This is a genomic window from Enterobacteriaceae bacterium Kacie_13 (genome assembly GCA_013457415.1).
Classification (GTDB): Bacteria; Pseudomonadota; Gammaproteobacteria; order Enterobacterales; family Enterobacteriaceae; genus Rahnella.
Genome location: CP045665.1, coordinates 2306507 through 2421849, shown reverse-complemented (window position 1 = coordinate 2421849; position 115343 = coordinate 2306507). Strand labels below are relative to the sequence as shown.

Annotated in this window: 97 protein-coding genes (1 of these 97 cut by a window edge); 43 read left to right on the top strand and 54 right to left on the bottom strand. The window is 53.1% G+C overall.

Annotated features, from left to right (window positions below; all coding sequences use genetic code 11):
- Positions 1-334 precede the first annotated feature (334 nt).
- From asr to rstA, 4 genes are all read right to left on the bottom strand, one after another.
- Positions 335-820 carry an acid resistance repetitive basic protein Asr gene (gene asr, locus GE278_11025; protein QLK61262.1) on the bottom strand — a complete coding sequence of 162 codons (486 nt, stop codon included), beginning with the start codon at positions 818-820 and terminating at the stop codon, positions 335-337.
- A gap of 925 nt (positions 821-1745) precedes the next feature.
- Entirely contained in the window at positions 1746-3227 is a 1482-nt protein-coding gene (locus GE278_11020; protein ID QLK61261.1) for a carboxypeptidase M32, read from the bottom strand.
- A 2-nt stretch (positions 3228-3229) separates the two neighbouring features.
- Complete coding sequence (rstB, locus tag GE278_11015) at positions 3230-4555, bottom strand: two-component system sensor histidine kinase RstB (protein ID QLK61260.1); 1326 nt, start codon at positions 4553-4555, stop codon at positions 3230-3232.
- Positions 4552-5283, bottom strand: a complete 732-nt coding sequence (gene rstA / locus GE278_11010; protein QLK61259.1) for a two-component system response regulator RstA — start codon at positions 5281-5283, stop codon at positions 4552-4554. Before rstA ends, rstB begins: the two co-directional genes overlap by 4 nt.
- Before the next feature lie 328 nt (positions 5284-5611).
- Here rstA and GE278_11005 point away from each other — a divergent pair, with 328 nt between their 5' ends.
- Positions 5612-6031, top strand: coding sequence for a hypothetical protein (locus tag GE278_11005; GenBank protein ID QLK61258.1), 420 nt, complete (start codon positions 5612-5614; stop codon positions 6029-6031).
- Between the two features lie 89 nt (positions 6032-6120).
- On the opposite strand, the gene GE278_11000 is transcribed toward GE278_11005, so the two are convergent.
- Genes GE278_11000 through GE278_10990 form a run of 3 tightly spaced genes read right to left on the bottom strand, consistent with a single transcriptional unit; the run spans position 6121 to position 9881 of the window.
- A complete protein-coding gene (locus GE278_11000) occupies positions 6121-7356 on the bottom strand; it encodes a c-type cytochrome (protein QLK61257.1) in 1236 nt (411 codons plus the stop codon).
- Complete coding sequence (locus GE278_10995; protein ID QLK61256.1) at positions 7353-9116, bottom strand: GMC family oxidoreductase; 1764 nt, start codon at positions 9114-9116, stop codon at positions 7353-7355. Before GE278_10995 ends, GE278_11000 begins: the two co-directional genes overlap by 4 nt.
- A gap of 15 nt (positions 9117-9131) precedes the next feature.
- A complete protein-coding gene (locus tag GE278_10990) occupies positions 9132-9881 on the bottom strand; it encodes a gluconate 2-dehydrogenase subunit 3 family protein (protein ID QLK61255.1) in 750 nt (249 codons plus the stop codon).
- Positions 9882-10256: 375 nt separating this feature from the next.
- Between GE278_10990 and GE278_10985 the strand changes: the two genes are divergently transcribed.
- A complete protein-coding gene (locus GE278_10985; protein QLK61254.1) occupies positions 10257-11774 on the top strand; it encodes a YchO/YchP family invasin in 1518 nt (505 codons plus the stop codon).
- An 86-nt stretch (positions 11775-11860) separates the two neighbouring features.
- Here GE278_10985 and uxuA read toward each other — a convergent pair whose 3' ends face one another.
- Positions 11861-13045: a mannonate dehydratase gene (gene uxuA / locus GE278_10980; GenBank protein QLK61253.1), complete on the bottom strand. Its 1185-nt coding sequence runs from the start codon at positions 13043-13045 to the stop codon at positions 11861-11863.
- A gap of 197 nt (positions 13046-13242) precedes the next feature.
- Between uxuA and GE278_10975 the strand changes: the two genes are divergently transcribed.
- Positions 13243-13938, top strand: a complete 696-nt coding sequence (locus GE278_10975) for an FCD domain-containing protein (GenBank protein ID QLK61252.1) — start codon at positions 13243-13245, stop codon at positions 13936-13938.
- A gap of 93 nt (positions 13939-14031) precedes the next feature.
- On the opposite strand, the gene GE278_10970 is transcribed toward GE278_10975, so the two are convergent.
- From GE278_10970 to GE278_10930, 9 genes are all read right to left on the bottom strand, one after another.
- Positions 14032-14556 carry a fimbrial protein gene (locus GE278_10970; protein ID QLK61251.1) on the bottom strand — a complete coding sequence of 175 codons (525 nt, stop codon included), beginning with the start codon at positions 14554-14556 and terminating at the stop codon, positions 14032-14034.
- Between the two features lie 22 nt (positions 14557-14578).
- Complete coding sequence (locus GE278_10965) at positions 14579-15106, bottom strand: fimbrial protein (protein QLK61250.1); 528 nt, start codon at positions 15104-15106, stop codon at positions 14579-14581.
- Between the two features lie 70 nt (positions 15107-15176).
- Entirely contained in the window at positions 15177-15701 is a 525-nt protein-coding gene (locus GE278_10960) for a fimbrial protein (GenBank protein QLK61249.1), read from the bottom strand.
- Between the two features lie 15 nt (positions 15702-15716).
- Positions 15717-16724 (bottom strand): fimbrial protein, encoded by a 1008-nt coding sequence (locus tag GE278_10955; protein QLK61248.1) that lies wholly within the window; start codon positions 16722-16724, stop codon positions 15717-15719.
- A 1-nt stretch (position 16725) separates the two neighbouring features.
- Positions 16726-19359 (bottom strand): fimbria/pilus outer membrane usher protein, encoded by a 2634-nt coding sequence (locus GE278_10950; protein QLK61247.1) that lies wholly within the window; start codon positions 19357-19359, stop codon positions 16726-16728.
- A 41-nt stretch (positions 19360-19400) separates the two neighbouring features.
- Positions 19401-20093, bottom strand: a complete 693-nt coding sequence (locus GE278_10945; protein QLK61246.1) for a fimbria/pilus periplasmic chaperone — start codon at positions 20091-20093, stop codon at positions 19401-19403.
- A 133-nt stretch (positions 20094-20226) separates the two neighbouring features.
- The gene (locus tag GE278_10940) at positions 20227-20769 is read right to left on the bottom strand and encodes a fimbrial protein (GenBank protein ID QLK63271.1); all 543 of its coding nucleotides are present in this window, start codon (positions 20767-20769) and stop codon (positions 20227-20229) included.
- Positions 20770-21240: 471 nt separating this feature from the next.
- Positions 21241-22176 carry a LysR family transcriptional regulator gene (locus tag GE278_10935; protein QLK61245.1) on the bottom strand — a complete coding sequence of 312 codons (936 nt, stop codon included), beginning with the start codon at positions 22174-22176 and terminating at the stop codon, positions 21241-21243.
- Positions 22177-22234: 58 nt separating this feature from the next.
- Complete coding sequence (locus tag GE278_10930; protein ID QLK61244.1) at positions 22235-22495, bottom strand: hypothetical protein; 261 nt, start codon at positions 22493-22495, stop codon at positions 22235-22237.
- Between the two features lie 307 nt (positions 22496-22802).
- Here GE278_10930 and GE278_10925 point away from each other — a divergent pair, with 307 nt between their 5' ends.
- The 4 genes from GE278_10925 to GE278_10910 all read left to right on the top strand — a co-directional run bounded on the left by GE278_10925 (position 22803) and on the right by GE278_10910 (position 27820).
- On the top strand, positions 22803-23345 hold the full coding sequence (locus tag GE278_10925; GenBank protein ID QLK61243.1) for a fimbrial protein: 543 nt from the start codon (positions 22803-22805) through the stop codon (positions 23343-23345).
- Positions 23346-23457: 112 nt separating this feature from the next.
- Positions 23458-25932 (top strand): fimbria/pilus outer membrane usher protein, encoded by a 2475-nt coding sequence (locus GE278_10920; GenBank protein QLK63270.1) that lies wholly within the window; start codon positions 23458-23460, stop codon positions 25930-25932.
- 12 nt (positions 25933-25944) lie between these two features.
- Complete coding sequence (locus tag GE278_10915; protein QLK61242.1) at positions 25945-26667, top strand: fimbria/pilus periplasmic chaperone; 723 nt, start codon at positions 25945-25947, stop codon at positions 26665-26667.
- A 211-nt stretch (positions 26668-26878) separates the two neighbouring features.
- Positions 26879-27820 carry a type 1 fimbrial protein gene (locus GE278_10910; GenBank protein QLK63269.1) on the top strand — a complete coding sequence of 314 codons (942 nt, stop codon included), beginning with the start codon at positions 26879-26881 and terminating at the stop codon, positions 27818-27820.
- Positions 27821-27972: 152 nt separating this feature from the next.
- Here the strand turns inward: GE278_10910 and araA are convergent, their stop codons facing one another.
- Both araA and GE278_10900 read right to left on the bottom strand, forming a co-directional pair.
- Complete coding sequence (gene araA / locus GE278_10905; protein ID QLK61241.1) at positions 27973-29478, bottom strand: L-arabinose isomerase; 1506 nt, start codon at positions 29476-29478, stop codon at positions 27973-27975.
- 42 nt (positions 29479-29520) lie between these two features.
- Positions 29521-31200 carry a ribulokinase gene (locus tag GE278_10900; GenBank protein ID QLK61240.1) on the bottom strand — a complete coding sequence of 560 codons (1680 nt, stop codon included), beginning with the start codon at positions 31198-31200 and terminating at the stop codon, positions 29521-29523.
- A gap of 417 nt (positions 31201-31617) precedes the next feature.
- Here GE278_10900 and GE278_10895 point away from each other — a divergent pair, with 417 nt between their 5' ends.
- The 6 genes from GE278_10895 to GE278_10870 all read left to right on the top strand — a co-directional run bounded on the left by GE278_10895 (position 31618) and on the right by GE278_10870 (position 39350).
- Positions 31618-32604 carry a substrate-binding domain-containing protein gene (locus tag GE278_10895; GenBank protein QLK61239.1) on the top strand — a complete coding sequence of 329 codons (987 nt, stop codon included), beginning with the start codon at positions 31618-31620 and terminating at the stop codon, positions 32602-32604.
- Between the two features lie 125 nt (positions 32605-32729).
- A complete protein-coding gene (locus GE278_10890) occupies positions 32730-34313 on the top strand; it encodes an L-arabinose ABC transporter ATP-binding protein AraG (protein QLK61238.1) in 1584 nt (527 codons plus the stop codon).
- Positions 34314-34330: 17 nt separating this feature from the next.
- The gene (gene araH, locus GE278_10885) at positions 34331-35335 is read left to right on the top strand and encodes an L-arabinose ABC transporter permease AraH (protein ID QLK61237.1); all 1005 of its coding nucleotides are present in this window, start codon (positions 34331-34333) and stop codon (positions 35333-35335) included.
- Positions 35336-35500: 165 nt separating this feature from the next.
- Positions 35501-36424, top strand: coding sequence for an arabinose operon transcriptional regulator AraC (araC, locus tag GE278_10880; GenBank protein QLK61236.1), 924 nt, complete (start codon positions 35501-35503; stop codon positions 36422-36424).
- 822 nt (positions 36425-37246) lie between these two features.
- Positions 37247-38290 carry an oxidoreductase gene (locus GE278_10875; GenBank protein ID QLK61235.1) on the top strand — a complete coding sequence of 348 codons (1044 nt, stop codon included), beginning with the start codon at positions 37247-37249 and terminating at the stop codon, positions 38288-38290.
- 49 nt (positions 38291-38339) lie between these two features.
- A complete protein-coding gene (locus GE278_10870) occupies positions 38340-39350 on the top strand; it encodes a bile acid:sodium symporter (protein ID QLK61234.1) in 1011 nt (336 codons plus the stop codon).
- Between the two features lie 64 nt (positions 39351-39414).
- Here the strand turns inward: GE278_10870 and GE278_10865 are convergent, their stop codons facing one another.
- From GE278_10865 to malX, 3 genes are all read right to left on the bottom strand, one after another.
- The gene (locus tag GE278_10865; protein ID QLK61233.1) at positions 39415-40413 is read right to left on the bottom strand and encodes an adenosine deaminase; all 999 of its coding nucleotides are present in this window, start codon (positions 40411-40413) and stop codon (positions 39415-39417) included.
- A gap of 107 nt (positions 40414-40520) precedes the next feature.
- Positions 40521-41705 (bottom strand): putative C-S lyase, encoded by a 1185-nt coding sequence (locus tag GE278_10860; protein ID QLK61232.1) that lies wholly within the window; start codon positions 41703-41705, stop codon positions 40521-40523.
- 61 nt (positions 41706-41766) lie between these two features.
- Positions 41767-43374: a PTS maltose transporter subunit IICB gene (gene malX / locus GE278_10855; protein QLK61231.1), complete on the bottom strand. Its 1608-nt coding sequence runs from the start codon at positions 43372-43374 to the stop codon at positions 41767-41769.
- A gap of 255 nt (positions 43375-43629) precedes the next feature.
- Between malX and malI the strand changes: the two genes are divergently transcribed.
- Positions 43630-44661: a Mal regulon transcriptional regulator MalI gene (malI, locus tag GE278_10850; protein ID QLK61230.1), complete on the top strand. Its 1032-nt coding sequence runs from the start codon at positions 43630-43632 to the stop codon at positions 44659-44661.
- A 617-nt stretch (positions 44662-45278) separates the two neighbouring features.
- Here the strand turns inward: malI and GE278_10845 are convergent.
- Together GE278_10845 and GE278_10840 are read right to left on the bottom strand one after the other, a co-directional pair.
- Positions 45279-45572 carry a DUF1161 domain-containing protein gene (locus GE278_10845; GenBank protein QLK63268.1) on the bottom strand — a complete coding sequence of 98 codons (294 nt, stop codon included), beginning with the start codon at positions 45570-45572 and terminating at the stop codon, positions 45279-45281.
- A 46-nt stretch (positions 45573-45618) separates the two neighbouring features.
- On the bottom strand, positions 45619-45987 hold the full coding sequence (locus GE278_10840; protein ID QLK61229.1) for a DUF1283 family protein: 369 nt from the start codon (positions 45985-45987) through the stop codon (positions 45619-45621).
- 134 nt (positions 45988-46121) lie between these two features.
- Between GE278_10840 and GE278_10835 the strand changes: the two genes are divergently transcribed.
- Positions 46122-46448 carry a YnfA family protein gene (locus GE278_10835; protein QLK61228.1) on the top strand — a complete coding sequence of 109 codons (327 nt, stop codon included), beginning with the start codon at positions 46122-46124 and terminating at the stop codon, positions 46446-46448.
- A gap of 9 nt (positions 46449-46457) precedes the next feature.
- Here GE278_10835 and GE278_10830 read toward each other — a convergent pair whose 3' ends face one another.
- Positions 46458-47363 carry a LysR family transcriptional regulator gene (locus GE278_10830; GenBank protein QLK61227.1) on the bottom strand — a complete coding sequence of 302 codons (906 nt, stop codon included), beginning with the start codon at positions 47361-47363 and terminating at the stop codon, positions 46458-46460.
- 310 nt (positions 47364-47673) lie between these two features.
- On the opposite strand from GE278_10830, the gene GE278_10825 reads away from it, so the two are divergent.
- A complete protein-coding gene (locus GE278_10825) occupies positions 47674-48969 on the top strand; it encodes an NCS2 family permease (protein QLK61226.1) in 1296 nt (431 codons plus the stop codon).
- Between the two features lie 129 nt (positions 48970-49098).
- Here the strand turns inward: GE278_10825 and ydfG are convergent, their stop codons facing one another.
- From ydfG to GE278_10785, 8 genes are all read right to left on the bottom strand, one after another.
- Positions 49099-49848 carry a bifunctional NADP-dependent 3-hydroxy acid dehydrogenase/3-hydroxypropionate dehydrogenase YdfG gene (gene ydfG, locus GE278_10820; protein QLK61225.1) on the bottom strand — a complete coding sequence of 250 codons (750 nt, stop codon included), beginning with the start codon at positions 49846-49848 and terminating at the stop codon, positions 49099-49101.
- Positions 49849-49972: 124 nt separating this feature from the next.
- Positions 49973-51028, bottom strand: a complete 1056-nt coding sequence (locus GE278_10815; GenBank protein QLK61224.1) for an aldo/keto reductase — start codon at positions 51026-51028, stop codon at positions 49973-49975.
- A 47-nt stretch (positions 51029-51075) separates the two neighbouring features.
- Positions 51076-52521 (bottom strand): MFS transporter, encoded by a 1446-nt coding sequence (locus GE278_10810; GenBank protein ID QLK61223.1) that lies wholly within the window; start codon positions 52519-52521, stop codon positions 51076-51078.
- Between the two features lie 105 nt (positions 52522-52626).
- Complete coding sequence (gene ugpC / locus GE278_10805) at positions 52627-53715, bottom strand: sn-glycerol-3-phosphate ABC transporter ATP-binding protein UgpC (protein QLK61222.1); 1089 nt, start codon at positions 53713-53715, stop codon at positions 52627-52629.
- Entirely contained in the window at positions 53716-54666 is a 951-nt protein-coding gene (locus tag GE278_10800) for a carbohydrate kinase family protein (GenBank protein ID QLK63267.1), read from the bottom strand. It lies immediately after the preceding gene.
- A 22-nt stretch (positions 54667-54688) separates the two neighbouring features.
- The gene (locus GE278_10795; protein QLK61221.1) at positions 54689-55528 is read right to left on the bottom strand and encodes an ABC transporter permease subunit; all 840 of its coding nucleotides are present in this window, start codon (positions 55526-55528) and stop codon (positions 54689-54691) included.
- The gene (locus GE278_10790; GenBank protein ID QLK61220.1) at positions 55525-56427 is read right to left on the bottom strand and encodes an ABC transporter permease subunit; all 903 of its coding nucleotides are present in this window, start codon (positions 56425-56427) and stop codon (positions 55525-55527) included. The genes GE278_10795 and GE278_10790 overlap by 4 nt, the downstream gene beginning before the upstream one ends.
- A gap of 73 nt (positions 56428-56500) precedes the next feature.
- Complete coding sequence (locus tag GE278_10785; protein ID QLK61219.1) at positions 56501-57751, bottom strand: extracellular solute-binding protein; 1251 nt, start codon at positions 57749-57751, stop codon at positions 56501-56503.
- A gap of 304 nt (positions 57752-58055) precedes the next feature.
- Here GE278_10785 and GE278_10780 point away from each other — a divergent pair, with 304 nt between their 5' ends.
- From GE278_10780 to xdhC, 6 genes are all read left to right on the top strand, one after another.
- A complete protein-coding gene (locus tag GE278_10780) occupies positions 58056-59231 on the top strand; it encodes an ROK family protein (GenBank protein ID QLK61218.1) in 1176 nt (391 codons plus the stop codon).
- Between the two features lie 115 nt (positions 59232-59346).
- Positions 59347-60681 carry a guanine deaminase gene (gene guaD, locus GE278_10775; protein ID QLK61217.1) on the top strand — a complete coding sequence of 445 codons (1335 nt, stop codon included), beginning with the start codon at positions 59347-59349 and terminating at the stop codon, positions 60679-60681.
- Complete coding sequence (locus tag GE278_10770; protein QLK61216.1) at positions 60678-61316, top strand: TetR family transcriptional regulator; 639 nt, start codon at positions 60678-60680, stop codon at positions 61314-61316. The genes guaD and GE278_10770 overlap by 4 nt, the downstream gene beginning before the upstream one ends.
- Positions 61313-62716: a xanthine dehydrogenase small subunit gene (xdhA, locus tag GE278_10765; protein QLK61215.1), complete on the top strand. Its 1404-nt coding sequence runs from the start codon at positions 61313-61315 to the stop codon at positions 62714-62716. The genes GE278_10770 and xdhA overlap by 4 nt, the downstream gene beginning before the upstream one ends.
- Positions 62709-65099 carry a xanthine dehydrogenase molybdopterin binding subunit gene (xdhB, locus tag GE278_10760; protein ID QLK61214.1) on the top strand — a complete coding sequence of 797 codons (2391 nt, stop codon included), beginning with the start codon at positions 62709-62711 and terminating at the stop codon, positions 65097-65099. Before xdhA ends, xdhB begins: the two co-directional genes overlap by 8 nt.
- An 11-nt stretch (positions 65100-65110) precedes the next feature.
- Positions 65111-65905: a xanthine dehydrogenase accessory protein XdhC gene (xdhC, locus tag GE278_10755; protein ID QLK61213.1), complete on the top strand. Its 795-nt coding sequence runs from the start codon at positions 65111-65113 to the stop codon at positions 65903-65905.
- On the opposite strand, the gene GE278_10750 is transcribed toward xdhC, so the two are convergent.
- Together GE278_10750 and GE278_10745 are read right to left on the bottom strand one after the other, a co-directional pair.
- The gene (locus tag GE278_10750) at positions 65889-66185 is read right to left on the bottom strand and encodes a helix-turn-helix domain-containing protein (protein ID QLK61212.1); all 297 of its coding nucleotides are present in this window, start codon (positions 66183-66185) and stop codon (positions 65889-65891) included. The genes xdhC and GE278_10750 overlap by 17 nt on opposite strands.
- Positions 66182-66565, bottom strand: coding sequence for a type II toxin-antitoxin system RelE/ParE family toxin (locus tag GE278_10745; GenBank protein QLK61211.1), 384 nt, complete (start codon positions 66563-66565; stop codon positions 66182-66184). Before GE278_10745 ends, GE278_10750 begins: the two co-directional genes overlap by 4 nt.
- A 310-nt stretch (positions 66566-66875) precedes the next feature.
- Between GE278_10745 and GE278_10740 the strand changes: the two genes are divergently transcribed.
- Positions 66876-67571 carry an FCD domain-containing protein gene (locus GE278_10740; GenBank protein QLK61210.1) on the top strand — a complete coding sequence of 232 codons (696 nt, stop codon included), beginning with the start codon at positions 66876-66878 and terminating at the stop codon, positions 67569-67571.
- A gap of 45 nt (positions 67572-67616) precedes the next feature.
- Here GE278_10740 and fetB read toward each other — a convergent pair whose 3' ends face one another.
- The 5 genes from fetB to bcsE form a co-directional block, all read right to left on the bottom strand.
- Entirely contained in the window at positions 67617-68390 is a 774-nt protein-coding gene (gene fetB / locus GE278_10735) for an iron export ABC transporter permease subunit FetB (protein ID QLK61209.1), read from the bottom strand.
- Complete coding sequence (gene fetA / locus GE278_10730; GenBank protein QLK61208.1) at positions 68377-69048, bottom strand: iron ABC transporter ATP-binding protein FetA; 672 nt, start codon at positions 69046-69048, stop codon at positions 68377-68379. Before fetA ends, fetB begins: the two co-directional genes overlap by 14 nt.
- Before the next feature lie 754 nt (positions 69049-69802).
- Positions 69803-71446 (bottom strand): cellulose biosynthesis protein BcsG, encoded by a 1644-nt coding sequence (gene bcsG, locus GE278_10725; GenBank protein QLK61207.1) that lies wholly within the window; start codon positions 71444-71446, stop codon positions 69803-69805.
- A complete protein-coding gene (gene bcsF / locus GE278_10720) occupies positions 71443-71673 on the bottom strand; it encodes a cellulose biosynthesis protein BcsF (GenBank protein ID QLK61206.1) in 231 nt (76 codons plus the stop codon). Before bcsF ends, bcsG begins: the two co-directional genes overlap by 4 nt.
- Position 71674: 1 nt before the next feature.
- Positions 71675-73276, bottom strand: coding sequence for a cellulose biosynthesis protein BcsE (gene bcsE, locus GE278_10715; protein ID QLK61205.1), 1602 nt, complete (start codon positions 73274-73276; stop codon positions 71675-71677).
- Between the two features lie 203 nt (positions 73277-73479).
- Between bcsE and GE278_10710 the strand changes: the two genes are divergently transcribed.
- From GE278_10710 to GE278_10690, 5 genes are read left to right on the top strand one after another with little or no spacing between them, the layout of a single operon-like run.
- Positions 73480-73689 (top strand): hypothetical protein, encoded by a 210-nt coding sequence (locus tag GE278_10710; protein QLK61204.1) that lies wholly within the window; start codon positions 73480-73482, stop codon positions 73687-73689.
- A gap of 2 nt (positions 73690-73691) precedes the next feature.
- Positions 73692-74417, top strand: a complete 726-nt coding sequence (yhjQ, locus tag GE278_10705; protein QLK61203.1) for a cellulose synthase operon protein YhjQ — start codon at positions 73692-73694, stop codon at positions 74415-74417.
- A complete protein-coding gene (gene bcsA / locus GE278_10700) occupies positions 74414-77026 on the top strand; it encodes a UDP-forming cellulose synthase catalytic subunit (GenBank protein QLK61202.1) in 2613 nt (870 codons plus the stop codon). The genes yhjQ and bcsA overlap by 4 nt, the downstream gene beginning before the upstream one ends.
- Positions 77026-79362 carry a cellulose biosynthesis cyclic di-GMP-binding regulatory protein BcsB gene (bcsB, locus tag GE278_10695; GenBank protein ID QLK61201.1) on the top strand — a complete coding sequence of 779 codons (2337 nt, stop codon included), beginning with the start codon at positions 77026-77028 and terminating at the stop codon, positions 79360-79362. The genes bcsA and bcsB overlap by 1 nt, the downstream gene beginning before the upstream one ends.
- Positions 79343-82678, top strand: a complete 3336-nt coding sequence (locus GE278_10690; protein ID QLK61200.1) for a tetratricopeptide repeat protein — start codon at positions 79343-79345, stop codon at positions 82676-82678. The genes bcsB and GE278_10690 overlap by 20 nt, the downstream gene beginning before the upstream one ends.
- 89 nt (positions 82679-82767) lie before the next feature.
- Here the strand turns inward: GE278_10690 and GE278_10685 are convergent, their stop codons facing one another.
- Both GE278_10685 and manA read right to left on the bottom strand, forming a co-directional pair.
- A complete protein-coding gene (locus tag GE278_10685) occupies positions 82768-84306 on the bottom strand; it encodes a DUF945 family protein (protein QLK61199.1) in 1539 nt (512 codons plus the stop codon).
- 134 nt (positions 84307-84440) lie between these two features.
- A complete protein-coding gene (manA, locus tag GE278_10680) occupies positions 84441-85622 on the bottom strand; it encodes a mannose-6-phosphate isomerase (protein ID QLK61198.1) in 1182 nt (393 codons plus the stop codon).
- 248 nt (positions 85623-85870) lie between these two features.
- Between manA and fumC the strand changes: the two genes are divergently transcribed.
- Positions 85871-87268, top strand: coding sequence for a class II fumarate hydratase (gene fumC, locus GE278_10675; GenBank protein QLK61197.1), 1398 nt, complete (start codon positions 85871-85873; stop codon positions 87266-87268).
- A gap of 67 nt (positions 87269-87335) precedes the next feature.
- Here fumC and GE278_10670 read toward each other — a convergent pair whose 3' ends face one another.
- The gene (locus GE278_10670) at positions 87336-88271 is read right to left on the bottom strand and encodes a DNA replication terminus site-binding protein (GenBank protein QLK61196.1); all 936 of its coding nucleotides are present in this window, start codon (positions 88269-88271) and stop codon (positions 87336-87338) included.
- 248 nt (positions 88272-88519) lie between these two features.
- Here GE278_10670 and GE278_10665 point away from each other — a divergent pair, with 248 nt between their 5' ends.
- Positions 88520-89089 (top strand): DNA-3-methyladenine glycosylase I, encoded by a 570-nt coding sequence (locus GE278_10665; protein QLK61195.1) that lies wholly within the window; start codon positions 88520-88522, stop codon positions 89087-89089.
- Between the two features lie 19 nt (positions 89090-89108).
- On the opposite strand, the gene GE278_10660 is transcribed toward GE278_10665, so the two are convergent.
- Positions 89109-90065 (bottom strand): helix-turn-helix domain-containing protein, encoded by a 957-nt coding sequence (locus tag GE278_10660; GenBank protein ID QLK61194.1) that lies wholly within the window; start codon positions 90063-90065, stop codon positions 89109-89111.
- A gap of 115 nt (positions 90066-90180) precedes the next feature.
- Here GE278_10660 and GE278_10655 point away from each other — a divergent pair, with 115 nt between their 5' ends.
- Positions 90181-90822: an HD domain-containing protein gene (locus GE278_10655; protein ID QLK61193.1), complete on the top strand. Its 642-nt coding sequence runs from the start codon at positions 90181-90183 to the stop codon at positions 90820-90822.
- A 46-nt stretch (positions 90823-90868) separates the two neighbouring features.
- On the opposite strand, the gene GE278_10650 is transcribed toward GE278_10655, so the two are convergent.
- From GE278_10650 to GE278_10640, 3 genes are all read right to left on the bottom strand, one after another.
- On the bottom strand, positions 90869-91174 hold the full coding sequence (locus tag GE278_10650) for an ASCH domain-containing protein (protein QLK61192.1): 306 nt from the start codon (positions 91172-91174) through the stop codon (positions 90869-90871).
- 220 nt (positions 91175-91394) lie between these two features.
- Positions 91395-91760 (bottom strand): cupin domain-containing protein, encoded by a 366-nt coding sequence (locus tag GE278_10645; GenBank protein ID QLK61191.1) that lies wholly within the window; start codon positions 91758-91760, stop codon positions 91395-91397.
- Between the two features lie 128 nt (positions 91761-91888).
- The gene (locus tag GE278_10640) at positions 91889-92494 is read right to left on the bottom strand and encodes a transglycosylase SLT domain-containing protein (GenBank protein ID QLK61190.1); all 606 of its coding nucleotides are present in this window, start codon (positions 92492-92494) and stop codon (positions 91889-91891) included.
- 208 nt (positions 92495-92702) lie between these two features.
- Here GE278_10640 and GE278_10635 point away from each other — a divergent pair, with 208 nt between their 5' ends.
- Together GE278_10635 and gap are read left to right on the top strand one after the other, a co-directional pair.
- Positions 92703-93680 (top strand): helix-turn-helix domain-containing protein, encoded by a 978-nt coding sequence (locus tag GE278_10635; GenBank protein QLK61189.1) that lies wholly within the window; start codon positions 92703-92705, stop codon positions 93678-93680.
- A gap of 78 nt (positions 93681-93758) precedes the next feature.
- On the top strand, positions 93759-94769 hold the full coding sequence (gene gap, locus GE278_10630; GenBank protein QLK61188.1) for a type I glyceraldehyde-3-phosphate dehydrogenase: 1011 nt from the start codon (positions 93759-93761) through the stop codon (positions 94767-94769).
- A gap of 155 nt (positions 94770-94924) precedes the next feature.
- On the opposite strand, the gene GE278_10625 is transcribed toward gap, so the two are convergent.
- Positions 94925-95338: a VOC family protein gene (locus GE278_10625; protein ID QLK61187.1), complete on the bottom strand. Its 414-nt coding sequence runs from the start codon at positions 95336-95338 to the stop codon at positions 94925-94927.
- A gap of 227 nt (positions 95339-95565) precedes the next feature.
- On the opposite strand from GE278_10625, the gene GE278_10620 reads away from it, so the two are divergent.
- From GE278_10620 to GE278_10610, 3 genes are all read left to right on the top strand, one after another.
- Complete coding sequence (locus GE278_10620; GenBank protein ID QLK61186.1) at positions 95566-96024, top strand: MarR family transcriptional regulator; 459 nt, start codon at positions 95566-95568, stop codon at positions 96022-96024.
- Positions 96025-96208: 184 nt separating this feature from the next.
- Positions 96209-97942: an MFS transporter gene (locus tag GE278_10615; protein ID QLK61185.1), complete on the top strand. Its 1734-nt coding sequence runs from the start codon at positions 96209-96211 to the stop codon at positions 97940-97942.
- A gap of 47 nt (positions 97943-97989) precedes the next feature.
- Entirely contained in the window at positions 97990-99039 is a 1050-nt protein-coding gene (locus GE278_10610) for an HlyD family efflux transporter periplasmic adaptor subunit (protein ID QLK61184.1), read from the top strand.
- Here the strand turns inward: GE278_10610 and GE278_10605 are convergent, their stop codons facing one another.
- Both GE278_10605 and GE278_10600 read right to left on the bottom strand, forming a co-directional pair.
- On the bottom strand, positions 99040-100053 hold the full coding sequence (locus GE278_10605; GenBank protein QLK61183.1) for an isopenicillin N synthase family oxygenase: 1014 nt from the start codon (positions 100051-100053) through the stop codon (positions 99040-99042). It abuts the gene before it with no gap.
- A 206-nt stretch (positions 100054-100259) separates the two neighbouring features.
- Positions 100260-101156, bottom strand: a complete 897-nt coding sequence (locus GE278_10600) for an NAD-binding protein (GenBank protein ID QLK61182.1) — start codon at positions 101154-101156, stop codon at positions 100260-100262.
- Positions 101157-101373: 217 nt separating this feature from the next.
- Between GE278_10600 and GE278_10595 the strand changes: the two genes are divergently transcribed.
- Both GE278_10595 and GE278_10590 read left to right on the top strand, forming a co-directional pair.
- Complete coding sequence (locus tag GE278_10595) at positions 101374-101745, top strand: colicin M resistance protein (GenBank protein ID QLK61181.1); 372 nt, start codon at positions 101374-101376, stop codon at positions 101743-101745.
- A gap of 809 nt (positions 101746-102554) precedes the next feature.
- Positions 102555-104687 carry a TonB-dependent siderophore receptor gene (locus GE278_10590; GenBank protein QLK61180.1) on the top strand — a complete coding sequence of 711 codons (2133 nt, stop codon included), beginning with the start codon at positions 102555-102557 and terminating at the stop codon, positions 104685-104687.
- Positions 104688-104807: 120 nt separating this feature from the next.
- Here the strand turns inward: GE278_10590 and GE278_10585 are convergent, their stop codons facing one another.
- A complete protein-coding gene (locus tag GE278_10585; GenBank protein ID QLK61179.1) occupies positions 104808-105923 on the bottom strand; it encodes an ABC transporter substrate-binding protein in 1116 nt (371 codons plus the stop codon).
- A 207-nt stretch (positions 105924-106130) separates the two neighbouring features.
- On the opposite strand from GE278_10585, the gene GE278_10580 reads away from it, so the two are divergent.
- Both GE278_10580 and GE278_10575 read left to right on the top strand, forming a co-directional pair.
- Complete coding sequence (locus GE278_10580) at positions 106131-107228, top strand: LLM class flavin-dependent oxidoreductase (protein ID QLK61178.1); 1098 nt, start codon at positions 106131-106133, stop codon at positions 107226-107228.
- Positions 107229-107237: 9 nt separating this feature from the next.
- Positions 107238-108176, top strand: a complete 939-nt coding sequence (locus GE278_10575; protein ID QLK61177.1) for an aliphatic sulfonate ABC transporter substrate-binding protein — start codon at positions 107238-107240, stop codon at positions 108174-108176.
- Between the two features lie 52 nt (positions 108177-108228).
- On the opposite strand, the gene GE278_10570 is transcribed toward GE278_10575, so the two are convergent.
- Positions 108229-109107: a LysR family transcriptional regulator gene (locus tag GE278_10570; GenBank protein ID QLK61176.1), complete on the bottom strand. Its 879-nt coding sequence runs from the start codon at positions 109105-109107 to the stop codon at positions 108229-108231.
- A gap of 112 nt (positions 109108-109219) precedes the next feature.
- On the opposite strand from GE278_10570, the gene bla reads away from it, so the two are divergent.
- Both bla and GE278_10560 read left to right on the top strand, forming a co-directional pair.
- Positions 109220-110107, top strand: coding sequence for a class A beta-lactamase (gene bla, locus GE278_10565; protein QLK61175.1), 888 nt, complete (start codon positions 109220-109222; stop codon positions 110105-110107).
- Positions 110108-110263: 156 nt separating this feature from the next.
- Complete coding sequence (locus GE278_10560; GenBank protein QLK61174.1) at positions 110264-110491, top strand: hypothetical protein; 228 nt, start codon at positions 110264-110266, stop codon at positions 110489-110491.
- Between the two features lie 76 nt (positions 110492-110567).
- Here the strand turns inward: GE278_10560 and GE278_10555 are convergent, their stop codons facing one another.
- Both GE278_10555 and GE278_10550 read right to left on the bottom strand, forming a co-directional pair.
- Complete coding sequence (locus GE278_10555; GenBank protein ID QLK61173.1) at positions 110568-111251, bottom strand: hypothetical protein; 684 nt, start codon at positions 111249-111251, stop codon at positions 110568-110570.
- An 855-nt stretch (positions 111252-112106) separates the two neighbouring features.
- The gene (locus GE278_10550) at positions 112107-113276 is read right to left on the bottom strand and encodes a serine-type D-Ala-D-Ala carboxypeptidase (GenBank protein ID QLK61172.1); all 1170 of its coding nucleotides are present in this window, start codon (positions 113274-113276) and stop codon (positions 112107-112109) included.
- Positions 113277-113748: 472 nt separating this feature from the next.
- Here GE278_10550 and GE278_10545 point away from each other — a divergent pair, with 472 nt between their 5' ends.
- Positions 113749-115343 carry the 5' portion of an FdhF/YdeP family oxidoreductase gene (locus tag GE278_10545; GenBank protein QLK61171.1) on the top strand. It continues 712 nt past the right edge of the window, so the window shows 1595 of its 2307 coding nt (coding positions 1-1595); its start codon is at positions 113749-113751; its stop codon lies beyond the right edge, outside the window.

Sequence of the window (115343 nt, the reverse complement as noted above, 5' to 3'; positions counted from 1 at the left end):
CTTGAAAACAGGGAGAACCCGTAAACCCGTTATTAGGAAACGATTATAGACGGTTATCTTTGGATATGGATATATTTGTCTGAAAACTCAATCTTTTTAGCAGATAACGGGCATTATCTCAGCGGGCTTCAAAACTTCAGAAGTAGAAGAACAGGGTGATCAGACCGCACAGGATCAGAGAGCACAGGGTGATTTCGAACAGGTAGCGGCGCAGCATCTTCCATCAGTACCTCAAGATAGAAACCGGAGAAAAAAACACCCGGCGAACCGGGTGTTAAATCATCAGTCTTGATAATGGTGAGTGGATACGCTCACAAAGACTTCTCGGTACGTCTTATGCTGCCGGAGTCGCTTTTGCAGCCGGAGCAGCTTTCTTAGCATGTTTCACGTGTTTTTTAGCAGCCTGGGCTTTCTGGGCTACTGGTGCAGCTTTCTTAGCATGTTTCACGTGTTTTTTAGCAGCCTGGGCTTTCTGGGCTACTGGTGCAGCTTTCTTAGCATGTTTCACGTGTTTTTTAGCAGCCTGGGCTTTCTGGGCTACTGGTGCAGCTTTCTTAGCGTGTTTCACGTGTTTTTTAGCAGCTTGTGCTTTCTGAGCTACCGGAGCCGCTTTCTTAGCGTGTTTTTTGTGTTTTTTAGCAGCCTGAGCTTTCTGAGCTACTTTTTTATGAGTTTTGTGCTTAGTGACGTGCTTAGCAGCAGGAGCAGCAGTAGTTGTTGCTGATGCAGCTGGCGCTGGAGTTGCAGTAGTTTCAGCAGCGAAAGCCACAGAAGACAGGCCCATTGCAGCGGCTACAACCAGAGCTAATACTTTTTTCATGTGTCATTCCTCAAGAATTTTAGGTTATGTGTCTGCCCCACTGCGGGGCCGGTGAAAGAATAATAGGTGTGAGGAATGCGGTTGTCCGTGAGTGATTGGTTTCGGCGTGTAACGGAATGTACAAGGGGGATTTCAGTAACATCAAAGAGTTGTCTGAGTGCTGGGGATCCTTTGGGCTGCCGCCCAAACTGGCTTTTAGGTCAAATTCAAGACCTTGGGTTGCCATCCAAACTGGCTTTTAGGTCAAGACCTTGGGCTGCCGCCCAAACTGGCCCAAAGGACGCGTAAACGCGCGCCCTCTGGACTCCCGCGTTTTTTAAAACACGTGCCATGCAACCCGGCTCTGTTTCAGAGGCAGCAGCTATTGCCGCAAAATCCCGCCGCTGCGCGGTGCCCTCCGGTCGGGTTACAACCCGCGCAAAAAAACGCGCGGTTTTCCACCTCTCCCTCCGGCGTGATTTTTGAAAGCGGCCAGACGCTTTTTAGGTCACAACTTCACCGACTCAGGTAGATAAAAAATAACGGACAAATAAAAATTTAAAAATGATTCGGTTTGCTTTTAAAAATGGTGAGATGGTGCGATCAAAAAATCCTGCTGAACGGAGCGGCCTGAAGACCTGAGGCTTCAGGACCGAGAGAAGGCACCGCGTAGCGGCAGGGTTTTGCGCCACAGACTGGAGCTGCGGAACACGTCCGTCGTTCCTGCGATAGCGCGTATTTGAAAAAGCGGGGAGGGATCCAAGGGAGGGAAAGCACTTCCCTCCCTTGGTCGGTTTCGGCGCAGTGGGTTAAGCGATCACCGCAATTACGAAACCGAAATATTCTCGGTCAGATTTTGAAAGCCAATTTTGCAGCGGCATCTGCAACGAGAAACCGAAACTTTCCCGGTCAGAGTTTAGCGCAACGGTTATATGCCGCCCATCAATTACAGGTATCGATTTTCCAAATGCGCTCTGAAATACGCCGGATTTAACGTTTCGCCGGTCGCATTCTTCATCAGTTGGTCGGTGGTAAACCGGCTCCCATGCTGCCAGATATTCTGCTGCAACCACTGGAACAACGCGGTCAGGTCGCCGCGGGCGATATCATCTTGCAAGGTCGGGATCGCTTTATTGGCGCACTGGAACAACTGCGCGGCGTACATCGCGCCCAGTGTGTACGTCGGGAAGTAGCCAAAGCCGCCGTCGGTCCAGTGGATATCCTGCATACAACCATCACGGTAGTTGCCCACAGTATCGATGCCCAGATATTGCGTCATCTTGCTGTTCCATAAGCCCGGAATATCATCGACTTCAATTTCGCCTTCCATCAGTGCTTTTTCAATCTCATAACGCAGAATCACGTGAGCCGGATAGCTAAGCTCATCAGCATCTACGCGGATGAAGCCCGGCTGGACGCGCTGATTCAGCCTCATAAAGTTACTTTCATCCAGACCTGGACGCTGACCGAACTGCTCGATCACCAGCGGATAGACGGATTTGAGGAAAGGTTCGCTGCAACCGAGCTGCATTTCAAACAGCAGGCTTTGGGATTCGTGAACGCCCATGGAGCGCGCATTTGACACCGGTTGTCCGAGCCACTCTTTCGGCAGGTTCTGCTCGTAACGTGCATGACCGGTTTCATGAATCACCCCCATCATGGCGCTGAGGAATTCCTGTTCGTTATAACGCGTGGTAATGCGCACATCCTGAGGTACACCGCCACAGAAAGGGTGGGCGCTGACGTCCAGACGACCGGCGTCGAAATTAAAGCCCAGGCGATCCATCACTTTCAGGCCAAGCTGACGCTGTTTCTCAATTTCAAATGGCCCCTGCGGCGCAATGCGACTTTCTGTTTTCTGCTTCTCGACCACGGTTTGCAACAAATCCGGCAGCCAGGTTTTCAGACTGCCAAACAGCGTGTCGAGTTTTTGCGAAGTCATGCCCGGTTCGTACAAATCGAGCAGGGCGTCGTAGCGGCTGATACCGGCTGCGTCGGCGCGAAACTGTGCTTCTTCGCGGCTCAGTTTCACCACTTCTTTCAGGTTTTCCGCGAAACCTTCCCAGTCGTTGGATTTACGCTGAATGCGCCATGCCTGCTCGCAGCGCGCACCGGCCAGCGATTTTGCCTGCACCAGACTTTCAGGCAGCAGTGCTGCCTGCTGGTAATGACGACGCATTTCACGCAGGTTTGCCTGTTCCACGTCGTTAAGCTGTTCGCCGCTGGCTTGTTCCAGCCATTCACCTACCTGCTTCGCGGTGAGGATCTGATGCGTCAATACGCTCAGCTCAGCCAGTGCCTCTGAACGTGCCTGCCCGCCCTGTGGCGGCATCATGGCCGCAGCATCCCAGCCGGCAATCGCAGATAAATGGCCGAAACGGGATAAACGAGCGAAGGTGTCGTGCAATTTTTTATACGCGATGGTCATTATTAGCTCCCTTCATGGTGTTGGTCGGACTGTTCTACAGCCAGATTGAAAGTCGGTTTTACCGGCCAGCTGAAACGCATACTGGCACCGCCCAGCGGGCTGCTATCGACGGCGACGCGGCCCTGATAGGCGACAGCAATAGAATGTACGATGGCCAGCCCCAGCCCGCAGCCACCGGTGGCGCGGTCGCGGCTTGGATCGAGGCGCACAAACGGTTCGAAGATGCGCAGACGCTCTTGCGGTGGAATGCCCGGCCCGTCGTCTTCAACCTGCAAACAGGCGGTTTCGCCGTCCAGCCACAGGCTGATGCGCAACGTTTCCTGCGAATAACGCAGGCCGTTGTTGACTAAGTTATCCAGCACACGCTCCATCAGCCGCAAATCCACACCGCCGAAATCGATATTTTGCGGCGCCTCGTACGCGATGGTGCGCCCGGTGTTAATGAGCCTGAAATCGTCCACTTTGTCTTCCAGCCAGTCGGCCAGATTCACTTTTTCGAGATGCAGCGCGACCTGCGGACGGTCAAGACGCGCGTAAGTCAGCAGTTCGTCGATCAGCGCTTCGAGCTGGCCGATATCACGGTTAATGGCATTTTGTTCGGATTCGGGCAGACTTTCGCTGATCGCCAGCCGGTAACGCAGGCGCACCAAGGGGGTGCGCAGTTCGTGGGCGATGCCGTCGATCAGCTGTTTCTTACTGGCGATCAGCGTGCTGATATTGTCTGCCATCTGGTTGAATGCCACGCCGACCCGAGTCAGGCTCGAGGTGGAATCAAAATTCACCCTCTCATCGAGATGTCCGTTGCCCAGGCGCAGCGCCGAATTTTCGAGTCGCAGCAAATCCTGCCAGTGCGGGCGCATCCACAGAAAGACCGGCAACGCTAACGACAGGCCGATGATCATCAGCAGCGCGAGATCCAGCAGCCGCATTTCATGCATATAGAAAAGATACGGGATCGGGCCGACTACCAGCACGTAATGACTGCGTGGTACGCGTTGAATAAAGGTGTATTCATCATCAAGAGCAATGATTTCGCCGTCTTTGAGGCGTTTATCGAGTTCAGGGCTGAGTTTACGTTTGCCGAGCGGTTCGATGTGCAGTTTGAATGACAGGTTAAGATCCAGCGTATTGATGGTCTTATTCCAGTCTTTGATCGGGATTTCCCTGAGTTCGCTGCGCATCAGGTACAGCGAGCTTTTCATCAGGTCATTCATGGACTGACGGCCAGTTTTTTCAGCGGTCACTTTATAAACCAACCCGACGAGCATCGCCATGACCATAAAGCAGACCAGGAGTAACAGAAAAAACTGGACGAAAAGCTTTCTCATTCCGTCAGTGACTCCCAGGCGTTCGGGGCAAACAGATAGCCTTTATTGCGCACCGTTTTAATACGGAAAGGTTCGAGGGTATTGTCGTAGAGCTTACGGCGCAGGCGGGAAATCGCCACGTCGATACTGCGATCCAGCCCGTCGTAACTGACGCCACGCAGGTTTTTCAGCAGCGCTTCGCGATCCATAATTCGCCCGGCGTGCGTTGCCAGCTCCCACAGCAAATCAAAGTCAGAGGTCGACAGCACAATGGTTTCATCCACCAGCGTGACCTGACGGTTGACCGGATCAATGCACAGCTGGCCGAAATGCAGAGCGTTGCCGCTGGTCAGTGTCTGAACCGGTTGTTCGCTTTGCGAAGATTGCGACGGATTTTGACGCAGGTGCAGCCGCAGTCGCGCCAGTAAAACAGCGGGCGGCGTGGTTTTGAGGATGTAATCGCTGGCACCCATTTCCAAAGAAAGGATATGGTTCATGTCGCTGTCGAGCGAAGTCAGCAGGACAATCGGACCGGGAAACACCGGGCGCAAATCACGGCATAGTGTCATGCCATCTTTGCCGGGCAGCATAATATCTAGCAGCACCAGATCGGGTTTTTCTTGCTCTATTCTTGCCTGCGCCGTATCGCCGCGGGGTTCAACCAGCACGTCGATATCATGTTTGCCCAAATAGGCGGCAATCAGGTTGCCGACTTCAGCATCATCTTCTACAAAAACGATTTTATTCATTGGCTTGCTGCTGTTAAAAATCCGGTGGTTAGCATAGCGTGAGCGCGCGGCGGACGCTATGGGACGTAATGATTCTTGCGGCACGAATTCCATAATTTGGGGGAATCTGGCGACAAAATCTGAATTTTGGGTGTTCGTGCTTTCAGCCTACTACAGTCTCACAATGAAAGCGCCTGAACCGACTGGAAAAGTATCGGTGAACTATGCCATTATACAGAGGAATAATTGTGTCTATATGCATTGATTTACGGAATAAATCCGAGCACACCTTCGCACGTTCAACTCAGACGTTCAATGGCTAGACCCTGACCAGGAAGAGGAATAGGGGATGAATGAAAACCGCCTGGTACCCGATGCGCGCAGTCAAAAAGCATCCTTTGACTATATGGAATATTTGTCCGCATCCTGCAAAAAGAAATGGAGTTTCGTCGACGCCATTTATGGTGTGATGCCGTTTTTCGGCATGGTGTTGAAATCCCGCTCTCAAAAAGATAAATCGAAACAAGAGTCTCTGCGGGCGCTGGCACTTCAGGTGGTTTCCACACAGGTCAGCGATGAAACCAATATCGTGCGTCTGATAGAACTGGCAGAACAGCAGGGCATGTACAATATCGATATTACGCTACCGTACTCCCTGACGGATGATCAGCTCACAGCGATTAAGGTGGAGTGCAAACATCTGGTGCAGCTCAGTCAGAATGATGATCATTTAATGGTACAGATTATGCAGATGCCGTCTCAGCATTGAGAAAATACTCTGTAAAAGTTAATTCATAAAATGAGTGACAAAAAGAAAGGCCGCGAAAGCGGCCTTTGTCATTTGGAATAAAACCCTTTCTATTTCTTCAGGTCATTGCGCACATCTTTCACGTCTGATGCAGACACCGGCGCAGCAGCATTTCCCCAGCTGTTACGGATATAGGTCAGCACATTCGCGACGTCCTCATTACTCATCCCTGCATCAAAGGATGGCATAGAAGGCGCAGTCGGTTTGGTGTCGGTGGCGACAGGGCGACTGCCCGCCAGAACCACGTGAATAAGGGAAGTCGCGTTGGTCTGGTTGATCAGCGCAGAATCTGCCAGACGTGGGAACAACCCTTCCTGACCTTTGCCATCCGGCGTGTGGCAGGCAGAACAACGGTCGGCGTAGATATGTTTCCCTGCGGTCATGGCGTTGTCGCTGGTTTTCACCGGCTCAGGCGCACGGTTGCCGCTGTCATGGCCGCTGTCTTTCAGATAGACCGCCACGGCTTTCAGATCCGCATCCGTCCAGTGTTGCGACGAATTGGTCACCTCTTCCGCCATTGGACCGGACGCGATATCAAAGCGGTTTACACCCGTTTTCAGATATTGCATCAGATCTTCCTGCGTCCAGTTGCCGATACCGGTGTGTTTATTGGTGGTGATATCCGGCGCGACCCAGTTTTCAACCACGGCGCCCTGCAGGAATTCGCTGTCTTTATCACCGCCGATCATGTTTTTAGGCGTGTGACAGGTGCCGCAGTGCCCCAGACCTTCCACGATGTACGCGCCGCGATTCCATTCTGCAGATTTATCCATCTGCGGTTTGAATTCGCCCTTGTTGAAGTTCAGCCAGTTCCAGCCCATCAGGCTGGTACGCACATTGAACGGGAATGGCAGTTGGTTGGTTTCAACTTCGTGATGTACCGGTTGCAGCGTTTGCAGATATGCCCAGATCGCAGCGTTATCATCACGGGTGACTTTGGTGTATGCGGTGAACGGCATCGCGCCGTACAGACGCTTACCGCCGTGCCCGATCCCTTCCGACATTGCGCGCTGGAAGTCGTCAAAACTCCATTTACCGATACCGGTTTGCGCATCCGGCGTAATGTTCGCGCCGACTAAACGGCCAAACGGCGTTTCAATGGGCACGCCGCCGGCGAAGGGTTTGGCATCCGGCGTAGAGGCTGTGTGACAGGCCGCGCAGTCGCCGACCGTGGCCAGATAGCGGCCACGTTCAACCTGATCGAACGAACCGTCGCCCGCCGCATGCGCCAGGCCTGAGATGCTCAGCGCCAGTAATCCGAGTGAGAATGAGGTTAAGTTTTTCATGCAATCATCTCTCCCGGTTTTTTCAGGTAGTAGTTACGTATCGCGTGAGCGGCTTTAAAGGCCAGCGCGCCGACGGTGCCTGTCGGGTTGTAACCCGGGTTTTGCGGGAAGGCGGAAGCGCCGACCACAAACAGATTTGGCACGTCCCAGACTTGCAGGTGTTTGTTCACCGAACTGGTGGAAGGGTCGGCCCCCATCACGAACCCGCCGACCACATGGGAAGACTGATACGGCGTGCCATTCCAATGGCCCTTCATTGGGTTAGCGACCAGTTGACGCGGATTCATCGCTTTGGCGATCTCAGCGACTTTACCGGTGCAATAAGCGGCCATTTTCAGGTCGTTGTCAGGGAAATCGAAGGTGACACGCAACAGCGGGCGGCCAAGACGGTCTTTGTAGTTAGGATCGAGTGAAAGATAGTTGGTTTTGGTGGTGTAGCTGCTGGCTTCACAACCGATCGACATCGAACTGAGATAGTTGGCGACCGTGGCTTTTTTCCACTCGGTTCCCCATTTCGGCGTACCCGGTGGAACAGGGCGATAGCCGATAGGTGCGCCGCCGATTGGCGTAACACGGATACTGCCGCCGCCGAAGAAACCTAATCCGCTGTGGTCGAAGTTATCGTTGTTGAAGTCGTCGATGCCCATCCCGACCGCGCCTGCGCCGATGAAGGGGTTGAAGTTTTTGTCATCGAAGAAAAGTTGCACGCTGTTGGCGGTCTGATAGGCGTAATTACGGCCTGTGGTGCCGGAAAGGCTGACGGGATCATAGGGTTTGCCGATGCCGGAGAGCAGCATCAGGCGCACGTTTTCGAAGGTGAAGGCGCTAACAATCACCAGATCCGCCGGTTGTTCCCATTCGTCGCCGGAGGAATCGATGTAAACCACGCCGGTGGCGCGTTTACCGGTGGAATCGGTCAGTACCTGCATGACTTCACAGTTGGTGCGCGCTTCGAAATTCTCTTTGCGGATCAGTGCCGGTAACACGGTGGTGATGGCGCTGGCTTTCGAATAGTTGGCACAGCCGTAGTTGGTGCAGAAACCGCAGTAGGTGCAGGGCCCCATTTTCACGCCGAGCGGGTTGGTGTAGGGCTCGGAAATCAGCGAAGAGGGTACCGGGAACGCTTTGTAACCCATGTTGCGCGCGGCTTCGGCGAACAGCGTCGGGCCGTAAGGCTGATCCATCGGGCGGGTTGGATATTCAATCGAACGCATACCTTCGTACGGGTTGCCGCCTTCGTGATGCTCACCTTTTACATTGCTGGCTTTACCGGATACCCCAGCCAGGCGCTCAAAGGATGCGTAATGCGGCTCCATCTCTTCCCAGTCAGTGCCCCAGTCCTGCAGTACCAGCTCTTCAGGAATGGCATTTGCGCCGTAGCGCTCAGTCAGATGGCTTTTTAAACGGAATTCATCCGGTTGAAAACGGAATGTAATACCCGCCCAGTGGTTACCTGCGCCGCCGGTACCATTGCCAGGATGGAACGAGCCCCATTCGCGCATGGGTAACGCAGTTTGCGCCGGATTATTACGAATGGTGATGGTGTTCTGGCGGGTGCGGAGCATCAGTTCCTGACGCGAGTTATAACGCAGTTCATCGGTCACGGTAGCCACGTTAAAATCACGCGCGGTATCGCGCCACGGGCCGCGTTCAATCGCCACCACGTTCAGACCTTCGTCGCACAGTTCGTTGGCGATGATGGATCCGGCCCAGCCGAGTCCGATCACCACCACATCAGTTTTGGGTAATTTCTTTGCCATAATAGTGTTCTGCCCTTAGCTCTTCATTTTCCATGCGTCGCCGCCTGAAATACTCAGCGGTTCCAGATCGAGTTTCTGGTTATGTTTGCCGACATATTCACGGTAGTCGTAGCGTGCGCCAGGGAAGCCCAGCATTTTCCACGACACCATGTTGCGGTTGCCGCCATAAATCGGATCCGCAAAGAACCCTTCCATAGTGTTTTTCAGCGCAATGGCGAAGAACAATTTGGAATCGATCCCATCAAGAGCAATTTTTCCACTTTCCAGACCGGACAGAATTTCATCCTGCTGGTTACCGGGCAGATCTTTGAACAACTTCTGATGTTGCGATTGAGTATATTTATCCAGCGCCGCCAGACCAAGGCGGTAGCGCTGCTGGGGAACGAGAGGTGACTGATCGCCTTGTTCCGGCGTGCCGTCCTGGAAGGGACCTTCCATATAAAGACGGGCGTAAGTGCCGTAAAAACCGGCCAGCTGGCGGTCGATAAATACGGCACATCCGGCGTCTTTGCCGCCGACGCTGAGATCGTCGGCGGGCACCAGACGGTCAACGATGGCTTCCAGGGTGGCGGCTTCGGCGTCGGTGAAGAACGCCCAGCCGTCGTGGTCAATTTGCGGAGGCGGGCTGGCATCAAAGGGGCTCCACACGGGCGTACCTTTGAGGGTCACCGCGTTGGCGGCCTTGGCTGCGCCGAGTACTGCTGAGGCAGCCGTGAACGAGAGAATTTGCCGGCGGGTCACCCCGGGCAAGGTTTTTTTGCTCATTTGTGTTCCCTGTTTGTTATACATAACGCTATAGAGGGCGGTAAATGGTGCAATCAACAACGCGCTGCAAAAGCAGTCGGGTGGCGCTGTGATAATCGTTAACCTGCTAAGAATAAGTGAAAACTGACTGTAAAGATAAATGGAATGGATGTTAAAAATGTTATGAAATGTGTGTGAATGGTTTTTTATGTTGTAATTTTAGCCACTAATTCGATGTTTGTTTACATTTTATCCGCGTAATTGATGAGGAAAAAGGTCGTTAAAAAAGACATAAAGGAGAGGGCGGGGCATTGCCGTGTGGCGTTTCGTGGCCTGAAGGTTGAATTATGCTGCTTGTCAGGTAAGATCATGGTTCACTGGCAAAATGTGTAAGGCATGACAAACGTCACAGATTTTTTTCAAAATTTATTGAAGCGTTACGCGGGGCTTTCCTGCCTCTCTGTGCTTATCGCAGGGGGATCTGCTTTTTATGCTGTAAGCGCGTCTGCGCTGATGGCAGAATCCACTGAAAATCACTCACCGGTTTCAGACCTCAGTTACGATCTTTCCGGTTTCCTTCCTGCCAGCGATGAACAGTCTGCGTTTAACTCCGGTACAGGTTCACAACCTGCGGCATTGCCAAGCCTTGGCAGTCAGTACATCAGAAAAAATACCGGCCCGACCGCGACGGAAACCCAACTGGCGACCACGCTGAAAGAGCTCGGTACCACCACCGCAGACAGTGATGACCCCTTACGCTTGCAGGCGGAGAATATCGCGCTGAGTCAGGCAGCGAAGCTGGTGCAAAAGGAAACCAACAGTCTGCTGTCACCACTCGGTACCGTCAGTACTACGCTGGATGTCACCGGTCATAACCTTGACGGCAGTTCCGGCCAGCTTTTCAGTCCGTTGTACAATTGTGCAAATAATCTGGTTTACAGTCAGATAGGTTTGCAGAGCGCGAGCGATGCCACGGTGGGGAATTTCGGCGTAGGTCAGCGGATCAACACCGGCGCGTGGATGCTGGGGTACAACGCCTTTATCGATAACGATTTTGACCATCAGCTCACGCGTGGCAGCCTCGGCGCCGAGGCCTGGTCGGATTATCTGCGCTTCTCTACCAACTATTATCATCCGTTTTCATCGTACAAAGCAGACAGCAGTTCGTCTGCCCAGATGCGTCGTCAGGCGCGCGGTTACGACATCACCACCAAAGGCTATCTGCCGTTTTACCGTCAGGTGGGTGCCTCGCTGAGTTACGAACAGTATTTCGGCAATCAGGTAGATTTGTTTGGCAACGGCACGCGGCAGAGTAATCCGTCGGCAGTGTCGTTCGGTCTTAACTATACGCCGGTGCCTCTGGTGACGGTGATGGCCGAACATCAGGCGGGGCAGGACGGCGATAATCAAGATTTAGTGAAACTGACGCTGAACTACCGCCTCGGGGTACCGCTGGATCAGCAGTTATCGGCGCGAAACGTTGCGGTGGCGCACTCATTGCGCGGCAGCCGGATGGATAGGGTGGATCGTAACAATATGCCGGTGATGGAGTTCAAACAGCGTAAAACGCTGTCGGTATTCCTCGCCACGCCGCCGTGGACATTACAACCGGGCGAAACCGTACCGCTGAAATTACAACTACGCGCACTGAATTCTGTGACCGCGTTAAGCTGGCAGGGCGATACGCAGGCGCTGAGTCTGACGCCGCCTGCCAATAACCGCAACGCAGATGGCTGGAGTGTGATTGTACCGCAATGGGATGACTCGCCGGGGGCGGCAAACAGTTATCGTTTATCGGTGACGGTGGAGGACAGTAAATCGCAGAAAGTGACGTCGAACTGGATAACCCTGACGGTTACGCCGCCGCTGACCGCCCAGCCGCAGTATGGCAATGACGCCGGTCTGAATTTCTAAAACGCTTACCTGATGATACTGATAGCCTTTCAATGGCAGAAAGGCCATCAATAAGCCGCACACGCCCGGTACGCGGCCTCGCAGGATCACTCTGTGAAGAAGCTCTGCTTCAAAGCCCGTTCAACTCCCCGCAGCTCCGCCAGCCCGCGCAAACGTCCAATGGCAGAATAACCAGGATTGGTTTTCTTATTCAGGTCATCCAACATCTGATGTCCGTGATCCGGACGCATCGGGATTGCGCGCAGATTACCGGCTTTCCGGCGGGTTTGTTCTTCAGTCAGGATGGCTTTGATCACCGCGACCATATCCACATCACCATCCAGGTGGTCAGCCTCGTGGAAGCTGCCTGGTACATCTTCACGCTGGGTGGCGCGCAGATGAATGAAGTGAACGCGGTCGGCAAAGGTGGTCATCATCTTCACCAGGTCGTTATCTTCGCGCACGCCGTAAGAACCGGTGCAGAAGCAGAAACCGTTATGGATGCTGTCAACGGTGTCTTTCAGCCATTGCATGTCTTCGATGGTGGAAACAATACGCGGCAGGCCGAGGATAGGGCGGGGAGGATCATCCGGATGAACCGCCAGACTCAATCCGCACTGCTCAGCAACCGGCACGATGCTGCGCAGGAAGTGCGCCATGTTCTCGCGCAGTTTAGCCTTGTCGATACCGTCGTAAGTTGCCAGACGCGCACGGAACTGCTCCAGCGTATAACCTTCTTCGGCACCCGGTAAACCGGCAATGATGTTAGCAACCAGCGTGTTTTTCTCTTCCTGCGTCATCGCCGCGAAATACTCTGCGGCCAGCTTTTGTTCTTCGGCGCTGTAATCCGCTTTGGCACCTTCGCGTTGCAAAAGGTGTAATTCGAAGGCGGCAAACGCGATGTGATCGAACCGCAGCGCGCGGGAACCGTCCGGCAGCAGATAGCCAAGATCAGTACGCGTCCAGTCGAGAACCGGCATGAAGTTGTAGCACACGGTATCAATGCCACAGGCGGCCAGATTACGAATGGATTGCTGATAGTTGGCAATGTGCTGCTCAACTTTGCCGCTGCGCGTTTTGATTTCTTCATGCACCGGAATACTTTCCACCACCGACCACGTCAGCCCTTTGGCTTCAAGCTCGGCCTGACGTTTTTTGATTTCCTCGACCGGCCACACTTCACCGTTCGGAATATGATGCAGCGCCGTTACCACGCCGGTTGCGCCAGCCTGACGCACATCATCAAGCGATACCGGGTCTTTAGGGCCGTACCAACGCCATGTCTGTTCCATCTGTTTTCCTTAAATTTTTTGCTGATGTTTACCAATACAGTTGACGCATGACCGCTGTTAAGTTCAATCTTAGGACACGGCATGGTCTGGTGGTCTGCTGGTCAGGCCACCAGACCGATATATGATTCAGCATCAGCCCGATCATTAATGTGATCGCGATAACAGATCTGGGATTCAGCACCAGCACGGAGAGAACAATGGAATTACCAACACTGAAAGTGGAACGGCTGTATCGCCAGATTTCTAACGTCCTGATTAATTGTATTAAGACCGGACAGTTTGCGCCGGGGGCGATGATCCCTTCCGAGCGCGACCTGTCCAAACAGCTTGGCGTCAGCCGTTCGTCGATTCGTGAGGCGCTGATTGCGCTGGAGATCACCGGCTGGGTGGAAATACGCACCGGCAATGGTGTGTATGTGAGTAATCCTCTGCCCGACGGTTCACCGGTGATCCACGCTGCACCTGCTGAGGAAGAATTCAGCCTGCAATCGCTGGTCAAAGCGCGGCAGATTTATGAAGCCATGACCGCTGAACTTGCGGCTATCAATGGCACAGAAGATCAGCGCGCAAAGCTTAAAGAAATCGCCCGCGAGCTCAATGAGCTCAATGCTAACAACGATGCATTTCTCGAAGCCGACCGTCGTTTCCACCTGATGATCAGTGAAATGACCGGCAATGAAGTGCTGCACGACATGATGGGATACCTGTGGGATAAGCGTCAGTCACGCAGGTTCATGCGACTTGAGAGCCATTACACCGAGGTGGATTTTGCGCGTGAGATGAATGCGGACCATCAGGGGATTCTGGATGCGATTCTGGCGCGGGACGGGGCGGGCGCGAAAGCGCGGATGGGGCGGCATTTGCAGCATGTGTATGATCAGTTATTTGCGTAGAGTTTGTGCGATTACCGCGCAGTGGTGGTTCCTGAAATAACCGGGCATTAGTCTATTTATGAACAAAAAGCAGCATCAGAGATGCTGCTTTTATTACCCGTAAATAAAGCTCAGTTCCATTTGCGCCGCCACGTTGCCGGTGGTGGCTCCCCCTTGCGGGGAGATCATCCGCGCTTTCATGGGGAATGAAGCGGTATGCGACAAAGGATCAATGCCAATCGACAGGGTTGCGCCGGGATTGAGCGCTTTACCGTCTGCTTCGCTGGTTACATCAATAGCCACGCGGCTGCTGGTGCCGGTGTTTTTGTAATACTGCGGATCGATCGGATCCGTGGTACCACTTAACGTCAGCTTCACCGTGGTGCTGGTTGCCGGGCACTTTTCCAAATCGACTTTAAATCCTACCCAGGGTGACGTGCTGCCTGCGGTAGTAAAACTCGAGGATGTAAAAGCGCCCAAATTAACGTCCGGTGTTGCCACCAGTACGCAAGGGGAGGCCGTTACCGTTGCATTCACTGCGACACTGGCATCTCCCCCTGCCATGCAGGGTAAAGAGGGGAGCAGTATGGCAGCCAGACAGCCGGGAAGCAGCCAGGCTCTGCGATTAAATGTGCCCATAATTTACCTGCTTACTGATGGATCAATGATAGGCGAAAGTCACATCAACAGCCGAGGTATAGGTGCCCGGCATGATGTTGCCTGTGATGGAATGCATACGCGCTTTCACTTTGAATTCCGCGGCATTGCCCTCCGTATTCACGGTGTAAGTATTCTTCGCGCTGGTGATCAACGTAGCATCTGATTTCGCCAGCTGAATGCTGCCGGAGGTCATCGCTGCACTGGCTGAATCTTTCATCTGGTAGCCATCAGTGTCACCGGCTACAGCCGGGCCACTGAAAACAGCATCAATTGAAGTGGTCGTCACAGGACACCCCGACAAAGAGATAGTCGCATCAGATGACCAGGCTGAGTTTGCACCTGCGGCAGCCACATCCGCGGCATTCAGGCTGAAGTTAATCGGAATGGAGGCGGGCGCTTTGGTGGTACAGGAAGCCGCCGTCACCGTTGCCGTAATATTAATGGTGGTGTCAGCCGCCTGAGCACTGACCGCTGAAATCATTCCTGCCAGTGCTAACGTGGTCAGGATAGAGTGTTTTTTATGTTGCATGAGAAGTCCTTTTATTTCCGGTAATAGATTGTTTAATTGCTCTGTTTTAACGAGCGGTGTCCGTAACGAATTATGGGTAACTAAACGTTGCCGTCACAACGGCTTTAACTGTCCCTGGGGTCGCCGGGCCAAAGCCGTTATTTAACAGGCGGGCCTTCAGGGGAATTGACAGATTACTTTCCTGTGATGCGAGCTGAAAAACCTGTACGGATCCATTCTGATAACTGATATTCCTGTCATCGCCGGACAGTTCAACCATAATATTTTCCGCAGTGCCCTCATTTTTATAAAACTGAACGTCCTTATCAGTCGCGCCCGCCATCCACATTTCAATTTTGGCGCCGGGTTCACAGCCGGTCAGCTCAATGCTATATCCGCTATTCCAGCTGGTGAAAGTACCAAGCGACGCCAGCATATTAGCGCCTATTGCATCTTTAAAAATAATATCCACATTCGAGGTATGAACTTCGCACGTAGAGGGCTTTACATTAATGGAGTAATTAATGGTGACATTATTTACTTCTGTCGCCAGCCCGGACTGCATTGCCAGCAGTAATAACGAAAATGAAATTCCGTAAGACAGTAATTTTTTCATTTTAAATGCCTTCGCTTAACGATAAGAAAACATCATCGTGACTGTGCCATTATAAGTCCCGGACTTAATAGAATTTTTCGGGTTGATAGCCACAGGCTTAGCGACCACGTTAAATTGCTGGGTGCCCTTTACGGTATCGTGCGTGGTTTTATCCATCTCGATGGGCTGGCCATTTTTTTCCCAGCTCAGCTGTAAACCCATGTTGTTACTGCCATCGTCATCGGTTCTGACAATACCCTGAGCTGCATTGACATAGCCGTGGCTGGAGGTGAACTTGATTGAAACAGGGGTTTCTACCTGACCGCAATCGGCCCCAACCTCGGCCATTCTGGTAGACACCTCACCGCTGAGAATGTCCTGAGAAGAAAGACTGTCCCACGTCAGGTTGGCCTGATTAGTATTTAACTGGCAGCCGGTGAGAATAACAAAAACTGAGAAGTTACCCATATTTACATTGTACAAGTCACCACCCGATCTATCATCCCACAGCTCACCATATTTTCCAGAAAAGGTATGCTCTCCTGCTGTTACCGAACCGCCCATAACAGAAACCAGATCAACGCCAAATGTCACATTGAACGTTTTAGATGCAGGAAACCCTGCGCCAGGGTTCTGCGAAAAATTGCCAAACCAGACAGGAGGATGACCATCAGCAATTTCATAGACTTCCAGACCTAATCCACCCCCACTCAATACAACGGTAGTATTTCCCGAAAAGTCTGAGCCAAAGGGTGAGAGTGGAGATAATGAACCACTAGGCTTGGTAGACAATACATAAGCCTTAGAATCGTCGTCATAGTAGCAATTCATGGTGATAGTGAGAGTGGATAACTCATAATCGCCACGCAATATCGGGTCGGTGTCATCCCTGGAAACATAAATTGTTTTACTTGTGCCCGGCACTGTAATAGGGGCGCTGGGGACGCAACTCGCAAATGATGTATTGCAAAATAAAATTACGGGCAATAATAAAATTATGGCGTAATTAAAAGGCAATTTTTTCAATACAGAAATATTCCACATACTATTTCACCTCGCCAGACTGGCATGAAGCCGCAGCGGTGAGTAAAGCGCTCTCTAAATCCTGCTGGCTTAGTTGATAATTAATTTTGCACTGCTGATCAGCGCCCTTACCCCACTGGGCAATCAGGGTGCCTTTTTCAGGCAAACCACTTAGATAGGTCACACCTTGTTCACCCACGATGCCAGCGCTGGCATCTTCTTTTTTTGCATTTTCCTTAAGCAGCGCAACGGTGGCACCAAACGGCAGCGGTTTGCCGTCCGCACGGGTTAACGTCATCATTACGCGATAACCCACACGGGCATTGAACTTCGCTTTGACCACGGCGCCACGTGTAGGGATAACGTCGCGGGTGCTTTCTTCGATTTCGACTTTATCGCCCACGCTGGTGGTATCCAGACTGACGCGGGTACGACGATAAGGACTGGTATAAGGCACAACCGCATAACCCCGGTAATCGGTTTTCACGCCGGTGTTGTTCATGACCCTGGTGTCATCAGCGCCCGGTGCGGCCACCAGAACCACGGTTTCACCTAGCGGTTGAGAAAGCGTGATGCCTTCACTGTGTGCCACGACGCCGCCCTGCAAGCCATAGTTGACCCGATGCGTGTCTTTACCGTAGCTGTAACCGACGTTGCTGTTTCCGTACTGGCCCTGATAATTCAGGTTGGCGTTGCCGTTATTGCCTTCGCCCTGATTGGTATAGCCCTGAGATACGCTGTAGCTCAGGTTTTTGTCCGCTAACAACGAACCGCTGATGCCAGTGTTCTGCTGAACGCGGCCATCGGAATCATGGGTGACGTTGTAGTTAACCCAGGCGGATTTCAGCCAGCGGTCGAGCTGGATAGAGACCGAGAATGACACCTGTCGGTCATGTTTTTCGTCGCCCATGTAGTTATCGGAATAGGCGATGTTGTAGCTGATGCCATTCCAGGTATTGCTGTAACCGGTTTGCAGCGTCTGTTCTTTGCTGCTGCTGTCCCAGTAATCCTGCACACTGGCAGAAAGATACAGCGAACCACCGTTGTCACCGAGCTGCTGGTTAACCGAACCATCAATACGGCTGCGTTTATGTGTGCGCATATTGAAATCGCTGTAATCGTTATCCTGATCATTGAGCGTGACCGAGTCATCAAGGCTGTAGTAACCACTGGTGGAATAGCGGTAACCCACCAGACGGAAATCAGTATTGGTATCCGCAAAGGTTTTGGCATACAGGAAACGATAAGACTGCCCCTGTGAGCTGATACCGTCAGGCAACTGAGTGCGGGCCTGCGTCACATCAAGAGAAATGGCCCCCAGCGCACCGAGGTTTTTACCGACGCCGAGCGCCGTTGCCGCGTAATTTTCCGTTCCCTGCATCCCGCCATACAGCGTCACGCCTTTACTGAACCCGTGGATCAGCGTGAACTGGCCGAAATCAGGTTTCTCAGAGCCGTAACCGTTACGGTACTGGCCGGCGGTCAGGCTGAATTTGGTGTGGCCTTCGCGCTGAAGAATGGGCACGGAAGCATACGGCTGGATGAAGGTTTGTGTGCTGCCATCTTCTTCTTTGACTTTGATGGTCAAATCGCCGCCATCGGAACTGGGATAGAGATCCGTTATCTCAAACGCACCGGGCGTAACGTAAGTCTGGTAAACGGTATAGCCGTTTTGCTCAACGGTTACCTGCGCATTCGTTCTGGCGATACCGCGGATCACCGGGGCAAAGTTTTTCAGGCTGTCCGGCACCATGTCGTCATCTGAAGCGATTTGCGCACCGCGAAACTGCAGGCTGTCAAAGACATCGGCGTTGGAATAGCTGTCACCCAGCGTTAATGCCGCCTTTAACGGAACGATAGAGCGCTGCACATAAGTGTTAACGTTATTAAACGTTCGTTCGCCGTTATTATCATTCCAGGTGGAATAATTGCGCAGACGCCATGCGCCCAGATTTACACCGCTGCGCATGTTCAGGTAATAGCTGTCCTGATTATCGTTGCCATTGGCACCGGTGAAGTTGTAGTTAAACAGCAGCGCCGGGATCCCTTCATCCCACAGAGAAGGATCCACATAACCGCGCGCAGTGTTGGACATCAGCATTTGCGGAATACTGATGTTCAGGCGCTGGCTTTCAAAATCAAACGTGGTTTTAGCGCCGGGGATAGTTTGCAGCAACGAACTGCATTGACTGCCCGCAGCCGCCCGTTCAGGGACCACGACAGGTGCCGGTGAAGGTGCATCACCTCGTTTAGCCAGCGCCAGAGCTGCATCCGCTTTTAACCCATACGCTTTCAGGTCATCTTCTGAAAGACAGGGGATTAATCCGGTGGTATCACCTTTAGAAAAGGCTGTTTTATCCGGGTTGGTAATAAAGTCAATTTCGCGGTGGTCAACAATGGTTTTATTGATATAAATATCTACCAGATATTTACCCGGCAACTGGCCGCCCGATTTAGAAGAAAAAGCCGACAGATCGGTAATTTCATTATCCGGATCAACCTGTTCTAAAAAGGAGGAGTTAAACCCCGCCGCATAACTGTTGCCGGACATAATTAATAACGTCAGCGCATTCAGTGCGAAATACTTACAGTTTTTTCTGGTCAAAGAGCCTAACCGTGCCGTCCGACTCTTATTGTATTTTTTTAACAGCAACATGTTATTCTCTTATAAGAAAAGGGTGTCGTATTTAAAAATAATCAGTTTGCGACTGCGTTTATTGGTTCTGAAACGCCACCAAAATCATTAATAAAGGTAAACGACACGTTTTTACCGGCACCGGCAGGCATCGCATAATGGGATTCTGATTTTGGTAATACCATGTTGATATCTTTAACCGGTTTACCGGACACATTTATTTCATTAAAGCTGACTGCGTAAGCCGTCGGATTTTTAACCACTAAGTCTTTACCTTGCTGGCTCCACTGCAGATGCGAACCGGCTTCTGCCGCCTTACCTTGCAGACCTTTAGGGCGATAGAACAATTTAATGCGGGTTTTAATGGCCAGTTGCAGCGTATTTTGTGTATCAGCATTATCCGGCACAGGCGGAATGGCTTTCACATTGACATAAAATACAGATTCGCGATCACCCGGCAATTCGCCTGCGGTTTTCATAATACGCATCATATTTTCTTTTTCAGCATTCAGCCTGAAAAGCGGAGGCGTGATAGCAAAAGGCACTTTCTTATTGCCATTGGCATCATCTATCCATGACTGAACCAGAAAATATTGGTCTGCATTTTTATTATTGATACTTAACGAAGCTTCTTTGCTGCTGGCGTCATAAACAACGCGCGTCGCGCCTAATACAACCCCGCCGCCCCCTGCTGCAAATGCCGACTGAGAAGCAATAAGTAATGCTAAGGAGGAAATAATTAATTTACCGTACATAATATTAACCTTTAGTGAATGAAAACCTAAATCAGGGCAATAGAAATCCTTTCTGCTATAAACAGAACAATTACCCTGACCCCGGTTTTATATTTCTATGATTAATCAGACAACATAGAAGTGCATTTAGCTATTACTGGTAAGTGATGGTGAAATCGCTGGTGGCGTTTGCATCACCCGTTGTTGCTGTACCAAAAGATTTGTAGTTCGCTGTAAAGTACAGTGACTGCGAAGCCACACTTGGCGTCAGCGTCATGGCGCCAGACAGTGTGTTAGGAGAAATTACCACACCTTTAGAATCCGCAATTTCAATGCCGACTTTGGTCGCCACTGTGCCAACGCTGGTGCCGTCCGGAGAAGAAATGTTGAACAAGGTCACGTCTTCAGTCGGGCTGGTGCCACCGAAAGAAATCTGCGCAGATTTAACCGCTGCAGTACAGTTCAGCAAATCAATCTGGAAATTCTTAGCGGTAGAACGGCTTCCGGACGTTGCCAGGTCAGCTGCAGGTACAGTACCCAACATCACATTCTGGTTCTGCGAAGGAATAGACACTGTGCAAGGTGCATCGGAGATTTTACCTTCGAAATTCACAGTGCCATCAGCAGCCATTACAGAAGCAGAAGCCATACCAGCAAGAGACAGAGTCAAACACAAAACAGTTTTTTTAAAAGACATCATTTTTTCCTTGGGAAATTTTTAGGTTCATTCATTTGAACCATTCTGGCCGGTCTCAAACATCGATACTTTAATTAATCTGTGAATAATAAAAATCGATGTTAAGGACTTTCTGGAATACAGTCATATTCCGTGCAAACACAATAACTCAAGTAAGCGAATTTTGTAAGATAGCAACAGGTTAAGAAACGCACAATTCTGAAAAACCCATATATATCATTACAATGAAGAGGTTTCGCTTTCTTTAATGATTTCTTAAAGAAATCTAAACTATCTCAATGTGCTATTTATTAGAATAAAATCCACTACGAACAGCCTAAATTTAACGAAAAAAGAACTTATCTGAACATACCTGAGCCTTCGGGTTTGAGAGTAACGGAATTAAAAATGCCAAAAGGTGAGTTACAGAAATAATCGTGTCAGGTAACCTGTTATTGTTATAACAGGTTAGAGGCAGGCAGGGATTTACGTTCAGGCGCGGAAATTTTCTTTAAGATAATTAAAAAGCTGGGTATTCATTTTTCTATTAAGATTGTTTTTATTATAACTCATGGCGATTTCCACCCGTGGGAAGGGGATATCACTCGTCAGAATTTTTATGTCAAATACTTCTTTGAAACGCTCAGCCAGCCAGCGTGGAATGATAGCCACAGACTCTGAAGAGGAGACATGGCTGAGGATAGACATGAAGGAAGGGCTTTTCAGCGAAAAGGTTCGCGCCGACATCAGGTTGTTTTCAATATTTTTCCGGGATGTGATTGCCGGTAATTCGTCGGTGTGGATGTAGCCAAATACTTCCCGCGGGATATCTTCTTCACGAAGCTCACTCACAAGGCGCGGGTGATTTTTTCTGCAAATGAACACTAAGTCTTCATGGCCAATCAGAAAGGACTGGGTCGAAAGCCCGAGATTTTTACTGACGCCAAACACTAAATCGACCTGGCGAAGTGATAACGATTCGCTAAAGCTGTCGACCATGTTGTCGCTGACCCGATGGACAATTTCACAGTTTATTTTTTCTTTAACAAAAAACTCACTGATAATCGGAATAATTTTTAACGAAAGATAAACCGGGCACTGAATGACCAGCTGATTGTGGTACTCATCATCTTCAAAGTCTTCAATATTGGCGATGAGAGCTTCCAGGCTGTCCTTAATAGTAAGATGCAGTTTGGTCGCGGTGGTAGTGGCTTTAAGCTTTTGTCCATCACGCAAAAACAGGGGATCACCAAAGTAATCTTTCAGTTTTTGCAGGGACTGGCTGATGCTAGGTGAGGAGACATTCAGCAGCGTGGCCGCATTCTTCACACTCCCGGTGGTGTAAACAGCATCTAACACCATTAACAAGTTAAGATCGAATTTCCTGATTTTTAGGGAGCCAGGACGCTTCTGATTCGTGTCATTCATTTCCCAACCTCATTGGCTGACATTTATGTTGATTCTAATTGTAGCACCAATGACTTAGTTATCTTTTATCCGCGCGCATCAGATGCATCCATTTAGAAAATTCTTCCTCATAAACGTAGATGATGTCTTCATCCAAACAATTGCACTCGTTTTTCTGGACGTAAGCCAGGCAGGGGAAGAGGGCAGGCATGTTTTCAGCAAGCGCTGCCTCAATTTCCTGCGGGTTGAGCAGGGAAGGTAAATCATCAATCTCAGGATTGATGAGCTTTATGTACCATTCCTCATACTCTTTCTGACATCCCAGAAAGGTGATGTTCATTGACAATCTCCATATGGTCCAGTTGCGAAATAATGGTCAATAGTGCAAGGTTTAGAGAATGAATAGCAATCTCTGATTTCTTAATGAATTATTTTTGAAACCACGCATTCATTACAGGAGCATTTTTGACGTTAAGATTATGTTATTCGAAAAGGGTGTTTCGATTTCCTTAATACCGAATTAACGTATTGCGTATTTCCTAAATCATTTATTCCACTACAATCCATTCATCGCCGTTATTCATGCCGTGAATCAATCGTCCTCTGTATAACGGAATGTCATTCTCTCTTTTCAAGGAAATATCGTTATGAAAATTAAAGCACTCACTCTTATCGTCCTCGGGCTGACCCCGCTGGCTTCTCTTGCATCAGATGGTGACATTACCTTTACCGGTAAAGTGAGTGCCTCAGCATGCTCATTGAAGGGGTTTAACAACGTTGCCAGCACCTCCGGCCTGATGGCGCTTCCTAACGTTACGCCGGATTCCTTCTCCGGGGCGGGCGGCTATGCCGGTATGACGGACTTCACCATTGATCTGGAAGACTGTGATACCTCAACGATGAAAAACGCCCGCGTTGCCTTCAGCGGCACGCCCGATACCGTTGACAATGCCATTTTGAAAAATACCAATGCATCGACCCCGGCAACCGGCGTCGGCGTGGCTGTTTTAGAAAATAACGGGACCACTCTGGTAGATATTAACGGCGGCCAGTCTTCCATGTCTCAGGCATTAACGACCGGCAATACCGCACTTAAATTTAAAGTGGCTTATAAGGCAAATACCTCTACACCGGCTGTTACGGCAGGGAATGTCACCGCGAAGACCTTTGTAGATATTACTTACAATTAATTCGCTCTTATTTACATCTTTATCTATTAATCGTTTGCCGTTAATCATCATCGATATAATAAGCAGGCCAACTTTGAAAACAAATTATTGGTTTTTGATAATAAGATTTTTCATTTTTGCGCCTGCTTTTTTTTCTGTTTATTCTCATGCAGCAGAAAATGACAGCGCCTTTGATGCTGATTTCCTGCGTAAAGATACCCAGGAAATTCCTAAACAATTTTATCATCCTGAACAGACCGAAGCCGGCATGAAAACTGTCGATATTGTGCTCAACGGTCATACCCTGTTTAAAACCAAAATCGACTTTATTAACGTCAAAGGCAGTGAAAGCGCCACGCCGTGCCTGACTCAGGCATTGCTGCATCAGATGGGGCTGGATCATCATCTGGATGAACTGACCAAAGCCGGTAATGAAACCTGCTACGATTTTATGACCAAATGGCCTGATGCCAAAATCAGTTATGACGAGGCCATGCAGCAACTGGTGGTCACCGCGCCTCAGGCGGCGATGAATGTCGCCGGACAAAGCGAGATGATTGACCCTTCTTTGTGGGATAACGGCGTCAACGCCTTGCGCATGAGCTATTCGGGCTATGTGTATCACAGTGAAAACCGCGGCAATAACGCGGATGCTTCCACCAGCGATAACGCCTATCTCAGCCTGAATTCCGGGGTGAATCTCGGCAACTGGCGGTTCTACAGTTTCGATACCTTCAATAAATCTGATACCGGCTGGGAACAAAACCATGACCGCGCCTACGCTGAACGGGACATTGCGTCTCTGGTGTCGCGCTTTACAGCCGGCGATGTGTACGCCAGTACGTCAAGTGACGTGCTGGGGATTTTGCCGGTACGCGGCGTCACGCTGGAAACCAACGCCCAGATGCTGCCTTCCGACACGTTCAGTTATTCTCCGGTGATCCGCGGCGTCGCGCGCAGCAACGCCCGCGTGGTTGTCCGTCAGCGCGGCAACATTATCTACAGCCAGACGGTCGCGCCGGGCAGCTTTGCGATTACTGATCTCAACAACGGGCAAATCGGGGCCGACTTAGAGGTGACCGTCGAAGAGAGCGACGGCTCACAGCAGCATTTTACCGTGCCCTATACTTCACTGCCCAATATGCTGCGCCCCGGCACCTGGCGTTACAGCGTCAGCGCCGGGCGGTATCGCGACGACGGATTGTCTTATCAGCCGCTGGTCGCTCAGGGCAGCCTGCAATATGGCTGGGATAAACTCACCCTCAGCGATCTGGTGGTCACCGGCGAAGGTTATCAGTCTATGGCGCTCAGCAGCGCGTTCAATCTCGGTACGCTGGGCAGCGTGTCTCTGGACTGGGCGCTGGAAAGACATCAGCAGGTTAACGACAACGCCGCCACTGAGTCAGAAAGTATCGGCGACAGTGGCCGGGCATTGCGGTTGCTGTATGCCCGCCGGTTTGACGGTTCAGACACGTCATTGCAGGTGATGGCTTATCGCTATCAGACTGCGGATTTTATGGATTTTCCCGAATACGCTGGCTGGCGGTGGGGTGAAGATGATACGCAGCACCACCGTAAGAACGAAATGCAGGCGACGATTAATCAGGGATTAGGGGACTTCGGTAATGGTTATCTGACGTTGCAGCGCGACAACTATTACGACAGCAGCGCAACCGACACCTCACTGACGCTGGGTTACAGCTTCAACATTAAAGCCGTCAATATCAGCATGAATTACAGTTACCAGGCGAATTCGGGCAATGATGGCCAGAACGCGCCGGACCGTCAGCTTTCCCTGAATTTCTCCGTGCCGCTGGATATGGGCGACAGGCGCAGCCGTAATCTGTCATTCAGCACCAACAGCAGTAACCGTTCCGGTGATTCACAAATGGCGACGGTGTCGGGAACCGAACTCGACAGCGCGATGAACTATTCGCTTTCCGCGCAGCATGACAGCAGCGGTTACTCGCCGTCGGCGGCGCTCGCTTACCGCAATTCGATGGCAAATATGAATGTGAGCGCCAGCACCAGTCAGGACAGCCGTCAGTATTCGGCGGGGATTTCCGGCGGCGTGGTGGCTTATCGTCACGGCGTGGTGCTTTCCCAGCAACTCGGCGACACCATTGCCATTATTGAAACACCGGGGGCGGCGGGTATCAGCGTCGACGGCCAGCCGGGCGTCACCACCAACCGTTTCGGGCGTGCCGTGGTGCCGTCCGTTTCAGCTTACCGCGACAATACGTTGTCGCTCGACACTCGACATGCCGCGGATAACGTTGAGCTGGTTGATGGTGGCCAGAACGTGATCCCCACTCACGGAGCGGTGGTTGTCCGCCGTTTCCAGACGAAAGTAGGCCGCCGCGCTATAGTGATGTTATCGCTTTCAGACGGCAAACCTGCGCCATTCGGAGCGGCGGCATGGCAGGGCAAGGAGCAGGTCGGCATGGTGGCCGATAACGGACTGTTGTATCTCAACGGCATTCTGGCCGATGGCGGTACAACACTGCATGTGGACCTGGGCAATAACGCGCAGTGCCAGTTCGATTTACCGGGGGCCAAAGAATCTTCTGAACCCTGGTATCAGCAAATAAATGCGGTTTGTCGCTAAGCAGAGATAAAGATGAAATTGACTAAAATTGCTGTTCCCGTATTCATGAGTTTATTACTTCTGGCTAACGCTGCTTCCGCAGCAGTCCGTCCGGCACTGACCCGGGTGGTCGCGCTGGAAAGTGATAAAGAAACCTCAATTAAGCTCATCAATGATGATAAATCACAGGATTATCTGGTTCAGTCCTGGATTGAAGATTTGAAAGGTAACGATAAAAACCTGCCTCTTATCCTGACGCCTCCTTTATTCAAAATTGGTGCCGGAAGGGAAGGTAAGTTACGCATGGTTATCGTGCCGGGCAAAATTCCTCAGGACCGGGAATCCGTCTACTGGCTGTGGATCCAGGAAGTGCCGCCGGTCAGCAAAGCGCAGGGCAACCAGTTGCAGGTGGCAGTGCGCACCCGTCTGAAAGTGTTTATCCGCCCGACGACGCTGGCTGAAAAACCTGCCGACACGCTGAGCAAACTGCAATGGCAGGTCAGCCGTGAGGGCGGTAAAACCTGGCTGATTGCGAAAAACCCGACCCAGTATTACGCCAGTTTCTCTGAGCTTTCTGTCACTGCGGGCGGAAAAGCGCAGCCGGTCGCCGATAAGAACACTATGGTGCCTGCCAAAGGAGAAATGCGTTATGCGCTGCCCGCCGGTGTGAATGGTAAATCCGGCTCGCTGAACTATTCGGTCATCAACGATTTCGGTGGCGAATCCCCGGTGTTACATCAGTCGCTGAATTTCTGACGGACAGCCGCACATGAAAATATGGCCTGCGTTGTTACTGACTCTTCTGGCTCCCGTTTGCAGCTGGGCGGGGGTTTTACACTGTGATATCGATTCCGGCGGCGCTTTGCCGTTCTCGCCATACACTCGCGAAAATCCGATCGCTGTCGATCAGAACACGCCGGATTACACGGTCGTGCTTGCGCTCGATTACGCCCAGTTTCTGCCGAATATGCGCCTGACCTGTACGTCGGATGGCAGTGAGTTTGAAGCACCGGCCAACTTTGACGGTACCATCAGCCTGAGTCTCAGTGCGGTCAATGACACCGCGCTGGACTGGGCGGGTGAAGCGCAAACCACCAATAACGGCATTAAGATGAAGATGTACATCAAAGCCGTGCAGATAAGCGAACAAACGCCGCCTGACAGTTATCCTGCGGCGCAGATGGCCAGCGGGAAACGTCTCGGCGTTGAATACCCGATTATCAATGGTAAAGACGACACCACGCTGGTGCAGTTTGGCGCGCAGTACAATGCGGGAAAAACGCTCTACAAATACGATAAACAATACAATTTCGCCATCGAATCGATGCGTGCGGAACTGATTAAATTCGGCTGGATGGCATATCAGGCTCAGGCCGTCATTCCTTCGGGTGCACATTTAACGTTTACCATCGACGGGCTGGGCGGTATTGCCACCGTCGATGTGCCGTTAGGTTCTGGTGTGTACATGGCCGTGCCGTCATGCTCGCTGGATAATAAACATCAGACCGTCGAACTGGGCAATATCAGCAAAACAGGCAGCGGTACCTATCCTCAGCGGGGCCCGCTGGTCCGCTTCGGCATGGATTTTACCTGCAGCAGCTACACCAATAATGTGGAGTTTACGTTTGACGAACCTTACACCGTGATTAAGGGACGCGACACCTTGTCCGCTGTCAGCGTTCAGAACGGTGAGAAATTGCTGGGCCTGGAAGTCGGGCTTTTTGACAGCGAAGGAAATACGGTGAGAATGGGCGTGAAACAAGATATCGGTGTCGGGCAAAAGGGCAAAAATACCGCCAATTTCCAGGCGGCAATCATCCAGACAGCGGCGAAGGTCACTGATGCCAGCAATAACGATTTTACCGGGAATTTCACGGCGAAAGCCGATGTAACGATCACCTATTACTGAAAAAGCACTTATAAGAAAAACGTAACCAAAGAGGGAGGCGCTTCCCTCCCTCTTTGACCATTTCGGCGCAGTGAGCTAAGCGATCACGGCAATTGAGAAACCGAAACATTTTCAGTCATTTTAAAAGGCCGCTATTGCAGCGGCCTCCTGCATCACCGGGCGCAAAGCTTATAATAAACTTCATTCCAGCGGATCTGATTCTTAAAGTCCGCCAGCGTTGTGGCGTTATCAATCACCAGCAATTCAATCCCCGTCACCTCTGCATATAACCGCAGCGCGTCGATATCCAATGCCTGCGAGAACACTGTATGGTGCGCACCGCCGCCGAGGATCCAGGCTTCGGCGGCCGTGGCCAGTGATGGCTGCGCTTTCCAGATCGCGCGGGCGACAGGGAGTTTTGGCAGCGGATGTGGCTGTTCAACGGTATCCACCAGATTCACCAGCAGACGGAAACGGTCGCCCATATCGATAACACTGGCGTTGACCGCTGGGCCTGCCGGGGTGGAGAAGATCAGACGTGCCGGATCCGCTTTGCCGCCTATGCCGAGATACTGAGCATCCAGCAGCGGTTTTTCCTCTTTGGCAATCGACGGGCACACTTCCAGCATGTGCGAACCGACCACCAGATCGTTACCAGGCTTAAAGTTGTAGGTGTAGTCCTCCATGAACGACGTGCCGCCTTTCAGTCCGCTGGCCATCACTTTCATGATGCGCAATAAGGCGGATGTCTTCCAGTCGCCTTCGCCGCCAAAGCCGTAGCCTTTTTGCATCAGACGCTGTACAGCCAGCCCCGGCAGCTGCTTCATGCCGTGCAGATCTTCAAAGTTGGTGGTGAACGCACCGAATTTACCTTGCTCGAGGAAACGGGTCATGCCCAGTTCAATCTTCGCCGCATCCAGCAGATTTTCGCGACGTTCGCCGTTGAGCTTCACTGTGTCCGTCAGGCGGTAAGTCGCTTCATACTCTTCCACCAGCGTGTCAATGTCGCCTTTGCTAACTTCATTGATCACGCTGACCAGATCGCCGATGCCGTATGCGCTGACGGTGTAACCAAACTGAATTTGCGCCGCCACTTTATCGCCTTCAGTGACCGCGACTTCACGCATGTTATCGCCAAAGCGTGCCACTTTCAGGTGCTGACTTTCATTTTTCGCCGCAGATACGCGCATCCATTGGGCGATGCGGCGATGGGATTCGCCATCCTGCCAGTGTCCGGCCACCACGGAATGTTGCTGACGCATACGTGCGCCAATGAAACCAAACTCACGGCCACCATGGGCAGTCTGGTTCAGGTTCATAAAGTCCATGTCCATGGTTTCCCACGGCACTTCGGCGTTGAACTGGGTATGGAACTGCAACAGCGGTTTATGCAGGATGTTCAGACCGGCGATCCACATTTTGGCCGGAGAGAAGGTGTGCAGCCAGGTAATGATGCCCACGCACGGGTTGTGATAGTTGGCTTCGCGGCACAGCGCGGTGATTTCGTCCGGGGTGGTGACCAGCGGTTTGAGCACCAGCTTGATCGGCAATCCGGCTTCTGTGTTCAGGCCGTTCACAACCTTTTCGGCGTTCTCTTTAACCTGACGTAACGTTTCCGGCCCGTAGAGATGCTGACTGCCAATAGCGAACCACACTTCGAGATGTTTAAACGCGTCCATTTGTTACTCCTGAATATCATTGTCGGGATAGAGAAATAGGGATTAATGCGCCGTCTTCGCTGCAAACAGCGGTTCAGCAGAGGCGCACCAGGCTTGATAACGTTCGTACAGGCGCTGATATTGCTCAACGCGCAGCGGATCCGGCAGCAAGGTGCGTTCTATGCTGCAGGCCATTTTTTCCTGTGCGGCAGGTACGTCTTGGAATTCACCTGCGGCAACGGCGGCAAAGATTGCCGCTCCCAGCGCGCAGCACTGATCGGAAGCGACGATTTGCAGCGGACGGTTCATCGCATCTGCACACACCTGCATGATGACCGGCGATTTACGTGCAATTCCGCCGAGCGTAAGGACGTTTTCCACCGGGATATCCTGCTGCTCGAAGCACTCCATGATGGCGCGCGCGCCGAATGCCGTCGCCGCGATAAAGCCTCCGAACAGTTCCGGTGCTTCAGTGCCTAAATTTATGTCAGTGATTACCCCTTTCAGACGCTGATTGGCGAACGGTGTCCGGCGACCGTTGAACCAGTCAAGCACCAGCGGCAGGTGATCGAGTTTTGGATTGGCGGCCCACGCAGCGGTCAGATCCGGCAGCAAATTTTTTTGCAGCGCGGTCAGCTGAGGTTGAAGCTCAGGGTGCGCCTTCGCGGCCTGAACCAGCGGCCAGCTGAGCAGGCGGCTGAACCAGGCATACATGTCACCAAAGGCCGATTGTCCGGCTTCCATCCCGATCATATCCGGCACGACGCTGCCTTCTACCTGACCGCAGATCCCGGCAATCGCGCGGTCATTCACGCGCGCTTTATCAGCGATGAGAATGTCGCAGGTCGATGTGCCGATAACTTTCACCAGTGTGTAAGGCTGCGCACCGGCACCGACTGCGCCCATGTGGCAATCGAACGCGCCACCGGAGAGTACGACGCTGGCCGGTAAGCCCAGACGCTCTGCCCAGTCAGCGGTCAGTGTGCCGACGGCCTGTTCAGCAGTCACTGTCTCGGTAAACAAGGGATACGGCAGGTTTTCGACCAGCAGCGGATCGAGCGCCGCAAAGAAAGCTTTAGGTGGCAGGCCGCCCCATGACGGATGCCAGAGCATTTTGTGCCCGGCGCTGCAACGGCCACGCACGACTTTATCCGGCGCAGTGGTGCCGGAAAGCAGGGCGGGCACCCAGTCACACAGCTCAACCCAGGAAGCCGCTGCTTCACGTACAGAAATGTCGGCGCGCGAAACGTGCAAAATTTTTGCCCAGAACCATTCTGAGGAGTAAACGCCACCGATATAGCGTGAGTAATCGGGGAAATCGCCGCTGCGGCACAGGCGGTTAATCTCTTCGGCTTCTTCTATCGACGTGTGGTCTTTCCACAACACGAACATCGCGTTCGGGTTTTCGGCAAATTCCGGCAGCAGGGCCAGAACGTTGCCGTCCTTATCCACCGGCGCAGGCGTCGAGCCGGTGGAATCCACTCCGATACCCACCACGCGCTGGCTGCGTTCAGGCCCGAGGCGGGCCACGACGTTTTTAATCGCCTGTTCCATCGCTTCTATATAGTCACGCGGGTGATGACGGAACTGATTGATGGCCGCGTTACAGTAGCGACCTTCATTCCAGCGCGGGTAATACACTACGTCAGTTTCCATCTCAGCACCGGTCTGACAATCCACAGCCAGTGCGCGAACAGAATCGCTGCCAAAATCCAGACCAAGAGCAATCGCACCTTGCGTCATTCTTTCTCACTCCTTCAGGTTTGCCGTAGTCATTACGGCGGCGAATCGAATTGCTCTAACAGTAGGAGGATGTAAAAGCGGGAGTGAGGAGGCGTTAGCTGGAAGTATGCACAAATCTGCTCCTCATGATGTTTCTGTGAGGTTGGTCAAAAGTTAATGTTTGGCTAAATTCGCTATATGTATGCACAAACCTGCTGTTTTCCTGCTGTGTGATAGCGCTCTATCTTCCGTATCAGTTTTACCGCTAAAACTTAACGCGTCTTACAAGAGGGCGTGGCGTGGATCGTCTGTATACAGGGCACCGCCGCACTTTCACTTTGTTTCTTTACGCTACTGATAACGTTTTCACGCTGACGGCACATTTTCAGATTTACGGCCTGAATCGCGAGAAACAACAATAAAAAGTCGGAGAACATCATGCATAAATTCACTAAGGCGTTAGCGGCGGTAGGATTAGCTGCCGTTATGTCACATTCAGCTATGGCAGCAGAGAACCCGAAGCTGGGCTTCCTGGTTAAGCAGCCGGAAGAACCCTGGTTCCAGACTGAATGGCGGTTTGCGGACAAAGCCGGTAAGGACATGAACTTCGAGGTGATTAAAATCGCCGTGCCGGATGGCGAAAAAACCCTGAACGCGATCGACAGCCTGGCGGCGAACGGCGCGAAAGGTTTTGTTATCTGTACGCCGGATCCGCGTCTCGGGCCTGCCATCATGGCTAAAGCCCGTAGCTATGACATGAAAGTCATTCAGGTGGATGACCAGTTTGTGAATGCCAAAGGCAAACCGATGGAAGAAGTGCCATTAGTGATGATGGCTGCGACAAAAATCGGCGAACGTCAGGGGCAGGAACTGTACAAAGAAATGCAAAAACGCGGCTGGAAACCGGCAGAAACGGGCGTGATGGCTATCACCGCCGATGAGCTGGACACCGCGCGTCGCCGCACTTCCGGTTCAATGGACGCGCTAAAAGCAGCCGGGTTCCCGGAAAAACAAATCTACAAAGTGCCGACCAAATCTAACGATATCCCTGGCGCACTCGATGCCGGTAACTCGCTGTTAGTGCAACATCCTGAAGTGAAAAACTGGCTGATCATCGGCATGAACGACAACACCGTGCTCGGTGGCGTGCGTGCAACAGAAGGTCAGGGCTTTAAAGCGGCTAACGTGATCGGCATCGGTATCAACGGTGTGGATGCGGTGAATGAGCTGTCAAAAAGCGCGCAAACTGGTTTCTACGGTTCCCTGCTACCCAGCCCGGATATTCACGGTTATAAAAGTATCCAGATGCTGAACGAGTGGGTTACCAAAGGCGTTGAACCACCGAAATTCACCGAAGTGACTGACGTTGTACTGATCACCCGCGATAACTTCAAAGAAGAGCTGAAGAAGAAAGGCCTGATGTAATGTCTCGTCGTCTCTGAACAGAGCAAAGAGACGCTGCTACATAACGGACGACAGGGAGTGTCATGAACTGTTTTCTGTCATGCAGCAGCGTGCCTCCATATTCACTTATCTTCCAGGTAGCCACTATGACTCAGCAATCTTTAAACAAGACGCCTTTGCTGAAACCGTCGCTGACGGAGTTTGATGCGGCCATGCCGTATCTGGAATTCCATGACATTGGCAAAGTCTTCCCCGGCGTGAAAGCGCTCGACGGAATTTCGTTCAATTGTTATGCCGGGCAAATTCATGCACTGATGGGAGAAAATGGCGCGGGAAAATCCACGCTGTTGAAGATCCTCAGCGGGAACTATCAGCCCTCGCAGGGGGTTATTCACATAAAAGGCCAGCCGGTCAGTTTCAATAAAACGACTGACGCACTCGATGCGGGCGTGGCGATTATCTATCAGGAATTGCATCTGGTGCCGGAAATGACGGTGGCAGAAAACATTTACCTCGGGCAGTTGCCGAGCAAACACGGTTTTGTGAACCGCAAGCTGCTGCGCTATGAGGCCAAAATTCAGCTTGAGCATCTCGGGCTTGATATCAACCCAGATACGCCGCTCAAGTATCTCTCCATCGGCCAGTGGCAGATGGTCGAAATCGCTAAGGCACTGGCGCGCAATGCCAAAATTATTGCCTTCGATGAGCCAACCAGTTCTCTGTCTGCCCGTGAAATCGAACAGTTGTTCCGGGTTATCCGTGAGCTGCGTGCCGAAGGGCGCGTGATTTTGTATGTCTCGCACCGCATGGAAGAAATCTTCGCGTTAAGTGACGCTGTCACGGTATTCAAGGATGGCCGTTACGTGCGTACCTTTGACGATATGACGCAGGTCGATAACAGCAAACTGGTTCAGGCAATGGTGGGCCGGAACCTGGATGATATTTACGGTTACGCGGCACGTCCGCATGGCGATGTTCGCCTGGCGTTGGAAAACGTCAAAGCACCGGGTGTGAGAACGCCAGTTAGCCTGACAGTGCGTCAGGGAGAAATCGTCGGCCTGTTCGGGCTGGTGGGTGCAGGGCGTAGCGAGCTGATGAAAGGTTTGTTTGGCGGTACGCGCATTACTGGCGGGACGCTCAAACTAGACGGCGCGGTGATGAACATTCGCAAACCGGCGGATGCTATTCGTCAGGGCATCATGCTTTGCCCTGAAGACCGCAAGGCTGACGGCATCATTCCTGTGCACTCGGTTCGCGACAACATTAACATCAGCGCCCGCCGTAAATCAGTGTTCGCAGGCTGTCTTATCAATAATCCGTGGGAAGCCAAAAATGCGCGCAAGCACATTGAGGCGCTGAACATCAAAACCCCGAGCGATCAGCAACTGATCATGAATCTCTCCGGCGGTAATCAGCAAAAAGCCATTCTGGGCCGCTGGCTATCGGAAGACATGAAAGTGATTTTGCTCGATGAACCAACGCGCGGGATCGACGTTGGCGCCAAACATGAAATCTACAACGTGATTTATTCTCTGGCAAAACAAGGTATTGCGGTGCTGTTTGCGTCCAGTGATTTACCGGAAGTGCTGGGGCTAGCGGACAGAATTGTGGTGATGCGCGAAGGCGCAATCTCCGGCGAACTCTCCCATGACGAAGCCACCGAAGAAAAAGCGCTGGGGCTCGCCATGTTGCGAACTCCAGACCTGACCTCTGCCCCTGACGCTGCCTGACTGAGGAGCACTCTATTATGTCCAGTATGACAACCAATTCCGCTAAACCGGATCAACCTTCAGCGGCATCACGCGGCGGACAAGGCCTGATGCGCATCTGGGACAGTTACGGCATGTTAGTGGTGTTCGCCGTGCTGTTTATTGCCTGTACTATTTTCGTGCCGAACTTCAGTTCTTTCATCAACATGAAAGGTCTGGGGCTGGCGATTTCCATGTCCGGAATGGTCGCCTGCGGGATGCTGTTCTGCCTGGCGTCCGGCGACTTTGACCTGTCTGTCGCCTCCGTGATTGCCTGTGCAGGCGTCACGACGGCGGTGGTCATTAACATGACTGAAAGCCTGTGGATTGGCGTTGGTGCCGGTCTGGTGCTGGGAATGCTGACCGGTTTACTCAACGGTTTTGTGATTGCTCGTCTGAAAATCAATGCCCTGATCACCACGCTGGCTACCATGCAGATTGTGCGCGGTCTGGCATACATCATTTCCGACGGTAAAGCGGTAGGTATTGAGGACGAACGTTTCTTCGCACTGGGCTATGCCAACTGGTTCGGCCTGCCTGCGCCAATCTGGCTGACGGTCGGCTGCCTGATCATTTTCGGCCTGCTACTGAACAAAACAACCTTCGGGCGTAACACGCTGGCGATCGGCGGTAACGAAGACGCTGCGAGGCTGGCCGGTGTCCCGGTCGTGCGCACCAAAATCATTATCTTTATGCTGTCCGGGCTGGTATCGGCGGCGGCGGGGATCATTCTGGCCTCACGTATGACCAGTGGCCAGCCAATGACCTCACTGGGCTTTGAGCTGATTGTTATTTCCGCCTGCGTACTGGGTGGCGTGTCCCTGAAGGGCGGTATCGGCAAAATTTCCTACGTGGTCTCCGGCATCCTGATTTTGGGGACAGTCGAAAATGCTATGAACCTGCTGAACATTTCTCCGTTCTCGCAATACGTGGTGCGCGGTTTGATCCTGCTGGCTGCGGTAATCTTTGACCGTTATAAACAGAAAGCTAAAAAGACCCTTTAACCCCATTTAGTGATAACGCTTTCACACGGCATTTAACGCTTTGACAGGTTAAATGCCGTAAAAGCGCGTGGTTGTTCACAATTTTGTAACGTTTACTGGCAGCGTTTTCACCGGTAGTTAGAATAGATGAAAAGTCCATAGCTACGTGATGTTTCAGGAGGTTCGATGTACCACCGCATGATTCAGGATCAGCAGCAGAACCCGCTGCTACCGGGTTACAGTTTCAATGCCTATCTGGTCGCCGGAATGACACCGATCCTTGCTGACGGCCCGCTGGATTTCGCCATCGATCGTCCGGGCGGCATGAAAGGATTTATCCTTAACCTGACGGTGAAAGGACAGGGCAAAGTCTTTGACGGTGAGGATACGTTTTACTGCAACCCCGGCGACTTATTGCTGTTCCCGCCAAAAGCGCGCCATCTTTACAGCCGTTCCGCTAACAGTGACTGCTGGTATCACCGATGGGTGTATTTCCGTCCGCGCGCCTACTGGGCCGACTGGCTGGAGTGGCATACCAAAACCCGCGACGTCGGGCGTCTTTCGCTACCCAATAATACGCTGCTGCTGGAATTCGACCGCCTGTTTGCCAATATCGAGCAAACGCAAAAATCAGGCCGTCGATTCTGTGAAGAGTTAGGAATGAATCTGCTGGAGCGCCTGTTGCTGCGCGCAATGGAAGAAGATCCGCAGAGCCCGCAAAAAATCATGGATCCGCGCGTCATCGAAGCCTGTCAGTTCATCACCGGTAACCTCGCCGGGGAACTGCGCATCGATGAAGTCGCCCGCCACGTTTGCCTGTCGCCATCACGTCTGGCGCATTTATTCCGCGAACAGGTAGGGATCAATATTCTCCGCTGGCGCGAAGATCAGCGCGTCATCCGCGCCAAGCTGTTACTACAAACCACGCAGGAGTCGATTGCGACCATTGGCCGCGTGGTGGGATATGACGACCAGCTGTACTTCTCGCGGGTATTCCGCAAGCGGGTCGGCGTCAGTCCGAGCGATTTCCGTCGCCGTAGCGTGGAGATCAATTATCCCGCGAAACCGTATAAAGCACCGGCGGATAATGCGATTGCATATCATTTTTAGGCTTGCAAAGCCTGGACGCTTTTGCAGGACTTCAACTTCAAGACCTTGGGTTGCCGCCCAAACCGGCCTTAAGGGCGGCTTATCGCCGCCGCCCTTAAGAATCCCTGGCTCTTTAAAACACGTGCCATGCATCCCGGCTCTGTTTCAGAAGTCGCAGCTATTGCCGCAAAATCCCGCCGCTGCGCGGTGCCCTCCGGTCGGGTTGCAACCCGCGCAAAATCGCGCGGTTTTCCACCTCTCCTCCGGCGCGATTTTTGAACGCGGCCAGAGGCTTTTAGGTCACAACTTCATCCGCTCAGATCATTTCAAAAAAATAAATCATTAAAATCGCTTAGGTTTTGTTTTTAAAAATGGTGGATGGCGCGATAAAAAAATCCTGCTGAACGGAGCGGCTTCGAGACCTTAGGCTCGAAGACCGAGAGAAGGCACCGCGTAGCGGCAGGGTTTTGCGCCACACGCGGAAGTACCAGAACACGGCCATCGTTCCAGCGACAGCGCGTGTTTAAAGAAAGCGAGGGAGATCAAAGAGGGAGGCGCTTTCCTCCCTCTTTGGCGGTTTCGGCGCAGGGGATTAAGCGATCGCTGCAATTGAGAAACCGAAATATCCACGGTCAAATTTTATAAAGCCCCGGTGCAACCGATCACCCGAAATATCCTCGGTCAGATTTCAAAGCCCCGGTGCAACCGATTTAAAAGCTCCCCTTGCGCGGCTTGCGCACCAAAGAAAATACTATTTTCCCTTGTCCCGCTTCCTAAGCTAGTGTCAAATCAAACCAATAGCGTCCTAACGGGCAAAACCGTTAAAAATCACAGGAAATCATCATGACCCAATCCCTTCGTGTTGGCCTCATCGGTTATGGCTTCGCCAGCAAAACCTTCCATTCACCTTTGATCGACGGTACGCCGGGACTCGAGCTGGCGGCAGTATCCAGCAGTGATGCCGGTAAAGTCCATGCGGACTGGCCGAACGTCACGGTGGTCGATTCACCTGAGAAAATCTTTGCCGATCCTTCCATCGATTTGGTTGTCATTCCTACACCTAACACCACCCATTTCCCGCTGGCTAAACTGGCGCTGGAAGCCGGCAAACACGTCATCGTTGATAAACCCTTTACTGTGACGCTGGAAGAAGCCCGCGAGCTGGATGCGCTGGCGCAGGCGAAAGGCAAAGTGCTTTCAGTGTTCCACAATCGCCGCTGGGATTCGGATTTTCTGACTGTTAAAACGCTCATTAACGAAGGATCGTTGGGCGATATCGTCTATTTCGAATCCCACTACGATCGCTACAAACCGCAGGTGCTGGAACGCTGGCGTGAAAGCGCGGCGCAGGGTAGCGGCATCTGGTATGACTTAGGGTCCCATCTGCTTGATCAGGCGTTACAGCTTTTTGGTACGCCGGACACCCTCCAGGCCGATCTCGCGGTGCTGCGTCCAGGTGGCAAAGCGGTGGATTACTTCAATGCGGTGCTGACATATCCGCGTCGCCGCGTCGTGCTGCACAGCACCGTGTATGCCGTGGCAGAAACGGCGCGCTTTATTGTGCAGGGCGAAAAGGGCAGTTACGTGAAATTCGGGTTGGATCCGCAGGAAGATCGCCTGAAAGCCGGTGAGCGCTTGCCTCAGGCCGACTGGGGTTACGATATGCGCGACGGCGTTGTGACACTGAGCCACGATGGCGTACTGGCAGAAAAATCACTGCTGACGCTGCCGGGTAACTATCCTGCTTATTATGCCGGTGTACGCGATGCAATTAACGGACAGGGCGAGAACCCGGTTCCGGCGGCCGATGCTATCCGTGTGATGGAAATGATCGAGCTGGGCATGAAGTCTTCCGAACAGCGTGCGACGCTGGACGTCAAAAAATAAGTCGCCGCTATACTTTTTACACTACCTGTTTATAGGGTAAGGAAGGTTCATGTCCTGGTTAAAGATTGATAAGTTTTTGCTGATTCTGATCTGCGTCGTGGTGCTTGCCTCGTTCTTTCCCTGTGAAGGGATTTACAAGACTGTTTTCGAGCATCTGACCACCTTTGCTATCGCGCTGCTGTTCTTTATGCACGGTGCGAAGCTGTCGCGTGAAGCGATTATGGCGGGGATCAGCCACTGGCGTTTGCACGTGGTGGTATTTCTCAGCACATTCGCGCTGTTCCCGCTGCTGGGGCTGGGCATGAAATGGCTGGTGCCGGTAGGGATTCTGACGCCGACGCTGTATTACGGCTTTCTCTATCTTTGTGCGCTGCCTGCCACCGTGCAGTCGGCGATTGCCTATACATCGGTTGCGGGCGGGAATATTCCGGCGGCGATTTGCAGCGCGTCGGCCTCCAGCATCCTCGGCGTGTTCCTTTCGCCGGTGCTGGTCGGCCTGCTGATGCACACGCAGGGTGGTACCACTGATACGCTCCACGCGATAGGCTCTATCGTTCTGCAACTGATGGTGCCGTTTATCATCGGGCATCTCTGCCGTCCGCTGATCGGTGGCTGGGTGCAGCGTCATAAGAAGATCGTCAACGTTACTGACCGCTCTTCGATTCTGCTGGTGGTATACGTGGCGTTCAGCGCCGCGGTGGTGGAAGGCATCTGGCATCAGATCGACGGCTGGCAGCTGCTGGCGGTGCTGGGCTGTTCAATCGTGTTGCTGACCATTGTGCTTATCATCAACACCTTTGTGGCGCGTCTGTTTGGCTTCAACACCAAAGATGAAATCACCATTGTCTTCTGCGGTTCGAAGAAAAGTCTGGCGAACGGTATTCCGATGGCGAACGTGCTATTCCCGGCGGCAGCCGTCGGCGCGATGGTGTTACCGCTGATGATTTTCCATCAGATCCAGCTGATGGTTTGTGCCGTGCTGGCGTCGCGTTACGCTAAGCGTGTGGCGCGGGAAGAAGCGGCGTTGCAGTTGAAGAAAGAAGAAGTGAAATCAGCGTAACCCGCTGTCAGTAAAAGAAAAGGGCGAGAATTATTCTCGCCCTTTTTTATTTCGTCACAAACCTTTACGCGGATACTTTGTCGCGAATCGCCTGTTTTTCGGCTTCGGTCAGGAAGGCCATGGTCAGGCCATTTTCCTGCGCTTTACGGATTTCGTTTTGTGTCAGGCCGGCAGCGGGAGCTGCGAGGTTGTATTCGTTGGCGATCTCAATGCCCTGAACCGCCGGGTCATCGGTATTGATCGAGGCCAGAACGCCGTGGCGCAGAAACACTGCCAGCGGATGCTGTTCAAAAGAGGCGACGGTGCTGGTCTGAATGTTGGAGGTCAGACAGGACTCGATACCAATCTGATGCTTTGCCAGAAAATCCATCAGCTCAGGATCCTGCGCGGCTTTCACGCCGTGGCCGATACGCTCTGCGCCCAGTTCACGAATGGCCTGCCAGATGCTTTCCGAACCTGCCGCTTCGCCCGCGTGAACGGTAATACGCCAGCCAGCATCGCGGGCACGGTTAAAGTGGCTGAGGAACAGGCTGCCTGGGAAACCGAGTTCGTCACCGGCCAGATCCAGCGCGGTAATGCCGTCACGGTGCGCCAGTAAACCTTCCAGTTCCTGCACACAGGCATCTTCGCCGAAAGTACGGCTGAGAATGCCGATAAGACGCACGTCGATATCGTGATTTTTCTGACCTTCGCGGATCCCCTCAATCACGGCTTCCACCACGCCTGCTACTGGCAGATTGTGGTTCATCGCCATGTAGAAGGGGGAGAAACGCAACTCGGTGTAATGCAGACCGGCTTTCGCGGCATCTTCAACATTTTCCTTCGCAACGCGACGGCAGGCATCAATATCGCCCAGCACTTTCACGCCCCAGTCCAGTTTTTGCAGGAAGCTCACCAGATCCGGTTCTGCGTGCATGACCTGCACGTGCGGGCGCAGGGCTTCAATTTCATTGGCAGGCAGGGTCAGATTGAACTGACGGCCTAAATCGAGAATGGTCTGAGCGCGAATGTTGCCATCAAGGTGGCGGTGGATATCAGTCAGGGGAAGGCGGGTATCGATCATGGGGTGCACTCATTATTATTGAAATGTGCGGGGTATTATAGCTGGCTTTTGTTGCGCAACGATAGTGGCAGCTCCTTCCTCTGCGCAAGGAAGGAGCAAAACGGGATTTATTTTATCGCTTTGATAGCCCGGATCAGCGCCTGAACTCCGGATTCGACTTTCGAACGCGGACATCCAACATTTAGGCGCAGGAAGCCTTCGCCTTCTGTGCCGTAGGTGTATCCTGGCATAATCGCGACTTTTTGATGTTCGATCAGCTCTTTTTGCAGCAGCTTGTCGTCGATACCAAGCTGACGCAGATCGATCCACGCCAGGTAGGTTGACTGCGGCGGTTGCCAGTTTAGCTGCGGGAAAGCGGCGTTCAGCTCATCCGCGACGTAACGCAGATTGCCCTGTAAATAGTCGCGTAACGCGTCCAGCCAGGTTTCACCCGCCTGATAGGCCGCCACATGGGCGTGGATAGCCAGCACCGCCGGAGAAGATAAGCCATCGCAGGCTTTGAGCTGATGCAGATACGCATCGCGCTGCGCTTTGTGGCTGATAAGCCCATAAGCACCGGTCAGCGCAGGAATGTTGAAGCTTTTTGAACCGGAAGTCAGCAGCGCCCACTCGCCGAGGGCCACTTCGTTCCACGGCGTATGCTGATTATCGCCCCAGACCATATCCATATGGATTTCATCGCTTATCACCCGCACATGATGACGTTCACACAGTTTTGCTATCAGCGTCAGTTCTTCACGCGTCCAGACCTTGCCTGTTGGATTATGCGGGCTGCACAGCAGCAGCACGGTGCAGCCCGGTTGCGCCAGCAGGCTTTCCAGCTGTTTTGCATCAAGCAACCAGTCGTTGCCCTTTTTAATCAGCGGGCTGTTGAGCATCTGGCGTTGATTGCCTTCGACCACTTTGAAAAAAGCGTCGTAAGCCGGGGTAAACGTCACCACGCCGTCGCCCGGCTGGCTCCACTGGCGGATCAGTTGCGCCACCATATAAATCACCGAAGGGCCGTAAACCACCATGTCACGGTCGATCTGGCTGCTAAAACGCTGCTGATACCAGTGGGCGATAGCGCCGAGGAAATCATCATGATGCCAGCGGCTGTAGCCGAGCACGCCGTGTTGAAGACGCTTTTGCAGTTCGTCGAGAATGCAGGGCGCAGCGGCGAAATCCATATCGGAAATAGTAAACGGCAGTAAGTCAGCAGTACCAAAACGGTCGGCGACGTAATCCCACTGCGTACACCAGCTGCCGTGGCGGTCAACGACGGTGGAGAAATCAAAAGAAGCTGAGGTCATTTTTTCACTCCCTGAAGAAAGCAGAAAAGGGCGACACGAAGTCGCCCTGTAGATTCGGTATTTATGCCGTCACCGGTTCCGGCTGGCTGGCCGCTTCGCGGATCAGGTAATCCAGCTCATCTTTCACCGATTGTACCTGCGGGCCGATCACTACCTGCAGATTATGGTCGTTGAGATGAACCACGCCAATGGCACGGTTAGCTTTCAGGGTGGCGTCATCGACCAGCGACATATCCGCAACGGACAGGCGCAGACGGGTGATGCAGTTATCGAGAGAAACGATATTTCCGGCACCGCCCAGCGCACTTAGAATGACGGGTACGTTATAACCGGATTTGCTGGAAGAAGGCACCGGCGCGGCGTTAGGCATCGTGTCAGATTCACGTCCCGGCGTTTTAATGTTAAAGCGCATAATGGAGAAGCGGAAGATAGCGTAGTAAGCCACGAACCAGACTGCCGCCACAACCGGAACCAGATACCATTTGGTCGCCGTACCGTGCAGGATCCCGAATACCACGAAATCGATGATGTTACCGTCGGTATTGCCGATGGTCACGCCAAGTACCGACATAATGGTGAAGCCCAGACCAGTCAGGATGGCATGGATGACATACAGAACCGGTGCGACGAACAGGAACAGGAATTCGATAGGTTCTGTGGTTCCGCCGACGACACACGCCACGACGCCGGAAATCAGCAGACCTTTAATTTTATGACGGTTTTCAGGTTTCGCGCAGTGGTACATCGCCAGTGCCGCACCCGGCAGGCCACCGAGGAACGCTGGCATTTTACCCTGAGACAAGAACTGCGTGGCACTTTCAGAGAAGCCGTGGGTGGTCGGGCAGGAGAGCTGCGCCTGGAAGATGGTCAGCGCACCGCTCACTTCACGGCCACAGACATCCAGCGTACCGCCAGCTTCGGTGAAGCGGATCAGCGCCACCAGAATATGATGCAGACCAAATGGCAGCAGCAGACGTTCGCCGGAACCGAAAATCATCGGTCCGAAGACACCTGCGCCCTGAATCAGACGGCCCAGACCGTTGATGCCAGCCGCGAAGAAAGGCCAGATCAGCGGTATCAGCAAGCCGACTAAACCGAGCACCACGGTAGTGACGATCGGCACAAAGCGGGTGCCGCCGAAGAACGCCAGCGCATCCGGCAGGCGGATGGTATTGTAGCGCTCATGCAGGATGTAGACGATGATACCGACGATCACCGCGCCCAGAATACCGGTGTCGATGGACTGAATACCCAGGATCATCTGAATGTTGTTGGCTTTGAGAACCAGCGGGTCTACTGTCGGCAGCGTACCGTTGGCGGTCAGATAGAAGTTAATCGCCAGATTAAGCACCGCGAAACCGACAAAGCCGGAAAACGCCGCGACGCCTTTGTTTTCACGCGCCATACCCAGCGGGATTGCGATGGCGAACATCACCGGCAGGAAGCTGAACGCAAACGAACCGACTTTGCTCATCCAGACGAAAATCAGCTGGAGGACAGGATTACCCAATGCAGGCAACAGCGTGACTACGTCGTGGCTGCTTAACGAACTACCGATACCCAGCATGATGCCGCAAAATGACAGCAAGGCGACCGGCAGCATGAAGGTTTTACCCAGGCTTTGGAAGAATTCCCAAAGTGTGACTTTTTGTTTTTTATTGGCAGGCATAGCTGCTCCCTGAAAGATTTGGTGTTGGCTGTGTGTTGACGACGGCTAAGATAAAACGTTTTACCTAAATAATACGTGCCACATATCACAATATTGGAACATCGCCAGTTTCAAGGGGTTTAAATCAGGTTTAACGTTTTACTAAAATACCCGAATTCGGTATAACTATTTGACCACGCTAATTATTTGCAATCTGGAATAAAGCGGGCGGGAAGTAACCCGTTAAACGGAGTTTGAAATGAACGAAAACGCCCGATGAGCCATAAAAAAATAACGATTATTGACGTTGCGCAGCACGCAGGGGTTTCCGTCACCACGGTGTCTCTGGTGCTGAGCGGCAAAGGCCGTATCTCACAAACCACGTCTGAGCGGGTTAACCGCGCGGTGGATGAGTTGGGTTTTGTGCGAAACCGTCAGGCGAGTACGCTGCGCGGTGGCGAGTCCGGCGTGGTCGGGCTGATTGTTCGCGATATCTGCGAACCCTTTTATGCCGAAATGACTGCCGGTCTGAGTGAGATGTTTGAAGCGCAGGGCAAAGTGTTGTTCCTGCTGCAAAGCGGTCCGACGGGCAAAGGCCTGGATCGCTGTTTCGACACGCTGCTGACGCACGGTGTCGACGGCATTGTTATCGCCGGCGGTGTGAATTCAATTGCCGGACTGAAGGAAAAAGCCGAAGAGCAGGGGGTTCCATTGATTTGCGCGGCGCGCTCCGGCGGCATCGAAGGTGTGGACGTCGTGCGCCCGGACAACATGCTGGCCGCAAAAATGGCCACGGAATATCTGATCAAACGCGGCCATAAGCAGATAGCTTACCTCGGTGGGCTGAGTAATTCATTAACCCGCGCCGAACGTCTTGGCGGCTTCTGTGCCACGCTTTTGCAATACGGCCTGCCGTTTCGCAGCGAATGGATTATTGAGTGTGATTATCAGCAGAAATTTGCCGCAGATGCAGCAGAAGCGTTGTTATCGCACTACCCGAAAATCAGCGCCATCGTATGCCACAAAGCCTCCGTCGCGATGGGAGCGTATTTCGGCATCATGCGCACCGGTACGCAGGTCGGCGGCGGCGCGGTTGATAACTTCTTCCAGCAAAAAGTGGCGTTAATCGGCATGGAAGATGCCCCGGAATCGGCACTGACCGAACCCCCGCTGACGTCGATTGCTAATTCGGCGAGGGAAATTGGATATGCAGCTGCCCGGCGGTTATTGATGAGGATTGGCGGGCAGAATCTGGAAGCGCAGAATATTATTGTGGCGCCGGGGTTGGTGGAGAGGGAATCGGCTTAGCAGGGGACTGAGTTGGATTGTTTTAAATTCAAGGTCAAGGTCAAGGTCGTGGGTTGCCACCCACACTGGCCTTAAGGGCGGCTTATCGCCGCCGCCCTTAAGAATCCCAGGCTCTTTAAAACACGTGCCATGCATCCCGGCTGTGTTTCATAAACTCCTCCTGTTGCCGCAAAATCCCGCCGCTTCGCGGTGCCCTCCGGTCGGGTTACAACCCGCGCAAAAAGCCGCGCGGTTTTCCACCTCTTCCTACGGCGTGATTTTTGAACGCGGCCAGAAACTTTTAGGTCACAACTTCACCTGCTCGGATCATTTCAAATAAAACTTCTTAAAATTACTCAGATTTTTTCTTTTAAAATGATGGGATGGCGCGATTAAAAATCCTGCTGAACGGAGCGGCCTGAAGACCCAAGGCTTCAGGACCGAGAGAAGGCACCGCGAAGCGGCAGGGTTTTGCGCCACACGCGGAAGTACCAGAACATGTCCATCGTTCCAGAGAAAGCGTGTTTGAAAATGCGGGGAGGGATCCAAGGGAGGGAAAGCACTTCCCTCCCTTGGTCGGTTTCGGCGCGGTGAGTTAAGTGATCACTGCACGTGAGAAACCGAAATATTCCCGGTCATTAATTACTGTCCTGACTCGTTCCGGTTTTAGGGTTCGAATTGCTCTCATCCCCTGCGCCAGCAGTCTTTGTATAGATGATCTTCTGGCTATCATTTCCGCAATGCCCAACGACTTGTCCACCGGCCTGATCTGCCTGATCGTTCGGTACGATGTCGAGTTTGAAACCTGACTCAGGTAAACCGTTAGCGACGATTTTCTGGGTGATATCCGCTTTTACAGTATCACAGGAAGCCTGTGCGACGAGCGGAGCCAACATCACAACGGCAAGTCCGGCTAATAGCGTCTTTTTCATCATTCATTCCTTTTATGAAAATCACAGTATTAATGAGTTTAGCAGATTATGGCGCGAGTAACTGACGGCCTGTACGGCGGTCGAGGCAGCGCTCAGTATTCTCTTCCCAATAGGCATTAACGTTCTGGCTGGCGTTGCACTTATCACGCAGATCAACCGAGTTATCGTATTTGGAATAGTCTTTCTCTGCACGCTGGTTCTTCAACGCGCGCAGACGCTGGGTTTCATTCCACTGTTCTTTGCTCTGGCGTGCTTCTTCGTTACTCATGGCATCATTGCCGCTACCGCCAAAAACACAGGTCCCGCCTGCGCAGTTGGTGGCAGCCAATGCAGGCGCTTGCCAGGCTGCGGTCATGACCAGCAGGGCGACCGGCAATACGCTGCGGGTCAGTCGGGACATAAACGTTGTATTCATTAGCTCATCCTTATATTTTTACACATCGCTCAGGCGAATATTCCAAGTATAACATCCCGCTGAATGACGTCATCCTCTGACAGGGAACTGGTTGATTTCTTATTGAACTACGGACTCTAAACCTGACAATGATTATGCTCAAAACTTCTTTACTGTTCTTTGCGACCGCGCTGGCGGAAATTGTCGGCTGCTTTCTGCCTTATCTCTGGCTACGTAAAGGAGGCAGCGCAATGCTGCTGTTGCCTGCGGCGCTGAGTCTGGTCGCGTTTGTCTGGTTACTGACGCTGCATCCGGCAGCCAGCGGGCGGGTTTATGCGGCTTACGGCGGGGTTTATGTGATGACCGCCATGCTGTGGCTGCGTTTTGTCGATGACGTGAAACTCAGCACTACTGACTGGGTCGGTGCCTGCGTAGCGCTGGCCGGAATGTTGATCATCATTTCAGGGTGGAAAGCAGCTTAAAACGATAAATTACTGCGATAAACGTTCCATCATTACGATCACCTTCTGAATCACCCTCTGCGCCGCGCGCGACAGTTGACGGCGTGGGGCAACGCACAATGCCAGCGTCAGCGGCTTCGCCGTGCGGCCCTGCAAAGGTACGAACGCCAGCCGGTTTTCTTGTAAATCAGGTAAGACATCCAGCAGGCTCAGCACGCCGACACCGGCGCCTTTACGGATCATTTCACGCATCATCCGCACGTCATTGCAGACGATCGACGGCGTTTCCAGCAGCTGATAGCGGTTATACAGCAGTTTGGCGCGTGCGTTGACCATCAGCGGTTCCGACGGAATGATCTGCCGGTAAGCCGCGATATCACTGAACGACAGCGATACCTGACGCGACAACTCGTGCCCGACCGGCATGGCGATGCCAATCGGCAATTCCGCAAAGGCGCGCACTTCCAGCCCGGTGTGTTCGACCGGGTCGAGCAGCAAACCAAAATCAACTTCTGCCGAACTGACCTGCTCGCTGATATTGCGGCTGTCTTCAATGCGTATATCAAACGTGAGATAGGGATGTTCTTTACCCACTTCGGCAATCAGTTCCGCCATCATGCCTTCGCTGAGCGCGGCAATCATCGAAATAGTGACGTGCCCGCGACGTAATCCCTGGATCTCATCGAAACGTTCGCGGGTGCGGGAAAATTCCTTTCGCCAGCGGCGGATATCATCGAACAGAATTTCGCCTGCAGATGTCAGTTTTAGTCCGGTCGGCAGGCGCTCAAACAGCGGTGTTTCCAGCGTCTGTTCAGCCTGCAAAATCTGCCGGTTGATGGCCGAAGCCGAGACGTGCAGCACTTCGGCAGCTTTGCGCAAACTTCCTGTTCGGGCGACTTCAGTAAAATATTGCGAAAAACGGGAGAAGGGAGACATAGGTGTACTAATTTATGCAGTGAATAAGTGAGATATCTATTATGGACTGCATCACTCATTTTTCCTAGATTGTGCGATGCCCCTTTGTAAAACAATGTCCTCAGGTTGTTTTATGCTCAAAGAGGCAATGACAGGGTTCGTCAAAACACGTTTTTAGCTCGTGTTCCGCTATCAGTACAGGCAGTGGGGCGAATTGTGGCATCCCTCACTGCGGGCGCGCGGGCGTGTTTTGAAAAACAATACTAATAACAAGCGTGCGCTATTTGATCGCCAGATGAAAAGTGATCACGCGACCAAGAGATTCCTTCTCATGTTAGAAAAACTATTCAAGTTAAAAGCTCACCGGACTAACGTGCGGACTGAGATTGTGGCAGGACTGACTACATTTTTAGCAATGGCGTATATTCTGTTCGTTAACCCATCTATTTTGGGTGCGACGGGCATGGATAAAGGCTCTGTTTTCGTGGCAACTTGTCTTGCTGCCGCAATCGGTTCCGCGCTAATGGGCTTCATTGCGAACTACCCGATAGCGCTGGCACCGGGTATGGGGTTAAACGCCTTTTTCACCTACACCGTCGTTCTGCACATGGGCTATACGTGGCAGATTGCGTTGGGTGCCGTTTTCCTCTCCGCCTGTATTTTCTTCGCGTTATCCATCTTTAAAATCCGTGAGTGGATTATCCGCAGTATCCCGATGCCGTTACGCTCGGCGATTGCTGCAGGTATAGGCTTATTCCTGGCGCTGATTGCGCTGGAAAATGCCGGTATCGTGATTGCAAATCCGGCCACGCTGGTAGGTTTGGGCGACCTGACCAAACCGGGGCCGCTGTTCGCCATGCTGGGCTTCATTCTGATCGTGGTGCTGGAAGCACGTAAAGTCACGGGTGCAGTGCTTATCGGCGTATTGGCCGTCACCGTACTGGCTATCGCCCTGGGTTATTCGGCGTTCGGTGGGATCATGTCGATGCCGCCGTCTATCGCGCCAACCTTCATGCAACTGGACATCAAAGGCGCATTCAATGTGTCGCTGATTAGCGTTATCTTCGCGTTCCTGTTTGTGGATGTATTCGACAACTCCGGCACCCTGATTGGCGTCACCAAACGTGCAGGGCTGGCAGACGAAGACGGTAATATCCCGAAAATGGGCCGTGCGCTGGTCGCTGACAGCGCCGCTGCGCTGTTCGGTTCCCTGCTCGGAACGTCAACGACGACCAGTTATATCGAATCTGCTGCGGGCGTGAGCGCCGGTGGTCGTACCGGTCTGACTGCAATTGTTGTTGCCATCCTGTTCCTGCTGAGCCTGTTCTTCGCACCGCTGGCAGGCAGCGTTCCGGCGTTCGCTACCGCACCGGCGCTGCTGTTCATTGCCGTATTGATGACATCAGGTCTGGCAGAGATCGACTGGAAAGACATCACCGTCGCTGCCCCGGTCACCGTGACTGCGCTGACGATGCCTTTCACCTATTCCATCGCTAACGGCATCGCGTTCGGTTTCATCACCTGGACACTGTGCAAATTGCTGACCGGCCGCTGGCGCGAGCTGAATTCCGCGCTGATCGTGTTGTCGATTTTGTTTGTGATCAAGCTTGGCTGGCTGAGCGCGTAATTCGCATTCAGAGAGCAGAAGGGCGCGGGCAGGTTTGCCGCGCCTTTTTTGTTTGTGGCCGTACCGAAGAAATTAAAAAAGCAGCCGGAGCTGCTTTTCATTATTTTTCCTTGCACTAAGGAAGCAGGATCACTCTTCGCGATGTACCTGCAAACCGGCGAGGGACTGGCTGACGGGCATCATCTCAATACTGTTGATGTTGACGTGCGCAGGCAGTGTGGAAACCCAGTAGACGGATTCGGCGACGTCTGCGGCGGTCAGCGGGTTGGTGTTGTCGTAGGTTTTGCTGACTTTCTCATCGTCGCCTTTAAAGCGCACGCTGGAGAATTCAGTGCCGCCGCACAGGCCCGGCTCGATGTTGGTGACACGCACGTGGGTGCCGTGCAGGTCGGAGCGCAGGTTCAGGCTGAACTGACGCACGAACGCTTTGGTGGCACCGTATACATTGCCGCCCGCGTAAGGCCAGTTACCGGCGGTGGAGCCGATGTTGATCACGTGCCCGATATTGCGTTCAACCATGCCCGGCAGAACGGCGCGGGTCATGTACACCAGACCTTTAGTATTGGTGTCGATCATTTTATCCCAGTCTTCCAGCGACGCTTTGTCGGCTTTTTCCAGACCGAGCGCCAGACCGGCATTGTTGACCAGTACGTCGATGTTACGCCATTCAGCAGGCAGGCTGTCGATGGCATCCTGAATCGACGCACGGTTGGTGACGTCCAGTTCGACAGGATAGAGTGCGTCTCCCAGCTCAGCTTTCAGATCATCCAGACGCTCTTTGCGGCGGCCGGTGGCAATGACTTTATGACCTTCTTTAACAAACTTACGTGCGATTTCCGCACCAAATCCGGCGGTGGCGCCGGTAACAAAAATAATCATCCCGGTATTCCTCTGTTTTAAGCAAAGTGTGCCTGAAGCACACAAAAAGACGCTGTCAGTATTAACACAAAAATAACGAGACCGGCAGGGTAAGCCGGTCTGCGCTGGTATCATTTTATTGCTATTACTTTTTCAGATAAGGCGCAATCAGCGATAAATCCGCCGCTGAGAGGCGGTCTGGCGCAGTCTGAGCCTGATGCCAGTAAGGATACAGCAACGGCAACTGGCTGACAGCATTGAGTTTTTCTATTTCTTCGTGGGTGAGCGTCACGTCGGCAGCCTTAAGATTGTCCTGCAGCTGCGCATCGTTGCGTGCGCCGACGATCACCGACGTCACCTGTGGCCTTGCAATCAGCCACGCCAGCGCGATTTGCGCCGCTGAGACCCCACGGGCTTCGGCGATTTCTACCAACACATCCACTACGTCGTACAGCGCGCATTCATCACGCACCGGCGGCTCGCCCCAGTCGGCCAGATGTCGGGTGCCTTGTGGTGCGGCCTGATTGCGGCGATATTTGCCCGAGAGTAATCCGCCCGCCAGCGGGCTCCAGACCAGCGTGCCGAGGCCCTGATCCTGCGCCGCAGGCAGTAATTCATATTCGGCTTCGCGCGCCTGCAAGGTGTAATGGATCTGCTGGCTGACCGGGCGGATGTAGTGATTCGCCTGCGCGACCCCCAGCGTTTTCATCACATGCCACGCGGAAAAGTTCGAAACGCCCACGTAACGTACTTTACCGCTGCTGACTAAGTCATCAAGCGCGCGCAGGGTTTCTTCCAGTGGCGTCTGACCATCCCATTGATGCAACTGATACAAATCCAGATAGTCAGTGTTCAGACGTTTGAGGCTGGCTTCGCAGGCGCGCAGGATATGATGACGCGAGGAGCCGCGATCGTTCGGGCCATCGCCCATCGGGAAGCGGGCTTTACTGGCGATCAGCACATCGTTGCGTTTGCTGCCGAGCGCTTTGCCGAGAATGATTTCAGATTCACCGCCTGAATAGACGTCGGCGGTATCGAACAGGTTGATACCTGCGTCGAGACACAGTCCGATCTGACGCTGAGCTGCGTCGACGTCAGTCTGGCCGGTTTTGGCGAATTTCCCCTGACCACCAAACGTCATGGTGCCAAGGCTGAGAACTGAAACTTTCAGGCCAGAATGGCCTAACAAGCGGTATTCCATGGTATTTCTCCATTTTCCGGATACTTATTTTCAGTCTGGCTGCGCCTTTATTTATCCGACGTAGCCGGTTGGGGTACAGATTCTTTTTTCTGTCGCAGTTCATCGCCCGCAGTCTTATCCAGCGTCAGACTGTCGAGCGTTCCCGCCAGAGAAAACACACCAATAATGATGAAAGCAATGTGGAACGTCCCCACCTGCAAGGTTTCGCTGGCCGGGAGAAAATGTTCGGCAATACGCAGTGAGAGTGCGCCTATAGCAATACCGAGACCGGTGGACAGCTGCTGCGCAGTGTTAAACAGCGTATTCGCGCCGCCCATCTGCTCGCCGGGTACCTGCGAGAAGGCCAGCGTATTTAGCGCCGTGAACTGCATCGAACGTGTCATGCCGCTGGCGAAAAGCAGCAACAGCGTCAGCGCGGTCGGGACTTCAGGCGTTAAAAGCGCGCAGGCAAAAATCGTCGCGGAATTCAGCAGGCCGTTAACCAGCATAATCGACTTAAAGCGGAAGCGGTGCAAAATCGCCGACGTAAAAGGTTTCATTGCCAGATTTCCGGCAAACACTGAAAGCACCAGCAAACCGGCATCAAATGCACTCATGCCGTAACCGAGCTGGAACATCAGCGGTAGCAGGAATGGCAGGGCACCGATGGCGATGCGAAACAGCGAACCGCCGTAAACCGTGACGGCGTAACTTCTTATTTTCAGCGCCACCAGCGGCAGCAAAGGGTGTGACGCCCGTTTTGAATGCCATACCGCCAGCGCAGCCGCAATCAGTGCACCACTGACCATCGCGACGGGTTTCCAGTCGATCTGGCCTTCGTTAAATTTATCCAGCCCGAAGATCAGACCCAGACAGGCTGCACCGGTCAGTACAAAGCCGGTGACGTCAAACGGTACCCCTTTTTGCCCCGCAGCCTGAGGGATCAGCCTGCGGGCGAACAGCAGCGCAACAATGCCTAAAGGAACGTTGAGGATAAATATCCAGTGCCACGAAGCATAGGTGGTAATAAAACCGCCGAGCGGCGGCCCGAGGATCGGTGCAACCAGGCCCGGCCAGGTAATAGTCGCTATGGCGCGGATCAAATCCGATTTTTGGGTATTTTTTAGTACCACCAGACGACCGACCGGTACCATCAGCGCCCCGGCAAAACCCTGCAACATACGCGCTGCGGTAAAGGTCCCAAGGCTGACGCTGGCCGAGCACAATAATGAGGCGAGGGTGAAAAGAACGATCGCCAGCGAAAAAATATTGCGTGTACCAAAGCGATTAGCAATCCAGCCGCTGGCGGGAATGAACACGGTGAGCGTAAGAATATAGGCCGAGACGCCGATGTTCATGTCCACCGGATGCACGCCGAAGTCTTTCGCCATTTGCGGCAGTGCCGTAACGATCACTGTCGCGTCGAGGTTTTCCATAAAGAAGGCGCCCGCGACCAGGAGTGGCAGCGCGGAACCAGGAGGCAGCAAGAATTTTTTAATGGGGAACAAGCTCATAAAAGGTAAGCGCGCTAATCAATCAGCCAAAGTCTGAGCATAGCGCATCGGGGAGAGGCGTCAATGACAGAAACGCCTTCCCCGCAGGAGGAAGGCGTTGAAAAATCACTCTTCAGTCAACCGTTGCCCCGTTTGTGTATCAAACAGATGAATGGCGTCGCTGTTGGCTTCGAGATACAGCGGCTGATCGGCGCTGACGCGCGCGCGCCCGGCGAACTGAACGTGCAGCGGGAAGCCGCTCCAGTCGATGTGCAGCAGGCTGCTTTCTCCGGTCACTTCCAGCAGGCGCAGCGTCGCGGCGGGCTGGGCGCTGTGTTGCACCGGACGGAGATCATGCGGGCGCAGGCCGAGAGTGACCGGCTTTCCTTCAGACTGACGCGCCTGTAATGCCCATTTTTCCGGTAACGCAAACCACAGCTGTGCGCAGGTGACACCCGGCTTTCCGTCGATGCTCTGGAACACGCCGCTTAGCAGGTTCATCGGCGGCGAACCGATAAACCGCGCCACAAAGGTGTTTACCGGTTTATCGTAGATCGACAGCGGATCGCCCTGTTGCACGATAAATCCGTCTTTCATGACCACGATATTGTCCGCCAGCGTCATTGCCTCAACCTGATCGTGCGTCACATACACCGTGGTGGTACGAAACTGCTGATGCAGCGATTTTATTTCGGCGCGCAGCTCCATACGCAATTGTGCGTCGAGGTTGGAGAGTGGTTCATCGAACAGAAATACTTTTGGATTACGCACCAGGGCGCGACCCATCGCCACTCGCTGACGCTGGCCGCCGGACAAATCTTTCGGCAGGCGTTTTAGCAGATGGTCAATGCCCAGCACTTTTGCCGCCTGCTGAACTTTCGCCTGCTGTTCGGCTTTCGGCACTTTTTTCACCTGCATATGGAACGCCATATTCTCGGCGACGGTCAGGTGCGGATAAAGCGCATAACTTTGAAATACCATTGCGATATCCCGGTCCGCCGGGTCGAAGTTATTAATCTGCTGTTTATCCAGCAGAATATCGCCGTCCGAAAGGGATTCGAGACCGGCCAGCAGGCGCAGCAGCGTCGATTTCCCACAGCCCGATGGCCCGACCAGCACGGTGAAACTGCCGTCCGGAATGGTCAGATCCAGCGGTTTCAACACCTGCACTTTGCCATAATGTTTGGCAACTTTTACCAGTTCTACCAGAGCCATTTAATGATTCTCCATAAGGCCAAAAAGCGATTGCCAGTCAGGGTAACGGCGCGGGGAACTGCCGATCGCGCAACCCGCGACGCGGACACCCCATTGCAGCGCCGTGGCGGGCGGCAGGCCATAAATCAGCGCGGATAAAAATCCGGCATTAAAACTGTCTCCGGCACCGATGGTATCGACCACATCGACCGGTTCCGCGTGCTGATGCAGCGCCTGATCCGCGCTCCACAGGCGCGCACCCTCAGGGCCGCATTTCGCCACGCAAAACGCACTGTCTGCCATCTGTGAAAGCAGGCGGTGTGCGGCGGCGTCAAGCGTGGCGGCATCCGCCAGCCCGAGCGTTTCCACTTCATTGAGCAGCAGTGCATCGCAGAACGGCAGCCAGTTCGCCGCCTGTTCGCGCAGCGCGTCGCTCCAGTCCTGCGGCGGCCAGCCGCTGTCGACGGCGACGTGATAACCGCGTTGTTTCAGCAGGGAAAGCAGCTGCGGATAGTCCGCGTACAGTGCGGTACACAGCCAGGTGCCGCACAGCAGGACCCAGTCGCCGGGTTGTGCGGTCTGCGGTAACTGTCCGAGCACGTCCTGCATCGAAAGGCGAACGATGTGCCCCTGATTACTGAAGAATGTGCGTTCATGATCCGGATGCGTGACGCCGAAAGTCAGCGAGGTTTCGCAGTCGGCGGTTGGCCAGTGGCGCGCGCTGTGTGGAAATAAACTGGCCAGCCAGCCGGTGAACTGGTCGTTGCCCTGATTAGCGACCAGGCGGTGCGGCGTATCGAGCGCCGCCAGCGCCAGCGCACAGTTACCGGCGGAACCGCCGGGGCGCAGCGAACTGCTCTCGAGCATCGCTTCCGTACCTTTTTTCGGCCATTCATGCAGCGTGCTCATGATCAAATCCACATTGATATTACCCGCCACGTACAGCGTGGCGGTGGCGTCGGGTTTCTTCATTTTTGTCACGTTTCCCATGGGCTTATCCCTTGCTGCCGCCAGCGGTTAACCCGCTGACCAGTGTTTTTTGCAGCCAGAGTGCAATAAAGAGTGGCGGAATGGCCGCCAGAATGCCGACAGCGGCAATCAGCCCGTCATCGGTGGCGCGCCCGGCGGTAAAACCGGCGATGGTGACCGGCAACGTCTGGGCGTCGATATTGTTGGTGAACAGCAGGGCGTAGAAGAATTCATCCCACGCCAGCAGCCAGCCGAACATTGCCGAGGCACCGAGCGCCGGTTTTGCCAGCGGCAGCGTAATGCGCAGCAGTACCTGCCAGTAACGCAGTCCGTCAAGGCGCGCGGCCTGTTCGATGTCGATCGGCAGGGCATCGAACTGGTTTTTCAGCATCCACGTCAGGAATGGCAGGATCATCGAGCAGTAGACCAGAATCAGACCGAGATGGGTGTTGAGCAGCGAGAGCTGTTGCAAGATGAAGTACAGGGGCAGAACGAACGCCACCGGCGGCACCATGTAAATCGCCAGACTGCCAAACAGCCAGCCGTCACGGCCGGGATAACGTGAGAAGCTGTAGGCCGCCGGAATGGCCAGTAGCAGGGAAATGATTGTTGCACCGCAGGCGACCAGCAGGCTGTTGCCAAGGGCGTGTAAGAACAGCGCACCGGGCTGTCCGGCCTGCAAGGTCAGCAGGCTGGCGTAACGGCTGAAATCCCACTGGCGCGGTAGCCATTCCAGCGGAATGCGGGTCAGGTCAGCCGCCGAACTGACGCTCATCAGGAACATCCACACCAGCGGCGCAAGGATCGAGGCTGCCAGAATCAGCGCGGCGAGATAGCGCAGGATAAGCCGGATTTTCTGTTTCATTCAATGCTCCCTGAACGGCGCTGACGCAGCAGCATTACCATGTAAATCAAAATGAGCAGGGCACAAATCAGCGTCATTAAAATCGCGTAAGCGGCACCGCTGCCTGCGCGCAGATAGCTGAAGGATTCCTGATAGACAAAGAAGCTGACGGTTTTGGTGCTGTCGAGCGGGCCGCCGCGCGTCATGACATAAATAATGTCGAAGACTTTAAACGCATCGATGGTGCGCAGGATCAGCGCCACTGCCAGCGGGGCGGCAATTGCCGGTAAAGTGATTTTGCGAAAACGCCGGAAGGCGGATGCGCCGTCCAGACGTGCGGCCTCAAACAAATCCTCCGGAATAGTCTGCAGTGCGGCCAGTACCAGCAGGGTAATCAGCGGGTAATTCTTCCAGATGTCCGCGAACATCACGGCGTTAATGGCTGAGGACGGGTCACCGAGCCAGCTGCGGTAGGTATCGATCAGGCCGAGCTGCGTGAGCAGGGCGTTGATACTGCCGTAATCGGGATTGAAATTCAGCCGCCACATGGTGGCGTTGACGATAGTCGGCAGCGCCCACGGCAAAATCACCAGCACGCGCAGGGCGCTGCGCCCCCAAAACTGCTGATTAAGCAGCAGAGCAACCAGCACGCCAATAAAGCCTTCGATAATCACCGAGACCACGGTGAAATACAGCGTGCGCCAGAGTGCTGCGCGAAAATCCGGATCGGTCAGCGCGTAGAGAAAGTTTTCGCTGCCCACCCAGTTGGGCGCAGAGCCGTCGCCGATAAGTCCGGCGTCGGTAAAGCTGAGCCACAGCGTGCGGGCCAGCGGCCAGGCGGTCAGCAGGAACATCATCAGCAGCATTGGCGCGAGGAGCACCCAGGCCTGACGACGTTCACGTTGCGGTAATGTAAGCATGCTTGATTCCCGGCCCGTCATCTTGGGGAGACGACGGGCTGTAGTGTTGGCTTAAGAGTGTGGTTTAAAGCAATTAACGTAAACGATCGGCGGCTTTGGTTGCGGCTTCCATACCGTCTTGCGCCGGGGTTTTACCCTGCAAGACCGCCTGAATGTTTTGCTGCAAAATGTTCGATAAACGGGAGTAATCCGCTGTCACCGGACGTGACAACATCACATTCAGCGACGTTTTAGCAGCGGCGATCAGCTGTTCCTGATCTTTCTGCACAGCAGGATCGTCATAGGATGATTTCCAGATAGGCAGGCTCAGTTTGGCGTATTTGTTCTGTACCGGCTGGGAGGTCATATAGCTGATGAATTCCCATGCCTGATCCGGATGCGCACTGGCTTTGGCGATGCCCAGACCCATCGAGCCGTTGACGCCTGACGCGCCGCCCGCTTCCCCCCCCGGAGCCGGAACGACGCCGACGTCACCGGCCACTTTGCTCTGTTTCGGGTCATTGGCCATGTTGTACATATACGTCCAGTTCAGTGCGAACGCCGCATCGCCGTTGGAGAAGGATTTACGTACATCCTCTTCCAGATACTCGCGGGAGTTCGGGTTGGTCAGCCCTTTATCCAGCGTTTCTTTCATATAGTTGATGGCTTTCATCGCGCCAGTGTTGGTGAAGTTCAGCTTACCGTCTTTATAGAAATCGCCTTTGAAGGCAGAGACCAGCGTGGTGTAGTCACACAGCAGCGCTTCAGACTGCGACCAGCTCCACACCAGCGGATACTTCACAATGCCTTTTTCTTTCAGGATGGCCGACTGCTTCTCAACATCCGCCCAGGTTGCCGGTGGCGTCGTGATCCCGGCTTTAGCCAGCATGGCTTTGTTGTAATAGAGGTATTTGGTGTCGAGGATCCACGGCATCCCCCAGCGTTTGTCTTTGTAGGTCACGGTGGAAATTGCGCCGTCGAAGATCTTATTGCTTTCTTCTGCCGGAATACGCGCGGTGACGTCCTGCAACAGTCCGTATTTGTTAAATTCGGCAGGCCAGATCGCATCAAACAGCACCACGTCATACCCTTTATCACCGGCACCGCGAGCTGCGACGATTTTGTCGTGTAACGCTTCGTAAGGGACAAACTCCAGATTTACTTTGATATCCGGGTGGAGTTTGGTGAAATCGGCGGTCATCGCGCGGATATCCGCTTCGCTGTACGCCGCCTGAGTCATAAACAGGGCGCTGAGGGTGGTGTCCGCCAGCACGCTGGCCGAATAACCGAAAGTCAGGGCAGAAAGGGCGCACAGGGTCGCCGCTGGGGTAAGTCGCAGGCTCATCGTCATTCTCCGAAACAGGGTTAAGTTTATTAAATCAATTTGATTGCTTTAATCGGCTAAAAAAAATGGGAAGGCCTATTTCTGCCAGTCCCTGCGTCCCTGCCGGATTGTGCTACTGGGTCTGAAGGTGAATCTCAAAAACGTCTGCAAGTAAATAGTGATTGGTGATTATTATTAACATACCAATAACATTCAAAGCTGTGATGACACCGTCAAATTCATATACTGATAATTATAAAATCAATTTGATTGCTGTAATCACTCTCCGCATACTGCCCCCAGGGTCTTCACCGGGGAGAGGGATGTGATTACAACGTCGGGTACTAATCTTGAGCACGCCCGTGCTCACAATCGTCGGGTCGTGATTGAAGCCATTCGCCTCAACGGAGAGCTCACCCGCGCCGAAATTGCCCGGCTGACCTCGCTCACGCCACAAACCGTCTCCAACATCGCCACCGAGCTTGAACAGGCGGGGATCCTCTCCTCCCATCTGCCGCGCCGTGAGGGCGGACGTGGTCAACCAGCAACGCCACTGACACTCAATCCTGACAGCGCCTATTCCATCGGCATCCATCTTGATCATCAGTCGCTGCTGATTGTGCTGGTCGATCTCACCGGAACGGTCCGCTTTCGCAATCTGATCCGGGTACAGAAACCACAGCCAGAGCCCACGCTGGCTCTGATTGATCAGATACTGCAAGAAATGCGCCAACAGGTGAAAATCGACTGGCGTAAGATATTAGGTATTGGCGTGGTGATGCCGGGACCGTTCGGCGTGGAGGGGATTTCGTCACAAGGCCCGACCACGCTGCACGGCTGGGATGATGTGGATATCGAAGCGCATTTGAGCGCGGCAACCGGCTGGCCGGTAACGCTGGAAAACGATGCGACCGTGGCCGCCATTGGTGAGCGTTTTCATGGTGTCGCCAAGCAATTATCGTCCTTTGTGTATTTGTATATCGGCACCGGTCTGGGTGCAGGCATCTTCACGGACGGGCGAATTTATACCGGTCATGCACACAATGCGGGCGAGGTCGGCCACATTGTGGTGCAACCAGGTGGTCGCGAATGCTATTGCGGCAACAAAGGTTGCCTTGAACGCTACCTTTCTTTGCAGGCGGCTTACGAAGCCTGCGGATTAGACCCGGCTTCCGCGATGCCGGAAGACCTGCTGAATGTCGATGAAAAACGCTTCGAACAATGGCTGGATACTGCTGTTGAACCCGCCTGTCAGGCTATCAATATCATGGAATGTGTATTCGACGCGCAGTGCGTGATTATCGGCGGCACCATGCCGAAACCGCTGGTGGAGAAGCTGATCCTACGTCTGACACCGCTTTACAGCTCGGTGCGCAGCCGCTACCCGCAGAATGCACGCATTCGCCTGGGGATGTCCGGCAGTGACACTGCCGCCCTCGGCGCCGCCGCGTTGCCTATCTTCGATGAGTTCAATCCGCAGTACGAAGTGCTGCTGAAATAATCCCCCCGTAGTAAAAACATCCAACCGGTCTGACCAAGCGGTCAGATTTGGCATAAGCTTTGCAAATGTTCTGTTATCAGTCATCAATCAGAATGTTGCAGAAAAGGGCTATGCCATGAGTCAGATCATCACCCGCGCGGTTCGCGGAAACTTTTTTGATATCCGTGAGCCGGTGTTAAAACCCGACGATCTCGATGCGCAGGTGCGCTATATCGAAGACGGACTGATGTTGCTCAGCGGCGGGCATATCGTCTGGCTGGGCGACGGGCGGGAAGGCGAGGCGAAGCTGGCGCAGGCACGGCGCACCGCCGGTCTGGAAATAGATGATTATCGCGACAAGTTGATCGTGCCGGGCTTTATCGATACGCATATCCACTATCCGCAAACAGAGATGATCGGCGCCTACGGCGAACAGCTGCTCGAATGGCTCCAGCGCTATACATTTCCCACTGAACAGCAATATCACTGCGCGGATTACTCCCGGCGCATGTCGAAATTCTTCATCGAACAGTTACTGCTTAACGGCACCACCACCGCGCTGGTGTTCGGCACCGTGCACCCGCAGTCGGTCGATGCGCTGTTTAAAGAGGCGTCCGACATCAACATGCGGCTGGTGGCGGGCAAAGTGATGATGGATAAAAACGCCCCTGACGCCTTGCTGGAAACGCCGGAACAAAGCGAAGCCGATACGCGGCAGCTCATTGCGCGCTGGCATAACCGTCAGCGGCTGAGTTACGCGCTGACGCCGCGCTTCGCGCCGACATCTTCCCCTGAGTTGCTGCAAAAAGTCCGCCTGCTCAAAGAAGAATTCCCCGACGTGTACCTGCACACCCACCTCAGCGAAAACGTCGCGGAGCTGTCCTGGGTGAAGGAGATACACCCGGCGCATCAGCACTATCTGGATGTCTATCATCAGCACGGACTGACCGGCGAACGCTGCGTGTTTGCCCACTGTCTGCATCTGGATGACAGCGAATGGGACCGCCTGCAAGACACCGATTCCACCATCGCTTTTTGTCCGACCTCAAATCTGTTTCTTGGCAGCGGCCTGTTCAATTTGCAGAAATCCTGGGAGAAACGCATCCGCGTGGGGATGGGTACCGATGTAGGCGCAGGGACCACCTTCAACATGCTGGAAACCCTGTCGGAAGCCTACAAAGTCGGGCAACTGCAACGTTACCGTTTATCCGCCTTTGAAGCGTTTTATCACGCCACGCTTGGCGGTGCGCGGGCGCTGCATCTTGATGACAAAATCGGCAACTTCAACGCCGGTAAAGAGGCGGATTTCGTGGTGCTCGAGCCGGGTGTCAGTGCACTGCAAAAACTACGTGCCGCTAACAGCGAAACGCTGGCAGAAAAACTGTTTGTGCTGATGACCCTCGGTGACGATCGCAACGTGTTCTGTACTTATATCGACGGCGAACTGGCCTACGCGAGGGATCCGGCATGATGAACAACGAATCAGGCGGCAAAATCCGCGTGGCGCGCGAGCGTACGCTGGAAAGCATTCACGCGGCGGCAATTGCAGAGTTCAGTGAAAAGGGTTTTCAGGGGGCGACCACGCAGGCCATCGCTCAGCGCGCCGGGATCAAAAAAGCCCAGCTGCATTACTACATCGCTGGGAAAGAAGAATTGTATGAAGAGCTGCTACAAAAGGTACTGAAAGTCTGGGGTGACATCATCCAGTTCGACCCGACGCTCAGCGAACCGGACGCGGTACTCAGCCGGTATATCCGCAACAAGCTTAACTTCTCTTTCGACCAGCCTGAGCTTTCGCGTATTTTCACCAGCGAAGTGCTGGGCGGTGGCCACTATTTGCATAAGTACTGGCCGCAGGCGACGGCGAACATTACTGGCAAAGAAAACCTGATCCACCAGTGGATCAGCCAGCAGAAAATCCGGCCGCTGGATGCGCGACTGTTCATCATGCACATCTGGGCGGTGACGCAGTACTACGCGGATTTTGCAGTGCAGGTGAAGCATATGTATGGCGATTTTGACGGCGATAACGCAGCACGTGAGCACATCATTGAAGAAGTCACTACGCTGATTTTGAACGGCTGTAAGAAGGGAGAAGGCGCATGATCCAATTTTTAATGAACGGCAGAGTCCACACGGAAAATCTGCCAGCCGATACAACCGTCTTACAGTATCTGCGGCAGAACGCCGGGCGCTGCGGCACCAAAGAAGGCTGTGCGTCCGGCGACTGCGGCGCGTGCACCGTTGTGCTGGCTGAACCGCAGGGCGACGCGCTGAACTACCGCACGGTCAACGCCTGTCTGACGTTTATGCCTGCGGTCCATGGAAAACAGCTGATCACCGTAGAGGATCTGAAACATCGCGACGAACTGCATCACGTCCAGCAGGCGATGGTGGAGAATCACGCCTCGCAGTGTGGTTTCTGCACGCCGGGTTTTGTGATGTCATTGTTTGCTTTAGAAAAAAAACAGCAGTCATTTGATGTGGAACACACACAGCAGGCGCTGTCCGGCAATCTTTGCCGCTGCACCGGCTATCGCCCGATCATGGCGGCGGCCAAAGATATCTGCCAGCAGCCGCAGGCCGACCAGTTTGACGCCTGCGCGCCGGATACGCTGCAAAAACTGCGCGCCATTTCCGCCACTGAGCAGCCGACCCGCATCGAACAGCTGGCGCAGATGTTCAGCGCAGATCCGGATGCCCGTCTGGTGGCGGGTGGCACTGACCTGGCGCTGGAGGTTACGCAACGTTTCCAGCGGCTGCCGAAACTGATTTCCCTCAGCCATATTGATGCGCTGAAACAAATTACGCTGACCGGTCAGGCTATTCATATCGGCGCAGCAGCCACCCTCAGCCAGTGTTTGCCGGTGCTGCGCGATGAATTTCCCGAATTCGGCCAACTGCTCGAGCGCTTTGCATCGGAGCAGATCCGCAATCAGGGTACCTTTGGCGGCAATCTCGCCAATGCGTCACCCATCGGTGATGGCGGACCGGTCTTGCTGGCGCTGGGCGCAATGCTGCTGCTGCGGCGTGGCTCACAGAAGCGTGAGTTGCCGCTGGATCAGTTTTTTCTCGGTTACCGCCAAACGGCGTTGCAGACAGGCGAGTTTATCGAGCAAATCCGTATTCCCCGCGCGACTTCTGCGGCCCGCCAGCTGCGGGTCTACAAAGTGTCGAAACGGCTGGAAGATGATATTTCAGCGGTGTGCGCCGCGCTGCATATCGAAGTGCAAAACGGCACCGTCATTTATGTCCGGATCGCCTTTGGCGGAATGGCGGAAGTGGCGAAGCGCGCGACCGCCTGCGAGGAACAACTGCTCGGCCAGCCGTGGCAGACCGCGGCAATTGAGCGTGCCTGCCAGGCGCTGGAGCAGGATTTCACACCGATCAGCGATTTCCGCGCCAGTCGCGAATACCGTATGCAGGTGGCGAAAAACTTGCTTCGCCGCTGCCACATCGAAATGACCTCTCCTGAAACGCTGATGCGGGTAACTCACTATGTCTGAATCCAAACCTTCACTCTCGCAACAGCAGATGGAAACGCTGTTCCGCGCCGGTTTACAGAGCGGTGTGGGCAAAAGTCAGCGTCACGAAAGCGCCGACAAACACGTCAGCGGCGAGGCGGTGTACGTTGATGATCGCCTGGAATTTCCTAACCAGTTGCATCTGGTGCCGCTGCTCAGTCCGCACGCCCATGCCGATATTGTACATATCGATACTGAACCTTGTTACGCCGTGCCCGGCGTAGTGCGGGTAATGACGGCAGAGGACGTGCCGGGCAATCTGGATATCGCTCCGCTGACTTTTGGCGATCCGCTGATGGCGCAGGGCTGCGTGGAGTACGTCGGGCAGATTGTGCTGGTGGTCGCCGCCACGTCGATGGATGCCGCGCGTGCCGCCGCCGCGCTGGCGAAAGTGGAGTATCAGATGCGTGATGCCGTGCTGACCATCAAACAGGCTCTGGCGCTTGAACATTATGTCGAGGAGCCGCATCAACACAGACGCGGCGACGCCCGGATGGCGCTGACATCCGCGAAACACCGGTTGCAGGGTGAGCTGGAAATCGGCGGGCAGGAACACTTTTATCTGGAAACGCAGATTGCCTCCGTGATGCCCGGTGAAGATGGCGCGATGCTGGTGTACAGCTCGACGCAGCACCCGACCGAAGTGCAAAAACTGGTCGCCTCAGTGCTGGGTTTGCCAATGCACAAAGTGGTGGTAGATATGCGGCGGATGGGGGGCGGGTTTGGCGGTAAAGAAACGCAGGCAGCAGGGACGGCCTGTCTGGCGGCGCTGGCGGCGCATCTCACCGGACGTCCGGCGAAAATGCGGCTGGCGCGTCAGGATGACATGCTGATCACCGGCAAACGCCATCCGTTTCATGTGAGCTACGACGTCGGTTTTGATGACGACGGCGTGATCCACGGCATCGACATCAAACTGGCCGCCAACTGCGGCTATTCGCTGGATTTATCCGGTTCTATCGTCGATCGCGCGATGTTCCATTCCGACAACGCCTATTATCTCGGTGATGCGCTGATCACCGGCTATCGCTGTAAAACCAATATGGCGTCGAACACTGCCTATCGCGGATTCGGTGGCCCGCAGGGGATGGTGGCGATCGAGCATATTGTCGATCACATTGCCCGCGAGCTGGGGGCCGATCCGCTGACGGTTCGCAAGAACAACTATTACGGACAGGAAACCCGCAACGTCACACACTACCATCAGCCCGTCGGGCAAAACCTTTTACAGGAAATGACGCAGCAACTGGAAGAGAGTGCGGAATATGCTGCCAGACGTGACGCTGTCACTGAATTTAATCGTGTGAATCCGTATCTGAAGAAAGGTCTCGCGCTGACGCCGGTGAAATTCGGCATTTCATTCACCGCCAGCTTTCTCAATCAGGCCGGTGCGCTGGTGCTGGTTTACACCGATGGCAGCATTCAACTCAACCATGGTGGCACTGAAATGGGCCAGGGGCTGAATACCAAAGTGGCACAGGTCGTCGCCGAAGTGTTTCAGGTGGATATCGGCCGTATTCAGATAACCGCCACCGACACGGGCAAAGTGCCGAATACCTCACCGACTGCGGCGTCATCGGGTGCCGATCTCAACGGTAAAGCCGCGCAAAATGCCGCGGAAATCATCAAAGGGCGGATGGTGGAGATGCTGATGCGCGTCCACGACGCGGCTGAAAATGACGTGGAATTCAGCAACGGTCAGGTGAGGGTGAAAGATCAGTATTTCAGTTTTGAGCAGGTTGCCACCCAGTGCTGGCTGAATCAGGTGCCGCTTTCCAGCACCGGTTATTATAAAACGCCGAAAATTTTCTACGATCGCAGCAAAGCGGCCGGGCATCCGTTCTATTACTTCTCTTACGGCGCGGCCTGCGCTGAAGTTCTGGTGGATACGCTGACCGGCGAATACAAACTGCTGCGCGCCGATATCCTGCACGATGTCGGAGATTCGCTGAATCCGGCTATAGATATTGGGCAGGTGGAAGGCGGATTTGTGCAAGGCATGGGCTGGCTGACCACCGAAGAGTTGGTGTGGAACGATAAAGGTCGGTTGATGACCAGTGGCCCGGCGGCATACAAAATACCGGCGATTGGTGACATTCCGCAGGATCTGCGCGTGAAGCTGGTGGAGAACCGCAAGAACCCGGAAGACACGGTGTTCCATTCCAAAGCGGTGGGCGAACCGCCGTTTATGCTCGGGATTTCAGTCTGGTGTGCTATCAAAGACGCGATCGCCAGTCTGGCGGGTTATCGCGTCCATCCGCACATTGACGCGCCCGCTACGCCTGAACGGGTGCTCAACGGAGTGAACCAGCTACGGTTTTCAGGTGACGTTGTCACGAATATCGTTGATAAAATGGTCATCTAACGGAGGTTCTCATGCGTACTGATGACTGGGTGACCCGTTTACACGATCTGCAAACCCGTGGAGAACCCTGCGTGGTAGCAACGCTTGTCGATCAACAGGGTTCCACGCCGCGTGATGCGGGATGCAAAATGCTGATCACCGCTGACCAGCTTTTCTACACGATCGGCGGTGGCAATCTGGAATTTCAGGTCACGGCCATTGCCCGCGAGATGCTGAAAAACGGCGAACAGACCCGCCGCTTTGAGCGTTTTTCGCTGGGCGCGCGCCTCGGACAGTGCTGCGGCGGAATGGCCTCGGTGCTGCTTGAACCGCTCGGACATCCGCAACCGCACGTGGTGGTCTATGGCGCAGGCCACGTCGGACGGGCACTGGTGAATATTCTCAGCACACTGCCGTGCCGCATTACCTGGGTGGATGCCCGCGCCAGCGAATTTCCCGCGCAGGTCGATGCACAGATTACCTGCATCGTAGACGAAGAACCTGAAAGTACCGTGGCGCAAATGCCTGCGGGCAGCTATTTCATGGTGCTGACTCACGATCATCAGCTGGATTTTGCGCTGAGCGAGCGGATCCTCAAACGCGGCGATTTTCGCTACTTCGGTCTGATCGGCTCCGAAACCAAGCGAAAACGCTTCGACTATCGTTTATCCGGTAAAGGAATCTCAGCGGAGCAACTGACCCGCATGCGCTGCCCGGTTGGGTTGCCAGACGTGCGTGGCAAACTCCCGGCAGAAATCGCTGTGGCGATCGCCGGGGAGTTTATTGCAGCCTATGGGGCGCACGCGAAAATCAGTGGAGTTTTTTAAACTCAAAAGTGCCGCCGAGCGCGACGGCGTAACGGCTGACGGTATTGAGCGTGGGGGATGCGGTGCCGTTTTCAAAACGGCTGATGTTTTGCTTTTTCAGCCCGGTGCGCTTTGCAATGTCTTCCTGCGTCAGGGATTCGGCAAGGCGCGTGGCCTTAAGCTCTGCGACCATCTTTTTATGGAGCTGGAGGGCTGCGTAAGCGGCGGCAACCTCAGGATTTTTCAGCATCTCCGCTTTCACCACGCTGAAAGGGATCAGTTCATAATCATCATCTTTCATATTTCATTCCTTTTGATAGCTTTCATGCGTTGTATTGCCAGTTCCAGATCCTGACGAGGTGTTTTGGCGGTTTTCTTATGCAGAATATGAACGATATAAATACGTCGACCCTTCATAAAAAAGTAAAACGCTCTGCCAAGACCGTCCAGGCTGGTGACCCGAAGTTCCCTTACTCCATTTCCGACATACCGAACCTCAGGATCTTGTAAGGCGGCGCCGTAAATACCCAACTCGTCAACAGCTTCAATTAGCGCTGCGATAAGCGTAGCGGGCATTTTATCGAGTTCCCTTTGCGCATTGCGGGTGATGGTCACATCGTACACAGTGGCTTTCCTTGCGTTGAAGTATGAATACCTTTCATATATTTTAAAAGTAATCATTTATGATTATTTTTAAACAGGAAGCAGGTTCACATATTTGCCCGCTCCCTGCATTTTTTACGGCTACGCAAGGCATTCTGGACAGGTTTTCCGGTTTGTGAATGAGGACGATGATTACCCTCGCGATGTCTCGCAAAAAATAATCGGGGGAAAGGATATTTGGGGAATGCGTGCGAGAGTAATAAATATGGTGAATAATACGTGCCGTTTTCATGTTGTCCTTAGCATGATTTACGACAACAATTGTTAACAGGTAATGATAATTTGCACTAAACACGCCCATCGCTGGCAAGAGGCTACGTAGCATTTCATGAGCACTAACACCACCACCGCCAAACAGCTGGAAGTTCAGCGAATCGCTGAAATTTTATCGAAAGCCATTGCTCAGCACAGGCTGCGCCCAGGAACCCGTCTGGTGGAGTCTCAGCTGGTTGAAGCGCTGGGGGCAAATCGCAACCACGTTCAGGTGGCGCTTCAGCGTCTGGCAATGCAGCGCATAGTGACCATCGAACCGAATCGCGGCGCGATGGTGTCTCAGCCTACTGCAAAAGAAGCCCGCGAAGTGTTTATCGCCCGTCGCGCCATTGAGCGGGCGATTGTTGAGAGCATCACCCCAGACGTAATGCGGACTCATCGTCAGCGCATCAGCAGCCATATGCGTAACGAACGAGTGGCCACCGCATCAGAAGACCGCCGAGCCATCGTGCGTGAGCTGAGTGAGTTTCATCTGATCCTCGGTGAGATTTGTGGCAACAGCGTACTGAGTGAAATCCTGTCGAATCTGATGGTGCGCAGTTCCCTTATCGTGGCACTTTATCAGCGTAACGAGGTGCCTTCCTGCCAGTGCGACGAACATGAGGCGATCATCAACGCGCTGGAAGCGGGAGACACCGCGCAGGCGGCGGAAATCATGCAGGAGCATCTCGACGATCTCGAAGGCGTGTTAGACCTTGATGATGCGGATGCGGGAGAAATTAATCTGCGGCAGGTTTTATCCGACTTATAGCGTAAAAAGAATGCTGGCGCCCGTAACCACGGGCGCGAAAGGGCGTTACGAGGATTTCAGGCTGCGCAGCTGTGCGCGGTCGTTGTAGAAACGCTGATAGGCCAGATAACCCGCGATAATGGTCGATAAGCTTGCCGTTCCCAGCAACATAAACGTCACCATAATCTGATATTTAATGGCTTTAACCGGATCGATCCCGGCAAAAATCAGCCCGGACATCATGCCCGGCAGGCTCACAATCCCCACGGTTTTTGCCGCATCTACGGTCGGGATCATCGCCGCACGAATGCTGTCGCGGATAATGCGCCCTGAGGCGATTCTCGTCGGCGCGCCGAGGCTAAGCATCTCAAGAATTTTTTGCTGGTTATCCAGAAAACGCTGGTTCAGATTGCTGTAACACAATCCCACCGCCACCATCGCATTCCCGGCCACCATGCCTGAAATCGGGATGACCTGCATCGGCAGAAACTCAATCGAACCGGTCAGAATCAATATCGTCAGCGTCAGCGTGGTGCCCACCGTTATCGCGACAAACGAAATCACAAATCCGTTATCAATATTGCGGCTACGTTTCTTCGCATTCAGCGCGGCGTTCACGCAGATGAACAGCACCATCAGCACGGTCAGCCAGCCATTATTGAGATCGAATATGTATTTCAGTACATAACCGACAATCACCAGCTGCACGATCGCCCGCGCCACGCTCCAGATGATGTCTTTTTCCAGTCCCAGTTTCTCTTTGCTGCTGACCAGCAGGGCGACGACCACCAATATCAGCGCCAGCGCCAAAGATTCGTTAGTAATATTATGCTGATTCATGAAGGGCGTTCTCGTGCGAAGTATGGGAAAGCGTGATGACGTTTTTGGCGTGGCGGATTTCAGTCTGATCGTGACTAACCCACAGCACCGCGAGCTGTTTTTGCTCTGCCAGACTGGCGATGATTTCATTGATGTTTGCTTTGTTATCTTCATCGAGCGCGCTGGTGATTTCGTCAAGCAGCAACACGTCGGGCAGGAATTGCAGATTGCGCAGCAGGGCGATGCGTTGTTTCTCACCGCCGGAAAGTTCCTGAATATTTTTGCTCAGGATCTCTGGTGAGAGGTGCACCCGTTTCAGCCAGGCACGCAGAAGTTCTTCATCGACGTTTTTTTGCCTGATTTGATAAGGCAGCGCCAGGTTGTCCAGCACGGTTTCACCAAACAGTGACGGTGTCTGGAAGCAGTAGGATACCCGCTGGCGATAAGTCTCCGGTTTAATACGGCTGATATCTTCGCCTTTAAACAGAATCGTCCCGCCGGTCGGGGTTTGCAGCGACGCCATGATTTTCAGCAGGGTACTTTTGCCGCTACCCGACGGGCCGGTGAGCAGGGTGAATTCACCGGGATTGAGGGTGAGTGATACGGGCTCAAGAAGCGGGATATGGTTGAGAGTGAATGATACATCGGTGAGTCGGAGTAAATCCGGAGGAGTTGACATGGTAATATCCGGGGGAAATTAATTGAATGTGTGAATAATATCACTAGTTTGATGCCGAAGCGGGGCGGCTTTTAAAATCTACTTCAAGGTCAAGACCTTGGGCTGCCGCCCAAACTGGCCTTAAGGTCAAGGTCAAGGTCGTGGGCGTCGGCCCACACCGACTTGGGGGGCGGCCTATCGCCGCCGCCCCCCAAGACCCCCCAGGCTCTTTAAAACACGCGCTATCGCTGGGTCGATGGACATGTTCTGTAGCGCCCGCATGTGGCGCAAAACCCTGCCGCTGCGCGGTTCCCTCTCTCGGTGCTGGAGCCATAGGTCTCCAGCCCGCTCCGTTCGGCAGGATTTTTTGATCGCGCCATCTCACCATTTTTGAAGACAAATAGAGATTGAACAAAGTGTTTGGTTTTTTGAAATGATCTGAGCGGGTGAAGTTGTGACCTAAAAAGCCTGTGGCCGTTTTCAAAAATCACGCCGGAGGAAGAGGTGGAAAACCGCGCGGCTTTCTGCGCGGGTTGTAACCCGACCGGAGGGAACCGCGCAGTGGCGGGATTTTGCGGCAATAGCAGGCGTTTCTGAAACAGAGCCGGTATGCATGGCACGTGTTTTAAAGAGCCTGGGATTCTTAAGGGGGGCGGCGATAAGCCCCCCTTAAGGCCGGTGTGGGTGGCAACCCACGGTCTTGACCTTAAAGTAGAAGTAGACGTTGAAGTAGACGTTGAATCTCAACACCAAGTGTACGGCGGCCCCCGCCCAATCAACTCGGGTACGGTACCCACCCCCCGCCGTTTAACCGGATGTAGATTTTCCCCTGATATTCCATCACCACGGCGTTTTCATTTTCTGAAACCCGCGGCGTCTGCGGCAGGTTGGCGCTGAAGGTTTTCCAGTCCATCGACGGACTGATGAAGACTTTGCCGTCTGCCGCGCGGGATACCATTTCGGCGATGGCTAGATAGCTGCTTGGGGCGTCGATCTTCATCGGTGAGGCCGCGTGCGGCGCCTGCATACCGAAGAACTTCACTCCGACCGGGATGTGTGTGATGCCAGGGCTTGGGATATCGCGCAGGCCGGAAATCTGCATTTTATCACCCACCAGCGCGGCACCGTGTTCCGGAACCACCACCAGCATTACTTTACGGCCTGATTTTTCCAGCTGATCCATAAAGGCGTTCAGATTATTGAGCAGGGTTGTGGCCCGGCTGCGGTAGTCGGCGCTTTTATTGCTGCCGACGTAACGGTTGCCGTCGTGCAAGGGGATCAGGTTGAAGAACGTCGCAGTACGTGCGGTACCGGCTTTTTCCTGATTCTCCAGCCAGCGGGTGAATAACTGCCCGTCGTTGAAGATAGGCGAACCGTCAAAAGAGGTCAGCTCGTGACCGAGACCCGCCTGCGACATCAGCGGTGATTTCATATCAGCGTCATCACGCAGGTTGCCAATGTAATTACCGAACTCGCCGGTGTGATCCATCGCCAGCTGTGAGGTGAAGCCCAGACGTGCCAGATCGTCAAACAGATAACACTGCTGCCCGGCGGCCTGATACAAATTGTGATGCGATGACTGGCCACAGCTGGCGCGCAGCAGGCGGATTGACGCCGGGCCGCTGTAGGCGGTCGCTGAGTTGAAATTGCTGAACACATAATCAAAACGCGACCACAGCGGGGAACTGGAAAGATTAACCGCGTCCAGATCCGCCCAGGCCAGTGAACAGATATTGATAACCAGCAGATCAAACGGCTGCGCGTCAGCGGGCAGGGCATCAGGGAAACGCACCGTCCGTCGGCTTTCATTCTGGTAGAACTGTTCAAGATAGGCGCTGAGATTAGCATCCGTCGGCGGGCCGTTAACCGTATTCGCCGTGCCGGACGGGGCAACAGGCTGCGCGGTCACGGTCGGTTGCACCGCTGCGGTCACCGGCGTTGATGCGAAGAACGGGGTGATGAGGAAGCTCAGGTTCACCCACAGCAGCGCGGCGACGGTGAAGGTCGTGAGGCGGATCCACTGTGAGACGAACAGATAACCCACCAGCAGGGCAAAACCGACGCCGATCCACTGCCAGTTGATGAAGCGGTCAGCCAGCTCCAGCAAATAGCCCAGACTGAAACCGGTAACGTCCGCGCCCTGACTGACGATTGAACGCCAGCCCGGCAGCCAGGTATCGTGATACAACAATGCCAGCCCGACAGGCAGAGCGAGCCACTGACGCCAGCGGTGCATACGTAAGGAAGGTAATGGGAATAACAATGCGGCAGCAAAAATCAGGTTACTCAGCGCATCAAAATTCAGATAACCCTGCCAAAGCAGTACAAATTTGAGCAAAAAATAGTAGTTCCAGGCGCCGAGGCCGCGCCAGGATTGCCAGACCCGCAAACGCGGTGCAGAAGATTGCGATGCTTTCATAGTGACGTTTTGGTTTTCCCTGTAGCAGGAGACGCTTTCGCCTGCGCGTCGCGCTGGCGGTGCTTATTGACCATGCTGATAGTGATGGGGGTCAAATAGCGCGGTTTGAAAAAACGGGCGGCCAGCTGATTTTTCCAGCGCGGCACCCGACTGCGCAACGCATAACCGAGCGGGATAAACAGGAACGCCGCAAGGATAAAAATCTCAATGATATCGCTGATATTCATGTCAGAGTTCCGTGGTCTTCATCACGGGCACATCACTGATGGCCAGTGTAATGGGGACGGGCTGATGCACCGGAGCGCGTTTCAATGGTTCGATTTTATGAGCTGTATAGGCTTCGGCTTCCAGCACCGGCTGCGCCATCGGCGGTTTGGCGGCCAGACGCCGAACTTCGGTCTGGATGTCCGCTTCCTGACTCCAGAAAGTCTGGCTGGTAAAAACGTCTTTGACCGGCAGATTGAAGAGAAACGCCAGCACGCTGTCGACATCACTGACCAGGCAGTTTGACAGGAACAGATAAAGATGTTTTTCCGTAACGGTCAGGATGTCGCCGTCGCGACGCAGTAAACAAAGTGACATCGCCTGCTGCGGGCTGATGCCGATAGCGGGTCGCAGGGAGATAAGGATCCCGCGCGATTCGCTCGCCAGAGAGGCGTGCGTCCAGATATCTTTCATCACGCTGCAAAATACCGGCAGCGGCAGATAGCCTTTATGATGCGTGGGTAAACGGCTGTCGAGCAGCACCTCAATATTTTCCGCAACATGGCGGGTGAAGCTGAGGTTTTGCAGATCGTCGAGTAAGGTCAGGAAGTTGGAGAGGCGCGCTGCGTGCGGAACCACCAGATTGGCCCCGCAAGCCTGCAGCAAACGCTGATCGACATACCGCAACGAGGAGTTCATTTCGCGAACAACGATTTTCAAACCATTGCCGCGCTGTATGCGCAACCGGTGGATTTGCCGCGCCATGACTTCCACCTCATCGTTTCCGCCCAGGGCAAATATGACCGTTGCGGCACGGGCATGCGCCGCTCTTTCTGCCAGTGCTGCGTTCTCATCAAACAGAAACCACCGTTCGGAAAGCGGTGGTGCGCCTTCGAGCACCGAGCGCTCAGCCAGTAACATCCACTGGTCATCACCGGTTTGTTGAGCCACCGACGCAGGGGTGTTTTTCTGAATTTCCCAGCCCGTTTTGCGCGCATTCAGCGGATAAAGGGTATTGGCTTCGGACACGACATGGTCATGCCACCACGATACGCCCCACTGATTGGGTTCAACATCGGTTTTTAGTTCGGCTAACCCACATATTTGGCGGTGATATAAATGCAGCTGGCTTTTAATCGCATTAATACCCGCGCCATAGCAGAGAATAAGACAAGTGCTGTTTTTATTATCAGTGGAGTCGCTGATTTCCCGCACCCAGCGGGTAAGTTGTTTATCGTTTAACGTTAGCCATGAACTGGCAGGAAGCAATAAAATCATCAATGAGGATTGTGCACCATGTAAACGATTAATATCAGCCGGTAATGCCAGAAAAGGTTTCTTTCCATTGGTTAGTTGATAATAAGCAATCTGTTCCGGCCTTTCTTTCAGAGAGGTTAAAAGAACATTATCTTCAGCTAGTCTTTTTTGTGGATCATTGCAAATTAAATTGTGCTGCGAAAAAAGAACGTTCACTCGTACAATGCCTTGCTGTGCCTCAATAACTTGCTCGCACAAACGATAAGCAGCCTCCTGATCGTTCGCATTGACCCAGTAAAGACCCCGAATTTGCATTTCCGCTAATCCATTCCAGAATTGCTTCATGCCCAATGAAAAGGAAAGTGCCATAGAGTTAATCTGCTTATATTCGTTTTCGATGGAAACCCACTTGGGACACCTTGATAAATGTGAGTATAATAAATTCTATCATTGCTACCTCAAATAATCATAAATCTTCACAATAATGTTTGATACTAAAAAGACTCATGTCCAGCTGAATTCTGGCTGGAGCAGAGGGGTAAGCTTTTGGGTGAATGCAGGGAGGAGAATGAATGAACGCCAATATTACAAACCCGGAGGAATCCGAACCGGGTAAAGACGATGATTTCTTTGAACTGAGTCACCTTTTTTCTGTATCAGAATTAAATTATGTCGATATAGCCCGTAAAGAAAAAATTCCGCAGCTGATGTCACGCTGGCCATTGCTCGCCGAGCTGGCAAAATTTGACAAACAGTTGCCCCCCGACGCGGAGAAAAAGTAAGTATGGCCGTAATCGCGTTACAGGGTTTTCGTGGGGGGAGCGGCACGACGTCTGTTACCGCCGCACTGGCCTGGGCTCTTGCGCAGTTGAATGAAAAAGTTCTGGTGATCGACTTCTCACCGGAGAACATGTTGCGTCTGCATTTTGGTATGCCCTTTGAACAGGGGCGCGGCTGGCATTCTGCTCATCTTGCTGGTGAGGCATGGCACGCCGCGGCCATGCGTTATCACTCCCATCTTGATTTCTTGCCTTACGGCCACGTTTCGCCGTCAGGCGATCGGGTTGACTGTGTCGACTGGTCGCGTGCTATTACGCAACTTAAAAACACCGGTGTGTATGACTGGATCCTTATCGACTCACCGTCTGCTGATCCGCTGCCCGCACAGTGGGTGGCTGACAGCACGCTGATTTTGCTGCACGCGGACACGCAGTCGCACGTCCGTTTGCATCAGCATCCGCTGCCGAAAAATGGCCGCTATGTGGTCAATCAGTTCATCACCTCCAGCCAGTTACAACAGGATATTTTGCTGTTGTGGCAGGAGACCCTTGCGCCGCTTATTCCGACGATTTTGCACCGCGACGAAGCAATGGCCGAGTCACTCGCTGCCAAACAGCCGGTGGGCGAGTGGAATTCAAACAGCAAAATCAGCCGTGAATTAAATACGCTGGCGAACTGGTGTTTATTGCATTTGCGCAGTCAGGACGACCCGCGGAGCGCCAGAGTATGAGCCGCCTGCTGAACCTGTTGCTGTTGCCACCGGTGATATCAGGATTGCAGGCGCGTTATCGTCAGTACCGGAGCCATCATGCGTCACGCAGCGCGGCCACCGTGATGGTGTTTTGCGTTGCCTTGGGCTGGTTATTCTTCCGCTTTGAATCTCCGTCGTGGCAGCGTGTGAATGCGCAACGCACGCGCTGGTATCCGCAGCTTTCTGCTGAACACCCGAAGTTCGCCGACCCCTTGCGCTATGTACTGCAAAGTTTGTGGCTGCTTATCATCATTCCCTCTGACGGAGTGCGCGAACGTTTTACCTATGTCCGCTGGCCGCAGCAGCTGCGAGACCGTTTCAACGCCTGGCTGGAATCTCTGCCGGGTAAGGTAAAACAGACTCCGCTGGAGGCGCGCGTCATCCGGCGCGTCAGCACGATGCACCGCGCGGTGAAGCGCGTGCTGATGCTGCTGGCCGGTATTGTGGCGCTGGTTCTGGCAATGTTTTGTATTTCACAGCCATTCGGTTATACGGCGCAGTTTGTTTTTGTGGTGCTGCTGTGGAGCATCGCCATGCTGATTCGCCGCATTCCCGGACGTTTTCCGGCGCTGATGATGATCGTTCTGTCGCTGACCATTTCCTGCCGCTACCTGTGGTGGCGCTATACATCAACACTTAACTGGGACGATCCCCTGAGTCTGACCTGCGGCTTATTGCTGCTGTTCGCCGAAACCTATTCATGGACGGTGCTGGTACTGGGCTACATCCAGACCATCTGGCCGCTGAACCGTAAACCGGTGCCGATGCCAGCGGATATCTCGACGTGGCCGACCGTTGACCTGATGATCCCCACTTACAACGAAGACCTCAGCGTAGTGAAACCGACGCTGTATGCCGCGCTGGGGCTGGACTGGCCACGTGACAAGCTGACGATTTATCTGCTTGATGACGGCAACCGTCAGGAGTTCGCGGATTTCGCTCATGAAATTGGGATCAAGTACATCGCCCGCGAAACCCACGAGCATGCCAAAGCGGGGAATATCAATCATGCCCTGAAACAGGCGAAGGGTGAGCTGGTGGCGATTTTTGACTGCGACCACTTACCGACACGTTCTTTCCTGCAACTGACTGTCGGCTGGTTCTTCAAAGACAAAAAACTCAGCATGTTGCAGACGCCGCATCACTTCTTCTCGCCGGATCCGTTTGAACGTAACCTCGGGCGCATGCGCCGCACGCCAAACGAAGGTGAGCTGTTTTACGGGCTGGTGCAGGACGGCAACGATCTTTGGGACGCCAGCTTTTTTTGCGGCTCCTGTGCGGTGCTGCGCCGCGATGTGCTCAATGAAATCGGCGGTATTGCGGTAGAAACGGTGACGGAGGATGCGCACACCTCGCTGCGGATGCATCGCCACGGTTACAGTTCGGCGTATATCCGCATTCCGCAGGCAGCCGGACTGGCGACGGAAAGCCTGTCGGCTCACGTCAGTCAGCGTATCCGCTGGGCGCGCGGCATGGTGCAGATATTCCGTCTGGATAATCCGCTGTTCGGCAAGGGGCTGAAACTGGCGCAGCGACTGTGTTATGCCAATGCCATGATGCACTTTCTGGCCGGTATTCCTCGCCTTATCTTCCTCACCGCACCGCTGGCGTTTCTGCTGATGCATGCCTATGTGATTTATGCACCGGCGTTTGCCATTGCGCTGTACGTCCTGCCGCATATGATCCACGCCAGTCTGACGAACTCCCGCGTGCAGGGAAAATATCGGCATTCCTTCTGGAATGAAATCTATGAAACGGTGCTTGCCTGGTATATCGCCCGGCCAACGACTGTGGCGCTGTTTAATCCACATGCCGGTACTTTCAACGTCACCGCCAAGGGCGGGCTGAATAAGCATGCCTATGTGGACTGGAAAATCAGCCGCCCTTATCAGGTGCTGATGTTGCTCAATCTGGCCGGGCTGTTCTTCGGTATTTACCGCATGATTTACGGCCAGGCAGATGAAGTACTGACTGTGCTGGTGAGTATGGCGTGGGTGATTTACAACATGATTATTCTGGGCGGCGCGATTGCCGTGGCGTTTGAGTCCAGGCAGGTGCGTCAGGCGCACCGTGTCGAAGCCAGACTGCCCGCATCTTTACTGCGCCCGGACGGCCACCTGTATGTGTGTACCGTTCAGGACTACTCCGACAACGGCGTCGGGCTGGAAACCGACAGCGCCCGCTATTTTAATGCCGGTGACAACGTCACGTTAATTCTGCATCGCGGTTTACAGGAATACGCGTTCCCGGTGCAGGTCAGCCGGGTGTTCGGCAACAGCATTGGCATGCAGTTGCAGCCGTTAACCACACAGCAACACATCGATTTCATTCAATGTACGTTTGCCCGTGCAGACAGCTGGGTATTGCGTGAGGACAGTTTCCCGGAAGACAAACCTATGGAAAGTCTGCGGGAAGTGCTGGGGCTGGGTATTCGCGGTTATATGCGGATGCTGGATATCGCCCCTAAGCGCTACCGTCCGTTGGCCGGGAAAACCCAGTCGATTGGCAGCTGGCTATGGTCTTTTGCCCCACGTAATCCGCCGCTTTCTGTTCAGCCTGATGAATCAACCCTGATGATGACAAAATAATGAAAAAACTTCCTTTGACGACTTTAGTGGCCTCCGTGCTGATGACGCTGGCTTTGGGTTCAGTGGCGCCCGCATTCAGCGAACAGGCTCCGGCTGTCGTACCTCAGGCGGACATAAACGCACCTCAGATGGCGCTGCCGATGGTTGCGCCTGCGGTCAATCCGATGATTATCCCCGGCGCACCTGTGCGTAACCTGACGTTGCCGTTTGCCGATGTGGCCCCGACGCCGGGCGCGATTACCCTGCGCGGTATTCAGCCCAACGGGCAGATTGAGTTCGGCGTTCGCAGCGATGAAGTGGTGACGCAGGCGACACTGAATCTGGAATTCACGCCATCGCCGTCGCTGATCCCGGTACAGTCGCATCTCAAGGTGTATCTGAACGACCAACTGATGGGCGTGGAAGTCATCGATAAGGACCAGCTTGGCAAGAAAAACCAACTGCAAATGGCGATTGATCCGCGCTACGTTACGGACTTTAACCGCATCCGTCTGGAGTTCATTGGCCATTACCAGAACATCTGTGAGAACCCTGCCAACAGTACGCTGTGGCTGGAGCTCGGCAAGGGCAGTTCGCTCAGCCTGCAATACCAGAAGCTGCCGCTGAGTAATGACCTGGCGCATTTCCCGGTGCCGTTCTTTGATGCGCGCGACAGCCGTCCGCTGGATTTGCCGATGGTATTTGCGGCGTCTCCGGACGCTATGCAACAACAGGCGGCGGCCATTCTTGCCTCGTGGTTCGGTACCAAAGCGCAGTGGCGCGGTCAGTCGTTCCCGACGTTTTATAACCAGTTGCCGGACAGCCACGGGGTGATTTTCGCTACCAACGATAAGCGCCCGGATTTCCTTAAAGACCTGCCGCCGGTGGAAGGCCCGGTAGTGGAGATGATGAGTCGTCCGGATAATCCTTACGTCAAAATGCTGCTGATCCTCGGTCGTGACGATCAGGATTTGCTGACCGCCGTGAAGGGGATCGCACAGGGTAATATTCTGTTCCGCGGGCAAACCGTGGGCGTGGATAAAGTCGAACAGATTCAGGCCCGTCAGCCTTACGATGCGCCAAACTGGGTGCGTACCGACCGCCCGATGAATTTCGGGGAATTGAAACAGTACGCCGAACAGTTACAGTCGGACGGTATTCAGCCTAACCCGATCACCCTGAATATTAATTTGCCGCCGGATCTGTTCCTCATCAGCAGTTCAGGCATTGATATGCGGCTTAAGTACCGCTATACCTCGCCGCAGCTGAAAAATACCTCGCGGTTGAGCATCAACCTGAATAACCAGTTTATGCAGGATCTGACGCTCAAAACCGGTCACGATGAAGATTCACAATTGTTGCATCTGTCGCTGTTACAGGGGCTGCTCGATGGCAGCAAAGACCTGAATATTCCGGCGCTGAAACTCGGCGCGGTCAACCAGATGCGGTTTGATTTTGATTACACCTCGCTGCTGGCAAGCGGCACTGAAGGGCGCTGCGAAACCTACACGACCGTACCCAATCATGTGGTGATCGACGACAGCTCGACTATTGATTTCTCCGGTTATCGTCACTTTATGGCGATGCCGGATCTGCGTGCATTCGCCAACGCCGGTTTCCCGTTCAGCCGGATGGCGGATTTATCCCAGACGTTGGTATTAGTTCAGCCACAGCCGCAGCCGGTGCAACTGACCACGCTGCTCAATGCAATGGGCAATATCGGTGCGTTGACCGGTTATCCGGCACTGGGCGTTGGTCTGACGGAAGATGCGGTGAAAGCCAAATCTACAGATGCTGATTTACTGGTGATTGGCGCGCTGCCCGCCGATTTACGCGATGACAGTATGCGGGATGACAAGAAAGCCAACCTGCTGATTAACGCTGCGCGGGATGCTATCAATACACCAATCCGTCAGACGCCGTTACCGGATAACACCGCGCCGGCCAGCGACGCCCGTGTTGATGCCAGTGCGCAAATTACCGCGCAGGGACCTATCGCTGCTGTGGTTGGTTTGCAGTCGCCTTATTTCGATCAGCGCAGCGTGGTGGCCCTGATGGCGAACAGTCAGCAGGGCTTCGACATGCTGAACACGTCATTGCAGGATACCAAACAGCGCGCGCTGATCTACGGTTCGGTGGCGGTAGTGCGCGATTCCGGTACTACCAGCCTGCGTGTGGGTGATACCTATTACGTCGGGCATCTGCCGTGGTGGGAACGCGTCTGGAATGCGCTTGCTACCCATCCGGTTTTACTGGCCTTTATGGCGGTGATCGTGGTGATTCTGGCCGCTATTCTGCTTTGGACCGGTCTGCGCACGTTAAGCCGTCGTCGCCTGCATGAAGACGATCAGGAATAAGCGCGTGAAAACTTGTCGTAATACGCCGCTCACCTTTAACCGGCTGGCCCTGACGCTGGGGCTGGCGCTGTTGTACGCCCCGGCGGACGCAGCGCCGGTAGTGTCGCCGGAGCAATGGTTGCTGGAACAGGTGCGGATCGGCGAGGCCAGTCATCAGGAAGAGCTGGTGCGTCAGTCGCTTTTTCGCCTGGAGCTGATGGATCCGCAAAATCCGCAGGTGCTTTCCGCACGTTTGCGTCTTTTACTGCGCGAAGGGGATCAGGCACAGGCAAAACAGCAGCTGGAGAAAATTCAGCAAGTCGCCCCCGGTTCTGCAGAATATCGTCAGGCGCAGCTGAGCCTGCGTATTGCCTCCCCGGAAATGCAGCAGAAACTGCAACAGACACGTTTACTGGCAACAGCCGGACGTCTTGATGAAGCAAAGGCGCAGTACGACACGCTGTTTGAGGGGCAGCCGCCGACGCTGGATCTGGCGGTGGAATACTGGCAGTTAGTCGCGCGTCTTCCGGGGCAGAAAGCCCGGGCTCAGGCGCAGCTTCAGGCGCTCAATAATCAGTATCCCGGCGATGTTCAGCTGCGGCTGCAACTGGCACAAATGGCGTTTGATGCAGGAGATAATGCCAGGGCGGTGGGGCTGGTCAGACAGATTGCCACCACCAATGAAGGGCGCTCACCGGCCGCCGATCTTTGGCTTGCTCGCATCAAGGCGCAGCCGGTTGGCAATGCCAGCGTCGATGCGTTGCAGCAGTTTATCGCCACCTTTGATACCGGCCCACAGGTCATTACCGCGCAGCAGGAACTTCAACGTCAGCAGGCTATGCTGGCGGATCCGCATTATCAGGCGCGCATGAAAGGACTGGCGCAGGTAGAGAAAGGCGGTTCGACGGCGGCGATTGCGCCGCTAAAACAAGCCTTGCAGGAAAAACCGAATGACGCTGAAGTTCTGGGCGCTATGGGGCAGGCGTATTCCCGCGCGGGTAACCGTCAGCAGGCGCTTGCGATGTTCCAGCGCGCAAAAGCCGCCGACCAGAATGGCTACAACACCAGCAAATGGAACAGTCTGATTCAGACCAACAGTTACTGGCTCAAAATCGAGCAGGGCGATAAAGCGCTGAAAGCCGGGCAGCTTGAACAGGCCGGAACAGCTTATACACAGGCGCAACGAATCGACACCCGCGATCCGTGGGCGCAGATTGGCCTCGGTGATGTTGCCGTAGCGCGCAAAAACGATCCGCTTGCCGAACAGGCTTACCGCCGCGCACTGGCGCTCGAACGCAATAACAGCAGCGCCGAACGCGGGCTTGTGAATATCTATCAGCGTCAGTCATCGCAAAAGGCGCTCGATTATCTGAATACACTGTCCGCGACGTCACGGGGCAAACTCAGCGATCGTCAGAAGAGTTTGCAAAGCGATATGCTGACCGCGCAGGCAGAAAGATATGTGGCACAACGCCAGTGGCATCAGGCGGCCAACCGGTATGCTGAAGTGTTGAAACTCAATCCGGATGATGTCTGGAGCACCTACCATTATGCCAATGCGTTGCGTGAAGCGGGAGAACCGGCCAAGGCCGACGCGGCGTTTGCAGAGCTGGCTGCTAAGAAACCTGCGGATCCGCAGCAGGTCTACGCTTATTCGCTGTATCTTTCCGGTTCAGAGCGCGGCGATGCCGCTTTACGTCATTTGCACACCTTGGCCGAAACGAAGTGGGACGCCAATATGCATGAAATGGCGCAGCGTATTGAGCTCGATAAAACCTTCGCCGGGATTGAAAACGCACTGGCATCGGGCAATAGGGCGCTGGCGAAACAACGTCTGCAACAGGCGAATCTTTCCGCTGAAAGCCTCAGTTTCAATCAGCAACGCCGCGTCGCCACAGCCTGGCTGGACGTCGGGGAAACCACTAAAGCTTATGCGTTATTGCAACCACTCAAAACGTCAGCCCGATCGCGACCGGCCGGGCAGGATAAGGCGCTGATATACCGCAATGCGGCTAACGTCGAGCAGCAACTCGGACAGCCGGGTCTTGCCCATCAGGATTACGGGCAGGCGATGGTGGCCAGCGGGATCACCGACAGCGTACCGCAAGACAATGACGGCTATACCCGTCTGACGCGTAATAATGCCGGGGACGACTGGCTGAAACGGGGGATCCGCTCCGACGCCCATGATTTATACCGCCAGCAGGATGTGAATTTCACGCTAGATAACGATTCCTGGACCTCGAGCGGCACGCCAGGAAAATCGGATCTGACGGCGAATACTCTGATGTTCCAGGCAGATATGCCGGTTTATCAGGGACGGGGCTTCCTGCGTGCTGACTGGGTGCGGATGGATGCAGGCACATTCGACAGTCAAAACGGCAACTATGATGAAAGCTTCGGCACCTGTGGTGACATCAAATCTGAGTGCCGTCGTTACCGCACTCAGACCGCCAATGGCCTGAGTCTGGCGGCAGGCTGGGAAGATGAAAACTGGAAAGGGGATGTAGGCACCACGCCACTCGGATTCGAGGTGGTTGACTGGGTCGGCGGGCTGGCGTACAGCGGTGACTGGCATCAAATTGGCTGGACGACCACCGTTTCACGCCGTCCGATCTCCAGTTCATTACTGTCTTTTGCCGGTGCGAAAGACCCCGGCACGAACACCACCTGGGGTGGCGTTCGCGCAACGGGTGCCAGCCTGGGCCTGAGTTACGATCAGGGTGAGGCTAACGGCGTCTGGGCCGATCTCAGCGCGCATCAGCTGACCGGTGAGAACGTGGCGGATAACACCCGTGAACGGCTGATGGGTGGCTATTACTACAAAGTCATCAACGAAGATAACCGGCGAGCGACCGTCGGCCTGAGTTCGATGGTCTGGCATTATCAGAAAGACCTCAGTGGCTATACGCTGGGACAGGGCGGTTATTACAGCCCGCAGCAATATTTCTCGCTGGCAGTGCCGGTGAATTATCGCCAGCGTACTGAGAACTGGTCATGGCAACTGGGAGGCTCAGTCTCCTGGTCGCGTTCATCCACCCGCAGTCAGAAGCGCTACCCGATCCAAAGTCTGGTGGCGGATACCAATATGGATGATGCAGATAAAGGCGCGGTGGATTCAGGCAGCAGCGGTTCCGGTTTTGGCTATACCGTGCAGGCACTGCTGGAAAGAAGGGTGAGCTCACACTGGACAGTCGGCGCGGGTGTGGATATTCAGCAGGCGAAAGATTATACGCCGAGTCACTATTTGCTTTACGCCAGATATTCACTGGGCGGATGGCTGGGTGATCTTGATATGCCTGCGCAGCCTTTGACGCCTTACGCCGATTTTAAATAATCATCAAAAAAGAAATAAAAAAGAGGGGGATCATCTGATCCCCCTCTTTTACTTCAGCGCCGTGCGCTTTTTAACGTTGCTGCGTCAGATTACTGAGCCGGAACGGGTGCCACCGGCGGTGCCAGAGGCGCTGGAGCTTCTGACTGTGGCTGTGCAACAGAACCGCCGAAGATACCAAACAGACCGGCAAATTCCTGCAGCGTCATTTTCTGACCGTTCAGGTCAACCTGATTGTCGGCATAGCTAAAGCTGCTGGAAATGGTATCGTCTTTGACCGTGGTCAGTTTGAACATCTGCCCCATCGCGGCAATACCCTGAACCTGTTGTTGTGCCAGTTTAGTCGCATCATCGCCGCTGTAACCTTCCAGTTTCGCGACCTGAGTAGTGACCTCTGTTGCCATTGGCAGCGGGATAGACAGTTTAGCGTCAATCTTGCTCACCAGTTGTGACAGCATCTGATCCTGAGTTTGCGCAGGCGTTGCGGACGGATCTTTCAAATCCAGTTGCAGATTAAAGGTACTTTCGCCTTTGCTGTTTTTCCAGCTCAGCGGAGCAATGCTGATGCTCGGATTGCCTTTGAGCAGCAGTGGCAAATTTGCCAGCATCAGATCAGCAGCTTGTTGCTGATACACCGCAGGGTCAAGCTCACCTTGCTGCATCAGCAGGGCACGTGATTGCTGATTGTAGTTATCAGTAAACTGCTTCAGGGCTGCGCCATCCAGCTTGTCCAGCTTCAGGGACAGTTTTGCAGAACCGAAATCAGCGCCCTGAACTTTCAGGGCATCGAGGGTGTAATCCTGCTGGCCGCCAATGTTATTGCCGTTTTCAGAGAATTTGCTCACCAGCTTGAAGTTTTCCAGCGAGACCGCGTCTTTACCGTCAACGTTCACTAGGATCTGTTTCACGCTCAGGTTTTGATCGCCTACGCCCACCTGGAGTTTCCCCTGCTGGGTATCACTGTCCATATCGAAACCGGTCAGCGTCACTTTCTCAAGCTGGCCCCATTGGTTTTTAGAGGTGATCGCCACGCTGTCGATGTTGCTTTTCAGCTTCATCGCCGTCAGTTCTTTATCCACATCCACATTCACCGTACCGCCGGAGAATTGCAGCTGGCTGTCTTCTTTCTGGTAAGTTACCGGAATGATGTCGATGGCTGAAGAACTCGCGCCGCTGTAGGACACACGGCTGTCTGCTGTGATAAGCGAACGGCCTTTGGTCACGTCAAACAGCGGTTTCAGCGTTGGGGTGTTTTGCAGTTCGGAATGTACCGAAGCCATGCTAGGGATCAGGTTAAATTTCTTTAACTGAGCGGCAGGGAACGGGCCGTGATCAATCGTTTCGATAAACGCGATTTCATCACCGGTTTTCAGTGCGCTGGTACCCGCAGTGGCTGCGGCGGCGTCAGGTTGCAGGACGATGCGCAATTTGCTGCTGAACAGCCCACGATGGTAATCCTGATAGCTGACCTTCAGACCAGCCTTCGGAAAGGCAGTCTGCAACTGGCTGTTGGCCGCGGCGACTTCCTCGTCCATATGCTGCTCAATAAGTTTACCCGTGTACCACGAGACGCCTGTCCAGGCTGCGCCAAGGACTACAATGACGCTTACAGCGACTAACGACTTCTTCATATCTCTGTTTATCCTTATGAAATGTCTCGAAAACAAAAAACGCCTTGCGGCGTTAATAGTTCCCTGAGTGTAGCTCAATCAGTAAATAATTCATCAAATTGAGGCCATTAGCCTCAATTTGTTTAAGCAAATGATCATTTACTGAGGATATTGAACACTCTGGCAATGCGTCCGTTGCCACTCACCGTGACCGGTGACTCGCTGGCAGACAGATAAGCGGATTCACCCGGGTTTAATACCAGTGTTTCATCACCTTTCACCAGCACACTCTGGCCTTCAATGCAGAAGACGATGGCTGCGCTGTCCTGGGCCAGAGTTTGTGGCTCGGCAGACAGGCTGTGAACGGAGAATGCAAAATCTTCAACCGGGATCGGGAAATTGAGTTCTGCGCCTTTTACAACCGGCGTAGTCAGCAATTCGCTGGCCGGTTTGGCGTTGAACTTCAGGTTAGCCAGCAGTTCGGGGATATCGATGTATTTCGGAGTCAGACCGGCGCGCAGGACGTTATCAGAGTTGGCCATCACTTCCAGCGAGACGCCTTTCAGATACGCATGCGGGGTTTCAGCATAAAGGAACATGCCTTCGCCCGGTTGCAGGGTAATGACGTTGAGCAGCAACGGAGAGAACAGGCCGGTATCGTCAGGATAAAATTCAGAAATGCTGCGAATGGTATCCCACGGCTCGCCGTGCTGATTGCTCAGCACTGATTTCAGTACATCCAGCGCGCGTGATTTATCTTCACCTTCCAGACTCAATAACCCGGCAAACAGCGTGCGCAGGTGATCGACATCAGGATAAGAGAGGAAGCTGGCAATCAGCGCATGTGCACCGGCGACCGGCTGCAATAAAGAAACAATCTCACGCAGTTCACGGAAACCATTCATCGCCTGGAAAGGCGTCAGGGCATAAACCAGTTCAGGTTTATGATTCGGATCTTTGTAGTTACGTTCAGCGGCATCAAGAGGAATGCCATTGGCGTTCTCTTTGGCGTAACCCAGCTCGGCAGCACCTTTACTTGGGTGAACCTGAATTGACAGCGGTTGATCGGCACACAATACTTTGAACAGGAAAGGCAGCTCACCAAAACGTCTGGCCACTTTTTTGCCTAACTGATCGTCGAGACTGGCGCTGATTTGCTCGCGCAGTGAAATCATCTCACCGGCGGCATTCTTAACCTGCGAACTGCTTTTCGGGTGAGCCCCCATCCACAATTCTGCCATCGGCCGACCTTGCGGATCTGTAATACCATAAAGTTCGGTCAGCGCGTCTTTACTGCCCCAGGCGTAATTTTGTACGCCATTATGCATCTTTTGCATTGCTTCATCCTGAATGGAAAATTCTACCCGCTAGTAAACAATGACGGCGCGGCCTTTACAACTGTGAAGGGGCAAAAAGTGCGCTGAATGACAATTCTTCTCATTTGCAGTGGACGAAGTGATACGTTAGCCTTATATGTCACTATAATCGACTGGCCGCTTATGAATGCCTGGAAGCGCCAACGGCTCTTGAAAATCCTGCAAAAAACCTGACACTCATTCGAAAATTAGTATCTTAGGAGACAACAATGACAGCGACTCGCATTGAAAAAGACTCAATGGGGCCTATCGATGTTCCGGCAGATAAGCTTTGGGGCGCACAGACGCAACGTTCGCTTGAACATTTTCGTATTTCCTCGGAAAAAATGCCCACGGCGCTTATCCACGCGCTGGCCCTGACCAAGCGTGCGGCCGCCAGCGTTAATATGGACCTGGGGCTGCTGCCTGCTGAACGGGGCGATGCAATTGTTGCCGCCGCCGATGAAGTGCTGGCCGGTAAACACCCGACAGAATTCCCGCTTTCCATCTGGCAGACCGGTTCTGGTACCCAGACCAACATGAACATGAATGAAGTGCTGGCCAACCGCGCAAGCGAAATCCTCGGCGGCGAACGCGGCGAAGCGCGGAAAGTGCATCCCAACGATGATGTGAATAAGAGCCAGAGTTCAAATGACGTTTTTCCTACCGCTATGCACGTCGCCGCCGTTCTTGAGCTGCGTGAAACGCTGCTGCCAGAACTGAAAGTTCTGCATAAAACGCTGGAAGCGAAAGCTGAAGCGTATCGTGACATCGTGAAAATTGGCCGTACGCATTTGCAGGACGCGACGCCGCTGACGCTTGGCCAGGAAATTTCCGGCTGGGTAGCGATGCTGGCGCACAGCGTCACGCATATTGAAAACAGTATCCCGCACATTGCTGAATTAGCGCTGGGTGGCACGGCGGTTGGAACCGGGCTCAATACCCATCCGGAATATGCGGTACGTGTCGCCAAAACGCTGGCTGAATTGACCAGGCAACCGTTCGTCACGTCGCCGAATAAATTCGAAGCGCTGGCAACCTGTGATGCGCTGGTCCACGGTCACGGAGCGTTGAAAGGGCTGGCCGCGTCGCTGATGAAAATCGCCAACGATGTCCGCTGGTTATCTTCCGGCCCAAGGTGCGGTATTGGCGAGATCTCCATTCCGGAGAATGAGCCAGGCAGCTCGATCATGCCGGGTAAAGTCAATCCGACGCAGTGTGAAGCAATGACCATGCTTTGCGCACAGGTGTTGGGGAATGACGTTGCGGTCAATATCGGCGGCGCTTCCGGTAACTTCGAACTGAACGTGTTCCGTCCGCTGGTTATCCATAACTTCCTGCAATCTGTCCGCCTGCTGGCAGATGGTATGCGCGGTTTCAACGAACACTGCGCGGTGGGCATCGAACCGAACCGTGACCGCATCACACAGTTGCTGAATGAATCACTGATGCTGGTGACCGCGCTTAATACGCACATCGGTTACGATAAAGCGGCTGAAATTGCCAAGAAAGCCCATAAAGAAGGGCTGACTCTGAAAGCATCGGCGCTAAAACTCGGTTATCTGACCGGGGAACAGTTCGATGAATGGGTTCGCCCTGAAGCCATGGTCGGCAGTATGAAGGGGTAATGTCCCCATTGATATGCTCCCTTTAGAGGTCCGGCTTGCCGGGCCTTTTTTCATTTATAGCGGCGTTTCACAGAGGATAATCGGTATATAAATGCAGCCGTTTAATCAGCAAATTTAGTGGCTGCGACTGCGGCTTGTATTTATGTTTGATGGCGGTTACATCGTAATCTGGCAGTTCACCTAACTTTGGCACATGCATTATCGGCATTTTCTGGCACAGCGCGATCAGCGGCAGCGGGCACGGGTGCTGCACCTGTTTCTGGCTGTTGCGATACCACACGCGGGCGATCGGTTGTACTTTTACCGGGCGCTTAAACTTCAGCGCAGCATGTTCAGGCAAACGTTTTACATCAATCATTTCCCGGTTAATGTTTTCCATCCACTGCTCGCGGGTATAAGGCGACACTGCCCGGCCTGCGTTCAGGCTTTTTTCAAGCATTGCCAGTACTTCATCACGACTGACATTTTTAATAATATGTTTGTTCGCCCAGCCAAACCGCACCGAATCAGGATCGTTAAGGAACGTCACCGAGCGGTAGGCGTTAAGCGTAATCAGCCCGCGCAAATGGGTATGTACAAACTCGAAGCGCTGCTCGCGGGCAAGACCTGATTCGACGGTAACAATGTGCTCGAGTTCAGCTTTCAGTTTATTCACTTCTTCGATGAGCAGCAGGGCAGACTGATGTTCGGCGGAGTCAACGGCATAGCACAGCACGCCGGGCAGGCGGACAGCGGATTTACTGCTGATATTCTCGTTATTATGATGAATGAACAGCCGTTGAAAATGCTGCAAAGCCATCTCCTGGGCGGCTTCGCCGATATAAGGGGTCACCGCGATTTTATCGGCAGGATTATGCTCCTCGCCTTTGGCGATTTCTGGCAATGCAAATACCCGCGCCTGCAATAATTCCAGCTTACTCAGGAAGTTCCCGAGGTCGTGCAACGCCATTTCCAGCTCATTGAAACAACCGTTCATTCGAGCAATTAAATCATAATCTGCCATACCGCCTCCAATTAGTTACAACATACAGTTTAAGGTAAGATTAAAAAAAGTGCACACTTTAACTTTTGTAATGTCATCATTGTTTAGAAGGGCAAAGGGCTGCGTTTACGCGTCCTTTGGGCCTGTTTGGGCGGCAAGCCCAAGGTTTTGACCTTAATGCCAGTACGGGACGCAACCCACGGTCTTAATTTGTTTTTAACAAACCCGGTCGGGTAGACTACCTCAAACCCATTCCCCCGAGCCCTGTCATGACTGATGATCTCATCCGTTGCCCCTGGAACCTTCAGGACACCCTAATGATCAATTACCACGATACAGAATGGGGTAAACCCGTACGAGAGAGCCGCGCGCTGTGGGAAAAACTCATGCTCGATGGCTTTCAGGCAGGGTTATCCTGGCGGATTGTGCTGAAAAAGCGGGATGCGCTACGCCTGGCGTTTTGCAATTTCGAACCACAGAAAGTCGCCGAATTTACTGAAGAAGACATCGAAAGGCTGGTGAAAAACGCCGATATTATCCGTTCTCGCAGCAAGATAATGGCGGTGATTAACAACGCGAAAATGTATCTGGCCATGCAACAGGCGGGGGAAGATTTCGGTGAGTGGATTTGGGCGCAGATCGGCGGTAAAGCTATCCAACATCAGGGGCCGGTTCCAACCAAAGATGCGCTGTCTGAACGTATATCGAAAGATCTGAAAAAGCGCGGTTTTAAGTTTGTCGGCCCGACGATAGTGTATGCGTGGATGGAAGCCACCGGGCTTATCAATACCCATCATCCGGATTGTTTTCGCCGGACACAGGTGGCGAAAGAAGCCTGATTTAACGCACTATTATCTGTCAGGAGAACTGTTTTTGATACTGTGACGGTGTCACGTTTAACTGCCGTAAAAAGGCTCTTCGAAGAATATCCACGCTGGAAAACCCGCATTGTGCGGCGATTTGCTTTATCGCCAGGCCGCCTGTTTCCAGCAACTGCCGGGCATGAAAAACCCGTTGTTGTTCCAGCCATTGCGCCGGTGACTGGTTTATTTCCTGATTGAATAAGCGTGTGACGTGTCGGGCGCTCAGCCCCATATGCATTGCAAGACTTTGCACGTTATGCGGCTTTTCGAGGGAATTTAGCACCCAGCGTTGCACATCCTGTAACGCAGAACGACCACTCAGCGAGGCTTGTCCGTGACGGCTAAACTGAAGCTGGCCGCCGGGACGTTTAAAGAACATCACCAGCTGCGCAGCCACATCCAATGCAGTTTCCCGGCCAAGATCTTCCTCCACCATATGTAGCGCTAAATCCAGCCCGGAGGTCACGCCCGCAGCGGTTCGCAGTTCACCGTCGGCAATAAAAATCGCGTCAGCTTCTACGAAAACCTGCGGATAATCCAGACTCAGTTTTTCAGCCACCGACCAGTGGGTAGTGACACGCCGGTTATCCAGCAGTCCCGCGGCGGCAAGCAGCATCGCGCCGCTGCAAACGGAACCAAAGCGTTGTGCGTGATGGCTCCAACGACAGATTTGTTCCTTTAACATTTCGTCATGGATAAAGGGAGTAAGCGCTGGTGCACCGGCCACCAGAAAAGTGTCCAGATTGGCGGGAAGCGGGGCGGCCAGCGTTAAATCAGCCAGCAGGCGGGTGCCGGACGAGGATGTAATAATAGGATCGGTCATCGCCATCACGCTGAGTTTATAAACTTCACGACCACGCTGCTGATTAGCTTCGGCAAAGACATCCAGCGGACCGGAAACGTCGAGCAACTGCACGCCAGGCACGGCCAGAATCACAATGTGTTTAAGCATGAATAGATTTCCTGTCGCAGAACAACGCAATGTCTTAAATCGTAATATTACGTCGATTGATGACATTCATCCTGCGGCTTAGGCTGGTTTTAATCAACCCGACAGGAGAACTATCATGAGTCTTAACATACAGGGCATCCGCATTCCCGACAGCAAAATGGCCCGCGAAGCGACCGAATTAGTTCGCGATACCGAATCAGATTTATTGTTTCATCATTCCAGCCGCGTGTATTACTGGGCGGCATTGGCTGGGCAGCAACGTGAACTGAAGGTCGATCACGAACTGCTTTATATTGGCTGTATGTTTCACGACATGGGGCTGACGCATGAAAATTGCAGCTGCGATAAACGTTTCGAAGTTGACGGCGCCAATGCCGCACGGGAATTTATGCAGCAATACGGCGTCAGCGCCGGGGATATGGATAAAGTCTGGACGGCGATCGCGTTACACACCACACCTGGAATTCCCGAGTTTATGGATCCGGTGATTGCACTGGTGACAGCAGGCGTAGAAATGGATGTTCTGGGGATAAATTATCAGGTATATCAGGATGATGTACGTGAAGCTGTGGTAGATGCACATCCGCGAACGGCGGCGTTTAAAGAAGATATTATTCAGGCATTTTATGACGGCATCAAAAACAAACCGCAAACGACGTTCGGTAACGTCAAAGCAGACGTGATTGCAGATAAAGAATCGGCGTTTATCAAAGGGAACTTCTGTTCGATTATTCGCAATTCGCGCTGGCAGGGCTGAAGAAGAAAAGGGCGCGCCAATGGTGAAGCGGCGCGCTTTATGGCAGTTAAATCAGGCGAAACTCAATCATAAACAGTTCTTTCAGCCCCGGATAAATTTCGCTGATGACCTGTTTCAGTTCCGGTAATGTCATATTTTCTTGTACCGCGTGGGTATCGTTGAGATCGTCAAACTGCACCGGCGTCACGCCGGTTACTTCAATATTGCAGAAATACACATCATCTTCATAACGACTGACCCGCACCTGGTCTCCCGCAACAAAATCTGCATCGCTGGCTTCACGCAGGGTAATTGTTTTATAACCGGCAAGGATGTCGGTTTCAAAACGGCGATAAAAAGTGATGTTTTTCATAAATGTTCCTGCATTTCCAAAAGACCAATCGTTTGAGAGAACCTGAGAGCACATTTCAACACAATAACTGTAGTAGCGACAGTAAAGCGGATATCTCGGTTTAGCTATGTCAAAGCTCAATTCAAATGTCCGCATCTCCAATCCGGACATATATAGGTTCGCATAATGTATATTATGTTAAATGACATATAAGATCGCACACTCGTAGTCCACGGTTTCTTTAATCACACGTCCCTGCCTCATCTTCGGCATTTTCTTCCCCATAATGCACGGCCAGCCAGATCGTTGTTTCTTCGGCGTCTGTCCATTCGACCCGGTGTTTGCAGAATGCGGGAATATTCATGAAATCTCCTGCTTTCATTACACGCGTTTCGGTTTCATCTTGCAGTAGCAAACCAGCTGAACCTTGCAATACCATCACCCACTCGTTTTGTGGCTGACAGTACCAGAAATCTGGTGGGCTCGATTGTCCTGTGGAAATTATTCTCTCGATACGTGTGCCTGGCTGAGTTAATAACAACTCAAAAGTTTCGGCCTGTCGGTTGACCGCTTTGTATGGAAAATCCGTAAACACATTATTCTGCACCGGAAACCACCTTTGTCTGCTGTATGATGGCTTACAAATTGATCGCGCTACGTGAATTCTGGGAATTAATCAGTACCATAATGCTGCAGAATTTACGTAGCACACTCCAAATTTTAAGGTTTTACGTACTATAAACCGGCGTAAACCTTCTCAACTTTCGCCATATACCTTGGTGCCTGAGCGGCAGGATGATACTGGCGGACATGCCAGTGAAACGCTTCAGGCGAAAGCTGGTTAATCATGCTGATGGCTGTCTGGCGATTGCTGGAAAATGTCCGCAGCAATGCGCCGGCACCATTGGCATAAGCGACTTCTGTCGCGTAGCGACGTGTCACCGGATCGTTGATCCAGTTTAGTTGCTGATGCTGCAATGCGCTGATGTATGCCGTACCTAAATCAATGTTGGTTTCAGGATCATATAAATCGTCGTCGTCCGGACAACCGCGTTTACCTTTGTAACGGTAAGCATCGCAACCACTGGTTGAGGCTTTCAACTGCATCAGGCCAATAGCGTTTGAAGGACTGACGGCTTTGGGATTGTAACTAGACTCAACCTGAATGATGGCTTTCACCAGTTTCCGGTCGACTTTATATTTATCAGCGGCATCTTCTATCTCATCGTCAAAGGCGTGCGAATCATATTTTTTATAATGTGGTTTACTTGAACAGCCAGCCAAAATCATCAGCATAAGAATCATGCAAAAGCGAGACGAATTTTTGAGTAATAAAGTCATGAATTACCATGGGTTAAATTAAGGATTATTGGCGAAGACAAGATACCGTTATCGTCACTGAGGATCATGTGTTAATTGATGTTTTATACCGATAAGCATCCACTAAAAGTGCTAAAAATCAGGTGATGCTGGTGGCCGCGCCCTGCTCTTTCTTTTTTTTAATATCACACTACTTGACTTATTTCGTACAAAAAGTACCTTTAACGCCATGCATACCTTTCTGATTATCGTCCCCGACGGGGGCATGTTGTTTGAAGCGGCCGGTATCGCCGATATCCTCATGCAGGCAAATCGCCTGATGCCTGAAAACGCCCCTACGCCAGCCTATCAGGTAACGGTGGCCACAACGCAAGCTCACCGAGTCGTTCACGGCGCTTCTGGCCTGAACTTACTGGCTGACCACCGTTTGTGCGATCTTGATCCGCACACCCCACGCGATACCATCCTTATCACGGGTAAAGGCCTGACTAAAGAAGAAGGCTCAGATGTAGTGCAGTGGATAAAAAAGGCTGCGCCCCATGCCGGCCGCATTGTTTCAATCTGCGGCGGCGCGATGCTACTGGCAGAATCTGATCTTCTTAATGGACGACATGCCACCACGCACTGGCGTTTGCTCGATTCTCTGCAATCCCAATTTCCTGAAGTGATCGTTGAACGCGGCCCGATTTACGTTCAGGATGGCACGGTCTGGACTTCCGGCGGCGTTAGCTCAGGCTTTGATCTCACTCTCGCACTGGTTGAAGACGATCACGGTTTTAATCTGGCTCGCGACGTGGCGCAGGATTTAGTGATGTTCCTGCGCAGACCAGGCAGCCAGGCACAGTTCAGCCGCTATCTGTTAAATCAGGCTGCAGAAGGTCCGATCCGTGACCTTCAAAGCTGGCTGCCAGATAACATCACGGGAGATCTTTCTGTAGAACAACTGGCAGAGCGCGTCGCGATGAGTCCGCGCAACTTCACCCGCGTCTTTACTCGTGAAACCGGAATAACGCCTGCGAAATATGTCGAGGAAGTCCGTCTGAATGCCGCAAGACAGCGGCTTGAACAAACCACTCTTGGCATTGAACAAATCGCGGTCATGACCGGCTTCGGCACTGGTCTGAATCTGCGTCGCGTATTCGAACGTAATTTACAACTGACTCCCTCTGAATATCGCGAACGTTTTTGCGCACGCATTTTGGCGTAAATTGATTCTTTGTTGTCATATACGCCAACTCACTTTGAGGTTACATTAAATGCAGTTCCGCTAACTAAGGAGTGCATCATGGTCAAAGTTGGTATTAACGGATTCGGCAGAATTGGAAGAAATGTCCTGCGCGCCGCTCTTGGTCGCAGCGACTTTCAGGTGGTGGCGATCAATGATCTCACCGACAGTAAAACCCTCGCCCATCTTCTTAAATATGATTCCCTTTCCGGTACGCTAAACGCAACCGTTGAAGCCAGTGAAGGCCAGCTGCTGGTCGATGGCCAAACCATCCGCGTATTCTCTGAAAGAGACCCTGCCGCCATTCCCTGGAGCAGCGCGGGCGTAGATATTGTTATCGAAGCCACCGGTTTCTTCACCGATAAAGCCAAGGCTGAGGTGCATATCACCCACGGCGGTGCGAAGCGCGTCATTATTTCCGCGCCGGGTAAAGATGACGACATCACTATCGTGCTGGGCGTGAATGATGACCAGTATGATCCTGCCAAACATAAAGTAGTGAGCAACGGCAGCTGTACCACAAACGGTCTGGCACCGGCAGCACAGGTTCTTCATCAAACCTTCGGGATTGAGCATGGCCTGATGAATACCACCCACGCTTATACCAACAGTCAGGCTCTACACGACCAGCCAGAAAAAGATTTGCGCGGTGCCCGTGCGGCGGCAGTCTCGATTGTCCCGTATTCCAGCGGCGCGGCCAAAGCCATCGGGAAAGTCATACCGGAACTTGCCGGGCGTATGACAGGTTATTCTCTGCGCGTGCCGGTTCCGGTGGTTTCTATCGTCGACCTGACGGTGAATTTAAAACGTGAAGCGACTGTTGAGCAAATCAACGCGGCATTCCGTCAGGCTGCTGAGTCTGGTCCGCTGAAAGGCATTCTGGGCTACAGTGATGAACCGCTGGTCTCGAGTGATTATCGTGGCGATCCACGCTCGTCGATTATTGATGGTCTTTCTACACTGGTTATTGGCGGAAAACTGGTTAAAATCCTCGCCTGGTATGACAACGAATGGGGATTCTCAAACCGTCTGGTTGATCTGGCGGTTCTAATGGAAAAACGTGGATTATAGCTCTTTCTTTCTGCCAGACATTTAAGATGACACCGCCGTTTGGCGGTGTTGTTCATACTTACAGGCGACGCTATTTTTTAAGATGAATATATTGTATGTTGTAACTAATTATACCTATATAACCTCTTTTTAATGGCCGAAGCCCGTCAGCCTTATTACTCTTCCTGTGGCCCGATTTTCATAAACGGGTTATAGGCAATTTCCCAAAGATGTCCGTCCGGATCGGCGAAATAGCCAGAATATCCGCCCCAGAATACTTTCTGGCCTGGTTTAATCAGCGTCCCACCCGCCTTCACCGCCTGTTTCAAAATCGCATCCACTTTTGCTTCACTGGCAACGGTTTGCGCCAAAGCCATACCGCGAAAACCTTCTCCCTGAGCACTGACCTGCGCATCCTTTGCCAGCTCATCCCATGGGAATAACGACAACCATGCACCCGCCAGCTCAAAGAAACTGACACTTTCCGAATCAATCACCACTTTCGGAAACCCTAATCCATTTTGATAAAACTCAGTGGCGACGGCTAAATCCTTAACGCCCAGCGTGATCATATTAATGACGGGTTGCATGCTATTTTCTCCAGAATATTGACGGGTTAACCAAAATTACCAGCGTAATGAAGCAACTATCAGTCGTTACATTTCGATTTGCGACCCAGGACACGGATCCCTCTAAACGTCGAATTACATCATGCCTTCAGGTTGTCTCAAAATGTTAACAGCAGCCTCACTTTTGTGGCAAATATCACATACCGTGCTAACCTGACGCCATCAAAAGCACCATCAGTGAGGATCTTGTGACTACAATACGCCGCCGACAGGAGTCCGCTTCGCCTACCCTGCGCTTCCTGCCGGAAACTATTCATATTGGCCGCCAGTTACGGACTTACTGCGATGCCCGCTTCAAAACCATCGGGCTGACACTTGCCCGTGGTCAGGTCCTGTTGCATCTGGAAGCGGCCAATGGCCGTCTTCCGCAGGGAGAACTTACCGCATTGCTGGAAGTCGAACACCCGACTGCGATCCGTCTCTTTGACAGCCTTGCACAGCTTGGGCTGCTGGAGCGCTGCCCCGGTGAAAACGACCGCAGATCCAAAGACATTGTGCTGACCGAAGCCGGTAACGATCTGGCTAATCAGGTGCGTAGCATGACCGACGACATATTAATCCGCGTGATGGAAGGCATCCCGGATGAAAATATCACCGTTGCCCGTGGTGTTCTCGCCGCCATTACTGCCAATATCGCCGCGCTTTGAGTGGCGTTTTCTTCTCCTTCCCCCTCATTAGGCCTGCATTAATCACCTTTGTAATTGATTGATTATTCCCTATTTGCGTTTGTAAATATCACTGATATGAATAATTGAACTAGACACATTTGAAATGCCTCACTACATTATGTAGCAAGCTACAAGCTAGTTGGGTAATGACTTATAAGGCGTAATGATGACGACGCGTTCTGATTCAGATGTCCGGCAGGATGCCGGTGAATTAACAACACGGGATGCATCACCAGTAACAGAGCCCCTCGCGCCAGCATCCGAAGCAGGATCTGTTCCTCCCTCAACGCATCATCCGTTTGCAGTTCAGGTGAATACCTGGCTCTCCCGTTACCCGCGATTACGTATCGGTGTATACGTCATGGCGTCGTTGATTATTGGTATGACGCAGGGTCTTGGGATCAATCTTGTGGGTTCCAACCTGCCAGGGATCCAGGGATCGCTTGGAATTTCTAACGTAGAAAGCTACTGGCTGATTGCCGCGTATACCGCCACCAGTGTGACCGGCACCATCCTGCTATACAAAATTCGTACCCAGTTTGGGTTTCGTCGCTTCGGTGAATACGGTCTGCTGTTTTTTGCCGTCGCCTCCATGGCACAAATGTTTACCCATGATTTTCAGACCGCCGTGGCCGTCCGCGCAGTAATGGGTTTTGCGATGGCATCGCTAGGGCCACTGGCGTTGTTCTATATGTTCGAAATATTCCCACCGGCGAAAAAGCTGACGGCGGGACTGTGCTTCGGGCTGGCGGGCAGCCAGATTTCGTTGCCGATTTCCCGCATTATCTCGCCGCACCTGTTAGATCTCGGGCACTGGCACCAGCTGACGATGCTGGAATCCGGTCTTTCACTGATCTGTCTGGCAATCATCTGGATTTTGCCACTGACTCACCCACCGCGCGTGAAAGTGTTCGAGCGCACGGACTGGATAAGTTACCCGCTGATTGCCACCGCCGTGGCCTGTATGTCAGTAGTGCTGACCATGGGCCGCTACTACTGGTGGCAGGAAAAGGCCTGGATTGGCGAAGTTCTGGTCGTAGGAATTATCGCGCTGACGCTCTCCTTTATGGTGGAGTTGCGACGCAAAAATCCGATTATCGACTTACGTTGGCTGATGACACCGGAAATGCTGCTGTTTACCGGTTCGATGCTGTTTGTACGGATGCTTCTCTCCGAGCAAACCACTGGCATGGTGGGTTTTCTGAATCTGGTCGGATTGCTCAACGATCAGCTGATTACGTTGTTCTGCGTCATTCTCGCCGCGACTTTCGCCGGGCTGGTGTTCGTCAGCATTATTCATAAAGCCAACCGGATTGTTTACATCCATCTCTTCTCTATCGCGCTGATTGCCGTGGCGGCGTGGATGGATGCGCATTCAACCGTAGATACGCGCCCCGAACAGTTTTACCTGACGCAGGGAATGATTGCCTTTGGAGGGGCGATATTCCTGCCCACTTCGCTGTGGCTGGGGTTTATCCGCGCGCTGCAATACGGCCAGAGCCAGATCATCAGTTTTGTGCTGGTGTTTCTCTCGACCCAAAACGTCGGTGCGCAGGTCGGTGGCGCATTCCTCGGGACTGTCCAGATTTTGCGTGAGAAGTTCCACTCGAGCGTGCTGACTGAAGGGATTTCACTGCAAAACCCACTGGTGGTTGAGCGGCTTGCTCAGTACAGCCATTTGCTGAAACCAGTATTAAACGATGGCACTCAGCTAAATGCCGAGGCGGTTACACAACTGAGTCTGAAAGTGACTCAACAGGCGGGTTTGCTGGCATATAACGACGTTTTCATGGTGGTGTTTTACATGTCGCTGGGCTGCTTTGCCATCCTTTGCGCGCACATTATTGTCGGACGGATCCAGACCAAAAAGCGCGAAGCCGCTGAGGCTGTTGCGTAAGTCATTCGTTTCTATCATCGAACTAAAAGAGTAATGCGGGAAAAGTGATGAAAAATCTATTTCGTTATCCGTCAATCATTGTGGTGCTTTGCCTGGGTGTGGTCGGTGTGATGTTGGTGTTGTACAGCTGGCAGCTATTTCCGTTTAATTCGCAGGTGGAATCCACCGATAATGCCTACATACGTGGCAATGTCACCCTGCTCAGCCCGCAGGTGTCAGGGTACATCACCGACGTCAAAGTTCAGGATTTTATGCCCGTCAAAAAAGGTGATGTGCTGTTTCTGATTGATGACAGTACCTACCGTCAGGAACTGCTTCAGGCACAAGCCGCTGCCGCACAGCAGCAAGTGACACTGCAAAACTTCGAGCAAAATCAGGCGTCGGGCGCCGCCAGCCTGCAACTAGCTGAAGCAGAACTGCAAAGTGCTCAGGCCACCGAAAGTAAAGCCTCGCTCGATACCGGCCGTAACAGTACCCTGCTGGCGAAAGGTCTGGTGTCGAAAACCATTGGGGATGAACTACACGCCGCCTTGCTAACCGCCAAAGCCAATGTGGCCAAAGCGCGGGCTTCGGTGAACATTGCCCGTCAGGACCTGGCTCTGGTGGATGCCAATAAAGCGTCGCTGGCCGCCGCCTTAAAGGCCGCCCAGGCGAAAGTGGCAGTCGCACAAATTAATCTGCAACATACGCGAATTGTCGCGCCCTCAGACGGACAGCTCGGCGAGGTCAGCGCCCGCATGGGGCAATATGTGACGGCAGGCACGCAAATGACTTCCATCACACCGAAAATCGTCTGGGTGACAGCCAACTTCAAAGAGCGCCAGCTGGCGGAAATGAGCCTCGGCACACCGGCAACGTTTACGGTCGATGCCCTTAACGATCGCCCTTTTAAAGGTCACGTGGTGCGCATTTCCCCGGCAGCAGGTTCTGAATTCAGCGTGCTGAAAGCCGATAACGCCACCGGTAACTTCACTAAAATCTCACAGCGAATTGCCGTGCGGATTGAACTGGAACCAAATCAGACGCAAAGCGATCGTCTGCGACCAGGAATGTCTGCCGTGGTCAGCATCGATACCTCGAACTCACCACGAAACTGATCAACCCGTTACGTCAGAATAATAACGCTGCGCGACGTCAGGATGTGAGCGCAGCCGCCCTTTCAGATAATTGAAACCGACATCGCGGAACAGCGGGTTCAGCGGATCGCTGGCCTCGCCCCGCGCTTCTTTCGCCAGCTCGGGGGGTAATGGGAACAAAGGCACCACGGCGTCGAGTTGCGCGCCGAGAAAGAACGCCAGCGACAGACGTTCACCGGCAGCAGGCGGAGAAACCACACGGTGAACGGTGGCACGCAGATAACCGTTGGTCGCCAGTTCCAGCAACTCACCGATATTCACCACCAGCGTATCCGGCACAGGCAGTGCTTCCACCCATTGGTCTTTTTCCACTTCTACCTGTAATCCGCGCTGATCGTCTTGCAACAAGAAACTGAGGAAACCGGAATCTTTGTGCGCACCGACGCCCTGATTCCCCTCACCCTCAGGCCGTCCCGGATAACGAATCAGCTTAATATGTTCATTGGGCTTTTCGCCATACAGGGGATCAAACGCCTCTTCTGGCAGTTTCAGTGCCAGCGCAAACGCACGCAGCAGGCTCAATGACATCGCAGTCATCTCCTGCTGCCAGCGCAGCAGCAAGGGCCGTAGTTCGGGTAATGCCTCAGGCCACTGATTAGGCCCCTGCAATCTGGCCCACGCAGGGGTGCTATCATCTATCGGTAGTTTCGGTCGCTCTGCACCGAGATCAAACTGCTCCCGCCAGTCAGGCTGACCACGCGTAATCTCCGAGGCCGCGCGGTTATAGCCACGAAAATGCGAAGAGTTGATCATCGCCACGGCCAGTTTTTCTTCTTCTGGTAAAGCAAAGAACTGGCGAGAGGCGTTTTGGACGTCGCATAGCAGGGTTTTATCAATGCCGTGATTTTTAAGATAGAAAAAGCCGATTTCGCGGGCGGCGTAACGCAGCTCTGACAGAAACGCTTCGCGCTTTTGCGGCGAAGCTGAAAACTGGCTGAAGTCGATCAGTGGGATATTCGTGGAAGGCTGGCTCATCGCTGGCTCCGCTGTGAATTAAATGGGGCTGTTCTTATCCCGACGCTATCACGGTCTCCGAACGGGTGACCAATAGCCAGAGGCTATGATTTATACTGCGTAGTTATGAATGACGGGTGATGAGTGAGGAATGATGAGAAATGAGTAACGAATGTGATGACCTGTTATTCGTCAGTCTTCACATTCGTCAGAGGCTTTGAGGGGTATTAACGCTGCTTATCGCCCAGGTAACGATACACCACCGCCAGATCCTGATCGCCATAGCCTGCACCCACCGCGCCCTGCCAGGTTTCACTGATGCGTTTCATCACTGGCAGCTCCAGTTTACTGCCAGCAGCCAGCGCCAGATTGATGTCCTTCAGCGCCCACGTCAGCTGCATCTGAGGTGTGTAATCACCGCTTTTGAACATCTCCATTTTACCTTTGATGTAAGGTGCAGCCAGCGGTCCGCCTTCCAGCACATTCCACAAATCATCCGTTGAGAAACCAAACTCTTCGGCGAGCTGCGTGGTTTCAGCGATCCCTTCCATCATGGCAATCAGCCAGGCGTTTACCACCAGTTTCATCTTAGATGCGCGACCCGCTTCCCCCAGCCATTTAGTCGCTTTGGAGATCGCCGCAAATACCGTCTCCACGGCGGCTCCCGCTTCACGATCGCCGCTGGCCAGCACCACAATCTGCGCCTGCTCAGCCGGCGCTTTCGTGCCGGACACTGGCGCATCGAAAAACACCACGTCCGGACGCTGCGCTTTGATCAGTGCTATCAGACTTTCGGTTGCGTCTACACCCAGCGTCCCCATCTGCGCGATGATTCCGCCTTGTTTGAGACCTGCGAGTAAACCGTTATCCCCCTGACAGACATCCAGCGACGTTTTGCCATCGGACAACATAGTGATCACTACATCTGCGCCTTCAACAGTCTCACGCGGCGTCGTGCCACGGGTCGCGCCTGCCTTAACCAGATCATCACCACGTGACGCCGTACGGTTCCAGACACGGGTAGTAAATCCTTTCTTGATCAGGTTTGTAGCAAACGCATGTCCCATCGCGCCGAGGCCTAGCACGGCGACGACCGGTTGTTGAAGTTCGGATTGCTGACTCATGTGTGACTCCTTATGCAAATAATGATTGTGGTCAAAGGCTAACACTGCTGAGTTTCATGCGGGACTGGCTTCTGTAACCGGATGCAACAGAACGGCTGATAGTACTTAACCTCAGCAGACCAACTGGCGTAACATACGCGCTTTCTTATCGTTAAATAACATTGAAGATTCTGCGCAGTCTATGATTTGGCGTAGATTTTCAGGAGTAGTTAGCATTATGAGTAAAGTCGTTTTGATCGGAATTATTTCATTTATTTTCCTGATGATGGTTGTGATGCTGGGCTCGGTCTACATCTACCCGTGGTGGATGCAGCGTTCAACCGAAGGCGCCTGTGCGCAGATCAGCAAGAGCAACGCAATTGATACGGTCACCCGTGATTACATGGAAAACCGTATCCCGAACTGGGGCAACGATAAAGACAACATGGGAACATCTGTTCCGGTGTTGAGCTTCATTAGTGATGATGCGAAAGAAGACAAAGGCACTTACCACATTCCGTTCAGCGCCAAAGGCCCGAACGGCACGTTGGGATATGTGGCGCATTTTAATTGTTCGAATCATTATGTTAAGTATTCGACTGTAGAGTAGGAATGAAGCCAGACCGGGCTTCAGGACGGTTTCCGGGTTGTTTCCGGGTTGTTTCCGGGTTGCACCGGGGCTTTCCAAATTTGACCGGGAATATTTCGGTTTCTCAATTGCAGTGATCACTGCGCGTTTCGCGCCGAAACCGACCAAGGGAGGGAAGTGCTTTCCCTCCCTTGGATCCCTCCCCGCTTTTTTAAACACGCTTTCGCTGGAACGATGGCCGTGTTCTGGTACTTCCGCTCGTGGCGCAAAACCCTGCCGCTGCGCGGTTCCCTCTCTCGGTCCTGAAGCCTCAGGTCTTCAGGCCGCTCCGTTCGGCAGGATTTTTTTATCGCGCCACCCCACCATTTAAAAGAACAAACCTGAGTGATTTTAATTAGTTATTTTTCTGAAATGATCTGAGCCGGTGAAGTAGTGACCTAAAAAGCACTGGCCGCGTTCAAAAATCGCGCCGAAGTGAGAGGTGGAAAACCGCGCGTTTTTTGCGCGGGTTGTAACCCGAACGAAGGGCACCGCGCAGCGGCGGGATTGTGCGGCAATAGCATGCGTTTCTGAAACAGAGCCCGGATGCATGGCACGTGTTTTAAAGAGCCTGGGATTCTTAAGGGGGGCGGCGATAAGCCCCCCTTAAGGCCAGTTTGGGCGGCAGCCCAAGGTGTTGACCTTGAAGTTGATCTTAAAGTTGTGAACCCCTCCATTCCGTCACCCCATCACTTAACAATTTGTTTCCCTTTCCTGATGCCCCCAATTAGAATGCAAACCGTTATCATTTGTATTTACTTTGCTCGACTTTATTTCAGGGAACCATTCACATGTCTTACAACCACGCCCCTTGCGGGGCTTTACTCGGTGGGTTTAAAAAATCCGTCGTTGCTTTAGCTATTCTCCACTGCTCACCCCTTCTGGCGGCAACACAGTCTTCTGAAGACTCTATTACCGTCAACGCGCAAGCCGATACGCTGGATAACACGAATTACAGCGCTACGCAGAGCTCGACCGCCAGCAAAAACGATACCCCGCTTAATGAAACGCCGCAGTCGGTCAGCGTGGTCACGCAGTCGATGATTCAGGATTACGACGTTACGTCACTCGATGATGCGATGAAGTTCGTCAGCGGTGTGACGCAGGGAAATACGCTCGGCGGAACGGAAGATGGTTTTGTGAAGCGCGGTTTTGGGGCGAACAGTGACGGGTCGATTCTCATTGATGGCGTGCGGAGCAATCAGGGGCTGGGTTTTGATTCGACTATCGATCATATCGACGTGCTGAAAGGATCCGCATCACTGTTGTATGGGATCCAAAACCCCGGCGGCGTGATCAACATGATCACCAAAAAACCGCTGTATGAGTGGAATACCCGTGTCAGTGGCCGTACCGGTGGATTTGGTGGCGGAGCGGGAACTCTCGACGTTACAGGCCCTTTAGGCAACGGATTTGCGTTTCGCATGATCGCCGAGCGCCAGTATGAAGATTACTGGCGCAACTTTGGCAGCGATTCACACACCCTGCTCGCGCCGTCACTGAGCTGGTTCGGTGAGAAAGCCAGTTTCAACATCAGTTATCAGGAATACAAATACGATATTCCTTACGATCGCGGGACGGTATTCTCCAACGGCAAACCGCTGGATATTCCTTATAACCGCCGTCTCGACGAACTGGCGAACCATGCCTGGGGCAAAACTAAGCGTCTTAACACCACGTGGGAATATCAGCTGAATGAAGACTGGAAAACGCGTCTGACCTACGCCTGGCAACAACGCCGGTATGACAGCAATGAAGTTCGCGCCACCGCAGTAAATACCGAAACCGGTGCTGTGACCCGTCGTGCGGATGCTAACCGCGGTTTCAACCATCAAAACAGCTATACGTCATGGGATTGGATCGGCAATCAGGAGATTTTCACAATGATGAATGACCTGCTGATTGGTGTTGATTACGAGAAAAACGAAACCTACAAACAGTATTCGTACCGTGGCAAAACCTTCAGTACATTCAACATGTACGATCCGGTGTACGGCGTAGAACCTATCACCAACAGCAGCACCTATTCCGACAGCAACAGTAACCTGCGCAATACGCTATATAACAAATCCATCTACCTGAAAGACAGCATTCACCTGACGGATAAATGGATAGGCGTGGTGGGCGCGCGTTATCAGCATTACAACCAGAAGCAAACGTCCGGTTTTGTGAAGCCAACCCAAAGTCTGGATGATACCGATGATAAATTCCTGCCGCAGGTTGGTGTGGTGTACAAACTGACGGACGACCTTTCGTTCTACGCCAACTACAGTCAGTCTTTTACCCCTTCCACGGATGTGGATGACAACGGCAACGTGGCCTCACCGGAAAGCGGTACCACCTATGAAGTCGGCACCAAATGGCAGATTTCACCACGTCTGGATGCCACGCTGGCGGTGTATCGCATTGATGAAGAAGACATGTCAGTATTCATTAACGGCGTTACCCGCAATATTCCGAAAGCACGCTCGACAGGCGCGGAACTGGAGATTAACGGGGAAATAGCCAAAGACTGGGACCTGACCGCCAGCTACAGTTACGATAAAACGGAAATCACCGAAGATGATGTGAACTCTGCCAACGTCGGCAACCGTCTGGTGAATGCCCCAACCAACATGGGCAGCCTCTATCTCAGTCATACGATGCGCTGGTCAGTAATCCCGGGGGATTTCCGCGTGGGTGGCGGGGCGCGTTACGTCGGTACGCGGGCGGGTGATCCGGAAAATAGCTTTACGCTGCCGGATTACACCGTGGCCGATGCGTTTGTCGCCTGGGACAATCAGTTACTGGGCAAACATACCCAGATAAAGCTCAATGTGAATAATCTGTTCGACAAAGAATATTATTCCTCAAGCGCCGGAAATTTACGCGTAATCGAAGGCGAGCCGCGCAATGTGGTGCTCTCGGCTGCGGTGGATTTCTGACCGCGGGAAGAAAGAGAGATGGAAGATCTGAGCAGTTGATAAGCGCCGGCACAGAAATGTGCCGGTTTTCGTTATACGTTATACATCACTAGTAATACGTTTTACGTTATTCGTCACCCGTTACTTTGCAGGTAACTTACTCCAGTAAGTCCCGCTGAACGGCACCGGCAGGAACTGTTGATAAAGATCTTTCATGGTTTGCTGCGGATCGACATCGTTGAATAGCTGCGGATACATCGCTTTCGCAAACACTTCAACATCCACCAGATGGTACGGGCTGAGGTAGAAATTATGCCAGACGCTGTACGCGCGCCCTTCCCGCACCGCTTTCAGTGTGGACAGCACCGGTTGCTGATCCATCACCTGACGGAAACTCTGTGCAGCTTCTTTCTGTGTGACCTGCGGACCCAGCATCAGATTCGATACTCGCTTACCTTCGGGGCCTGCCATTCCGGTGGTGATATACACGTCGGGGTTGGCGACAATCACCGCCTCCGGGTTCAAATCCCCATATACGCTTTTGAACGCGCCTTTGGCGATGTTATCGCCCCCTGCAAATGCCAGCAAATCCGCCAGATTGCCGTGAGAAACTGTGGTACAACAGGCCTCGCGGCGCCCCAAATGAAGCTGCAACATCACCGTAGGTTTCTTCCCCTGATACGCGTTGATGCGCTCCTGCACACGGTTCATATGCTGCTGATAGAAGGTAATAAAACGCGCCGCTTTTTCAGGATGGTTGAGCACATCGCCTAACAGCTTCACGCTGGGGATCGTGTTATGCAGTTGATCGACGCGCAGATCGACGTAGATCACCGGGATCCCCGCTTTGGTCAGCGCTTCCTGCATCACATCGTGATCGTCCTGTTTTTTGGCGTAAACCGGCAAAATCACCAGATCAGGCTTTAGCGCAATCACCTTCTCGACATTCATCTGGGTATAGTTGTTTTGCCCTAGCAACGGGATCTTGCCAATTTCCGGAAAAGCGTCCAGATACATCGCCCAGCTTTGCGCATCCAGCGACGCCATATCCCCCGGCCACCCCACTACATGCTGCGCAGGATTTCCGTCCTGTACCAACGCCAGCGTATATAACATCCGGCTTTCGCCAACGATAATACGTTGGGGATTGTCGGGAACCTCGACCGTGCGATGAGAAATATCTGTCACCGTTTTGGCCTGCACGACACCGGCGAGCAGCAGGCATGAGATCAGCAACGAAGGAATGAATTTAGGCATAGTACCTCAGGGAGGAATTTTTAATGTGGGGATGATAATGATAATCGTTGAGTATCGCAAACGTGAGGATATGCATCTTTAATGCGCATTTTTAATATTAGCTTATCGATATAATGAATTTCTAACATAGTAGTAACCCGTTTATGGTGATAACTCCTGCCAGCGCAGCCTCAATTCGCTGGCCTCTGACCCGAGGAGAAACAGCTCATGAGCGTGCAATTTATTGGGATGATCGGCCACCGGTTGGCATCTGAAATCATCCCGCCGGCCGGTCCGATTTTTGATAAGCAATACATCGCCGATTTCGCCAAAGCCCACGAAGACGCAGGGTTTGACCGCATTCTGGTAGCTTATGCCTCAGACCAGCCAGATGCCTTTCTGGTGACTGCCCATGCCGGGGCAAATACTTCCCGTATTCACTTCCTGCTGGCGCACCGTCCCGGTTTTGTTGCCCCTACGCTGGCGGCACGCAAGCTGGCAACACTCGATCACCTGCTGGATGGCCGCGTCGCGGTGCATATCATCAGCGGAGGAAGCGATGCAGATCAACGCCGTGACGGCGATTTCGAACCTAAGTCCGCACGTTATCAGCGTACAGATGAATATATTGATGTCCTGAAAAAAAGCTGGTACTCGGAAAAAGGCTTCGACCATCAGGGTGAATTCTATCAGGCAGAGAATGCCTTCTCGGCTATCAAACCTTATCAGCAACGTTTACCGGTATTCTTTGGTGGCTCCTCTGAAGATGCCATCCGCGTGGCCGGTAAACATGCCGATGTCTTTGCGCTGTGGGGCGAACCGTTGGCAAGCGCGGCGGAAACCGTTGAGGCAGTAAAAACGTCGGCGGCAAAACATCAGCGGAAAATAGATTTCAGCATTTCCTTCCGCCCTGTTCTCGGTAGGACCGAGGAAGAAGCCTGGGCGAAGGCCGATGAAATCCTGGCAAAAGCCAAAGCGCAACAGGAGAAAAGCGGCCAGGTGCTGGCGGCCAAACCGCAAAGCGTCGGGGCGCAACGGTTGCTGGATGCGGTCGCAAAAGGTGACCGGCTTGACAGTTGCCTGTGGACCGGCATCGCGGGGCTGATCGGGGGCGGATCGAACTCGACGGCGCTGGTCGGAACGCCTGAGCAGGTCTCCGATGCGTTGCTCAAGTATTACGATCTGGGCATCACCACGTTCCTGATCCGTGGTTTTGATCCCCTCAATGACGCCGTTGAATATGGCAAAAACCTGATCCCGCTGACGAAGCAGAAAATCGCCGCTCGTCAGGCCGATCATCAACCTGCCCGTGCCAGCCTGGTCTGAGGAATTGTCATGCGAGTGAATGCGAAAAATCTGTTGTTGGCTGTGTCGCTTATCGGCAGCATGTCGGCGGCGTTTGCCGACCCTGTGACCCTGCGTGTGGCGGATCAAAAAGGCAATATGCGTGCGCAACTGGAAGCGGCGGGCAAACTGGATAATCTGCCGTACAGAATTGAATGGTCTGAATTCCCTGCCGCCGCGCCGCTGGCAGAAGCGCTCAATGCGCAAGCAGTGGATGTCGGAATTATCGGCGATGCGCCGCTGTTGTTTGCCGAGGCGGCGGGTGCGCAGGTGAAGGCCATCGCGGTGGATAAATCAGACGCCTACGGCACCGCGCTGCTGGTGAAATCCGACAGTGCGATTAAAACGGCGGCCGATCTGAAAGGCAAAAGTATCGCCACCAACCGCGGATCTATCGGGCATTTCGTGGCACTGAAGGCGCTGGCATCTGCCGGGCTGACTGCCAAAGATGTCACCTTCCGCTTTCTGCCGCCGAGCGATGCCAAACTGGCGCTGACGCAAGGCTCCGTGGATGTCTGGGCGACGTGGGAGCCCTACACTGCGTTCGCAGAAACGCAGGATCATCTGCGAGTGCTCGTCAACGGACGCGGCCTGTGGTCGGGTAACAGCTTCCTCGCCGCGACAGATACCGCGCTTAAAGACCAGGGCAAACGTCAGGCAATTGCCGACTATCTGCAACGCCTGAGCGATGCGCAGATCTGGGCATATAAAAATCTGGATGCTTACAGCGAGAAACTGGCGAAGATTATCGGTTTCCCGCTCGATGCGGCGAAGCTGTCATTTGAACGCCGCAAATCCTACTGGCAGGCGATCGACTCAGCGACCGAAATACAGCAACAGCAGACGGCAGATTTCTATCACGCCCAGGGGTTATTGCCTGTCGCGCTCAACGTGAGCGGCACGTTTGATCACTCTTTCCTGCTGAAATAATCCTGCTTTTCGGCACCGGTTCCCCTGCCGGTGCTTTTTCCCTTTGTCCCATTTATCGCTCTGATAACAAAGGCAACTCCCTGCTAATCCAGTCGTCGAACACCTGCATCGCGGACGACATACGTTTTGATTTGAGCCGCGTCAGCCAGTAACTGCCGAGCGTGATTTCAGTCGAGAAAGGCCGCACCAGATTTCCGCTCTCCAGCTCACGGCTAAACATCGATACCGGCACCAGCGCCACGCCTTCGGCCTGCATGGCGGCTTCTATCATCAGACGCGAGGAATCGAACACCGCACCCGTTGCCCGCCACGGGGCCAGCCCGGCAGCAGTCATCCATTTATCCCATTCATCCGGACGGTATGAACGCAATAGTATTTCTTTGGTCAGTGATTCGGGAGTGGTCAGACGGCGGGCGATTTCCGGAGAGCATAAAACGGTGTGCGGCGCGTCGAACAGCAGCCGGTTATCGGTCGCCGCCCAGGTGCCTGTGCCAAAACGGATGGCGAAATCCAGGCCTTCAGAGGCCAGATTGACCACGTTATTATTGGTGAGGATTTTCAGTTCGATAAAAGGATGTTGCTCACGAAACGCCTTCAGTCTTGGCAACAACCAGCCGACTGCGAAGGTGCCGACCACCGCAATGGTCAGTACTTCATGGAAATATCCGCCCTCAAAGCGCTTGAGCACGGTCTGGATCTGGCTGAAGGCCTCAGTCAGAACTGGCAACAGCACCAGTGCTTCATCGGTCAGCTCCAGCCCGCGCGGCAATCGTTTAAACAGCGCCGTGCCCAGCTGATCTTCAAGCAACCGCACCTGCTGGCTGACCGCAGCCTGCGTGACGCTCAGCTCAAGCGCGGCACGGGTAAAGTTAAGGTGTCTGGCTGAGGCTTCAAATGCCCGCAGCGCATTGAGAGGCAGAGATGTCCGCATAATGACTTATCCATAAGTTTTTCTTTATCCTGCGCGAAATTATTCTCGCTTGTCAATAATCCGTCAAACAGGGATATTGCCGACTTCCGCAACACAACAGATAAGGATTTCTATGTTCAAAAATACATTTCGTCATAAAGCACTGCTGACCGTCGCCCTGATGCCTTTGTTATTTTCCAGCGCGCCATTGTGGGCTCAGACGCCTGCGCAGGCCAAAGCCGTACAGCAAAAACTGGCTGATTTGGAAAAAAGCACCGGTGGCCGTCTTGGCGTGGCGATGATCAATACCGCTGATAATTCACAGACGGTCTACCGTGGCGAAGAGCGTTTCGCTATGTGCAGTACAAGTAAAGTGATGGCGGCATCGGGCGTGCTGAAAGCCAGTGAGCAAGATAAAAACCTGCTGAATAAGCATGTGGATATCAAAAAGTCAGATCTGGTGAACTACAACCCGATTACTGAAAAGCATCTCGATACCGGTATGACGCTTGGCGAACTCGGCGCAGCAGCCATTGAATACAGTGACAACGTGGCGATGAACAAGCTTATCGCGCAGCTCGGTGGGCCGGCGAAAGTGACGCAGTTTGCGCGCTCGATCGGCGATGAGACATTCCGACTCGACCGTACTGAACCGACGCTCAACACCGCAATTCCGGGCGATAAGCGTGACACCACCTCGCCGCTGGCGATGGCGCAAAGCCTGCGTAAACTGGCGCTGGGTGATGCCCTGGCCGAACCGCAGCGCGCGCAACTGGTGGCATGGCTTAAAGGTAACACCACCGGTGCTGCAAGCATCCGCGCGGGTCTGCCAGCTTCCTGGACCGTCGGGGATAAAACCGGCAGCGGTGATTACGGAACGACTAACGATATCGCCGTTGTCTGGCCTGATAATCACGCGCCGCTGATTCTGGTGACCTATTTCACCCAGCCGCAACAGGATGCCAAAGCGCGTAAAGACGTCTTAGCCGCTGCCGCAAAAATCGTAACTGAAAACCTGTAAAGCCAGACGCTCATGATGGCGAGCACCTCATGAGCGTATTGTTTTGTTAGTTTTCCGTGCGTTGCGCAAACTGTGAACTCCCGCCCTGTGCGAAATTGCTGAACGTGGTTAATAGAAGATGTCGCCCGATATCAGGCTTAGCTCACAGGATGCAGCATGGAAAATTACGCCAACAAAAGCGGTGATTCACAGGTGGTCAGCTTCCAGATTGATGCCAACTCGATCAAAGTCCGCTTCAAGAATAATCACGTTTACTTATACGACATTCGCCATCCCGGTCCCGAACATCTGGAGAAGATGAAAGAACTGGCGCGCTCCGGCTGGGGCCTGAATACTTATATTGAAAGCGAAGTGAAAACGGATTTTTCTTCCAAGGTTTTCTGAACACCGATTCCGTTCTGTAGGAAATAAAAACTCCCTCTCAGCAAACATTTATTATCCCTGAGAGGGAGTGAGTTTTTTACTTATTAAAAGCGTCAGATGACAAGTACGAGGAAGTGTTAAAAGACTGCATAAATTCTGTCTGTTGCTCCACTAACGTCAGGTTGCTATGTGTGGCTGAGAAAGTACTCATCGCTTCTATTAATTCTTGAACTTGTATGCTGGTCACATCATAACCGTCAGCGGTATGAATGATTTTGTTCTTATCAGCAGTAGTCGAAAACCAGTTCATCAGTTCGACGGAGTCTTCGGAATTTTTTTCGTTGATCATCAGATTAGCGTTCTTTTTGGTGAACCAAAGATCGCTAAACGCGGCGTCGTTAAACTGCACAGTGTCAGGGCTTTCTGATTTGGTCGCTGAATCATTCACTTGATCTTTTCCATGGCCGTCAGAAAACAAATAAGTGTCCTGGCCGCTGCCACCCACCAGCCAGTCATCCCCCGCGCCACCGTCCAAAATATCACTGCCAGCTTCACCATTCAGACTATCTTTGCCTTCACCGCCTTCGAGAATATCATTATCACTACCGCTGCTCAGGGTGTCGTTGCCCGCGCCGCCCGTCATCCGGTCTACGCCATACCAACCGGACTGCGAGTCGTTCGCGTCTGTGCCGGTAAACGTGGTTAGTCGCCAGATGACCGTTTTTAAGCCTGGTGTTATTACCAAACAACTCCGCACCTGAATCGATCTGACCATTGCCATTAATATCCCTGACTAAAAGTCCGTCATCTGCACCAACCCAACCGGTACTTTCTTTGAAATTATTCCCATCATGGTCAAAATATACCCCCTGCGATTTACTGATTGTTTCGATACCATCACCGTCTAAATCAAAAATAATAGGACTTGACTGAGCGTTGGCATAATCCAGACTTGGAGCGCGTTTTGGAATTCGGTGTCCATATTCATCAATAAGTCGATCTTTAATCATTTTATTAAAGGCATTCATTTCTGGATGCCCTTTTTCAATTAAATCAAATCCAATATTTATCACAACTTCGGCATTTCCCCCCCAGATATAGCACGCAAGCTTTACAAGCAAATCCTTACCGGCCTCTGACATGCCGGCCTTTGGATCTTCTTTTATTTTAACAAGCAAATCATAAGCGTAATTAGCTTTCCCTAAGTAATCTAACTGCTTTGAAAGCTTACCACCGGCTTGAATATCTGCTCTTTTTAATTTATCTAGCTGATCAAGATTTGCTTGCGCATTTCTTTTGTAACTTTCCGCCGAATTAATGGCATCATTTTTTCTATTAAGCAAATTATTATAATCTGATGTCCCAGACCGCCCGGAAGATCGCATAGCTTCCAGGTCTGCCTCCATCCTGCCAGCCCGATTTGTTTCAAATTCAGATGCAGCTGAATTAGTTATTGCGTCTGTCAAAACATCTCTTGTTGTAGTCGATATATCAGTAGTTCCAACATTTACCTTCAAATATAAATCAATATTGTCCTTTAATTCTGATATGAAATCCCCGACATCATTAGTAATAAAAAACCCCGAACATAATGCTCGAGGTTTTAAGTTAAGAATACAAATACTCAGTTTCGCTTTTAAATCTTCAGCTTCACGTAATCAATCGCGCGGCTGATGATCCCGCCCTGCGCGACGTCTTCCAGCGCCACCAGCGGCACGGTTTTGATCACCTTACCGTTGTCTACGATATTGATGTTGCCGAGCTCCTGACCCTTTTTCAGCGGGGCTTCGACCTGCGGATTGGTCAGCACATACTGGGCTTTCAGCTTATCGGCATCGGCCTGCGGAACGCTGATGAAAACATCGCTCAGTGAACCGACTTTCACCTGATCGTTAGCACCAAACCAGACGTGCTCGCTGGAGACGGTCTGATTAGCTTTGAAGATTTGCTTGCTGGTGTATTCGCGGAAGCCCCAGGTCAGCAGTTTTCGCGCCTGTTCTTCGCGCCCTTTCGAGCTTTTTCCGCCCATCACCACGGCAATCAGGCGACGATCGCCCTGAGTAGCTGACGCGATAATGTTAAAACCTGCACTTTCGGTGTGACCGGTTTTCAATCCATCCACCTGCAAGTTTTTATCCCACAGCAGACCGTTACGGTTTTGCTGAGTGATGTTGTCATACGTCAGCGATTTCTCGCTATACATATGATATTCCTCAGGTTCACCACCGATAATGGCGCGGGAGAGTTTGGCGAGATCATAGGAAGTCGTGTACTGACCCGGCGCATCCAGACCGTGTACGGTTTCGAAATGGGTATTGGTCAGCCCCATGCTCACGACGTATTTGTTCATCATACCAACGAAGCTGTCCTGGCTGCCCGCCACGTAATTCGCCATGGCGACACAGGCGTCATTACCGGAGGTAATGATAATGCCGCGGATCAAATCGCGTACTGAAACGCGATCGCCCGGTTTAAGGAACATCAGCGAAGAACCTTCCAGACTTTTATTACCGGCGACCCACGCTTCCTGCGGCACGGTCACGATGTCATTCATCGTGATTTTTTTCTGATCCAGCGCGCGGTCAATCACGTAGCCGGTCATCAGTTTTGTCAGGCTGGCAGGGTTACGACGGTCGTCAGGGTTCCCTGCTGCCAGCACATCACCGCTGGCGTAATCCATCAGGACAAAAGACGCGGCATCAATGCTCGGGGGAACAACCGGGAAATCCAGTGGCGCAACAGCGCTCGCACTGCCCGCAGAGAACAACAACACACAAGATAAAACACTTATTACACTACGTTTCACTGAATCTTCCTTAAACGTGCCGCATTGACCTGAACATAAATCCGCTCAGCATCTATACAAATAATCATACAAAAAAGTCATAGATCGAGATCTGCGGCATAGGGTGCCTTAAAATGGCGTTCAGAAAAACCCTTAGTCTTTTGCTAAGCATTTCATAATGAAACGATTCGGTTACAAGTTGGATGCTTTAACGCCAAAACAGGCAGTGACTGACGTAATCAGTTTTTGTTATCGCAAGATGCTGTTTTTGAAACCATTGAAATTGACTTTAAACGCCCACCCGTCGCGGAAAATTTGCATAACGCCCCGATAAACCCTCGCGATAGACCGCTTCTATCACACCATCACGGCATTCGATTAGACGTAACTTCATCACCCTCCTAAACTTGTGACATAAAATTAACAAACGGATTAACATTTCGTCGATCCGGTTGTTTACAGACCAGATAAAAACCACCTGCGAAGCATAATTATGAAATTCAAAACTGAGATCAAACCCTACCACGGCGCGGCTGGTGGCTGGGGTGCATTGGAATCTACCACCCGTTTCGTTTTCGACAGCAAGAAAGTCCTTTCAAATCTGCGCAACCTGATGCGTGTTAACAAAGGTCGCGGTTTTGACTGTCCGGGCTGCGCCTGGGGCGATGATAACCACAGTACATTCAGCTTCTGTGAAAACGGCGCGAAAGCCGTCAGCTGGGAAGCAACACGCAAATCAGTCGAGCCTGAATTCTTCGCGCAGCACAGCGTCAGCAAACTTCGCGAACAGAGCGATTACTTCCTCGAATATCAGGGACGCCTCACCCACCCGATGCGTTATAACCACACCACCGATCACTATGAACCCATCAGCTGGGACGCGGCTTTTTCGCTGATCGCCAGCCATCTGAAAGGTCTGGAAAGTCCCGATCAGGCGGATTTTTACACCTCAGGTCGTGCCAGCAACGAAGCCTCTTACCTTTATCAGGTGTTTGGCCGCATGTTCGGTACCAACAATTTCCCTGACTGCTCCAACATGTGCCACGAAGCGAGCGGCGTCGGCCTCAAACAAAGCATTGGCGTCGGTAAAGGCACCATCCGTCTGGATGATTTTGAAAAGGCCGACGCGATTTTTGTCTTCGGCCAGAACCCCGGCACCAACCACCCGCGTATGCTGCACAGCCTGCGTCACGCCGCCGATCGCGGCGCGAAAGTGGTCAGCTTTAACACGCTGCGTGAGCGTGGTTTAGAACGTTTCGCCGATCCGCAAAAGCCGCTGGAAGTCGTCACGCCGAAAGCTGGTCGCATCAGCTCTGCCTACTATCAGCCCAATCTCGGTGGTGATATGGCCGCCGTGCGCGGTATCGTCAAAGCGCTGTTACAGACCCACCGCGAACGCATTGCTTCCGGTCAGCCTTCCCTCTTCGATGAAGATTTTATTGCGAAGAACTGCGCAGGCGTAGACGAGTATCTGGCGATAGTCGATGCCACCAGCTGGGAAAAAATCACCGAACAGTCCGGCCTGAGTGAACAGGATCTGCGCGAAACCGCGGCTATCTATATGCATGCCGAACGCGTGATTTGTACCTGGGCGATGGGCATTACCCAGCATAAACATTCCGTGCCGACCGTGCGCGAAATCACTAACCTGCAATTACTGTTCGGCCAGCTCGGCAAACCGGGTGCCGGTTTGTGTCCGGTACGTGGTCACAGTAACGTGCAGGGAAACCGCACCATGGGGATCGACGAAAAAGCGCCGAAAGCCCTGCTGGATGCGATGGAAAAACACTACAACTTCACGCCGCCGCGCACGCCGGGCCATAACACCGTGGAAGCGCTGGAAGCAATGCTGCGTGGCGATGCCAAAGTACTGATCTGCCTCGGCGGGAATCTGGCCGCTGCGGCACCGGATACGCCGCGTACTTTACAGGCGCTGAGCAATCTGGATCTGTCGGTGCAAATCAGTACAAAACTGAATCGCAGCCACCTGACACCGGGTCATGAAGCACTGATCCTGCCGACGCTTGGCCGTACCGAGCTTGATATGCAGGCTACCGGCTCGCAGTTCATCACCGTAGAAGACTCATT

Excerpts from the sequence above, each read along its gene's own strand:
- asr (QLK61262.1), bottom strand. The coding sequence starts at position 820 with ATGAAAAAAGTATTAGCTCTGGTTGTAGCCGCTGCAATGGGCCTGTCT.
- GE278_11020 (QLK61261.1), bottom strand. The coding sequence starts at position 3,227 with ATGACCATCGCGTATAAAAAATTGCACGACACCTTCGCTCGTTTATCC.
- rstB (QLK61260.1), bottom strand. The coding sequence starts at position 4,555 with ATGAGAAAGCTTTTCGTCCAGTTTTTTCTGTTACTCCTGGTCTGCTTT.
- rstA (QLK61259.1), bottom strand. The coding sequence starts at position 5,283 with ATGAATAAAATCGTTTTTGTAGAAGATGATGCTGAAGTCGGCAACCTG.
- GE278_11005 (QLK61258.1), top strand. The coding sequence starts at position 5,612 with ATGAATGAAAACCGCCTGGTACCCGATGCGCGCAGTCAAAAAGCATCC.
- GE278_11000 (QLK61257.1), bottom strand. The coding sequence starts at position 7,356 with ATGAAAAACTTAACCTCATTCTCACTCGGATTACTGGCGCTGAGCATC.
- GE278_10995 (QLK61256.1), bottom strand. The coding sequence starts at position 9,116 with ATGGCAAAGAAATTACCCAAAACTGATGTGGTGGTGATCGGACTCGGC.
- GE278_10990 (QLK61255.1), bottom strand. The coding sequence starts at position 9,881 with ATGAGCAAAAAAACCTTGCCCGGGGTGACCCGCCGGCAAATTCTCTCG.
- GE278_10985 (QLK61254.1), top strand. The coding sequence starts at position 10,257 with ATGACAAACGTCACAGATTTTTTTCAAAATTTATTGAAGCGTTACGCG.
- uxuA (QLK61253.1), bottom strand. The coding sequence starts at position 13,045 with ATGGAACAGACATGGCGTTGGTACGGCCCTAAAGACCCGGTATCGCTT.
- GE278_10975 (QLK61252.1), top strand. The coding sequence starts at position 13,243 with ATGGAATTACCAACACTGAAAGTGGAACGGCTGTATCGCCAGATTTCT.
- GE278_10970 (QLK61251.1), bottom strand. The coding sequence starts at position 14,556 with ATGGGCACATTTAATCGCAGAGCCTGGCTGCTTCCCGGCTGTCTGGCT.
- GE278_10965 (QLK61250.1), bottom strand. The coding sequence starts at position 15,106 with ATGCAACATAAAAAACACTCTATCCTGACCACGTTAGCACTGGCAGGA.
- GE278_10960 (QLK61249.1), bottom strand. The coding sequence starts at position 15,701 with ATGAAAAAATTACTGTCTTACGGAATTTCATTTTCGTTATTACTGCTG.
- GE278_10955 (QLK61248.1), bottom strand. The coding sequence starts at position 16,724 with ATGTGGAATATTTCTGTATTGAAAAAATTGCCTTTTAATTACGCCATA.
- GE278_10950 (QLK61247.1), bottom strand. The coding sequence starts at position 19,359 with ATGTTGCTGTTAAAAAAATACAATAAGAGTCGGACGGCACGGTTAGGC.
- GE278_10945 (QLK61246.1), bottom strand. The coding sequence starts at position 20,093 with ATGTACGGTAAATTAATTATTTCCTCCTTAGCATTACTTATTGCTTCT.
- GE278_10940 (QLK63271.1), bottom strand. The coding sequence starts at position 20,769 with ATGTCTTTTAAAAAAACTGTTTTGTGTTTGACTCTGTCTCTTGCTGGT.
- GE278_10935 (QLK61245.1), bottom strand. The coding sequence starts at position 22,176 with ATGAATGACACGAATCAGAAGCGTCCTGGCTCCCTAAAAATCAGGAAA.
- GE278_10930 (QLK61244.1), bottom strand. The coding sequence starts at position 22,495 with ATGAACATCACCTTTCTGGGATGTCAGAAAGAGTATGAGGAATGGTAC.
- GE278_10925 (QLK61243.1), top strand. The coding sequence starts at position 22,803 with ATGAAAATTAAAGCACTCACTCTTATCGTCCTCGGGCTGACCCCGCTG.
- GE278_10915 (QLK61242.1), top strand. The coding sequence starts at position 25,945 with ATGAAATTGACTAAAATTGCTGTTCCCGTATTCATGAGTTTATTACTT.
- GE278_10910 (QLK63269.1), top strand. The coding sequence starts at position 26,879 with ATGCGCCTGACCTGTACGTCGGATGGCAGTGAGTTTGAAGCACCGGCC.
- araA (QLK61241.1), bottom strand. The coding sequence starts at position 29,478 with ATGGACGCGTTTAAACATCTCGAAGTGTGGTTCGCTATTGGCAGTCAG.
- GE278_10900 (QLK61240.1), bottom strand. The coding sequence starts at position 31,200 with ATGACGCAAGGTGCGATTGCTCTTGGTCTGGATTTTGGCAGCGATTCT.
- GE278_10895 (QLK61239.1), top strand. The coding sequence starts at position 31,618 with ATGCATAAATTCACTAAGGCGTTAGCGGCGGTAGGATTAGCTGCCGTT.
- GE278_10890 (QLK61238.1), top strand. The coding sequence starts at position 32,730 with ATGACTCAGCAATCTTTAAACAAGACGCCTTTGCTGAAACCGTCGCTG.
- araH (QLK61237.1), top strand. The coding sequence starts at position 34,331 with ATGTCCAGTATGACAACCAATTCCGCTAAACCGGATCAACCTTCAGCG.
- araC (QLK61236.1), top strand. The coding sequence starts at position 35,501 with ATGTACCACCGCATGATTCAGGATCAGCAGCAGAACCCGCTGCTACCG.
- GE278_10875 (QLK61235.1), top strand. The coding sequence starts at position 37,247 with ATGACCCAATCCCTTCGTGTTGGCCTCATCGGTTATGGCTTCGCCAGC.
- GE278_10870 (QLK61234.1), top strand. The coding sequence starts at position 38,340 with ATGTCCTGGTTAAAGATTGATAAGTTTTTGCTGATTCTGATCTGCGTC.
- GE278_10865 (QLK61233.1), bottom strand. The coding sequence starts at position 40,413 with ATGATCGATACCCGCCTTCCCCTGACTGATATCCACCGCCACCTTGAT.
- GE278_10860 (QLK61232.1), bottom strand. The coding sequence starts at position 41,705 with ATGACCTCAGCTTCTTTTGATTTCTCCACCGTCGTTGACCGCCACGGC.
- malX (QLK61231.1), bottom strand. The coding sequence starts at position 43,374 with ATGCCTGCCAATAAAAAACAAAAAGTCACACTTTGGGAATTCTTCCAA.
- malI (QLK61230.1), top strand. The coding sequence starts at position 43,630 with ATGAGCCATAAAAAAATAACGATTATTGACGTTGCGCAGCACGCAGGG.
- GE278_10845 (QLK63268.1), bottom strand. The coding sequence starts at position 45,572 with ATGAAAAAGACGCTATTAGCCGGACTTGCCGTTGTGATGTTGGCTCCG.
- GE278_10840 (QLK61229.1), bottom strand. The coding sequence starts at position 45,987 with ATGAATACAACGTTTATGTCCCGACTGACCCGCAGCGTATTGCCGGTC.
- GE278_10835 (QLK61228.1), top strand. The coding sequence starts at position 46,122 with ATGCTCAAAACTTCTTTACTGTTCTTTGCGACCGCGCTGGCGGAAATT.
- GE278_10830 (QLK61227.1), bottom strand. The coding sequence starts at position 47,363 with ATGTCTCCCTTCTCCCGTTTTTCGCAATATTTTACTGAAGTCGCCCGA.
- GE278_10825 (QLK61226.1), top strand. The coding sequence starts at position 47,674 with ATGTTAGAAAAACTATTCAAGTTAAAAGCTCACCGGACTAACGTGCGG.
- ydfG (QLK61225.1), bottom strand. The coding sequence starts at position 49,848 with ATGATTATTTTTGTTACCGGCGCCACCGCCGGATTTGGTGCGGAAATC.
- GE278_10815 (QLK61224.1), bottom strand. The coding sequence starts at position 51,028 with ATGGAATACCGCTTGTTAGGCCATTCTGGCCTGAAAGTTTCAGTTCTC.
- GE278_10810 (QLK61223.1), bottom strand. The coding sequence starts at position 52,521 with ATGAGCTTGTTCCCCATTAAAAAATTCTTGCTGCCTCCTGGTTCCGCG.
- ugpC (QLK61222.1), bottom strand. The coding sequence starts at position 53,715 with ATGGCTCTGGTAGAACTGGTAAAAGTTGCCAAACATTATGGCAAAGTG.
- GE278_10800 (QLK63267.1), bottom strand. The coding sequence starts at position 54,666 with ATGAAGAAACCCGACGCCACCGCCACGCTGTACGTGGCGGGTAATATC.
- GE278_10795 (QLK61221.1), bottom strand. The coding sequence starts at position 55,528 with ATGAAACAGAAAATCCGGCTTATCCTGCGCTATCTCGCCGCGCTGATT.
- GE278_10790 (QLK61220.1), bottom strand. The coding sequence starts at position 56,427 with ATGCTTACATTACCGCAACGTGAACGTCGTCAGGCCTGGGTGCTCCTC.
- GE278_10785 (QLK61219.1), bottom strand. The coding sequence starts at position 57,751 with ATGAGCCTGCGACTTACCCCAGCGGCGACCCTGTGCGCCCTTTCTGCC.
- guaD (QLK61217.1), top strand. The coding sequence starts at position 59,347 with ATGAGTCAGATCATCACCCGCGCGGTTCGCGGAAACTTTTTTGATATC.
- GE278_10770 (QLK61216.1), top strand. The coding sequence starts at position 60,678 with ATGATGAACAACGAATCAGGCGGCAAAATCCGCGTGGCGCGCGAGCGT.
- xdhA (QLK61215.1), top strand. The coding sequence starts at position 61,313 with ATGATCCAATTTTTAATGAACGGCAGAGTCCACACGGAAAATCTGCCA.
- xdhB (QLK61214.1), top strand. The coding sequence starts at position 62,709 with ATGTCTGAATCCAAACCTTCACTCTCGCAACAGCAGATGGAAACGCTG.
- xdhC (QLK61213.1), top strand. The coding sequence starts at position 65,111 with ATGCGTACTGATGACTGGGTGACCCGTTTACACGATCTGCAAACCCGT.
- GE278_10750 (QLK61212.1), bottom strand. The coding sequence starts at position 66,185 with ATGAAAGATGATGATTATGAACTGATCCCTTTCAGCGTGGTGAAAGCG.
- GE278_10745 (QLK61211.1), bottom strand. The coding sequence starts at position 66,565 with ATGATTACTTTTAAAATATATGAAAGGTATTCATACTTCAACGCAAGG.
- GE278_10740 (QLK61210.1), top strand. The coding sequence starts at position 66,876 with ATGAGCACTAACACCACCACCGCCAAACAGCTGGAAGTTCAGCGAATC.
- fetB (QLK61209.1), bottom strand. The coding sequence starts at position 68,390 with ATGAATCAGCATAATATTACTAACGAATCTTTGGCGCTGGCGCTGATA.
- fetA (QLK61208.1), bottom strand. The coding sequence starts at position 69,048 with ATGTCAACTCCTCCGGATTTACTCCGACTCACCGATGTATCATTCACT.
- bcsG (QLK61207.1), bottom strand. The coding sequence starts at position 71,446 with ATGAAAGCATCGCAATCTTCTGCACCGCGTTTGCGGGTCTGGCAATCC.
- bcsF (QLK61206.1), bottom strand. The coding sequence starts at position 71,673 with ATGAATATCAGCGATATCATTGAGATTTTTATCCTTGCGGCGTTCCTG.
- bcsE (QLK61205.1), bottom strand. The coding sequence starts at position 73,276 with ATGGCACTTTCCTTTTCATTGGGCATGAAGCAATTCTGGAATGGATTA.
- GE278_10710 (QLK61204.1), top strand. The coding sequence starts at position 73,480 with ATGAACGCCAATATTACAAACCCGGAGGAATCCGAACCGGGTAAAGAC.
- yhjQ (QLK61203.1), top strand. The coding sequence starts at position 73,692 with ATGGCCGTAATCGCGTTACAGGGTTTTCGTGGGGGGAGCGGCACGACG.
- bcsA (QLK61202.1), top strand. The coding sequence starts at position 74,414 with ATGAGCCGCCTGCTGAACCTGTTGCTGTTGCCACCGGTGATATCAGGA.
- bcsB (QLK61201.1), top strand. The coding sequence starts at position 77,026 with ATGAAAAAACTTCCTTTGACGACTTTAGTGGCCTCCGTGCTGATGACG.
- GE278_10690 (QLK61200.1), top strand. The coding sequence starts at position 79,343 with ATGAAGACGATCAGGAATAAGCGCGTGAAAACTTGTCGTAATACGCCG.
- GE278_10685 (QLK61199.1), bottom strand. The coding sequence starts at position 84,306 with ATGAAGAAGTCGTTAGTCGCTGTAAGCGTCATTGTAGTCCTTGGCGCA.
- manA (QLK61198.1), bottom strand. The coding sequence starts at position 85,622 with ATGCAAAAGATGCATAATGGCGTACAAAATTACGCCTGGGGCAGTAAA.
- fumC (QLK61197.1), top strand. The coding sequence starts at position 85,871 with ATGACAGCGACTCGCATTGAAAAAGACTCAATGGGGCCTATCGATGTT.
- GE278_10670 (QLK61196.1), bottom strand. The coding sequence starts at position 88,271 with ATGGCAGATTATGATTTAATTGCTCGAATGAACGGTTGTTTCAATGAG.
- GE278_10665 (QLK61195.1), top strand. The coding sequence starts at position 88,520 with ATGACTGATGATCTCATCCGTTGCCCCTGGAACCTTCAGGACACCCTA.
- GE278_10660 (QLK61194.1), bottom strand. The coding sequence starts at position 90,065 with ATGCTTAAACACATTGTGATTCTGGCCGTGCCTGGCGTGCAGTTGCTC.
- GE278_10655 (QLK61193.1), top strand. The coding sequence starts at position 90,181 with ATGAGTCTTAACATACAGGGCATCCGCATTCCCGACAGCAAAATGGCC.
- GE278_10650 (QLK61192.1), bottom strand. The coding sequence starts at position 91,174 with ATGAAAAACATCACTTTTTATCGCCGTTTTGAAACCGACATCCTTGCC.
- GE278_10640 (QLK61190.1), bottom strand. The coding sequence starts at position 92,494 with ATGACTTTATTACTCAAAAATTCGTCTCGCTTTTGCATGATTCTTATG.
- GE278_10635 (QLK61189.1), top strand. The coding sequence starts at position 92,703 with ATGCATACCTTTCTGATTATCGTCCCCGACGGGGGCATGTTGTTTGAA.
- gap (QLK61188.1), top strand. The coding sequence starts at position 93,759 with ATGGTCAAAGTTGGTATTAACGGATTCGGCAGAATTGGAAGAAATGTC.
- GE278_10625 (QLK61187.1), bottom strand. The coding sequence starts at position 95,338 with ATGCAACCCGTCATTAATATGATCACGCTGGGCGTTAAGGATTTAGCC.
- GE278_10615 (QLK61185.1), top strand. The coding sequence starts at position 96,209 with ATGATGACGACGCGTTCTGATTCAGATGTCCGGCAGGATGCCGGTGAA.
- GE278_10610 (QLK61184.1), top strand. The coding sequence starts at position 97,990 with ATGAAAAATCTATTTCGTTATCCGTCAATCATTGTGGTGCTTTGCCTG.
- GE278_10605 (QLK61183.1), bottom strand. The coding sequence starts at position 100,053 with ATGAGCCAGCCTTCCACGAATATCCCACTGATCGACTTCAGCCAGTTT.
- GE278_10600 (QLK61182.1), bottom strand. The coding sequence starts at position 101,156 with ATGAGTCAGCAATCCGAACTTCAACAACCGGTCGTCGCCGTGCTAGGC.
- GE278_10595 (QLK61181.1), top strand. The coding sequence starts at position 101,374 with ATGAGTAAAGTCGTTTTGATCGGAATTATTTCATTTATTTTCCTGATG.
- GE278_10590 (QLK61180.1), top strand. The coding sequence starts at position 102,555 with ATGTCTTACAACCACGCCCCTTGCGGGGCTTTACTCGGTGGGTTTAAA.
- GE278_10585 (QLK61179.1), bottom strand. The coding sequence starts at position 105,923 with ATGCCTAAATTCATTCCTTCGTTGCTGATCTCATGCCTGCTGCTCGCC.
- GE278_10580 (QLK61178.1), top strand. The coding sequence starts at position 106,131 with ATGAGCGTGCAATTTATTGGGATGATCGGCCACCGGTTGGCATCTGAA.
- GE278_10575 (QLK61177.1), top strand. The coding sequence starts at position 107,238 with ATGCGAGTGAATGCGAAAAATCTGTTGTTGGCTGTGTCGCTTATCGGC.
- GE278_10570 (QLK61176.1), bottom strand. The coding sequence starts at position 109,107 with ATGCGGACATCTCTGCCTCTCAATGCGCTGCGGGCATTTGAAGCCTCA.
- bla (QLK61175.1), top strand. The coding sequence starts at position 109,220 with ATGTTCAAAAATACATTTCGTCATAAAGCACTGCTGACCGTCGCCCTG.
- GE278_10560 (QLK61174.1), top strand. The coding sequence starts at position 110,264 with ATGGAAAATTACGCCAACAAAAGCGGTGATTCACAGGTGGTCAGCTTC.
- GE278_10555 (QLK61173.1), bottom strand. The coding sequence starts at position 111,251 with ATGGCAATGGTCAGATCGATTCAGGTGCGGAGTTGTTTGGTAATAACA.